The sequence below is a fragment of the Glaesserella sp. genome, from assembly GCF_041817755.1.
Lineage (GTDB): Bacteria > Pseudomonadota > Gammaproteobacteria > Enterobacterales > Pasteurellaceae > Glaesserella.
Window position 1 is genome coordinate 1 of record NZ_JBGYBX010000039.1, and the last position, 113,626, is coordinate 113,626.

The 113,626-nt window shown below is 43.3% G+C and carries 104 protein-coding genes, 4 tRNA genes, 1 riboswitch and 1 other annotated feature; of the genes, 35 read left to right on the forward strand and 73 right to left on the reverse strand.

Translation table 11 applies throughout. From position 1 onward, the window contains the following. Window positions 1-168 precede the first annotated feature (168 nt). Window positions 169-1,017: a sulfate transporter CysZ gene (gene cysZ / locus ACEYKX_RS05235; protein WP_373767380.1), complete on the reverse strand. Its 849-nt coding sequence runs from the start codon at window positions 1,015-1,017 to the stop codon at window positions 169-171. A gap of 115 nt (window positions 1,018-1,132) precedes the next feature. On the opposite strand from cysZ, the gene zipA reads away from it, so the two are divergent. From zipA to ACEYKX_RS05265, 6 genes are all read left to right on the forward strand, one after another. Then, entirely contained in the window at window positions 1,133-2,053 is a 921-nt protein-coding gene (gene zipA / locus ACEYKX_RS05240) for a cell division protein ZipA (RefSeq protein WP_373767285.1), read from the forward strand. A 63-nt stretch (window positions 2,054-2,116) separates the two neighbouring features. After that, the gene (ligA, locus tag ACEYKX_RS05245; protein WP_373767286.1) at window positions 2,117-4,135 is read left to right on the forward strand and encodes an NAD-dependent DNA ligase LigA; all 2,019 of its coding nucleotides are present in this window, start codon (window positions 2,117-2,119) and stop codon (window positions 4,133-4,135) included. A gap of 1 nt (window position 4,136) precedes the next feature. Next, window positions 4,137-4,643, forward strand: coding sequence for a DUF2301 domain-containing membrane protein (locus ACEYKX_RS05250; RefSeq protein WP_373767287.1), 507 nt, complete (start codon window positions 4,137-4,139; stop codon window positions 4,641-4,643). Between the two features lie 353 nt (window positions 4,644-4,996). Beyond that, window positions 4,997-5,470 carry a preprotein translocase gene (locus ACEYKX_RS05255; protein WP_373767288.1) on the forward strand — a complete coding sequence of 158 codons (474 nt, stop codon included), beginning with the start codon at window positions 4,997-4,999 and terminating at the stop codon, window positions 5,468-5,470. Window positions 5,471-5,606: 136 nt separating this feature from the next. Next, window positions 5,607-6,269 (forward strand): NAD(P)H-dependent oxidoreductase, encoded by a 663-nt coding sequence (locus ACEYKX_RS05260; protein ID WP_373767289.1) that lies wholly within the window; start codon window positions 5,607-5,609, stop codon window positions 6,267-6,269. A gap of 322 nt (window positions 6,270-6,591) precedes the next feature. Further along, window positions 6,592-8,619 (forward strand): BCCT family transporter, encoded by a 2,028-nt coding sequence (locus ACEYKX_RS05265; RefSeq protein WP_373767290.1) that lies wholly within the window; start codon window positions 6,592-6,594, stop codon window positions 8,617-8,619. Between the two features lie 97 nt (window positions 8,620-8,716). Here ACEYKX_RS05265 and ACEYKX_RS05270 read toward each other — a convergent pair whose 3' ends face one another. Continuing rightward, window positions 8,717-10,120 (reverse strand): glucose/sorbosone family PQQ-dependent dehydrogenase, encoded by a 1,404-nt coding sequence (locus tag ACEYKX_RS05270; protein ID WP_373767291.1) that lies wholly within the window; start codon window positions 10,118-10,120, stop codon window positions 8,717-8,719. 155 nt (window positions 10,121-10,275) lie between these two features. Continuing rightward, a complete protein-coding gene (locus ACEYKX_RS05275) occupies window positions 10,276-10,854 on the reverse strand; it encodes a rhomboid family intramembrane serine protease (RefSeq protein ID WP_373767381.1) in 579 nt (192 codons plus the stop codon). A gap of 165 nt (window positions 10,855-11,019) precedes the next feature. Between ACEYKX_RS05275 and ACEYKX_RS05280 the strand changes: the two genes are divergently transcribed. Next, window positions 11,020-11,649: a DUF1269 domain-containing protein gene (locus ACEYKX_RS05280; RefSeq protein ID WP_373767292.1), complete on the forward strand. Its 630-nt coding sequence runs from the start codon at window positions 11,020-11,022 to the stop codon at window positions 11,647-11,649. 49 nt (window positions 11,650-11,698) lie between these two features. Here the strand turns inward: ACEYKX_RS05280 and pyrG are convergent, their stop codons facing one another. Further along, entirely contained in the window at window positions 11,699-13,333 is a 1,635-nt protein-coding gene (gene pyrG / locus ACEYKX_RS05285; RefSeq protein WP_373767293.1) for a glutamine hydrolyzing CTP synthase, read from the reverse strand. A gap of 304 nt (window positions 13,334-13,637) precedes the next feature. Between pyrG and treB the strand changes: the two genes are divergently transcribed. From treB to malQ, 4 genes are all read left to right on the forward strand, one after another. Then, a complete protein-coding gene (gene treB / locus ACEYKX_RS05290) occupies window positions 13,638-15,062 on the forward strand; it encodes a PTS trehalose transporter subunit IIBC (protein ID WP_373767294.1) in 1,425 nt (474 codons plus the stop codon). 62 nt (window positions 15,063-15,124) lie between these two features. Then, entirely contained in the window at window positions 15,125-15,508 is a 384-nt protein-coding gene (locus tag ACEYKX_RS05295; RefSeq protein ID WP_373767295.1) for a VOC family protein, read from the forward strand. A gap of 43 nt (window positions 15,509-15,551) precedes the next feature. Beyond that, complete coding sequence (treC, locus tag ACEYKX_RS05300; protein ID WP_373767296.1) at window positions 15,552-17,180, forward strand: alpha,alpha-phosphotrehalase; 1,629 nt, start codon at window positions 15,552-15,554, stop codon at window positions 17,178-17,180. A 158-nt stretch (window positions 17,181-17,338) separates the two neighbouring features. After that, the gene (malQ, locus tag ACEYKX_RS05305; protein ID WP_373767297.1) at window positions 17,339-19,327 is read left to right on the forward strand and encodes a 4-alpha-glucanotransferase; all 1,989 of its coding nucleotides are present in this window, start codon (window positions 17,339-17,341) and stop codon (window positions 19,325-19,327) included. A 74-nt stretch (window positions 19,328-19,401) separates the two neighbouring features. Here the strand turns inward: malQ and ACEYKX_RS05310 are convergent, their stop codons facing one another. Continuing rightward, window positions 19,402-20,868, reverse strand: coding sequence for a surface lipoprotein assembly modifier (locus ACEYKX_RS05310; protein WP_373767298.1), 1,467 nt, complete (start codon window positions 20,866-20,868; stop codon window positions 19,402-19,404). Between the two features lie 107 nt (window positions 20,869-20,975). After that, a complete protein-coding gene (locus ACEYKX_RS05315) occupies window positions 20,976-21,785 on the reverse strand; it encodes a Cof-type HAD-IIB family hydrolase (protein ID WP_373767299.1) in 810 nt (269 codons plus the stop codon). Between the two features lie 121 nt (window positions 21,786-21,906). On the opposite strand from ACEYKX_RS05315, the gene ACEYKX_RS05320 reads away from it, so the two are divergent. After that, window positions 21,907-22,584 (forward strand): phosphoribosyltransferase family protein, encoded by a 678-nt coding sequence (locus ACEYKX_RS05320; protein WP_373767300.1) that lies wholly within the window; start codon window positions 21,907-21,909, stop codon window positions 22,582-22,584. Here ACEYKX_RS05320 and ACEYKX_RS05325 read toward each other — a convergent pair. Together ACEYKX_RS05325 and ACEYKX_RS05330 are read right to left on the reverse strand one after the other, a co-directional pair. Further along, window positions 22,570-23,370, reverse strand: coding sequence for a TatD family hydrolase (locus ACEYKX_RS05325; RefSeq protein ID WP_373767301.1), 801 nt, complete (start codon window positions 23,368-23,370; stop codon window positions 22,570-22,572). The genes ACEYKX_RS05320 and ACEYKX_RS05325 overlap by 15 nt on opposite strands. Before the next feature lie 200 nt (window positions 23,371-23,570). After that, a complete protein-coding gene (locus tag ACEYKX_RS05330) occupies window positions 23,571-25,160 on the reverse strand; it encodes a carbon starvation protein A (protein ID WP_373767302.1) in 1,590 nt (529 codons plus the stop codon). Window positions 25,161-25,484: 324 nt separating this feature from the next. Here ACEYKX_RS05330 and ACEYKX_RS05335 point away from each other — a divergent pair, with 324 nt between their 5' ends. Beyond that, window positions 25,485-26,867, forward strand: a complete 1,383-nt coding sequence (locus tag ACEYKX_RS05335; RefSeq protein WP_373767303.1) for a Do family serine endopeptidase — start codon at window positions 25,485-25,487, stop codon at window positions 26,865-26,867. An 87-nt stretch (window positions 26,868-26,954) separates the two neighbouring features. Here ACEYKX_RS05335 and ACEYKX_RS05340 read toward each other — a convergent pair whose 3' ends face one another. From ACEYKX_RS05340 to ACEYKX_RS05370, 7 genes are all read right to left on the reverse strand, one after another. Further along, window positions 26,955-28,844: an acyltransferase family protein gene (locus tag ACEYKX_RS05340; protein ID WP_373767304.1), complete on the reverse strand. Its 1,890-nt coding sequence runs from the start codon at window positions 28,842-28,844 to the stop codon at window positions 26,955-26,957. Between the two features lie 171 nt (window positions 28,845-29,015). After that, entirely contained in the window at window positions 29,016-29,855 is an 840-nt protein-coding gene (locus ACEYKX_RS05345; RefSeq protein WP_373767305.1) for a metal ABC transporter permease, read from the reverse strand. Then, on the reverse strand, window positions 29,855-30,727 hold the full coding sequence (locus ACEYKX_RS05350; RefSeq protein WP_373767306.1) for a metal ABC transporter permease: 873 nt from the start codon (window positions 30,725-30,727) through the stop codon (window positions 29,855-29,857). The genes ACEYKX_RS05345 and ACEYKX_RS05350 overlap by 1 nt, the downstream gene beginning before the upstream one ends. A 3-nt stretch (window positions 30,728-30,730) precedes the next feature. Continuing rightward, window positions 30,731-31,492, reverse strand: a complete 762-nt coding sequence (locus tag ACEYKX_RS05355; protein WP_373767307.1) for a metal ABC transporter ATP-binding protein — start codon at window positions 31,490-31,492, stop codon at window positions 30,731-30,733. 62 nt (window positions 31,493-31,554) lie between these two features. Continuing rightward, complete coding sequence (locus ACEYKX_RS05360) at window positions 31,555-32,433, reverse strand: metal ABC transporter substrate-binding protein (protein WP_373767308.1); 879 nt, start codon at window positions 32,431-32,433, stop codon at window positions 31,555-31,557. A 193-nt stretch (window positions 32,434-32,626) separates the two neighbouring features. Then, a complete protein-coding gene (rsgA, locus tag ACEYKX_RS05365; RefSeq protein WP_373767309.1) occupies window positions 32,627-33,658 on the reverse strand; it encodes a small ribosomal subunit biogenesis GTPase RsgA in 1,032 nt (343 codons plus the stop codon). Window positions 33,659-33,772: 114 nt separating this feature from the next. After that, the gene (locus tag ACEYKX_RS05370) at window positions 33,773-34,183 is read right to left on the reverse strand and encodes a DoxX family protein (RefSeq protein WP_373767310.1); all 411 of its coding nucleotides are present in this window, start codon (window positions 34,181-34,183) and stop codon (window positions 33,773-33,775) included. Between the two features lie 150 nt (window positions 34,184-34,333). On the opposite strand from ACEYKX_RS05370, the gene ACEYKX_RS05375 reads away from it, so the two are divergent. Further along, window positions 34,334-35,230 carry a LysR family transcriptional regulator gene (locus tag ACEYKX_RS05375; protein WP_373780619.1) on the forward strand — a complete coding sequence of 299 codons (897 nt, stop codon included), beginning with the start codon at window positions 34,334-34,336 and terminating at the stop codon, window positions 35,228-35,230. A 51-nt stretch (window positions 35,231-35,281) separates the two neighbouring features. Here ACEYKX_RS05375 and pgi read toward each other — a convergent pair whose 3' ends face one another. The 15 genes from pgi to thiB all read right to left on the reverse strand — a co-directional run bounded on the left by pgi (window position 35,282) and on the right by thiB (window position 44,526). Then, on the reverse strand, window positions 35,282-36,922 hold the full coding sequence (gene pgi / locus ACEYKX_RS05380; RefSeq protein ID WP_373767312.1) for a glucose-6-phosphate isomerase: 1,641 nt from the start codon (window positions 36,920-36,922) through the stop codon (window positions 35,282-35,284). A 17-nt stretch (window positions 36,923-36,939) separates the two neighbouring features. Further along, window positions 36,940-37,200, reverse strand: coding sequence for an accessory factor UbiK family protein (locus ACEYKX_RS05385; RefSeq protein WP_373767313.1), 261 nt, complete (start codon window positions 37,198-37,200; stop codon window positions 36,940-36,942). 119 nt (window positions 37,201-37,319) lie between these two features. Continuing rightward, window positions 37,320-37,394: transfer RNA gene (locus ACEYKX_RS05390), tRNA-Gln, on the reverse strand. Between the two features lie 46 nt (window positions 37,395-37,440). Beyond that, window positions 37,441-37,515 (reverse strand) — tRNA-Gln (locus ACEYKX_RS05395). A gap of 24 nt (window positions 37,516-37,539) precedes the next feature. After that, window positions 37,540-37,624 (reverse strand) — tRNA-Leu (locus ACEYKX_RS05400). A gap of 3 nt (window positions 37,625-37,627) precedes the next feature. Next, window positions 37,628-37,704 (reverse strand) — tRNA-Met (locus tag ACEYKX_RS05405). Between the two features lie 177 nt (window positions 37,705-37,881). After that, a complete protein-coding gene (gene aroE, locus ACEYKX_RS05410) occupies window positions 37,882-38,706 on the reverse strand; it encodes a shikimate dehydrogenase (RefSeq protein ID WP_373767314.1) in 825 nt (274 codons plus the stop codon). Between the two features lie 3 nt (window positions 38,707-38,709). Then, window positions 38,710-39,264: a Sua5/YciO/YrdC/YwlC family protein gene (locus ACEYKX_RS05415; RefSeq protein ID WP_373767315.1), complete on the reverse strand. Its 555-nt coding sequence runs from the start codon at window positions 39,262-39,264 to the stop codon at window positions 38,710-38,712. Beyond that, a complete protein-coding gene (locus tag ACEYKX_RS05420; RefSeq protein WP_373767316.1) occupies window positions 39,264-39,794 on the reverse strand; it encodes a topoisomerase DNA-binding C4 zinc finger domain-containing protein in 531 nt (176 codons plus the stop codon). Before ACEYKX_RS05420 ends, ACEYKX_RS05415 begins: the two co-directional genes overlap by 1 nt. After that, on the reverse strand, window positions 39,781-40,098 hold the full coding sequence (gene yqfB / locus ACEYKX_RS05425; RefSeq protein ID WP_373767382.1) for a N(4)-acetylcytidine aminohydrolase: 318 nt from the start codon (window positions 40,096-40,098) through the stop codon (window positions 39,781-39,783). Before yqfB ends, ACEYKX_RS05420 begins: the two co-directional genes overlap by 14 nt. Next, window positions 40,091-40,558 (reverse strand): recombination regulator RecX, encoded by a 468-nt coding sequence (gene recX / locus ACEYKX_RS05430; protein WP_373767317.1) that lies wholly within the window; start codon window positions 40,556-40,558, stop codon window positions 40,091-40,093. The genes yqfB and recX overlap by 8 nt, the downstream gene beginning before the upstream one ends. Window positions 40,559-40,598: 40 nt before the next feature. Beyond that, the gene (recA, locus tag ACEYKX_RS05435) at window positions 40,599-41,699 is read right to left on the reverse strand and encodes a recombinase RecA (RefSeq protein ID WP_373767318.1); all 1,101 of its coding nucleotides are present in this window, start codon (window positions 41,697-41,699) and stop codon (window positions 40,599-40,601) included. Between the two features lie 127 nt (window positions 41,700-41,826). Continuing rightward, a complete protein-coding gene (locus ACEYKX_RS05440) occupies window positions 41,827-42,432 on the reverse strand; it encodes an aminotransferase class IV family protein (RefSeq protein ID WP_373767319.1) in 606 nt (201 codons plus the stop codon). Further along, window positions 42,410-43,381, reverse strand: a complete 972-nt coding sequence (locus ACEYKX_RS05445) for an aminodeoxychorismate synthase component I (RefSeq protein ID WP_373767320.1) — start codon at window positions 43,379-43,381, stop codon at window positions 42,410-42,412. The genes ACEYKX_RS05440 and ACEYKX_RS05445 overlap by 23 nt, the downstream gene beginning before the upstream one ends. 164 nt (window positions 43,382-43,545) lie before the next feature. Continuing rightward, entirely contained in the window at window positions 43,546-44,526 is a 981-nt protein-coding gene (gene thiB / locus ACEYKX_RS05450) for a thiamine ABC transporter substrate binding subunit (protein ID WP_373767321.1), read from the reverse strand. 50 nt (window positions 44,527-44,576) lie between these two features. Continuing rightward, a riboswitch (TPP riboswitch) is annotated at window positions 44,577-44,672 on the reverse strand. A gap of 187 nt (window positions 44,673-44,859) precedes the next feature. On the opposite strand from thiB, the gene ACEYKX_RS05455 reads away from it, so the two are divergent. Then, window positions 44,860-45,927, forward strand: coding sequence for a PhoH family protein (locus ACEYKX_RS05455; RefSeq protein WP_373767322.1), 1,068 nt, complete (start codon window positions 44,860-44,862; stop codon window positions 45,925-45,927). Continuing rightward, window positions 45,924-46,967: a Gfo/Idh/MocA family oxidoreductase gene (locus ACEYKX_RS05460; RefSeq protein WP_373767323.1), complete on the forward strand. Its 1,044-nt coding sequence runs from the start codon at window positions 45,924-45,926 to the stop codon at window positions 46,965-46,967. Before ACEYKX_RS05455 ends, ACEYKX_RS05460 begins: the two co-directional genes overlap by 4 nt. 40 nt (window positions 46,968-47,007) lie before the next feature. Here the strand turns inward: ACEYKX_RS05460 and ACEYKX_RS05465 are convergent, their stop codons facing one another. Then, entirely contained in the window at window positions 47,008-49,161 is a 2,154-nt protein-coding gene (locus ACEYKX_RS05465) for a heavy metal translocating P-type ATPase (protein WP_373767324.1), read from the reverse strand. A 2-nt stretch (window positions 49,162-49,163) separates the two neighbouring features. Next, window positions 49,164-49,367 carry a heavy-metal-associated domain-containing protein gene (locus tag ACEYKX_RS05470; protein ID WP_373767325.1) on the reverse strand — a complete coding sequence of 68 codons (204 nt, stop codon included), beginning with the start codon at window positions 49,365-49,367 and terminating at the stop codon, window positions 49,164-49,166. A 71-nt stretch (window positions 49,368-49,438) separates the two neighbouring features. Between ACEYKX_RS05470 and cueR the strand changes: the two genes are divergently transcribed. Then, window positions 49,439-49,825, forward strand: coding sequence for a Cu(I)-responsive transcriptional regulator (cueR, locus tag ACEYKX_RS05475; RefSeq protein ID WP_373767326.1), 387 nt, complete (start codon window positions 49,439-49,441; stop codon window positions 49,823-49,825). Between the two features lie 46 nt (window positions 49,826-49,871). On the opposite strand, the gene recQ is transcribed toward cueR, so the two are convergent. The 3 genes from recQ to lexA form a co-directional block, all read right to left on the reverse strand. After that, on the reverse strand, window positions 49,872-51,698 hold the full coding sequence (gene recQ, locus ACEYKX_RS05480) for an ATP-dependent DNA helicase RecQ (protein ID WP_373767327.1): 1,827 nt from the start codon (window positions 51,696-51,698) through the stop codon (window positions 49,872-49,874). Next, window positions 51,698-52,006 carry an iron donor protein CyaY gene (gene cyaY / locus ACEYKX_RS05485; protein ID WP_373767383.1) on the reverse strand — a complete coding sequence of 103 codons (309 nt, stop codon included), beginning with the start codon at window positions 52,004-52,006 and terminating at the stop codon, window positions 51,698-51,700. The genes recQ and cyaY overlap by 1 nt, the downstream gene beginning before the upstream one ends. Before the next feature lie 78 nt (window positions 52,007-52,084). After that, window positions 52,085-52,714, reverse strand: coding sequence for a transcriptional repressor LexA (gene lexA, locus ACEYKX_RS05490; protein ID WP_373767384.1), 630 nt, complete (start codon window positions 52,712-52,714; stop codon window positions 52,085-52,087). 151 nt (window positions 52,715-52,865) lie between these two features. On the opposite strand from lexA, the gene plsB reads away from it, so the two are divergent. Next, window positions 52,866-55,316, forward strand: a complete 2,451-nt coding sequence (gene plsB, locus ACEYKX_RS05495; protein ID WP_373767328.1) for a glycerol-3-phosphate 1-O-acyltransferase PlsB — start codon at window positions 52,866-52,868, stop codon at window positions 55,314-55,316. A gap of 172 nt (window positions 55,317-55,488) precedes the next feature. Here plsB and ACEYKX_RS05500 read toward each other — a convergent pair whose 3' ends face one another. The 6 genes from ACEYKX_RS05500 to proQ all read right to left on the reverse strand — a co-directional run bounded on the left by ACEYKX_RS05500 (window position 55,489) and on the right by proQ (window position 61,860). Beyond that, a complete protein-coding gene (locus ACEYKX_RS05500) occupies window positions 55,489-56,241 on the reverse strand; it encodes a VacJ family lipoprotein (protein ID WP_373767329.1) in 753 nt (250 codons plus the stop codon). A gap of 4 nt (window positions 56,242-56,245) precedes the next feature. After that, complete coding sequence (locus tag ACEYKX_RS05505) at window positions 56,246-56,881, reverse strand: MBL fold metallo-hydrolase (RefSeq protein ID WP_373767330.1); 636 nt, start codon at window positions 56,879-56,881, stop codon at window positions 56,246-56,248. A 14-nt stretch (window positions 56,882-56,895) separates the two neighbouring features. Further along, complete coding sequence (locus tag ACEYKX_RS05510; RefSeq protein ID WP_373767331.1) at window positions 56,896-57,453, reverse strand: YcbK family protein; 558 nt, start codon at window positions 57,451-57,453, stop codon at window positions 56,896-56,898. 149 nt (window positions 57,454-57,602) lie between these two features. After that, window positions 57,603-59,174 (reverse strand): L,D-transpeptidase family protein, encoded by a 1,572-nt coding sequence (locus ACEYKX_RS05515; RefSeq protein ID WP_373767332.1) that lies wholly within the window; start codon window positions 59,172-59,174, stop codon window positions 57,603-57,605. Between the two features lie 92 nt (window positions 59,175-59,266). Further along, a complete protein-coding gene (prc, locus tag ACEYKX_RS05520; RefSeq protein ID WP_373767333.1) occupies window positions 59,267-61,273 on the reverse strand; it encodes a carboxy terminal-processing peptidase in 2,007 nt (668 codons plus the stop codon). A 47-nt stretch (window positions 61,274-61,320) separates the two neighbouring features. Then, a complete protein-coding gene (gene proQ, locus ACEYKX_RS05525) occupies window positions 61,321-61,860 on the reverse strand; it encodes an RNA chaperone ProQ (RefSeq protein ID WP_373767334.1) in 540 nt (179 codons plus the stop codon). A gap of 233 nt (window positions 61,861-62,093) precedes the next feature. Here proQ and ACEYKX_RS05530 point away from each other — a divergent pair, with 233 nt between their 5' ends. Then, window positions 62,094-62,306 carry a cold-shock protein gene (locus tag ACEYKX_RS05530; protein ID WP_373767335.1) on the forward strand — a complete coding sequence of 71 codons (213 nt, stop codon included), beginning with the start codon at window positions 62,094-62,096 and terminating at the stop codon, window positions 62,304-62,306. Window positions 62,307-62,367: 61 nt separating this feature from the next. On the opposite strand, the gene trxB is transcribed toward ACEYKX_RS05530, so the two are convergent. The 4 genes from trxB to mdh all read right to left on the reverse strand — a co-directional run bounded on the left by trxB (window position 62,368) and on the right by mdh (window position 65,575). Further along, window positions 62,368-63,321, reverse strand: a complete 954-nt coding sequence (gene trxB, locus ACEYKX_RS05535) for a thioredoxin-disulfide reductase (RefSeq protein ID WP_373767385.1) — start codon at window positions 63,319-63,321, stop codon at window positions 62,368-62,370. A gap of 64 nt (window positions 63,322-63,385) precedes the next feature. Further along, entirely contained in the window at window positions 63,386-64,234 is an 849-nt protein-coding gene (locus tag ACEYKX_RS05540) for a co-chaperone YbbN (RefSeq protein WP_373767336.1), read from the reverse strand. Between the two features lie 52 nt (window positions 64,235-64,286). Beyond that, window positions 64,287-64,535 (reverse strand): hypothetical protein, encoded by a 249-nt coding sequence (locus ACEYKX_RS05545; protein ID WP_373767337.1) that lies wholly within the window; start codon window positions 64,533-64,535, stop codon window positions 64,287-64,289. A 95-nt stretch (window positions 64,536-64,630) separates the two neighbouring features. Then, complete coding sequence (gene mdh, locus ACEYKX_RS05550; protein WP_373767338.1) at window positions 64,631-65,575, reverse strand: malate dehydrogenase; 945 nt, start codon at window positions 65,573-65,575, stop codon at window positions 64,631-64,633. A 189-nt stretch (window positions 65,576-65,764) separates the two neighbouring features. On the opposite strand from mdh, the gene argR reads away from it, so the two are divergent. Next, the gene (argR, locus tag ACEYKX_RS05555) at window positions 65,765-66,226 is read left to right on the forward strand and encodes a transcriptional regulator ArgR (protein WP_373767386.1); all 462 of its coding nucleotides are present in this window, start codon (window positions 65,765-65,767) and stop codon (window positions 66,224-66,226) included. Further along, entirely contained in the window at window positions 66,226-67,098 is an 873-nt protein-coding gene (locus tag ACEYKX_RS05560; RefSeq protein ID WP_373767339.1) for a TIGR01777 family oxidoreductase, read from the forward strand. The genes argR and ACEYKX_RS05560 overlap by 1 nt, the downstream gene beginning before the upstream one ends. A gap of 34 nt (window positions 67,099-67,132) precedes the next feature. Here the strand turns inward: ACEYKX_RS05560 and ychF are convergent, their stop codons facing one another. The 3 genes from ychF to rsmC all read right to left on the reverse strand — a co-directional run bounded on the left by ychF (window position 67,133) and on the right by rsmC (window position 69,918). Then, window positions 67,133-68,224: a redox-regulated ATPase YchF gene (gene ychF / locus ACEYKX_RS05565; RefSeq protein ID WP_373767340.1), complete on the reverse strand. Its 1,092-nt coding sequence runs from the start codon at window positions 68,222-68,224 to the stop codon at window positions 67,133-67,135. 29 nt (window positions 68,225-68,253) lie between these two features. Next, complete coding sequence (pth, locus tag ACEYKX_RS05570) at window positions 68,254-68,838, reverse strand: aminoacyl-tRNA hydrolase (RefSeq protein ID WP_373767341.1); 585 nt, start codon at window positions 68,836-68,838, stop codon at window positions 68,254-68,256. Between the two features lie 90 nt (window positions 68,839-68,928). Next, the gene (rsmC, locus tag ACEYKX_RS05575; protein WP_373767387.1) at window positions 68,929-69,918 is read right to left on the reverse strand and encodes a 16S rRNA (guanine(1207)-N(2))-methyltransferase RsmC; all 990 of its coding nucleotides are present in this window, start codon (window positions 69,916-69,918) and stop codon (window positions 68,929-68,931) included. Between the two features lie 83 nt (window positions 69,919-70,001). Between rsmC and ACEYKX_RS05580 the strand changes: the two genes are divergently transcribed. Genes ACEYKX_RS05580 through srmB form a run of 3 tightly spaced genes read left to right on the forward strand, consistent with a single transcriptional unit; the run spans window position 70,002 to window position 72,212 of the window. Beyond that, a complete protein-coding gene (locus tag ACEYKX_RS05580; RefSeq protein ID WP_373767342.1) occupies window positions 70,002-70,421 on the forward strand; it encodes a DNA polymerase III subunit psi in 420 nt (139 codons plus the stop codon). After that, window positions 70,418-70,855, forward strand: coding sequence for a ribosomal protein S18-alanine N-acetyltransferase (rimI, locus tag ACEYKX_RS05585; RefSeq protein ID WP_373767343.1), 438 nt, complete (start codon window positions 70,418-70,420; stop codon window positions 70,853-70,855). The genes ACEYKX_RS05580 and rimI overlap by 4 nt, the downstream gene beginning before the upstream one ends. 31 nt (window positions 70,856-70,886) lie before the next feature. After that, window positions 70,887-72,212 carry an ATP-dependent RNA helicase SrmB gene (gene srmB, locus ACEYKX_RS05590; protein WP_373767344.1) on the forward strand — a complete coding sequence of 442 codons (1,326 nt, stop codon included), beginning with the start codon at window positions 70,887-70,889 and terminating at the stop codon, window positions 72,210-72,212. A 73-nt stretch (window positions 72,213-72,285) separates the two neighbouring features. Here the strand turns inward: srmB and grxD are convergent, their stop codons facing one another. The 4 genes from grxD to purD form a co-directional block, all read right to left on the reverse strand. Further along, window positions 72,286-72,612: a Grx4 family monothiol glutaredoxin gene (grxD, locus tag ACEYKX_RS05595; RefSeq protein WP_373767345.1), complete on the reverse strand. Its 327-nt coding sequence runs from the start codon at window positions 72,610-72,612 to the stop codon at window positions 72,286-72,288. Window positions 72,613-72,849: 237 nt separating this feature from the next. After that, window positions 72,850-74,409 (reverse strand): phosphoethanolamine transferase, encoded by a 1,560-nt coding sequence (locus ACEYKX_RS05600; RefSeq protein WP_373767346.1) that lies wholly within the window; start codon window positions 74,407-74,409, stop codon window positions 72,850-72,852. 178 nt (window positions 74,410-74,587) lie between these two features. After that, entirely contained in the window at window positions 74,588-76,258 is a 1,671-nt protein-coding gene (ettA, locus tag ACEYKX_RS05605; RefSeq protein ID WP_373767347.1) for an energy-dependent translational throttle protein EttA, read from the reverse strand. Between the two features lie 142 nt (window positions 76,259-76,400). Then, window positions 76,401-77,687: a phosphoribosylamine--glycine ligase gene (gene purD, locus ACEYKX_RS05610; RefSeq protein ID WP_373767348.1), complete on the reverse strand. Its 1,287-nt coding sequence runs from the start codon at window positions 77,685-77,687 to the stop codon at window positions 76,401-76,403. Window positions 77,688-77,873: 186 nt separating this feature from the next. Between purD and nudC the strand changes: the two genes are divergently transcribed. Then, window positions 77,874-78,638: an NAD(+) diphosphatase gene (nudC, locus tag ACEYKX_RS05615; protein WP_373767349.1), complete on the forward strand. Its 765-nt coding sequence runs from the start codon at window positions 77,874-77,876 to the stop codon at window positions 78,636-78,638. Between the two features lie 30 nt (window positions 78,639-78,668). On the opposite strand, the gene artM is transcribed toward nudC, so the two are convergent. The 4 genes from artM to artP are packed head-to-tail and all read right to left on the reverse strand — an operon-like array spanning window position 78,669 to window position 81,530. After that, a complete protein-coding gene (gene artM, locus ACEYKX_RS05620; RefSeq protein ID WP_373767350.1) occupies window positions 78,669-79,352 on the reverse strand; it encodes an arginine ABC transporter permease ArtM in 684 nt (227 codons plus the stop codon). Beyond that, window positions 79,353-80,024, reverse strand: a complete 672-nt coding sequence (gene artQ, locus ACEYKX_RS05625) for an arginine ABC transporter permease ArtQ (protein ID WP_373767351.1) — start codon at window positions 80,022-80,024, stop codon at window positions 79,353-79,355. It lies immediately after the preceding gene. Between the two features lie 5 nt (window positions 80,025-80,029). Beyond that, the gene (locus tag ACEYKX_RS05630) at window positions 80,030-80,758 is read right to left on the reverse strand and encodes a transporter substrate-binding domain-containing protein (RefSeq protein WP_373767352.1); all 729 of its coding nucleotides are present in this window, start codon (window positions 80,756-80,758) and stop codon (window positions 80,030-80,032) included. A gap of 37 nt (window positions 80,759-80,795) precedes the next feature. After that, entirely contained in the window at window positions 80,796-81,530 is a 735-nt protein-coding gene (artP, locus tag ACEYKX_RS05635) for an arginine ABC transporter ATP-binding protein ArtP (RefSeq protein WP_373767353.1), read from the reverse strand. Window positions 81,531-81,706: 176 nt separating this feature from the next. Here artP and ACEYKX_RS05640 point away from each other — a divergent pair, with 176 nt between their 5' ends. Genes ACEYKX_RS05640 through ACEYKX_RS05650 form a run of 3 tightly spaced genes read left to right on the forward strand, consistent with a single transcriptional unit; the run spans window position 81,707 to window position 85,266 of the window. Next, window positions 81,707-82,684 (forward strand): calcium/sodium antiporter, encoded by a 978-nt coding sequence (locus tag ACEYKX_RS05640; protein ID WP_373767354.1) that lies wholly within the window; start codon window positions 81,707-81,709, stop codon window positions 82,682-82,684. Between the two features lie 18 nt (window positions 82,685-82,702). Continuing rightward, window positions 82,703-84,448, forward strand: coding sequence for a protein-disulfide reductase DsbD (locus ACEYKX_RS05645; RefSeq protein ID WP_373767355.1), 1,746 nt, complete (start codon window positions 82,703-82,705; stop codon window positions 84,446-84,448). Then, on the forward strand, window positions 84,445-85,266 hold the full coding sequence (locus tag ACEYKX_RS05650) for an SDR family NAD(P)-dependent oxidoreductase (RefSeq protein ID WP_373767356.1): 822 nt from the start codon (window positions 84,445-84,447) through the stop codon (window positions 85,264-85,266). The genes ACEYKX_RS05645 and ACEYKX_RS05650 overlap by 4 nt, the downstream gene beginning before the upstream one ends. Here ACEYKX_RS05650 and priA read toward each other — a convergent pair whose 3' ends face one another. The 4 genes from priA to ACEYKX_RS05670 all read right to left on the reverse strand — a co-directional run bounded on the left by priA (window position 85,267) and on the right by ACEYKX_RS05670 (window position 90,591). Continuing rightward, entirely contained in the window at window positions 85,267-87,480 is a 2,214-nt protein-coding gene (priA, locus tag ACEYKX_RS05655; RefSeq protein WP_373780635.1) for a primosomal protein N', read from the reverse strand. It abuts the gene before it with no gap. Continuing rightward, the gene (rarD, locus tag ACEYKX_RS05660; protein ID WP_373767358.1) at window positions 87,480-88,346 is read right to left on the reverse strand and encodes an EamA family transporter RarD; all 867 of its coding nucleotides are present in this window, start codon (window positions 88,344-88,346) and stop codon (window positions 87,480-87,482) included. Before rarD (ACEYKX_RS05660) ends, priA begins: the two co-directional genes overlap by 1 nt. Next, window positions 88,346-89,227 carry an EamA family transporter RarD gene (gene rarD / locus ACEYKX_RS05665; RefSeq protein WP_373767359.1) on the reverse strand — a complete coding sequence of 294 codons (882 nt, stop codon included), beginning with the start codon at window positions 89,225-89,227 and terminating at the stop codon, window positions 88,346-88,348. Before rarD (ACEYKX_RS05665) ends, rarD (ACEYKX_RS05660) begins: the two co-directional genes overlap by 1 nt. A gap of 146 nt (window positions 89,228-89,373) precedes the next feature. Next, window positions 89,374-90,591: a pyridoxal phosphate-dependent aminotransferase gene (locus ACEYKX_RS05670; protein WP_373767360.1), complete on the reverse strand. Its 1,218-nt coding sequence runs from the start codon at window positions 90,589-90,591 to the stop codon at window positions 89,374-89,376. A gap of 141 nt (window positions 90,592-90,732) precedes the next feature. Here ACEYKX_RS05670 and ACEYKX_RS05675 point away from each other — a divergent pair, with 141 nt between their 5' ends. After that, window positions 90,733-92,010 (forward strand): isochorismate synthase MenF, encoded by a 1,278-nt coding sequence (locus tag ACEYKX_RS05675; protein WP_373767361.1) that lies wholly within the window; start codon window positions 90,733-90,735, stop codon window positions 92,008-92,010. Window positions 92,011-92,073: 63 nt separating this feature from the next. Here the strand turns inward: ACEYKX_RS05675 and ACEYKX_RS05680 are convergent, their stop codons facing one another. From ACEYKX_RS05680 to adk, 7 genes are all read right to left on the reverse strand, one after another. Further along, a complete protein-coding gene (locus ACEYKX_RS05680) occupies window positions 92,074-93,054 on the reverse strand; it encodes a peptide ABC transporter ATP-binding protein (RefSeq protein ID WP_373767362.1) in 981 nt (326 codons plus the stop codon). 93 nt (window positions 93,055-93,147) lie between these two features. Further along, entirely contained in the window at window positions 93,148-94,131 is a 984-nt protein-coding gene (gene dppD, locus ACEYKX_RS05685; protein ID WP_373767363.1) for a dipeptide ABC transporter ATP-binding protein, read from the reverse strand. Between the two features lie 10 nt (window positions 94,132-94,141). Beyond that, window positions 94,142-95,035, reverse strand: a complete 894-nt coding sequence (locus tag ACEYKX_RS05690; protein WP_162856180.1) for an ABC transporter permease subunit — start codon at window positions 95,033-95,035, stop codon at window positions 94,142-94,144. Window positions 95,036-95,168: 133 nt separating this feature from the next. Next, window positions 95,169-96,173 (reverse strand): ABC transporter permease subunit, encoded by a 1,005-nt coding sequence (locus ACEYKX_RS05695; RefSeq protein ID WP_373767364.1) that lies wholly within the window; start codon window positions 96,171-96,173, stop codon window positions 95,169-95,171. 98 nt (window positions 96,174-96,271) lie between these two features. Further along, window positions 96,272-97,867 carry an ABC transporter substrate-binding protein gene (locus tag ACEYKX_RS05700; protein WP_373767365.1) on the reverse strand — a complete coding sequence of 532 codons (1,596 nt, stop codon included), beginning with the start codon at window positions 97,865-97,867 and terminating at the stop codon, window positions 96,272-96,274. Between the two features lie 206 nt (window positions 97,868-98,073). Continuing rightward, window positions 98,074-99,663 carry an ABC transporter substrate-binding protein gene (locus tag ACEYKX_RS05705; protein ID WP_373767366.1) on the reverse strand — a complete coding sequence of 530 codons (1,590 nt, stop codon included), beginning with the start codon at window positions 99,661-99,663 and terminating at the stop codon, window positions 98,074-98,076. Between the two features lie 25 nt (window positions 99,664-99,688). Then, window positions 99,689-99,817: a sequence feature (His leader region), on the reverse strand. A gap of 159 nt (window positions 99,818-99,976) precedes the next feature. Then, window positions 99,977-100,621, reverse strand: a complete 645-nt coding sequence (gene adk / locus ACEYKX_RS05710) for an adenylate kinase (protein WP_373767367.1) — start codon at window positions 100,619-100,621, stop codon at window positions 99,977-99,979. Between the two features lie 251 nt (window positions 100,622-100,872). Between adk and ACEYKX_RS05715 the strand changes: the two genes are divergently transcribed. From ACEYKX_RS05715 to ACEYKX_RS05730, 4 genes are all read left to right on the forward strand, one after another. Next, complete coding sequence (locus tag ACEYKX_RS05715; protein WP_373767368.1) at window positions 100,873-101,775, forward strand: siderophore ABC transporter substrate-binding protein; 903 nt, start codon at window positions 100,873-100,875, stop codon at window positions 101,773-101,775. A 64-nt stretch (window positions 101,776-101,839) separates the two neighbouring features. Further along, on the forward strand, window positions 101,840-102,802 hold the full coding sequence (locus ACEYKX_RS05720; protein WP_373767369.1) for an ABC transporter permease: 963 nt from the start codon (window positions 101,840-101,842) through the stop codon (window positions 102,800-102,802). Next, complete coding sequence (locus ACEYKX_RS05725) at window positions 102,792-103,736, forward strand: iron chelate uptake ABC transporter family permease subunit (RefSeq protein ID WP_373767370.1); 945 nt, start codon at window positions 102,792-102,794, stop codon at window positions 103,734-103,736. Before ACEYKX_RS05720 ends, ACEYKX_RS05725 begins: the two co-directional genes overlap by 11 nt. Further along, entirely contained in the window at window positions 103,733-104,491 is a 759-nt protein-coding gene (locus tag ACEYKX_RS05730; RefSeq protein WP_373767371.1) for an ABC transporter ATP-binding protein, read from the forward strand. The genes ACEYKX_RS05725 and ACEYKX_RS05730 overlap by 4 nt, the downstream gene beginning before the upstream one ends. Window positions 104,492-104,537: 46 nt before the next feature. On the opposite strand, the gene ACEYKX_RS05735 is transcribed toward ACEYKX_RS05730, so the two are convergent. From ACEYKX_RS05735 to ACEYKX_RS05755, 5 genes are all read right to left on the reverse strand, one after another. Further along, window positions 104,538-105,815, reverse strand: coding sequence for an AmpG family muropeptide MFS transporter (locus ACEYKX_RS05735; RefSeq protein ID WP_373767372.1), 1,278 nt, complete (start codon window positions 105,813-105,815; stop codon window positions 104,538-104,540). Then, window positions 105,816-106,835: a UDP-glucose 4-epimerase GalE gene (galE, locus tag ACEYKX_RS05740; RefSeq protein ID WP_373767373.1), complete on the reverse strand. Its 1,020-nt coding sequence runs from the start codon at window positions 106,833-106,835 to the stop codon at window positions 105,816-105,818. A 102-nt stretch (window positions 106,836-106,937) separates the two neighbouring features. Continuing rightward, window positions 106,938-107,591, reverse strand: a complete 654-nt coding sequence (locus ACEYKX_RS05745) for a pseudouridine synthase (RefSeq protein WP_373767374.1) — start codon at window positions 107,589-107,591, stop codon at window positions 106,938-106,940. 61 nt (window positions 107,592-107,652) lie between these two features. Further along, the gene (locus ACEYKX_RS05750) at window positions 107,653-108,810 is read right to left on the reverse strand and encodes a chorismate mutase (RefSeq protein WP_373767375.1); all 1,158 of its coding nucleotides are present in this window, start codon (window positions 108,808-108,810) and stop codon (window positions 107,653-107,655) included. A 116-nt stretch (window positions 108,811-108,926) separates the two neighbouring features. Continuing rightward, window positions 108,927-110,348 (reverse strand): sucrose-specific PTS transporter subunit IIBC, encoded by a 1,422-nt coding sequence (locus tag ACEYKX_RS05755; RefSeq protein ID WP_373767376.1) that lies wholly within the window; start codon window positions 110,346-110,348, stop codon window positions 108,927-108,929. A 290-nt stretch (window positions 110,349-110,638) separates the two neighbouring features. Between ACEYKX_RS05755 and ACEYKX_RS05760 the strand changes: the two genes are divergently transcribed. After that, on the forward strand, window positions 110,639-111,976 hold the full coding sequence (locus ACEYKX_RS05760) for an anaerobic C4-dicarboxylate transporter (RefSeq protein WP_373767377.1): 1,338 nt from the start codon (window positions 110,639-110,641) through the stop codon (window positions 111,974-111,976). Window positions 111,977-112,106: 130 nt separating this feature from the next. Next, window positions 112,107-112,640: a hypothetical protein gene (locus ACEYKX_RS05765; RefSeq protein ID WP_373767378.1), complete on the forward strand. Its 534-nt coding sequence runs from the start codon at window positions 112,107-112,109 to the stop codon at window positions 112,638-112,640. Window positions 112,641-112,815: 175 nt separating this feature from the next. On the opposite strand, the gene ACEYKX_RS05770 is transcribed toward ACEYKX_RS05765, so the two are convergent. After that, the coding region (locus tag ACEYKX_RS05770) for a YadA family autotransporter adhesin (RefSeq protein ID WP_373780641.1) at window positions 112,816-113,626 on the reverse strand (811 nt) is incomplete at its 5' end.

Genomic DNA, 113,626 nt, shown 5'->3' on the forward strand with positions numbered 1-113,626 from the left:
ATGTAGACCCCTTTAAGGGGTAAGTCATAGAGTTATTGTGCGGTTGTCAGTTTTTCACATGCCTCTTGAGGGGCATGTGAAGTCCTAGGCCCTTATAGGGTAGCCTAAAAACCGCACGTTTTACGTGCGGATTGTTATTTTTGTAAATTTTTCGGCAAATCCGACCGCTTACTTCCGCACAATATTACCGCTTCTTGTCTCCGAACTCACCGCCGTTCCCCGTTTTGTCGTGAAATCCGCACCGGAAAATTCGCCTGTTTGATTGCCCAAGAAGAAGTCCCGATACTCTTTTACCCACATTGCCGTTGCACCGCAAACGGCTACCGGCATGACGACAAGGTTCACGAACGGAATCATCGTAAACACACTGACCAACGTTCCAAAAGTAAAATTCATCGTGCGGTATTGCGCCAATGCATTGCGCATGCGTTGAAATTGAATCTTATGGTTGTCAAACGGGTAATCGCAGTACTGTATCGCAATCAACCATGCACCGAAAACAAACGCTAAAACAGGCACCACCGTTTGCCCTAATACCGGAACAAAACCTAATAAAAACAAGGCAATTAACCGTGGAATGCTATACCACATTTTCTGCCACTCCCGTTTTAACATCCTCGGCACATCTTTTAACATCGCGGCGAAACTCATTTCCGTCAGATTTTCACCGGTTAGCTGCTGTTCCACTTTTTCCGCCAATAACGCATTAAACGGTGCGGCAATAAAGTTCGCCAACGTCGTAAAAGCGAAATAAAAAATCACCAAAATCAGAAAGAAAACCAAAGGAATCAGCACAAAACTTAACCATTCCAACCATGATGGTAAAAATGCCTCCAACAGCGTACCGATATTCGCAAAAAACAGCCAGATAAGCCCAATCATCAATACGGTATTAATCATCACCGGGAAGACAATAAACGGCATCAGCTGACGCTGAAATATTAAACGCCAGCCGTAAATAAAATAGTGGAAACCTGCTCCGGCTTGTTTTTCCGGAGATGAAAACGGAGAAGACATCATTCACCTTAACCTTAATGTTCAAAATTTAGAAAGAAATATGGTAAGCTATGCACTCATTTTTCGCAAAGCATGAAATTTTAATTTTGACGATTATTCGAGCAAAGAGGACAAAATGGAAACTTATATTCTTTTTTTTATTTTGGCAGGATTACTGATTGCCATTTTAGTCGGGTTCAGTATATGGTCGGCTCGTCGTGAAAAATCACGTATTTTTTCCAATACGTTTTCAACCCGTCCGCCTTCCACGCCGATTAATAATGATATGATCAAAACTGTGCCGCGGTCGTTGAATCCTCAAGGGCTTAATCCCCAATCGTCACTCAATCCGAAGCAAAACGCACCGGATTTCACCCAAACTCAGCAGCAAGAAGTACAAAACAGTGTAAAAAACATTAAGATCAGCTTACCCGGTCAGCAAATGGAAAACACTGTTACGGAACGCCCTGCGGCACCTCAACCTGAGACGCCGGCGACACCGTTGTTCGCACAACAATCACCACCGTCACCGGTTAACGAGCAACCTCGAACAGACATTTATGACGATCCGAGTCGTCACAAAGAGCCGAGTCAAGTTGAGCCGCACCAAGATGAAATCGCCGATACAGCACCGCAACACGAAGAAGCACCGTCTACCGATACGAATATCATCACACTTTATGTGGTTGCACCGGAAGGAGAGCAATTCCGCGGCGATGTCGTAATTCAGCAGTTGGAAACATTAGGCTTCCAGTACGGTGAATATCAAATTTTCCACCGCCATTTGGATAACGCCGCCAGCCCGGTCTTATTCAGCGTCGCCAATATGATGCAACCGGGAGTCTTTGATTTAACCCAAATCGACAAATTCAGCACCGTTGGTTTAGTCTTCTTTATGCACTTACCGTCCGCCGGTAATGATTCCGTTAACTTACGTTTGATGATTCGTACTGTTGAAAGCTTTGCGCAAGCGGTCGGCGGTTTCGTGCTGGACGATCAACATCAAATTTTCGATGATGCCGCACGCCAACATTACTTATTGCGCGTTAAATCCTAATTTGCAAAATATGTATTAAATCTGACCGCTTGCAAGCGGTCTTTTTTATCGAGAAATTTACCTATGCTAAACTCTATTGAAGCTCAACTTGAACATTTGCGTGAAAAACTGCGTGAATATGAATACCACTACCACGTTTTAGATAATCCACTTGTACCTGATGCGGAATACGACCGCTTGATGAATGAATTAAAAAATCTGGAATGGCAATATCCTGAATTCATCACGTCCGATTCACCAACCCAACGCGTTGGGGCAAAACCGTTAGAGGGCTTTGCTCAGATTACTCATGAAATGCCGATGCTCTCTTTGGACAATGCCTTTTCAGATGAAGAACTGGAAAGCTTTTTACGTCGCATAGAAGATCGTATTGCGATCAACAGTAATCAAATTGAATTTTGTTGTGAGCCGAAACTTGATGGCTTGGCGGTAAGTATGCTTTATGTTGATGGTGTGCTAACTCAAGCCGCAACCCGTGGCGACGGGACAACGGGGGAAGATATTACCGCCAATATCCGTACAATTCGCAACATTCCGTTAAAACTGAAAAGCAATAATCCACCGCATCGTTTAGAAGTGCGTGGTGAAGTTTTTATGCCACAGCAAGGCTTTGAGCAATTAAATGAAAAAGCACTGGCAAAAGGTGAAAAAACCTTTGCTAACCCTCGTAATGCGGCGGCAGGTTCACTGCGTCAGCTTGATCCGAAAATTACTAGCCAACGTCCGTTAATGTTGAATGCCTATAATATTGGGGTTTATGAGAGCGATGATGAACTCCCGACGACGCATTTTGACCGCTTGCAGTGGTTAAAAACCTTGGGGATTCCTGTCAATGCTGAAATTACATTGGCAACAGGTTCTCAAGCCCTGAGTGCTTTCTACCAAAAAATTCAAGCAAAACGTAGCTCTCTGGGTTATGACATTGACGGCACGGTATTGAAAGTCAATGATATTGCGTTGCAAGAACAGCTTGGCTTTATTTCAAAAGCACCTCGTTGGGCGATTGCTTACAAATTCCCTGCACAAGAAGAGATGACGATTCTGAACGATGTCGAATTTCAGGTGGGCAGAACGGGGGCAATTACCCCTGTGGCAAAATTAGAACCTGTCTTTGTAGCTGGGGTAACAGTAAGCAATGCGACCTTACATAACGGTGATGAGATTGAGCGTTTAGGCATTGCGATTGGTGATACGGTGATTATTCGCCGAGCAGGTGATGTAATTCCACAAATTGTGGGCGTTGTGGCTGAACGTCGTCCTGACAATGCAAAAAAAATTGCTTTTCCAACCGCTTGCCCTGTTTGTAATTCAGCTGTGGTGCGTGTCGATGGCGAAGCGGTTGCTCGCTGTACAGGGGGATTATTCTGCGAAGCCCAACGTAAAGAGGCGTTAAAGCATTTCGTTTCACGCAAAGCAATGGATATTGACGGCGTGGGTGAAAAACTGATTGAACAACTGATGGAACGAGAGCTGATCCATACCCCAGCAGATCTGTTTAAACTCGATCACACCACCTTAATGCGTTTAGATCGAATGGGAGAAAAATCCGCCAATAATGCACTACAAAGTATCGAAAAGGCGAAAAATACAACCCTTGCTCGTTTCTTATTTGCCTTGGGGATTCGAGATGTGGGCGAATCTACCGCACAAAATCTCGCAAATCACTTTGGTACGCTTGATGCGATTCGCCAAGCGGATTTAGACACACTAAAACAGGTACAAGATGTTGGGGAAGTGGTGGCAAACCGCCTATTCCAATTCTGGCAAGAACCACATAATGTTGAAGTGGTGGAAGATTTGATTGCTCAAGGGGTGACGTGGCAAGATGTGGTACAACAAGAGATTGCCGATAACCCGTTAAAAGATAAAACGGTGGTACTGACAGGGACATTAACACAGCTCACCCGTGATCAAGCAAAAGCCTTATTACAACAACTCGGTTGTAAAGTGTCAGGCAGTGTATCAAGTAAAACGGACTATTTGATAGCAGGGGAAAAGGCAGGCTCGAAACTGGCAAAAGCCCAAGAGTTAGGCGTGAAAGTGTTGAGCGAACAAGACTTAGTGAATTTAGCAGGACTATAAGATGGCAGATCCGCATATTCAATCGCCGATGGACGTTTGGGATTATGTGACGGTTATCCTATATCGTTCAGGTTTCGTGCTAGCAACGATAATGCTTGGGCTATTTCCGTTTTATACGGATATCGCCCAACTTGGTTTGTTGATTGCAGGCACAATGCTCGCTTCTTCATTGCATTTATACTTAAAGCAATTTCGCTATTTGTTTCAATCTGCCATGTGGATCGGCTTACTTTGTCACATCTTCGGTTTGACTGAATTAGCAATAGGTGCGGTCTTTTTCGTACTTGGCGGACTAAGCTATAAAGAATATTTCTGCTTTCGGGTCTTTGGCTTAAATTTCCAGCCGCTGTTATTGGCAGTACTATGGTTCAGTTGGGTATTAGCATGGCATCTACCAACGCTCATCTTAAGCGGAATTTGCGGTGTATTACTGCTGTTTCTTTCTATTCAGAAATGGAAGATGCCACTGCATTTTGATATTGGAGATAAAAGTAAATATCAGATATAAAAGTGAGCATGGCTGCGTTTAAAGAATGGAAATGGCAATACAACAATCGTCTAATTTTATTTTTACCCACAAATAATAAATTGACACAAATCTTACTTTTTTGATCGACTTATTTTTCATGTCGAAAATTAAATAAGGTTTATCACATGCTAAATTAAATACATATTTAGCAACTTTAAAACATTACAAAAAATGACAAACTTAATATACATAAAAAACAACTTTAAATTTAATAACAATAATAACATTGACGTAATTAAATTATTTTTTTAGGATAAAACGATTTCAAATTAACTCATTATTTGCAATCCATTTATATTATTTTTTTACTCTAATCTTTTTAAGGAGATGTCATGAAAAACACATTAAAAATCGCTCTTATTGCTACGCTTTCATTTTTTTCCGCAGCAACATTTGCTGCCTCACAACAAGCGGAAGAATTAAAAAAATTCACTACGTGGGAAGAACAAAACAGTGAAGCAATTGATGCCGCTTTTGACGAAGCTAGCACTCCATTTGCTTCAATGCCGTCAGAAGATAAATTAAATGAATTGGTTAGCACCTATAACAGCAAAGTAGCGGATATTTTAAAAAGTTTGGATGCCCTTGAAATCAAAAGCCCTGAAGTTAGTGAATTAATATCCAAATATAAAGAAAGTGTAAATGCACAAGGCGAATCACTGGTTGCCGCAGCCGATGTCATTAAAAAACCATCTCCTGAAGCAAATGAAAAATTAACGGCAGCAACCTCTAAATTACAAGAAACCGACAATGTATGGAATGCGTTACAAGATAAATTAGAAGAACAATTCCCTGCCGAAGAATAATTTTCTCCATGACTAAAAGCCGTTTATATTATGCAATATAAGCGGCTTTTTTCATCACAAACATGATCCGGTTAAAATTCACCGATCGTTTTTAGACGTATAATAAGTCCATCTTTTTTATATTGAGGAGAATAGTATGTCGTCGATTTCCAAACAACAAGTTCTTGATGCCTTTACATTTCGTGCAGCAACACGCCGTTATGATACGACGCGCAAAGTCAGCCGTGAAGATATGGAATATCTATTAGAACTTGCCCGCCTCTCACCAAGCTCCGTCGGCTCCGAACCGTGGAAATTCCTCGTCATTCAACAACCTGAAATCCGCCAAAAGCTCAAACCCGTGAGTTGGGGAATGGCAACACAAATTGATGATGCCAGTTATTTGGTGGTGATCCTCGCAAAGAAAAATGCCCGTTATGATTCGACATTTTTCCGTACCTCCCTTGAAAAACGCGGATTAACGGAGGAGCAAATGGATAAAACATTGGCGATGTATCAACAATTTCAGCGCGACGATATGGAGATTTTAGAAAATGAACGCGCCTTATTCGACTGGACAAGCAAGCAAACCTATATTGCATTGGCAAATATGATGACCGGCGCGGCACTCATCGGCATCGATAGTTGCCCGATTGAAGGCTTTAATTATGCACAAGTCAATCATATTTTAGCGGAAGAAGGGTTGTTTGATCCTCACGAGTGGGGCGTGTCGGTCATGGTGACTTTCGGCTATCGGGCAAAGGAGATTAAATCCAAATATCGCAAACCGATTGACGAAGTCGTTCAATGGGTAGAGTAACCGAATACAAGCGGTCCGTTTCGACGATTTTTTTGCAAATTATCCGCTCGTTCCGACCGCTTGTTTCCTCCGTATAACACGTTAACATATAACAAAAAAGAATTAATTTTGACCTAATAATAACTTTGTGCCATAATCAATCTACTTTTTAAGCAATTGCCGTTTATTTGTTCGGCAATTATCTATCTTCGGTGTGTCTGCACCGCCATTTTCGTTGAAATCATTGAATCGGATTCGGTTTCAACTTCATTGGGTTCACTGACATCCCGCGCAGTGAAATACCAACAAAAAATATAATCGTATACATAGGAGTAGTATTGTTTTGTCTTTAACAAAATTGATTCGACAACATTCATCATTTAACCCGTTCATCATTACCGTAACGTTGACATTTGTCGTGTTACTGATTCTTTTCAGCTTAATTCTGCCCTCACAAACCCAATCCTTTTTAGATTGGATGAAATCCGGTATTTTTGCCAATTTCAGCTGGTTTTATATCTTGGCATTTTCCGTATTCCTCGGTTTTCTGTTGCTCTTATCCGTCAGTAATTTAGGCAACATTAAATTAGGCACGAATGACGAGGAGCCCGAATTCTCGTTTCTCTCTTGGCTTGCCATGCTATTTGCCGCAGGGATGGGAGTCGGCTTAATGTTTTTTGGGGTTGCCGAACCCTTAACCCACTATTTTTCCTCGATTACGACCGGCAGTTTGGAACAAAAACAGCAGGAAGCGTTGCTACACACCTTCTTCCACTGGGGCATTCACGCGTGGTCCGTCTATGGTGTGATTGCACTCGCCTTAGCCTATTTCGCTTTTCGCTATAAATTACCCTTAGCATTACGCTCTTGTTTCTATCCAATCTTGAAAGAGCGAATTAACGGTAAACTCGGTGATGCCGTCGATATTATGGCGTTAATCGCAACCTTGTTCGGTATTATCACCACACTCGGCTTTGGCGCGACCCAATTAGGTGCGGGACTGGAACAACTCGGCTGGTTGTCCGAAAACAATTTGTCCGTTCAAGTCATCATCATCGCTATTGTCATGGGCTTAGCCGTTACATCGGCAATTTCCGGCGTGGGTAAAGGAGTAAAATTACTCAGTGAAATCAATCTCAGTTTGGCATTCTTATTGCTGCTTTTTGTGTTGATTGCCGGACCGACACTCTATATTTTGACGTCCTTCAACGATAATTTAGGCACCTATCTCAGCAATGTCGTCGGACTCAGTTTTAAAACCTACGCCTATGAAACGCAAAATACCGGCTGGTTTACCGGCTGGACGGTACTTTACTGGGCGTGGTGGTGTTCTTGGGCGCCGTTTGTCGGTTTATTTATCGCCCGTATTTCACGGGGTAGAACCATCCGTGAATTTATTTTCGGTGTCTTAGCGATTCCCAGCCTGTTTTGTATTTTATGGTTTACCGTATTCGGCAACAGCGCCATTTGGATAGATACTCATCTTGCCGGCGGTGCATTACACGAATTGGTTTCTTCACCGGAAAAACTGCTGTTTAAATTTTTAACTTACCTGCCGCTACCAACCATCACCAGTATTGCCACACTCTGCGTGATTGCGCTCTTTTTTATTACGTCCGCCGATTCCGGTATTTATGTGCTGAATAACATTGCCTCTCGGGATAAAAGTTTATCGTCGCCGCGTTGGCAAGCCGTCATGTGGGGCGTGTTAATGTCCGTTGTTGCCGTCATCTTGTTGGCTTCGGGCGGATTGGCAACCTTACAAACCATGACGCTTATCGTGGCATTACCGTTTGCCGTGCTGATGTTAATCATGTGTTTCGGTTTATGGAAAGGGCTTGCCGTTGATAAAAAATATTTTTCCGCCAAAGTCACACCGACCAGTATTTTTTGGTCGGGCGAAAATTGGCGGGATCGTTTGGAGCAAATGTTAAGTCAAACGCAAGCAAAAGACCTGCTGAAATTTCTAAAGAAAACCGCTTTACCGGCAATGCGGGAGTTGCAGCAAGAGCTTGTCGACGGTTACAATTTGAACGTTGACGTAATGTCAAAACTAACGGATAGCGTACCGGCGGTGGAAATCGTGATTAAAAAAGAATCGATGCGGGATTTTATGTACGGGATCAAATCCGTCAGTCGTGACGTTCCCGAGCAATTAATTCAAGATGAGCACTTACCGCATATTCAACATGCCAGCACCTATGAACCGCACACATACTTCTTTGACGGACGAAAAGGCTATGATGTGCAATATATGTCAAAAGATGAATTGATTGCCGATATCCTCAAACAATATGAACGCTATTTAAGTTTATTGGATGATGTCGCGCAAGAATTTATGGTGCATGAACAAACCGAGCTCGCCGAATAAAGCATAGGGATACACGACGTGTATCCCTACGTATTTTTGCAAATTATTGGCGCAAACTGACCGCTTGTCATAAAAAACCGCGGTTTTTTATACGAAATTACTTCGCTTCAAACACTAAAATCGCACCTTGATTTGCCATTTCTTTGGTCGGTTGGCTGTCTTTTCCCATAATATAACCAGCACTATCGGTCGCAATATAAATTTTACTGCTGTCAGGGCTGACCAACACCATGCGATAACGGTTATCGCTGCGGAAATGGGTAATCACTTCACCTTGAACCTGATTCGCATCGGCATTAAGCGGTAAACGGTATAATGTGCCGGTTTTCACGCCGGTCACTAATAGGGAATTTTGGAAACTCTTGATTTTGCCGTCTTTCGGGTAATACGCAATACTGGTTGTCGCCACCGTCGGCCAACAAATATAATCACCTTTACATTTCGGATCGTTAAAGTTGTAATTGTTCGGCACGGTAAAGAAGGTTTTTAATGGTTCTTTAAAATTATCCAAATCCACATCGGTTTCTTTTTGCACCGGTGCATTTACGCCGGCGGGAGTCGTTGTCCCGTCATACATCGGCGCTTTATCACAATTCTCAACTTGAGCATAATTTACGTAACGATATGCCTGATTGTCTTGGAAACCGGCGATAAACGGCCAACCGTAATTGGCGCCCGCTTCAATGAGATTGACTTCATCATCCGTGCCCGGACCTTGGTCGACATTAAATAGTTTGTCTCCGACAAATACCAATCCCTGCGGATTACGGAATCCGTACGCATAGACATGGCTTTTCACTCCGTTAATCCGTGGGTTATCTTCCGGAATCGAACCGTCTAAATTCAAACGAATGATTTTACCGCGATAATCGGTGTAATCCGCTTTGGCAATATCTTCCACTTTCGGAATATCTTGAGACAAAATCGCTTTACAACTGTTGGCAAACTGGTTGTAGCCGTTATCGCCCAATGAAAGATAAAGTTTACCGTCTTTGCCGAAAATTAAACGACCGGCATTATGATCATCTCCTGCAGGAAGTTTGTCCAATATGGTGATCTCCTCACCCAATGTTTGAGTTTGTGCATTATAAGTTAAACGAACAATGCGACCGAATTCGGATTTTTCACCGCCGACCGAATACGTATAGTAAGCATAAACATAGTCTTCTTTTTTCTCTTTTAAGAAATTCGGATGTAACGCGATGCCGAGAAGCCCTTGGTGCGGCGGAGCGACAAACGCTTGTTCGAAGGTATACAGCACCTTACGTTCACCACTGTTCGGGTTGACGGTAGAAATATGTTTGCCCTGACGCTCCGTCACCCAAATATTACCGTCGGTGCCCCACACCATATCCCACGGGCTGTCCAGTTTATCCGCCAACACACCGGCTTTAAATCCGCTCTCTTCCGTGATCACCTGCGGCACTTGCTGCGCTTCTTGCTGGGCAGAAGTCGCCATACTCACAAAGCCGATCATCACGGCAAAAATTGTTTTTTTCATTATACTTACCTCCATACAGAATTTAGTTCGAATTGTAACGAAAAGATAAACTCGCGGAAATGCTTATTTTTTATCACTACCGATTTATTACCGACAAGCGGTCCGTTTCGGTAATTTTTTTGCAAATTATCCGCCGAAACAGACCGCTTGTTCGCTTATCTGACAGCGCCATAACGTTTGGCATCGATAAATCCCCAAACCAAACCGATTAACAAGCCGCTAATATGCGCGGTATTGCCCATATGCACGCCGAATAGCGGGCTGATAAAACCTATGCCGATACCAATTAAGAGTGAATATAAAAAGCTGTCGGGTAAATACAGCGGGCTTGGACGGGTGAAACGGTTTAGTGCAAAAACATAGGCCAATACGGCATAAACGACGCCGGATAAGCCGAAAAAATTCGGCCCCGACATCATATTTTGCGCCATGCCGCTGAATGTTCCCGCCACCAGAAAAATGGCTACCAGTTTACCCGTGCCTAAAAAGCGTTCGACAAGAGACGCAAATTGCCACCACCAGAGCAGATTAAACAAAATGTGCATCTCCGATAGATGAACTAAGGTATGGCTGATATAGCGCCAAAGCTCGAAATCTTGATCCAGGTAAAAAGGATAGTGAAATAATTCAAAAATTTGATCTTGAAAACCGATATACTCGAGTCCATAGATAATAATGCAAGCCACCGTCACGAGTGTCGTCAAGGCTTGATGTTTGAAAGAATACGGCTGAATCATGATGCCTCTTAATTTAGGTTTTACCGAGTGTTCCGAAGCATAGCATATTGATGTCGCTTTCCATACGGATTTTCATACCATCCCTAACCCGACAGAAATGCTATGCCGATTATCGCCACTGACTACAGGTGTAATACTTTAATCTAAGAGAAGGAGCATACTATGCAAAATGTCATCGTCAGTTTATTTGAAATGCCGAATGAAGCTTATCAAGCTTTTGCGGAATTTAAAGAATTTAAACAGAGTGAAGAGACACTGATTGCTCAAGCTGCGTTAGTGAAAAAAGAACAAGGTGCCATCACGATTGTGGATGTGTTCGATCCGATTGATATGAGTGAAAACGGTATGTTGACCGGTGGAATTATCGGCGGGTTAATCGGCACCATCGGCGGTCCGCTCGGTATGTTGATCGGCGGTTCTTTCGGCGCATTGGTCGGTAGTGGCGCAGAGTCACCGGAATCCTTAAGAGAAGCGATGATTATTGAAACCGTTGCCAAAAAATTGCTAGACGGTGATGTTGCGGTCTTGGCGCTGGTTCAAGAAACGGATGAACGAATTTTAAACCGTTTGTTTGAACAATATCACGTACAACTGTTGCGCTGGGATGCCGCAGTCGTTAAACAAGAGCTGGAAAACGCCATTGAAGTACAGGTTGCACTGGCAATACAGGCGGAAGAAAAATTGGCGGCAAAACGGGCTGAAGAAGAAGATCACAAGCTGGAAGAATTCAAAACCGGCATTAAACAAAAATTTGATGAACTTGCCGAAAAAATCAAACATGTTTTCGATTAATCAAAAAACAAAGCCTTACACTCTCAGTGTAAGGCTTTATGCACTTCGATTATAGCGATTTATCCTGATGATCTTTCGCCGCTTTAACAAAGCCTTCGAATAACGGATGACCGTCGCGCGGGGTTGAGGTAAATTCCGGATGGAATTGCGCCGCGATAAACCACGGATGATTCGGCACTTCGATGATTTCCACTAATTTACGGTCTGCCGATAATCCGCTCACTTTCAAACCTGCCGCTTCAATCTGCGGAAGAAGCGTGTTGTTGACTTCATAGCGGTGACGGTGACGTTCAAAAATCGTTTCCGAGCCATATACTTCGCGCGCTTTGGTACCATCAATCAAATGGCAAGCCTGTGCGCCCAAACGCATGGTACCGCCGAGATCCGATTCATCCGAACGCATTTCAACATTCCCTTGTGCATCTTGCCATTCGGTGATGAGCCCCACTACAGGATATGCCGAATCTTTATCAAACTCGGTGGAATTCGCCCCGTTCATCCCCGCCACATTACGAGCATATTCGATTAACGCAATTTGCATCCCTAAACAAATGCCTAAGTATGGAATATTATTCTCACGCGCATATTGTGCGGTGCGTATTTTACCTTCTACGCCGCGATAACCGAAGCCACCCGGCACTAGAATGGCATCAACGCCTTGCAACACTTCCACACCCTTGGTTTCCACATCTTGAGAATCGATATACTTGATATTCACGGTTAAACGATTTTTCAATCCTGCATGTTTTAAGGCTTCATTGACCGATTTATAGGCATCCGGCAATTCCACATATTTACCGACCATACCGATAGTCACTTCGCCGGTCGGGTTTGCTTGTTGATAAAGCACTTGTTCCCACTCGGACAAATCCGCTTCTTTGCAAGTTAAGCGGAAGCGATCACAAACGAAATCATCCAACCCTTGCGATTTCAATAATGCCGGAATACGGTAAATGGAATCCACGTCTTTAAGCGAAATAACCGCGCGTTCAGGCACGTTACAGAATAATGCGATTTTCGCACGTTCATTCGCCGGAATCATCCGATCCGAACGGCAGATCAACACATCCGGTTGAATACCGATAGAGAGTAATTCTTTCACCGAATGTTGTGTCGGTTTGGTTTTCACTTCACCTGCAGTCGGAATATACGGCACCAAGGTTAAATGCATAAATAAGGTTTTTTCACGACCCACATCAACCGCTAATTGGCGTAACGCTTCCAAGAACGGCAATGATTCAATGTCACCGACCGTGCCGCCGACTTCGACGATCGCTACGTCATGGTCTTTACCGCCTTCGATAACACGGGCTTTAATTTCGTTGGTAATATGCGGAATCACTTGGATCGTCGCACCTAAATAATCGCCGCGACGCTCTTTACGCAAGACTTCCGAATAAATCTTACCGCTGGTAAAGTTGTTGGCTTTGGTCATTTTGGTACGGATAAAACGCTCATAGTGCCCTAAGTCCAAGTCGGTTTCCGCCCCGTCTTGAGTGACGAACACTTCACCGTGTTGCGTCGGGCTCATCGTACCGGGGTCGACATTGATATAAGGATCGAGCTTCATGATGGTGACATCCAAGCCACGCGCTTCAAGAATGGATGCTAAAGACGCCGCCGCAATGCCTTTCCCTAAAGAAGAAACAACGCCGCCCGTCACGAAAATATAATTCGTTGCCATTGTATATGCCTTGTGTGATTGATTATCGAGATTGAAATTGAAATCGAGAATGGTTGATACCATTAGGACGGGAGCATAGTTTACAGCAAAACACTCGGTTTAGCTAGTCGGAAATGGCAAAGGACGAAATAACAAGCGGCCTGTTTTCAACGAAATTTTGAAAATTTTTGGCTAAAACGCACCGCTTGTTTTTATTTCAGCAAATTTTGTGATCCTGATCACAAAATGGGAACGTTCCCATTGCGTATTTTTAGCTGAATTCTATAATTCGCCCAATTTTTATCACCCTGAATTAGGACTTATTATGGCTAAACAAAAAATCGATCCGCAAAATATCGACAAACTTGTGGAATATATCGGTGGTCGCGACAATATTGCGACCGTTACGCACTGTATCACCCGTTTACGCTTCGTGTTAAACGACGAAAGCAAAATCAATGCCAAGGCGATTGAAGAGCTGCCTATGGTGAAAGCGAATTTCTCTACCGGCGGTCAATATCAAGTGGTGATCGGGCAAGAAGTCGGCGACTATTACAAGCTGTTATTGGAAAAAACCGGCTTGGCAAGCGTAGACAAAGAGCAAGTCAAAGCCGCTGCACGTCAAAACCAAAAATGGTATGAAAGTGCGATTTCCCATATGGCGGATATTTTCATTCCGTTGTTGCCGGCCTTGATCAGCGGTGGTTTGATTTTAGGTTTCCGCAATGTGATTGGCGACATCAAAATGTTTGAAGACGGCACCAAAACGCTGGTAGAAATCAGTGCGTTCTGGGCAAGTATGCATTCGTTCTTGTGGCTTATCGGTGAGGCGATTTTCCATTTCTTACCGGTGGGCATTTGTTGGTCGATTGCACGTAAAATGGGCACTTCGCCAATTTTAGGTATCGTGCTCGGGATTACCTTAGTTTCGCCACAGCTAATGAACTCATATGGATTAGGCTCTCAACTGCCTGAAACGTGGGATTTCGGTTGGTTCGCCATTGAAAAAGTGGGCTATCAAGCACAGGTTATCCCAGCAATTATGGCAGGTTTAACGCTTTCGTACATCGAACGTTTTATGACAAAAATCGTGCCTGATTTCTTAAATTTAATCATCGTTCCTGTGGTTTCCATTATTTTAGCGGTTTTCCTAGCCCATACGGTTATCGGCCCTATCGGTCGTGAAATCGGCAACGGCGTAGCTTATGTGGTGAAAGCAGCAATGACAGGCGAATTTGCACCAATCGGGGCGGCATTATTCGGTTTCTTATATGCACCATTAGTGGTAACAGGCGTTCACCAAACCTCGCTCGCCATTGATATGCAAATGATCCAAAGTATGGGCGGCACACCGGTTTGGCCTTTAATCGCTTTATCGAATATCGCTCAAGCCTCTGCAGTAGTGGCAGTCTTTATGATGACGAAAAAAATGACCGTGCGTGAAGTGGCATTGCCAGCGGCATTATCCGCCTACCTCGGCGTAACCGAACCAGCGATGTACGGGATCAACTTAAAATACCGTTTCCCAATGTTATGTGCAATGATCGGTTCTGCTTGTGCGGCGTTAATCTGCGGTTTCAGCGGCGTGTTAGCCGGCAGTATCGGCGTAGGTGGTTTACCGGGTATTTTATCGATCCAACACCAATTCTGGGCAACCTTTGCGGTGGCAATGTTAGTGGCAATCATCGTACCGATTGCATTAACAATGGTGGTGTACAAACGCAAAGCGTTGAAGGGCGAAGTGGAATAATAGCGTGGGGGGCACACTTGCCCACCTAAATTATGATAAAACTCTGATATAAGGAAAAAACAATGAAATTAGAACATATTGCAATCTATGTACAGGATTTAGAAAAAAGCAAAGAATTCTTTGTTAAATACTTTAACGCTGTGCCAAATGAAAAGTATCACAATCCACGCACAAATTTAATGACTTATTTCTTAACTTTTGAAGGTGGAGCTCGCTTAGAAATTATGACACGCCCTGAGCTTCAAGATATGGAAAAACATGTATTTAGAACAGGCTTAATCCATTTTGCGATGCAATTAGGCTCAAAAGAAAAAGTAGATGCTCTGACCGAACGATTAAGAAATGATGGTTATCAAGTCTTCAGTGGACCAAGAACAACAGGTGATGGGCATTATGAAAGTTGTATTTTAGACAGTGAAGGAAACTTGATTGAGCTTGTTGCGTAGAGTAGGTGTTCTTACCCTCTTTAGATGAAAAGGTAATATAAAAATGAACAACAAAAACTGGTGGCAAAACGGGGTAATTTACCAAATCTACCCAAAATCATTCCAAGATACGACAGGGAACGGCACGGGCGATATTCAAGGGATTATCAAACGTCTTGATTACTTACAAACTCTTGGCATTGACGGCATTTGGATTACGCCGATGTACGTGTCGCCACAAATTGACAACGGCTACGACATTGCCGATTACCGCAATATTGACCCAAGTTACGGCACGATGGCGGATTTTGAGCAACTGATTGCCGAGGCACACAAACGCAATATCCGTATTGTGATGGATATGGTGTTCAACCACAGTTCTACCTTCCACGAATGGTTTAAGCAAGGCGAAGATCCAAACAGCCCATACCACGACTACTACATTTGGCAAGAACAACCGACCAACTGGAAATCCAAATTCGGCGGTTCGGCGTGGAAATGGTCGGACAAAGCCCAAAAATACTACTTGCATCTGTTCGCCCCTGAACAAGCAGATTTAAACTGGGAAAACCCAAAACTGCGGTCAGAATTATTTGAGATTTGTAAATTCTGGGCGGAAAAAGGCATTGACGGCTTGCGTTTAGACGTGGTGAATTTGATTTCCAAACCGGAAAAATTTGAAGACGATTTTGAAGGTGATGGACGCCGTTTTTATACGGACGGCCCGAAAATTCATCAATACTTACAAATGCTTAACCAAAACGCCTTAACGCCATACGGCTTAATGACCGTAGGCGAAATGTCGTCCACCAAATTGGAACATTGCCAACAATACGCCAATTTGAACGGTTTGGAATTGTCGATGACCTTCAATTTCCACCATTTAAAAGTGGATTATCCGAACGGTGAAAAATGGACTTATGCGGCGCCTGATTATGTAGAATTAAAGTCAATCTTTAACTACTGGCAACAGGGTATGCATAACAAAGCATGGAATGCGTTGTTTTGGTGCAATCACGACCAACCGCGTATCGTTTCCCGTTTTGGCGATGAAGGCGAACTTCGCACCACGTCCGCAAAAATGTTAGCGATGTTGCTACACGGCATGCAAGGCACGCCGTATATTTATCAAGGAGAAGAGATCGGGATGACCAACCCGAATTTTGCGACCATTGAAGAATATCGTGATGTGGAAAGCTTAAACGCTTATGCAGAGCTGAAAGAAAAAGGCGTGAGTGAAGAACTGATTATCAAAATCCTTGCGCAAAAATCCCGTGACAATTCACGCACGCCGGTACAGTGGGACGGTTCGAACAATGCCGGTTTCTCCACAGGCACGCCTTGGATTGACGTAGCGCGCAATTACCATGAAATCAACGTAGAACAAGCGCTTGCGGATAAAAATTCGGTGTTCTATACCTATCAAACCTTGATTGCCTTACGCAAAAAGTTAGCCGTGCTGACCGACGGCGATTATCAGGACTTATTGCCACAACATCCGTCCGTTTGGGCATATCAGCGTCAAACGGCGACGGAAACTTTGACGGTCATTGCCAATTTAAGTGCGGAAACACAGTCGATTAACTTGACTCCGCAAGGCAATGTGTTGTTGAATAACTATGCGGAGCTGGCACAGCAAGCGGGCGGCGTGGTGCTGAAGCCGTATCAGGGCGTGTATATTTATCAAAAATAGCGCTGACAAGCGGTCGGATCCGTTCGACGTTTTACGTATTGATTCGGGCAACCCCAAAGGTTGCCTGTTTTTTTAAAGAAAAAACAAAAATCGCAAGAATTATCGGCGGATTTCGCTTATGATTCGCCCCAATCTTTCTTGTTTTTAAGGATACCACTATGCACCATATCGATTTTGACCCGAACGACTATTTTTATGACGGATTTAATCCGTGGTTTGAAACGCACACAGCGGTTGCGAGTATGCTGGGGGCACCGAAGCGTCAAACGTTTCTCCCCTATGTAAAAGTCGTCAAACAACATGAAACTATAGCGTTACCGCTGTTTGAACACGGTTTTTCGCAGGCGGATTGGGTGTTGACATTGGAAGACGGTCAAACATTGAACGGGAATGTCTGCGACAATCATATCTATCTGCCGGGAGATTTACCGCTCGGCTATCATCAACTTCAATTTCAACAAGATACGTGCCGTATTATCGTCACGCCTGAAACGGCGTATCAACCCGCCGAACTGCAACAAGGCAAAAAATTATGGGGTGCGATTTTACAACTTTACACATTGCGTTCCGAACAAAACTGGGGCGTAGGTGATTTTACGGATTTACAGCAATTCTTAACCCGTCTTGCGGAAAAAGGCGGCGATTTTGTCGGTTTAAATCCGATTCACTCGTTGTTCCCTGCAAATCCGGAAAGTGCCAGCCCGTATAGCCCGTCTTCCCGTTTATGGCAAAATATCGTGTACATTGACGTGAATGCCGTGGAGGCGTTTAAGCAAAGTAAAGAGGCTCAAGCATGGTTTCAGTCCGATGACGTACAGAAACAGTTGGTGGAAGCCAGACGTAAAGATTTTGTCGATTACTCGCAAATCATCGGATTGAAATTACACGGCTTGCGTTTGGCTTATGAACAGTTTAAGCAGTACGATCAACGCGAATTCGAGGCATTTATTGCACAAAGCGGGGAATCATTAAAAATTCAAGGCACATTTGATGCGTTACACCAATGGCTCTCTTCCCAATTTAGCGAACAGTGGGGATGGAGTAGTTGGGATGCAAAATATCATGACTATCGCACCGCTTGTGTGGCGGAATTTCAAACGGAGCAACATGATTTAATCCGTTTTTACATGTGGATGCAGTTTGTCGCCCAACAACAATTAAGTGTCTGTAATCAATTGGCGAAAGCATTAGGTATGCCGGTCGGTTTCTATCGTGATTTAGCCGTCGGTGTAGCAAATAACGGTGCGGAAACTTGGGCGGATAAAGAGTTGTATGTAATGGGCGCATCTATCGGCGCACCGGCGGACATGTTGGCACCGCAGGGGCAGAATTGGGGATTGCCGCCGATGCATCCGAATGTGCTGCAACAGCGCGGCTATCAGCCGTTTATCGATTTGTTACGTGCCAATATGAAAGATTGCGGGGCGTTACGTATTGATCATGTGTTGGGCTTAACCCGCTTGTGGTGGGTATTGAATGACCGACCGGCGGTGGAAGGCGTTTATATCCGTTATCCGTTGGAGGATTTATTGGGGATTTTGGCATTGGAAAGCCAACGACATCAATGTTTAATTATTGCCGAAGCGCTGGGCACCGTACCGGAAGGTATTTTGGAAACGCTTGAAGCAAGAGGCGTGTTGGCTTATAACATTTTCTATTTTGAATTCAAAGATGGAGAGAGTAAGCCGCTTGCCGAGTATCCGTATCGGGCGATGACGACCTTAAGTACCCACGATTTACCGACGGTAAAAGGCTATTGGCAAGAATACGATTTTGCTTTAGGGGAGAAATATAACGTTTACCCGAATGCGGAAACCTTAGCTTATCTGAAACAAAATCGCACCGAGTGCAAAGCAGCGTTCCGTCAGGCAATTGAAGCAGCGGGACAGACGTTGGAAGCGGACAGCGATGAAATCAGCCAAACGTTTAACCATCAATTGCAATTGTATGTGGCGGATACCAACAGCGTGTTATTCGGCACCCAACCGGAGGATTGGCTGAATATGCTTGAACCGGTCAATATTCCGGGAACCAGCTCTGAATATCCGAATTGGCGCAGAAAGCTCAGTACCACGACAGAAGCCATTTTTGCCGAACCGGCGATTCAGGTCTTGTTGAGCAATATTGAACGCAAGCGTAACGGCTAACGTTGCTTCATGACAAGCGGTCTGTTTTCGGCAAAATTCCGACTAAAACGCACCGCTTGTATGCTCACTAAATATTAAAATTGTTTGGTGAACTCGACGAATATGCGATGTTTATCATAACTGTAAAATACATGATTGCTCCGCGTGCGGGTAAAGTGATAGGTCAAACGCGGGGTAATATCCTTCCAGTGTAGCGCTCTGTGCCATATCGAGGCTTGAAAGCCATACTCTTTGTTACGCTGTGTAATCCCAAAAATCGGCATCGGTCCTTTATAGCGTTTTTGCACCAAACTGATTGAAAAACGTGTCGACAGCCCTTTGCCCCACTCTTGTCCCCAACCGACGTTAATACCACGGCGGAAAAAGCTATCGTCTTTGTCACGCGTTGCGGTACGGTTGTAATTCAAATTGACGAACCAATATTGCTGCGCACTCGCCAAATAAGCAATACCGGCTGAAACAAAGTGATAATTTCCGTTTAAATGCTTACGGTTCGTGTAACGTTGCTCGGCATATTCGTAATTACCGCTCAACTGCCATTTCGGCGTTAACCAATAATTGGTTTCAAGGGTTGCACCGCCCGCTTTCGAAAAACGTCTGAGCGTATCGCTGAGCCGCGTTCCGCCAGCATATAATGTCTGCTCCATAAACGGTAACAATGCGACGGAAAAGGTCGCGTTTTGGAAACCGATACCGACGCTGCCGCGTCCGGTGACCTCGTTAAACTTTTCATTATCCCAATAATATTTTCCATTACCGTTGAGACGAAGCTCATTGAAAAAGCCGTCTCCCCAAGACCATTTTTTACCGATACCAAGGTTAAACCCGACACCTTCCGCCGATTCGCGTTTCGGTCCGATCCAGTTACCGTAACGCGTACCGGCTTTAGGTGCATTATTAATATTCGGATCATTTAAATAGGTTAAACCGGCGTGGAAAGTCCAGCGATCCCGACGAGCAATGGCGCTTAAAAATTTATCCATTAATTCCTGCTCTTCCGCAATTTTGGTATCCGAGCGTAATTTTTTAAATTGATCTTCCGCCGCTTCCAATTCATTATTTTCAAACAACCCTACTGCCAATTGAAAACGAGCCTGCGGAATATTGGCATTTTTCGCCATAATTTCACGATACAATTTCACCGATTGCGAATAATTTCCGGCTTTTTTGGCTAATATCGCTTCAGCCCACTTCGTTAAAACGGCATCATGATATTGAGTCGGGATTTTTTGGTATATCGGATAAAGCAACTCGACCGTCTCGGCATTACCTTGCAGCACGGCGGGAATTAAAGCGCGAACGACCAAATCGGGGTGTTTAGCCAACTCCTCTTTTGTCATGGAAATCGATTTAGCCTTTTCTTGTGCTGAAGGCGGAGCAGCTTTTTTCGGGGATGCTGCCGGAGGAATTTGCGTTACCGTATTTTCAGTTTGAATACGTTGGTCATTTAACCGCTCGGCAATCATTTTCTGTTCTTGATTGGCGGTAGCGGAGATAGAGAATACTAAAGCACTTACAGAAAAGAATCGTTTATAGTTCATGTTACCTGCTCTTATCAAAACGAAGACTAGCTTAAACTTAAAAAAGATAGCTTTTATATTATGTTCAAATGGCAGAAGCTTACACTTCTTACCTCTATATCTTCAAGTTAAATTACATTCAACTTTTGCAACGCATCCAAAATGCCGTCTTGTTCGATCGGTAGCGTCACATAGTCCGCTACGGTTTTCAATTCGGGTTCGGCATTTCCCATCGCCACACCGAATCCGACTGCTGACAACATCTCCAAATCATTTAATCCGTCACCGAATGCCATCGCATTTTCAATGCCGAATCCAAAATAATGCAAAACATCTTGAATACCGCGTGCCTTCGAATTATGTTTATTCAGCAAATCCACCGAATATTTATGCCAGCGTACTTCTTTTAAATCGTCGCCGAGTACACCGGCCTCAACAACCTCTTGGGTTCGTTCTTGAGGAAAAAAAGCCAATAATTGAATTACCGAATGCGATAAATAATAGTCCGGGTCGACAATATAATCTTCTTTAATCGGTGTGAGAGATTCTTTAACCTCTACAGTATTTTTAGAGACCGCAATTTCATCGGCGGAAACGAAAGCGTATTCGATGTGTAATGCTTTCAAATGCGCAAGTATGCGCTCAATACGCTCCGTTGAAAGCGGATAATGGCTAATAACCTCTCCTTTATACAAATTATATTGACCGTTCGTCGTCACAAACAGCTCAAAGCCGTTTTCATTCATCAACGGTTTTAACGCTTTCGGAAATGCCCCGTAGGTACGACCCGTTGCAATCGCCGGAATAATCCCTTTGGCTTTGAGTCGAGGAATTACGTGTTGCATAATCGATGACGGAATACGTTGTTCTTTTTTGTAATAAAGCGTCTCATCAATATCAAAGAAAACCACTTTAATCGGATGTTGAATTGTTTTCATAAATTCTCCTTATTGTGAATTCGAGATTTTACTCTTTTTTCGATCACTGTCACAAAAATTCCGCCGAATCATGGCAAGAAACTTGCTAGAGTTTAATAAAAATCAAGAATGAGGAGATAAGATGAAAAATTGGGGATTTCGCTGCTTTCATTGTCAGATGCCGCTAACTGTCAGCTCACACGGTTTTTGCTGCCGCTGCTACCGCCTGCTTGACAAAACGCCTTATTGCGGACATTGCGGTTCAAGCTTATTAAGCTATCACAACAGCTGCGGCAACTGCCTGCGCAATGAACCGAAGTGGCACCGTATTGTGCAAATTTCAGCCTATAACTCACCGCTTGCAGACTGGATCCATCAATTCAAGTTCCAACGGCAATACTGGTTGGATAAGCCGCTTGCCCGCTTGCTGCTACTCGCTGTCCGAAATGCCCGGCGGGAACATTTTTTAACACTCCCTGAGGTGATCATGCCCGTCCCGTTATTTTGGCAACGTTATTGGCATCGAGGTTACAATCAAGCGGAGTTGATCGCCCGCCATCTTTCCCGTTGGTTGGCGATTCCGCTGGATTGCCGAAGTCTGCAACGGAAAAAAGCAACAACACCACAACGGGAATTAACCGCCAAAGAGAGGAAACGGAATCTTAAAGGTGCGTTTACGTATTGTCCCGCTCAAACTTATCAACGCATAGCGATTGTTGACGATGTCGTAACAACCGGCTCAACGCTGAATGCCATTTGCGCCGAATTGCTGAAACAAGACGTTAAAGAAATTCAGGTTTGGACATTAGCGAGAGCGTAGCCAAAACAGCTTTTCGCTTGTTTGCCAAATCGTTTCAGCTATCTGCTCAGGGCTTTCGGTTCGGAGGGCGCATAATGCTCGGAAGCTAACGTTTAACCGTTCAGGGCGGTTGGGCTCTCCTTGAAAACCTAATACGGGCATATCGGGAGCATCGGTTTCAAGTAACAGGCTGTCCAAAGGCAACTTGCGCATTGTTTCTCGGGTTTTATTTGCTCGTTGATAAGTAATAGTGCCGCCTACACCGATTTTATACCCGAGATCGACAAAACGTTTGGCTTGCTCATAACTTCCGGCAAAACCGTGTACCACACCGGTTTGAGATAGTCGGGCTTTTTTCAAAAAGGTAAAAAGTTGATCGTGACTTTTACGGGAATGTAAATTGACCGGCAAATCATACCGCTTGGCGAACGCTAATTGCGCCTCTAAAAATTCACATTGTTTGCGCCAAAGTTCGGGAGTACAAACACCATCGACCGCTCGTTCCAAACCGATTTCGGCAATGGCGGTACAATGGGAATCTTGCCGGCTTAATTGCGTTTCAAGTAAGTCCAAATGTACAAGGTGATGCTCTGCAATATAAAGGGGATGCAACCCCAGCCCGTAGACAATATGCTCAGGTTCCGCCCGACTACAAGCGGTCACTTTGTCAAAATTATTTGCAAAAATTGCAACCACAAGGATTCGCTCAACCTGTTGTGCTTTTGCATGTTCAACTAATTGCGAAACGGAAAGATTGAGATCTTGGGAAAGATAGTCTAAATGTGTGTGAGTATCAAAAAAGCGCATTTTATTCATATTGCTGCGGTGTTTTGTTGGGATGAGCAGACTTTATTTCTTATTTTCTTGGTTTAATTTCTGCCACCTTTTCCCCTATTTACTAAAGAGGGTTAGAGGGAATTTGGCAGAAGGTATAAAAGTGAGAATATTAAATCATGCAAAATAACAAAGGGGCGAAAAGATTCGCCCCGATAAATTTACATTGAAAATTATGCTTTAGCCGTATCGTCGACGTAAACATCCGGGTCTTCTTGACCTTCACGTTTGAGCATGGTGAAGAATGCAACCAAGCATGCTGCAGTCAGAGCCAAACCGATATACACGGATAATTGGTAATCTAAGCCAAAACCGATTTTATTATACGCTAAGAAGGTGAATGATACGGTACTGATAAATGCCGCCGGAATTGTACATACCCAGTGGAATTTATTGTAGCGGTATAAGTAAGCCGCTGCTGTCCATAACATGACCATTGCAGTAGTTTGGTTTGCCCAAGTGAAATAACGCCATAAGATACTGAAGTCGATTTTTGAAACAATAAAACCGATAGCAAATAACGGAAGACAGATCATTAAGCGTTTTACTAAAGTTCTTTGTTCAATGTTGAAGAACTCAGCAATGATTAAACGTGCGGCACGGAATGCAGTATCGCCAGATGTGATAGGTAATACCACAACACCTAATACTGCAAAGATACCGCCTACGAAACCTAAGAAGTAAAGTGAAGAGTCGTATACGACTTTAGACGGTGAACCCGCTGCGATAGCATCTTGTAACGCTTGTGGGTTTTCATAGAATGCTAAACCAACCATACACCAAATTAATGCAATCACACCTTCGGCAATCATTGCTCCGTAGAATATGAAACGACCTTCGCTTTCATTTTGTGCACAACGTGCCATTAATGGTGTTTGTGTTGCATGGAAACCGGATAATGCACCGCAAGAGATGGTTAAGAATAGTAACGGCCAAATCGGCACATCACCTTTTACTTGGAAATTTTCAAAGAATTTCTCAAAACTCATTCCATCAATTGTACGGAAGAAGTCCACAGGATCCGTTACACTAAAATGACTCGTGACTAAGCCATATACCATACCTATTGACATGAAAAGCAATAATGCGCCGAAGAACGGATAGATACGACCAATGATTTTATCAATCGGAAGTAATGTCGCAAGAATGTAATAACAGAAGATAATGGTTGTCCATACTGCGATTACCGTTGGTTTATCCATACCCCAAACAGTAATATCGCTTGCAGCTGTAGCTGTTTTTGCAATTTCTTCAGCATTATCTAAAGAGAGTGAGCCACCTGCAGAACCGAATACATCAATGGTAATAGTACTTAATAATTGCGCAGGACTTGCGACGAATACTACGCCGACTAAAAGAAGTAATACGACCGCAAGAAGGTTGATGAACGCTTTAACCGGACGACCTAAGTATTTACCCGCTAAGTTAGGCATTGAGGCACCGCCGTTACGCACACTTAACATACCACAAAAGTAGTCGTGCACCGCACCGGCGAAGATACAACCTAAAACGATCCAAAGCATTGCAACCGGACCATATAATGCACCAAGAATAGGACCAAAGATTGGACCTGTTCCCGCAATATTTAGTAATTGAATAAGCCAAATACGTTTTTTAGACATCGGCACGTAATCAACACCGTCTTGCATAGTATAAGCCGGTGTCGTTTTTTTCGGGTTAATCACAAAGATCTTTTCAATGATCTTGCCGTAAACAAAGTACCCTAAAACTAAGACGGCTACACAGAAGAAAAACCACAACATAATTGAGTTTCCTATAATTATTTAAAGAGGTAAGTAGTAAAAAAGCCTAAAGGCGATGCATTCTAATGAGTTACGTCAATAAAGTAAAATTGTATTGTTACTCTAATGTTATTTATAATAAATAAATGTGACAAAGATCACACAACATCAAGATGTGTGTTATGTTGTTTTCAGTAGGTTATACACAAATCAAAGGATAAAATTTATGTTTTTATTTTATCGTTCAGAACCCGATTAAAAATTGCATGTCTTATGCGTTACGAGCGATAACTCCGAACTCGTATAACAATACAACCAATAACATCTAAAATGAAAGGATATAAAATGCAAAAATCAATGAAAAAATCATTACTCACCTCCCTCGTACTCGGTTTAAGCGTACTTTCCGTTCCGGCGTTAAGTCAAGCTAATCTACCGCAAAGCATTGATGGACAAACGTTACCAAGTCTGGCACCAATGATTGAAAAAGTGCGCCCGGCTGTGGTCAGTATTGCGGTCGAGGGACAAACGCAAGATGTACCGACTGCACGCGCCGTACCGGAAGAATTTGAATTTTTCTTCGGTCCGAATGCTTTCGGTGATCGCGGTGGCCCACGTCAATTCCGAGGTGAAGGATCCGGTGTCATTATTAATGCCGATAAAGGCTATGTCATCACAAATAACCATGTCATTGATAACGCTGAAAAAATCATGGTAAAACTGGATGACGGGCGAGAATTTAAAGCCAAATTAGTCGGTTCCGACCCGATGTCCGATGTAGCATTAATTCAAATAGAAAATCCGAAAAACCTTACCGAAATTAAAATTGCCGATTCAGACAAACTTCGTGTCGGTGACTTTACCGTCGCCATTGGTAATCCGTTCGGATTAGGACAAACCGTGACATCCGGGATTGTCTCCGCGTTGGGGCGTTCTACCGGCACTACTGATGAAGGTTATGAAAGCTATATTCAAACGGATGCGGCGGTAAACCGTGGAAACTCAGGCGGACCGTTGATTAACCTACAAGGAGAACTTATCGGGATCAATACGGCAATTATTTCACCAAGTGGCGGTAATGCCGGCATCGCCTTTGCCATTCCGAGCAACATGGCGAATAACTTAGTGCAACAAATCCTTGAATTCGGCGAAGTCAAACGCGGTTTACTCGGCATTAAAGGCGGTGAGCTCAGTGCTGATCTAGCCAAAGAGTTCGATGTCAATGCACAACAAGGGGCATTTATCAGTGAAGTTATGGCAGATTCGGCGGCCGCGAAAGCCGGTTTAAAAGCAGGTGATGTCATTATCGGATTAAACGGACAAAAAATCCGCAGTTTTGCCGAGCTACGGGCTAAAGTTGCGACGACCGGTGCAGGTAAAGAAATCTTGTTAACTTATTTACGTGACGGTAAAGAAGATACCGTTAAAGTGGTATTACAATCCGACGAACAAAATAACACCAATGCAAAAGCATTACTTCCTGCACTGAACGGCGCAGAATTAAGCAACTACAATGCGAAAAACATTAAAGGCGTTGAAATCAGTAAAATCGAAAAAGGGTCGATCGCAGAGTCACGCGGCTTTAAAAAAGGCGATGTGATTGTCGGTGTAAACCGCCGAAGTGTTGAGAACATTGGTGAATTACGTAAAATCCTAGAATCCAAACCCTCCGCTATTGCATTAAATATCTTGCGAGACGGATCAAATTTCTACGTTATTATTCAATAATTTTTATAAAAAATACCCCATAAAGGGGTATTTTTTTATTTATTTCAAATAATATTACCGATAATACGATACAGTGAAATCGTAAAGCTAATCGCCTCCCTTTATCACCGGGATAAAAGATTGTGTTTTCAAGAATCTCTCTGCAATAAGTTTTCCGCCATACGGATTAATATGGTCAAAATCAGAATATATCGGTTTTCCGTCATGTATAAAATTATCAGGCAGTAATGAAATGGTGTCTATAACATACACATTGGCATATTTAGCTGCAATTTCCTTCATTTTCTTATTGCCTTCATCTGTAGTTTTGTAAGAATCCGGCGTTGCACTTAGCGGTATTAAAGGTATTCCAAATACATTGGACAATTTATAATCTCTCAAGCCGTTACGATTCAGATTAGGCGTATCCGTCAATAAATAAATTGATTCTTTATCTCTTGATAACTTAGCCAACATCACATCAAATTTTTCAAAAAATTTCGGATCATACGCAATAGACTTACTTTCTGTTATTTGGCTTCCCCAACGCATGGATAAAATCACGATAGGATATTTATTCATATGGTTAAGTGCAAATTGATGAACAGCGTCACAACGATTACCCGGTTTCAAAATTCTCGCTTGATAGTTTTCTACATAGGCACAAGAATCTGCAGAAACTAACATTGCCGACCATTTTTCATGTTTACCGACAGTATCAATAAACGTCTTATAATGATCCGCATGCGAATCCCCTACCATCAAAATTTTTGGCTGAACGGATTCATCTCCCCATATACAACGTTTCGCCAAATTATTATGGCATGAAGAATGATCATGGGTAAGCCCCTGCTCGTAGTAGTCATTCATAATCGGCAAATAGCGGAACGAAAACCAGCATACACCGATAACTAAAGAAGGGAGCACATAAAAATAGATAACATTTTTAGCAAATGACATCGTTAACTGTCTAGCCGGTTTTTCTACAAGTAAATATGACGCAATAGATAATACAGTCATAATAACAGCCAGAGGTAACAGCCATGACAACGGTAATTCAGACGAGCCTATCGCATAACGGGCAAACGCTAAAACCGGCCAATGCCATAAATAGAGGGAATAAGAAAGTAACCCTATGGTTACAATCCATTTGATCTCAAAGACCTTTTTAAAACCATGATCAAAGCGATTAAAATAGATTAAAGTTGCGGTTGCAATACAAGGCAGTAATGCCGCCAAACCGGGAAACATACTCATCCCCGGATAGTACAGGATTAAACAACCGACTAATACTGCCGTTGCCATGATACTAACCGGCATAGCGAAACGTTCTAACGGGAAATAATTTTGTTTATGACAATATTGTACAATCACGGCAGTTAACGAGCCGACAAACATCTCACCTGCCCGTAAATGCGGTAAATAATACTTATCTAAGCCGAATGACGGAAAAAATCCTAATACCGCACTGAGTAAAATCATTGCACTTAAGCAAAATATTTGAACACGCCAACTTCTCCTTACCACCCATAAACAGAATAAAGGGAAAAGAAAATAATATTGTTCTTCAACCGAAAGCGACCAGATATGTAGTAATGGTTTTTCATCCTGAGCAGGATCAAAGTATCCTTGCCCGATAGATGAATAGAGGTTGGCCGAAAAAAGTAGTGAAGCTAATATTGATCGGCCTAAAAATCTATAATCATTGGGAGGAAAGAAGAATAATGAAGCTATCAATACGGCAAATAAAACGACAAAAAAGACCGGTAAAATCCGCTTAATCCGACGAATATAAAAAATCTTAAACGAAAATTCATTTGATGACATTTCTCGGTGAATAATCAATGTAATCAGAAAACCTGAAATCACGAAAAAAATATCGACACCTAGGAAACCTCCTGATAACCAATTATGATTCAAATGAAACGTAATAACAGACAAGACCGCTAAAGCGCGCAGACTATCAATATCTGCACGATAACTTAATGTTTTACTCAAAATAAACTCCATGCGTGCTAAATTTAAATTATCACTAAAATAGCAACAATTTAAATCTCACATCTTTTTTTAATGTATTAATAAATAAATTAGGTAAGTGGTTAATATGCTATACTGACCCAATCTATTTTTCAATATCCTATTTACCATGGAAATTCGTTATATTATTTCTTAAACAATCCTGTTGATTTTTCCTTTTATATATACTATTGCAATACTCATCAAAAATCCTACCGCTTGCAACAACACAATACAAGGTCCTGTGGCGACATCGAAATGGAAACTTAAAAACACGCCCCAAAAAGCACTATTTACTGCAGTGAAGATGGCGATTAGCAACATTCGGTCAAAGCGTTTGGCAAGCGTGTAGCCTGTGATCCCTGGGGTAATCAGCATTGCCACCACTAAAATCACGCCGACCACTTGCATTGCACTAATAATCACTAATGCCAATAGCACCAGTAAGCTGTAATGCAACACTTTGATATTAAAGCCAACGGTGCGAGCGTGGCTGGCATCGAAGCAGTATAGTAGGAAATCTCGGCGTTTTACTAAGATAACGAATAATACCACTAAGGAAATGGCGAGGGTTTGGTAAAATTCATTGTCGGTAATCCCAAGCAAATCGCCAAATAAGATGTGCATTAAATGTTGATCGGTTTCGACTTTGACAAACATCACCAAACCTAACGCAAACATTCCCGAAAAGACGATCCCCATTACTGTATCTTCTTTAATACGGCTATTTTCTTTGAGATAGCCAACAGCAACGGCACAGAAAATACCCGAAACAAAAGCCCCGATGGCTAACGGAATAGCAAGCAGATAAGCGATCACAATTCCCGGTAATACGGCGTGTGAGATCGCATCGCCCATTAGCGACCAACCTTTTAGCACTAAATAGCAGGATAACACGGCACAGATTAAGGCGACTACAACACCGATAACTAAGGCTTGTTGTATAAAAGGGAAAGCAAGCGGTTCAGCAAACCATTGATAGAGTGCGTCCATTATTCTCCCCCTTGACAAGCGGTCGGTTTAGCTGGATTTTTTGCAAATTTGCGTGAGAGTAAACCATATTTAGGGGCGAAGAAAAACGCTAGTAAAAACAGTAGGGTTTGTAGTGTGACAATAAATCCTCCTGTCGCACCATCAGCAAAATAGCTTAAATAAGCACCAAAAGATCCACTAAAACCGCCAAGTGAAATTGCGATAATCAATAATTTGCCGAATTTATCCGTTAATAAATAGGCCGTTGCCCCTGGGGTGACAACCATTGCGATCACTAAAATTGCACCGACACTTTGTAATGCGGCAACGATACAAGCACTGAGTAAGCTGAAAAACAGCACTTTAAGTTGCATCGGCGAAATGCCTACGGCTTTAGCTTGAATTTCATCAAAAAAGACGAGTAATAAATCTTTCCAGTAAATCACTAGAAAAAAGAGTGACACCGATAAAATAATCACCACTTGTAACATATCTTCATCGGCAATGCCTAAGATATTGCCGAGAATGATGGATTGCACATTAACGGACGTTGGATTGATGGAAATAATTAATAAACCTAAGGCAAAAAAGGTGGTAAAAATAAAGCCAATTACCGCATCTTCTCGTAATTTTGTGACGGATTTAACCGCTAAGATAGCAATAGTGGCAAGAAATCCCGAAAAGAAAGCCCCGACAGCATAAGGCAGAGACAAGGCATAAGCCAATGCAACACCAGGGACGACGGCGTGCGATAAGGCATCTCCAATCAACGACCAGCCTTTGAGCATTAAATAGGCAGACAAAAAAGCACAGATCGCCCCGATTGCACCGCTTACCACAATCGCTTTAAACATATAATCGTAGAAAAAAGGTTCTAGCAGTAACTCAAGCATTGATTATTCCTCATGTTCTCCGAGTAACTGCTGATAACGCAAGACACCGCCAAATACTCGTTCAAGATTTTCAGGGGTGAATGTCGTTTCGATAGATCCTGTTGCTAACACTGTGCGATTAATCATTACCGCTTGATCGCAAAAACTTGGTACAGCGGCTAAATTGTGGGTAGAAACAAGGATTAAGTGACCGCTATCCCGAAGCTGTTTGAGTAGATCGATAATCGCATTTTCGGTATTTACGTCCACGCCAGTGAAAGGTTCGTCAAGTAAGATAATTTTGCTCTCTTGAGCAAGCGAACGAGCCAAAAATACCCGTTTTTTCTGCCCCCCCGAAAGCTCGCCGATTTGACGATCGGCAAGGTGAGAGATATTGACCCGCTCCATTGCTTCGGCGACTTTTTGCTTATCCACCGCAGAAGGGATACGCAGAAAATTCATATAGCCATAACGCCCCATCATTACCACATCATAAACCGAGACGGGAAATTGCCAGTCTACTTCTTCACTTTGTGGCACATAAGCAACAAGATTGCGTTTTAAGGCTTGATTGACAGGCAGTCCGCATAGCTCAATCGTTCCTTTTGGCTGAACTAATCCCATAATGCTTTTAAATAAGGTCGATTTGCCACTGCCGTTCACCCCAAGTAATGCACAGATTGTGCCACCGTCAAGGCGAAAAGTAACATCGTGAATTGCCGTGTGTCCGTTGCTATAACGAACGGTGACATCGGAAACAGAAAGAGAACTCAGGGGAATGTTCATATTTATTAGGTAATCCTATTTTTTAAATGTAGGGCGAACCAAAGCAGTTCGCCCAAATCGTTTTATTTTTCAAATCCAGCAACAATCGTACTTACCGTCACATTGAGTAAATCAATATAAGTTGGTACTTTGCCATCTTTTGTTGAGAGAGAGTCCACATACAACACACCGCCATAACGTGCTTTACTCTCTTTTGCCACTTGTTTAGCAGGCTTATCTGAAATGGTACTTTCACTAAATACCACCGGAATTTGATGTTTACGCACTTGGTCGATCACTTTACGGATCTGTTTTGGCGTGCCTTGTTCATCTTGGTTAATCGCCCAAAGGTATAACTCTTTGAAGCCATAATCTCTAGCAAGATAGCTAAACGCCCCTTCGCTCGTTACCAACCAACGCTGTGCTTCAGGCACTTTTGCCAAACGCTCACGCAACGGCTGATCTAAGGCAATGATTTTATCCGCATAGGCTTTCGCATTCGCATTATAGGCTTCGGCATTTGCCGGATCGTATTTCACCAAGGCTTGACGAATATTTTCAATATAAATCAACGCATTTTTCGTGGACATCCAAGCGTGTGGGTTTGGCTTATCTTTGTAAGGCCCTTCATAGATAGAAATCGGCTCAATGCCTTCCGTTACCACAACCGCAGGCTTATCTTTCACTTGAGCAAAGAAACGCTCAAACCAGCTTTCAAGGTTCATACCGTTCCACAACACCAAATCCGCAGATTGTGCTTTCACAATATCCTGTGGCGTTGGCTGATAATCGTGGATTTCCGCACCCGGTTTAGTGATCGACTCGACCACTGCTTTATCCCCTGCGACATTTTGAGCAATATCTTGAATCACAGTGAATGTGGTGACCACTTTAAACTGCCGGGCAGCAAGTGGATTCGTCAGTAGGAAAAATAGGCTAAATAGCGCGATGAATTTCTTCATATGAGTCTCCTTATAAAATATATGGTCTTTCGCGGGGCGCTATTCTATAGGTAAAAAATAAGCTGTCAACAAATAAAAACGATTCTCAACAACCACTAAAAGATGATAATCAACAACTTCCGCCAGATGATAATCAATAAGCATCACAAATGAGAACGGGTTGCTATTTTTATCTAGCAACCCGTTGATTTTATTATTCTTTTCTAAAATACCGCTGACTTTTGCTTTCTTGGCGGCTTTCTAAGAGCCGATGATAGTTGTCAAAACGTATCGGATCAATTTTTCCCTGTTCTACCGCTTCTCTCAATGCACACCCTGGGTCATCTTTATGTTTACAATCACGGAATTTGCAAGTGCCTAATACCGAAGCAAACTCCCGATAACCTTGAGTAATCTGCTCCGCCTCCAAATGCCATAAACCGAATTCACGAATTCCCGGAGAATCAATCAAGTTGCCACCTTGAGGTAAATGATATAAACGGGAAGCGGTCGTAGTATGTTGCCCCAGCCCTGAAATATCGCTTACCGCACCGATTTGTGCATTTACTTCGGGTAATAACTGATTGATTAGACTCGATTTTCCAACCCCAGATTGCCCGACAAAAATGGATGTGCCCTTTGCAAGATAAGCACTCAGCTCAGACATATTCTCTCCAGTATCTGCCGAGAGGCAAAGCGTTTGATAGCCGATCTTTTTATAGATCTCAAGCTGTTGTTGCACTTCTTTTCGCTCTTGTTCACTCAATAAATCAATTTTATTCAATACAATTAAGGCAGGAATGTTAGCATTCTCACAAATCACTAAATAGCGGTCGATAATGTTCAGCGAGAGCTGGGGCAATACGGCGGATACAATGATAATTTGATCGATATTCGCCGCCATTACTTTAATACCGTCATAATAATCGGGGCGGGTCAGTTCATTCTGACGCGGGTAAACGGCTTCAATCACTCCGCTAATCCCTTGCAGCTGCTCGTTCCCTAAACGCCACGACACCACATCGCCCACCACCACATTTTTCAGCGTTCGGCGTAAATTACAACGAAAGATCTTACCGCTTGCCGTTTCCACATCGGCATGTTTGGCATGACGCGTCACCACAATGCCTTGCTGAACCTCACCAAGCATTTCATCTTGCCATTCAAATTCTTTTTTGCTGATTTTATTGTGATGATTCGATTGAATCCGACGTTGTTGGTTTTGGGTTAAGCGACGTTTGCTCAAAAGACAGCCTCGTGGTAAATAAAAAACAGGCGAAAGGATACTATAAAAATGGGACAAGCGGTGAGATCCTGCAAAAAATTTGCAAAATCGCACCGCTTGTTGAAGATAAGGAAATTAGTTTTTACCGAATAACTTTTGATCTAGCGACAATTTGCCTGCGCCTGTAAACACTAAGACTAAGAAGAAGAGTGAGTACATTGCCGCCAATTCGCCTTTATTTAACATCGGTTGGAACAAAGTTGCTGCGGAGGCGTGCACACCAAAATAGGCGTAAGCCATTTGACCGGACAGTAAAAATGCCGTCGGACGGGTGAATAAACCTAATGCAATTAAAATGCCGCCTGCAATTTCTAATATTGCCGCAAATCCGTAAAGTGAAAAGAGTTCTACGCTACCGTTACCGCCTGTCATTGACACCGGAAATTCAAAGAATTTTGCTGTACCGTGTAATAAGAACATATAACCGACCACTACGCGAGCCAATAAAAATGCCACCGGACTTAATTTTTCTAATGATGAATTCATAAAGTTTCCTTAATTTAATCAAAATATGCCATCACGACCGAATAATGTCGTTAGCTTATGCATTTTAACGCAATGTCTCGGCTTGATAATCTTCCGTTTACTGAATACACTATTAAGCTTCACTTAATTAAAAGAAATTTAACATTTACCATGTACGATTATAAAGCCATGGCGGTTTTTGTGACCGTCGTCGATAAAGGCTCCATGCAATCTGCCGCCGATACGCTGCAAATGACTCCCTCAGCCGTCACACAATCGATTCAAAAATTAGAAACGCAGCTCAATATGAAATTATTGACCCGCACAACGCGTAAGCCTTCCCTGACGGAAGCGGGAGAGGTATTTTATCAGCATGCGGTGCAAATTCAGCAAACCGCCGATAACGCCGTCAAAAGTATCGAACTACTCCGCTCACAGCCGGTAGGACAATTGAATATTGCATGCGCCACCGGTTTAATGGACAGTTTATTTGTCAATGCGTTTAAATCGGTTTTTGACAGCCATCCTGAATTTCGTCTGAATCTGATTTTTGAAGATAAAGTGATCGATTTGCTTGAACAACGCATCGACATTTCACTCCGAGCCGGTCCCGGTGTCCTTTCCGATAATATGATTGCCCGTCATATCTATGATTTTGATTGGGCGATTGTGGCACACCGCAATTACTTTGCCGAAAAAGGTCTTCCGCAAACCTTAGACGAACTGGCGAAATTAGATTGGATCAGTTTCTCTAACTCTCGTTTTACTTCACTAAACCTCAAAAACGGCGATGACGCATACGACATTTCCCCGGATTACCGTATAAATTGTAACAGTCTATACGCAAGCCGCTGTATCACCATGAGCGGTTTGGGTGTTTCCATTCAGCCTGAAGCAGATGTATTGCCAGCACTGACAAGCGGTGAGTTAGTCCAAGTTTTTTGTAATTGGAAACTACCGCCCGTACCGCTTTATTTGGTCACGCTCCAGCGGGTGCAATCGGAAAAAGTCCGTATCGCTTGCGAACTCATTATGGATTATTTCGAGACCCTGCAAAAAAAACCGTAATGGGTATAAAAAAGGCGAGAACCATGTCCCGCCTTTTTGAGGTTTATGCCGTTAACGCCATGCTTTAAATTGATTGATTAAACCGTTGGTAGAACTATCGTGACTGCTGATTTTTTCATCGTTTTCCAACTCCGGTAAAATGCGATTGGCAAGTTGTTTACCTAACTCCACGCCCCATTGGTCGAAGCTGTAAATGTTGAAAATGACGCCCTGTACAAAAATTTTGTGTTCGTACATTGCAATCAACGCCCCTAATGTAAACGGCGTAATTTTTTGGACTAGAATCGAATTGGTCGGTTTATTGCCGGTAAATACTTTAAACGGTACAATATCTGCAACCTCTTCTAAGGATTTACCCGCTTGTAAAAACTCCTGCTCAACCACTTCTTGTGATTTACCGAAAGCAAGCGCTTCCGTTTGTGCAAAGAAATTAGAAAGTAATTTCGGATGATGATCCGCTAACGGATTATGCGTTTGTGCCGGTGCAATAAAATCACAAGGAATGAGTTTTGTTCCTTGGTGAATCAATTGGTAGAACGCGTGCTGACCGTTTGTGCCCGGCTCACCCCAAATAATCGGACCGGTTTGGTAGTTCACTGCATTACCGTCACGTCCCACGTATTTACCGTTGGACTCCATATTGCCTTGTTGGAAATAGGCGGCAAAACGGTGCATATATTGATCATAAGGTAAAATCGCTTCCGACTCCGCTCCTAAGAAGTTGTTATTCCAAATGCCGATAAGCGCCAGCGTTAACGGAATATTTTTTTCCGGCTGCGAATTCAAGAAGTGTTTATCCATCGCATGAGCTCCTTCCAGCAGTTGCTCGAAGTTCTCAAAGCCCAAAGAAAGCGCAATGGATAAGCCAATCGCCGACCATAATGAGTAACGTCCGCCGACCCAATCCCAAAATTCAAACATGTTTGCCGTATCAATCCCGAATTTTGACACTTCTTTAGCATTCGTAGAAAGCGCCACGAAGTGTTTTGCCACGGCAGATTCATCTTTTGCAGAAGCCAACAACCAATCACGCGCAGACAAGGCATTTGTCATGGTTTCTTGCGTAGTAAACGTTTTGGAGGCCACTAAGAATAATGTTGTTTCCGGATTTGTTTTACGCAATGTTTCAGCCATATGGGTTCCATCCACATTTGAAACAAAATGCATATTTAAGTGGTTTTTATACGGACGCAACGCCTCGGTAACCATATACGGACCTAAATCCGAGCCACCGATACCGATATTCACGACATCAGTAATCGCTTTACCCGTGTAGCCTTTCCACTCACCGGAAATAACGTGTTCACAGAAACCTCTCATTTTCTCAAGCACCGCATTTACTTCCGGCATCACATTTTTGCCGTCTACTTCCACCGGTGTATTTGAGCGGTTACGTAAAGCGGTATGGAGTACCGCACGATTTTCGGTACGGTTAATCTTTTCGCCCTTAAACATGGCGTATGTCGCCGATTTGACATGGCACTCTTCGGCTAATTGACGCAATAATGCAAGCGTGTGTTCATTGATCGCATTCTTAGAAAAATCGACTAAAATCCGGTCATCAAAACGTAACGAATATTTATCAAAACGTTTCGGATCTTCGCTAAACAGTTGCGGAATGGTGAGATTTTCCGCTTTATGTTGCGTTAACGCATTCCACGCAAATGTTTGGGTTGGATTAATGTTTTGCATTGAGTTCTCCTCTACATTTAATTTTGTGATTCGGTTGATGTTTTTTCGCTTAACTCATTAAGGCGTTTTTCCAATTCATTAAGTTTTTCACGCGTACGTAATAATACTTGCGATTGCACGTCAAATTCTTCACGTGTCACCACATCAAGCTTCGCTAATTGCGCTTGTAGAATTTGTTTGAATTTTTCTTCTAAATCGTTTCCGACATTTTTTAAACTTTGCGGTAACGCATTGTGAAGCTGCTGTGCAATAGCTTCTAAATTTCTCGGATTAAGCATGATTTTCCCCTTGTAAAGTGAACGTTAATTCTAAAGAATTTCATAGCGGATAAAAAGCAAAGAATACGTAGAATAAGGAAAATTGAGCGATTATTTGATCTAGGGAAATGAAATAAAGATGGCTGGGGTACTAGGATTCGAACCTAGGAATGCTGGGATCAAAACCCAGTGCCTTACCGCTTGGCGATACCCCAAAAGAAAAAAACTAACTTGCGTTAGTTCATTCGATTTGAAATAAGATGGCTGGAGTACTAGGATTCGAACCTAGGAATGCTGGGATCAAAACCCAGTGCCTTACCGCTTGGCGATACTCCAGTCGTTTTATTTGCAAGCTTCAAATGGTGCGGGACGAGGGACTTGAACCCACACACCTCTCGGCGCCAGAACCTAAATCTGGTGCGTCTACCAATTTCGCCAGTCCCGCAAATGGTGGCTACAACGAGATTCGAACTTGTGACCCCAACATTATGAGTGTTGTGCTCTAACCAGCTGAGCTATGTAGCCATTTGCGTCACCATATCGGCTTTGCGGGGCGTATTATGCTGATTTAGCCTTATCCCGTCAAATCTTTTTTTTCAAAAAATATAAAAATTCGCTTATTTGCCTAGAGTTTCGGCAGTTTGATATAAAAAACGACGAAATTCATTATAAAGCGTATATTTTATAATAGGTTATATTATATTAGCGTGTAATTTCCATTTCTGACTTCAAAATCGAAAGTGTTTCTTCAACATTCGGGAGAACCCCTTCCCACAGTTGAAACGCATAAGCCGCCTGACCAACTAACATTCCCAAACCGTCTTGACAACGGCGTGTTCCTTGAGACCCCGCATAATTGAGAAACGGCGTCTGCATATTCGGTGCATATTGCATATCATAAATGTTGGCATCAGCAAGCAAATGTTTAGGTAATTCGACATATTTGCCTTGTAAACCTAAAGAGGTAGCGTTAATAATCAAATCAAATGATTGTTCGCCGATTTCCGTTATACAAGCGGTCTGAATCGAACCGAATTTTGCAAATTTTTCCGCCAGAACGAGCGCTTTCTCTCTAGTGCGATTGTAAATGGTGATCTGCTGTTGTGCTTGCAATAACGGATAAAGCACCCCTTTCGTTGCACCACCCGCCCCCAAAATTAACACACGTTGATTGGCGTTCAACCAGCCTAAGCGGGTAAGATCGGAAACTAAACCGACACCGTCTGTATTGTCGGCATATAACCGCCCGTCTTCCAAACGCTTCAAGGTATTACACGCTTCCGCCTGTAAACAACTTTCACTGTGTGAATCCGCAAGTGCAAACGCCCGCTCTTTAAAAGGAGCGGTGATATTTGCCCCCTTCGCTCCTTCCGCAAAAAATTGTTGTAACTGGCTTTCAAACTGCTGCTCACCGCCTAATTTGGCAACATAGGAAATCGCTTTGCCTGTTTGCTGTCCGAACAGAGCATGAATACGGGGCGATTTACTTTGAGCAATCGGATTGCCCCAAACGGCATAGTGATTCATTCTTTATCCTTGTCTGAAAATATGTTGGCTAAATATATCACGAATTTCGGAAGGATTTTGCTTTCCACCCGTGGCTTGATCCAACACGGGAAAATCCGCCCCAAATTGTCGACGAACCTCTTCCGCCGTCCGACACGGTGGAAGAGAGGTCAGATTCGCACTGGTTGACGTAAGTGCAAAACCCGCCGCTTCACAAAGTGCCACGACGGCAGGAATGCGACATAACCTCACAGCAATCGTGTCAAATTGCCCTTTGAGATAGCGCGGCACATCGGTTTTGGCGGGAATAATCCACGTAACCGCCTGTTCTCCGACTGTTTTAAAGCGTTGCCACTCCGCTTCCGTTAATAACGTATCATCAATATAAGGCAAAAGCAGTTCGATTTGATGAGCAATCAAAATCAACCCTTTGTCTTCAGGACGGTTTTTTAATTTCAATAAAGTTCTGACCGCTTGTTCGCTATTCGGATTACAACCTAGCCCGAAGACTGATTCCGTCGGATAAGCAACAACTTGATTTTGCTTGAGTTTTTCAACAATTTGATTCAAAGAATACATTATTCGTTTTCACTAAAAAGATGCTGACACTGCCTGTTCGCACAAAGATAATAAGATTTGCCCCGTACTTTTTTGAATGTAGCCAAGGCACAGGCACATTTCGGACAACGTTTCTTTAGCGGTTTACTCGGCAGAATAAATTTACATTCCGGGTAACCGGCGCAGCCGTAAAAAGCTTTCCCCGAACGCCCCGTACGCACGACGAGCTTATGTCGTTTGCATTCGGGGCAATCAAATTCTTCCTGAAGGTCAGGTTCGTCATGTACGATAAAATGGCAATCCGGGTAATTGCTGCATCCGATAAACATACCAAAATGTCCTTGTTTAAGTTGCAACGGCGCTTGGCACTCCGGACAAAATTCATCCAAGCGTTTAATCACATGACTTGCTTGGTGCAACGGTTTGAGATAGTCGCAAACCGGGTAAGCGGAGCAACCTAAAAAAAGTCCTTGTTTTCCCCGTTTTAGTTTTAGCGGGGAGCCGCATTGCGGGCAATTTTCGGTCTGTTTTGTCGATTTAAATAGGCTCATTGATTAGGCGAAATTCAATCACAAAAAAGTCATTATCATTAGGGTAAATCTGTCTGATCACCCGTTTTAGCTCATCAAGGCTCATATTCTCTTGCTGAGCATGTTTTTCATTCAGTTGTTCAAAGTGAATCGGAGTAACCGATAACACTTGGATACGAGCAAACAAGCGGTCGGTTTCATTGGTAAAAACGCAAAGTTGTTGCCCGGTTTGAAAGTATGCTTCCGATTTATCACGGATAGTAATCGTCTTTTTTCCGCTGATAATATCCGCTTCAAATCGACTGAAAAAGGTAATTTTATGCATCATGGTACTCTTCGTCATAATCATAACTTAAGTCGATTAGATGTTTAAAATGATCATTATAAAAGCCATGGCTAACCATATACCGCCACATTTTTTGTTTGGCCTTAATATCCCAACTCAGCGGGCGTTTTTTTTCAAAAAGACGTTCGGCAAGCTCAAAAAAATCAACTTCCGCCTCATCAAAAGCATGCGTAATTACCCACTCTTTGATGCCTTTTTGTTGCAATTCTTGCGTTAAACGGCGGGGACCATAACCTTGCTGAGAACGGTAACGAACATAAGATGAAGCAAATCTTTCATCGCTCTGCCAATGCTCTGCTTGCGCTTTTCTAATCGCCAGATTGATTTCATCATCACCGTATCCTTTTTGTTTAAGCCGCTGTCTTAGCTCAAACTCACTGTAGTCTCGCTTGGACAATAAATATACGATATAACTGATTGCATAAGGTGCTTTTGACATAAAACTAAAATGCGGTTTACGAATAAACCGCATTTCCTTATCAGAGTTCTTCTTCGTTAAATTCTTCATCATCCGCATTTATCTCTTGATGATGACTTTGCGATGAGCTATCCGTTAATAATGCACGAATATCACGTTCAATTTTTTCGGCAATTTCCGGGTTTTCTTTTAACCATGCGACCGCATTATTTTTGCCTTGACCGATTTTGGTGCCTTCATAAGAGAACCATGCTCCCGATTTTTGAATAAAACCGTTCGCTTCCGCTAAAATCAACAATTCGCTCATGCGTGAAATTCCTTCTCCGTACATAATATCAAACTGCACTTCGCGGAACGGCGGGGCAACTTTATTTTTCACCACTTTCACTTTTGTTTCGCTGCCGGTAATTTCATCACCTTCTTTAACCACACCGCAACGACGAATATCCAAACGGACCGAAGCGTAGAATTTTAGTGCGTTACCGCCCGTCGTAGTTTCCGGGTTACCGAACATTACACCAATCTTCATCCGGATTTGGTTAATGAAAACCACTAAACAGTTGGTATTTTTAATATTTGCCGTTAATTTACGTAACGCTTGTGACATTAAACGAGCTTGTAATCCCATGTGGGAATCGCCCATTTCTCCTTCAATTTCGGCTTTCGGCGTCAATGCGGCAACAGAGTCAACGATAATCACGTCAACGGCACCGGAACGAACAAGCGCATCACAAATTTCAAGCGCCTGTTCACCGTTATCCGGTTGTGAAATTAATAATTCGTCGGTATTAACACCTAATTTCTTCGCATAAACAGGATCCAACGCATGTTCCGCATCGATAAACGCACAGGTTTTACCGTTTTTCTGTGCTTGGGCAATCACGGAAAGTGTCAAGGTTGTTTTACCCGATGATTCAGGTCCGAAAATCTCGACGATACGTCCCATCGGTAATCCGCCGATACCCAGCGCCAAATCCAACCCGATAGAACCGGTTGATACCGCCTCAATATCCAGTTGTTGGGTATCACCCAATTTCATGATTGAGCCTTTACCGAATTGTTTTTCAATTTGTGCCAACGCTGCGGCTAATGCTTTTTCTTTGCTGTCCGGATCGTGTTGTTTGGTTACCGTGTTTTTCGGGCTTTTTTTATTGTCCGCCATAATGCTTTCCTTTTGGTTCGTATTTTTGTTCGATATGAATGAGTGGTCACTAAACTGTAAATTATTATACTGTTTGTTCATACAGTTTCAAGTGATTTTTTCTGCTTTTTCGATCAATGTCGCAAAATTATGTCATGATCGTACCGCTTGTAATCGGTAATGATCTCGCTTCATCAAACGGATTCAGCGCATTAATCATCATAATTCGTTCGTAGCTGAAAATATCTTCCGCCCGAATTTCAATCAACGTAATCAGCTTTTGTGTCAATAAATAAGAAAGTTGCGTTCCTTTTAATAAATAATTTGCGGGACTATACCATTGCCCTTTTTTGAAAAAAAGCAGATTCCCGATTGTACAATCGCTAACAAAACCGTTATTAATAATAATGATTTCATTACTATTATCTTGTTTTAATGCCTCAATATTTTTTCTGTCGCTATATTTATAGCGGTAATCCAGATTTTCCGTATACACACATTGATATCGATGAATTTTTTTCGGTTGATAAGAAAAAAAACGAACATTATATTCATATAGATTATAATCTACCCGACAGCGAACCAATCCGTACTGATATTCTTTCGGCACCACAATAATATGATTTAAATCAAAGGTATTCTTACCGTTTAAATAATGTGAACACGCCTTTTCCAAGCGTGCCTGATGATATTGTAAATGCATTACGTTACCGTTAATCACAGCCAATGTTTCAAACAGCGGATAGCGGCACATAAATTTTCTCCAAGATTTCATGATATTCATCATCCGGCGAACTTAATGCGGTAATGCCGCCGCCGCTGCGAAAGAGTAATTGCCCGTCTTGTTGTTCAATATAACGAATCGCAACGGCGCTTTCTACATTTTCACCATCAAAATAACCGAAAACGCCGGTATAGTAACCGCGATCCCGCTGTTCCGCCCGTTGAATAATCTCAACGGTTTTCGCTTTCGGCGCCCCGCTAATCGATCCCGCCGGTAACAATTTTGCCAAAATATTTCCGATTTCCGCCTGCCAATTTTCCGCTAATTCCCCGCAAATTTCCGAGCTGGTTTGATAAATTGCGCCTTTATGAGTCTGTATTTTTTCAAGATAGCGATATCGGGTGACTTCAATATTTTTTGCCACCAACGCCAAGTCATTCCGAATTAAATCCACTATTGTATTGTGTTCGCTAAATTCTTTTTCCGACGCCAATAATTTTTTGTCGGCATTTTCTTCATCGGCATTTATTGTTCCTTTCATCGGATAAGAGTAGATTTTATTATTTTTAACTCGAATAAAACATTCCGGTGAAAAACAAACACATTGATCATTCAATAAAAATTTATATTTCGCCTGACTGGCAAAATAAATTTCTGCCAAGGTATAATTGCAATAAATTTCAGTCGGGTAAGATAAATTTAATAAATAACTGTTCCCCGCTTGAATTTCTTGCTGAACAAAATCAAAACCTTGTTTATATTGATGAAAATCCATCGGTAAAAAATCCAATTTAAACGGTTTACGGGCTGTTTTCGGATTTTTTACATTACCGAAGCCTAAAAAATCAAAATAAATACCCTGTGCATTCGCTTGATTCAGCGGATAAATGAGCGGTTTTTTTTGTTCAAAATCAATCAGAAAGAAAAACGCTTGGCGCTGTTGCCCGAAGCGGTTTGCCGTTTGGATAAAATGTTGCATGCGGTTAAACAGAAATAGAAGCCGTGTTATGGTCACATTATAGCGTTTTTTACTCAAAATAAGGGAAATGATGACAATTTCTTTGCTAATCGATGAAAACAAGCGGTAAGATTTGCGCTGAAATTTGCAAATTTTTCATTCAATCACACCGCTTGTCTTTGCTTTTATTGACTGATCGCTTTTTGCCAATCGTTTATCCACGCTCTGACTTTTTCCGTATCAGGTTGGCTAAATTCAAGGGTTTTATAGCTTGGCAACGTTTTAAATAAGGGATCAACATCGGTATTCGCCACCGGTTTCATCACATTGTGATAAGAGATAATTTTCTGTGCGTCCGGTTGCTGCAAAAAGCGTAAAAATTGGCGGGCAAGCTCAGGTTGCTTACTGGTTTTGGTCATCGCCGCCACTTCCACTTGTAGCAAATGCCCTTCGGCGAAATCCGCCGCAACATATTTATCCGTTTGCTCATGCCATTGATGATACAAGGGTGAAGTGGTGTAGCTTAATACTAAATCCGATTCGCCCTTCAAAAATGCCCCGTAGGTTTCCGACCAACCTTTCCCGACGGTAACCGTATGGTTGGCTAAGGTTTGCCAAGCAGATTCCGTCTGTTCGCCATAGACTTGATTGACCCAAAACAGCAAACCGCGGCCGACGGTACTGGTACGCGGATCTTGATAAATCACTTTCAGATCTTGGCGTTCTACTAGCTCTTTTAAGCTTTTCGGCGGATTGCTGACTTTTTCTTTATTGTAAATGAAGGCATATTCACCAAAATCGTAAGGCAAAAAGGTGCTACTTTGCCATGCTAGCGGTAAGTTATTGGCAGAATTTTGCACATGGTGTTCAACAAATAAGCCGGATTTTTCCGCTTCGGGCATGACAAAATGATCAATACCAAGCATGACATCGGCTTTGGTTTTATTGCCTTCCAAGCGAATGCGGTTAAACATTGTCACTCCGTCTTCAAAAGGCATGAATTTCAGATCACATTGACATTGCGATTCAAACAGCGTTTCTAATTTACCGGCAGGTCCCCATTCCGACGCAAAAGAATCATAGGTGTAAACCGTGAGTGTCGGCGGTTGGGCAAAAGCGGTGGTTGCTGCGGTTAAGGCAGAAAGGGCGAAAAAATTAAATTTCATTGAAAACTCCTTCTAAAAGTGAAAATAGAAGGATCTAAAACAGGCGGATATAGATTGTCTGTCTCAAATCCCTACGCTGATATTAGTCAGATCAGGTTCTATGGGTATTTCTCAGCCTTTGTTACAAAGCACCCCGATGAGAACTGGGTATATACTCATTTTATTTTTTGAGCTGCTTTTTCAGACAAAAAACACCAAAACATAAAACGAGGATATGCCCTAGTATTTTACTATAATTTAAACAAAAAATCGCTTAGAATGCGGAAATCCGACCATATTACAAGCGGTCTGTTTTGCGCAACATTTTGCAAAATCCGTGGAAAAGGAACACACTTGAACGAACTGATTTTTACCCTTGAGCCGCAAGATAACGCCCGTCTGCAATCGTTATGCGGTGCGTTTGACGAACATCTCACCTTGATTGAAAAGAGCTTTAACCTGATTATCGCTCGCAATGCTTTCACCTTTACCCTTCAACCTGCCGAAGAAAATCACTATTCCGCTACGTTGCTAAAAAATTCAGCGAAATTAATTCAACAGCTTTACAACGAAACTGCGCCGATTAAAGGCAAAGTAAAAGAATTGGATTTGGAAGATGTCCATTTGGCAATTCAAGAAAGCCGTATGTTATTGCAAAATCAATGGACAAGCTCCGCTCATGAAATTGCCATTAAAACCAAACGTGGTGTAATTAAACCGCGTGGAGAGCATCAACAAGCCTATTTACGCAATATTCTCAACCACGATATTAGTTTCGGTATCGGACCAGCGGGTACAGGTAAAACCTTTTTAGCCGTGGCGGCTGCGGTGGAATCCCTTGAGCGCCAAGAAATCCGCCGTATTTTGCTCACTCGTCCCGCAGTGGAAGCAGGTGAGAAACTCGGCTTCTTACCAGGGGATTTAGGGCAAAAAATCGAGCCTTATCTTCGTCCGCTTTACGATGCGTTATTTGAAATGTTGGGCTTTGAGAAAGCTCAAAAATTGATGGAGCGAAATGTCATTGAAATCGCACCGCTTGCGTATATGCGTGGGCGGACGCTCAATGATGCCTTTATTATTTTGGATGAAAGTCAAAACACTACGACAGAGCAGATGAAGATGTTTTTAACCCGTATCGGCTTTAATTCTAAAGCGGTGATTACGGGAGACGTGACACAAATTGACTTGCCACGTAGCCAAAAATCCGGATTAAAACATGCGATGGAAGTGTTAAAAGATGTGCCTGAATTGAGTTTTAATTTCTTTGACAGCAAAGATATTGTGCGCCATCCCGTCGTAGCAAAAATCGTCCAAGCGTATGATGTGTGGGAAGCAGAAGATGAACAACGCCGAGAACAGCGTAAGTTAGAAAAATTGGCGCTGGGACAGCAGAAAATTTTAGAACAGGCGGAGCAACTATGAGCCAAGTGTTGAATGTTGGTATTGCCGGTTTTGGCTATTCTAGCCACGTTTTTCATGTGCCGTTTTTGAAAGAAGATCCGCGTTTTCATATTGCCAAAGTGTATGAACGTTCGACCGACAAGGCACTAGCCGTCTTGCCGAATGTGGAGATCGTACGTCAATTTGATGATTTATTGAGTGATGAGATCGATCTCATCATTATTACTACGCCGAACCAAACGCACTATGAGCTGGCTAAGCAAGCCATTTTGGCGGGTAAACACGTCTTGGTTGAAAAGCCGTTGGTGGTAGACGCACAACAAGCTGTGGAGCTGAATGAATTGGCTAAACGGCAGAATGTGATCTTATCGGTGTATCAAAACCGCCGTTGGGACAGCGCTATTGCCACTGCAAAACAGATTTTGGCTCAAGACTTACTCGGTGACCCCGTAGATTGTGAAATCCGTTTTGAACGCTATGCTAAAGGCAAAAATGTCAAAGCTTGGAAAGAAACAGGCGAAAAAGGTACAGGCTTAGTATATGACTTGGGCGTACATTTAATCGATGCTTCCCTTTACTTATTCGGCATGCCGAGCGCAGTATTTGCCGATATTCGCTATCAACATGAAGGCGCGTTGAGTGATGACAACTTCACCCTACATCTTTATTACGAGTCAGGCTTAAAAGTGGCGCTTTATGCGTCAAAATACGCTCGTGAAGCCGGTAAGCATTTTGTTTTGCACGGTAAACTGGGTTCTTATGTGAAAGAGAAGCCGGATATTCAAGAAGGATTGCTTGCAAGCGGTGTGATTCCGCATAAAAATTACAATCGGGAAGCGGAGCAAGATTGGGGAATTTTGCATACGGAGATTGATGGAGAAGTGGTTCGACAGTCGTTTCAGAATACGGAGACGAGTTATCAAGTTTTATACGATAATCTGTATTTGGCAATCACCGAACATCAACCGCTAGCGGTCACCGCCGAACAAGCCGCAACGGTGTTATCTATTATCGAAAAAGCATTTGAAAGTGCCAAAATCGGTGCAAAACTCTCGCTGTAACAGAAAAAACCGCTTATTTTATTGAAATAAGCGGTTTTTTCTATTTTAGTAGTCGTTGGCTATTGAGTACCACAGTCACTGACGATAATGCCATCGCAACCGCCGCAATCATCGGGTTTAATAACCCGCCGGTGAACGGATAAAGCACACCACAGGCAATCGGAATCGCAACAATGTTGTAAATAAATGCGCCGACTAAGCTCTGTTTCATATTTTGTACGACACGTTTTGAGAACGGCAAAATCTCAGCCAAAGGCTGTAAACCGGATTGCATCAAAGAAAGATCCGCACTTTCCACCGCAATTTCACTACCGTTGTGCATCGCAATACCGACATTGGCTTGTGCGAGAGCGGGGGAATCATTGATTCCATCGCCAATCATGGCGACTTTTCTGCCTTGTTGTTGGAGCTTGATGATCTGCTCAGCTTTTTGTTCGGGTAGGACTTCGGCAATCACTTCATCTAAACCTAATGTGTTTGCGTAATATTCCGCTGTAGCTTGGCGATCACCTGTCAGCATCACACAGTGATAACCCTGTGCTTTGAATTGAGCAATAACCGCCTGACTTTCGGGACGAAGTTGATCTTGCAAATAGATTACGCCAATCGTCTTACGGTTTACCGCAACAAAAACTTGTGTTCCTACGTGATGACAAGCGGTCTGTTTCACGGAAAAATTTGCAAAATGCGGATTACCGACCCGAATTTCATCTTCTCCCCGTAAAGCAGAAATCCCTTGTCCTTTCGCAATTTGTACATTGCTGATTTCCTCGCTCGGTAAATATTCCGCATATTTCACAATCGCTTTGGCTATCGGGTGAGAGGCTTGCTGCTCAAGGCTTTTGGCTAAACGAAGCACATCATCGACGCGGCTATCGCCAAAGGTTTCAATATGCGTTATCTGCATTTCACCTGTTGTGAGCGTCCCTGTTTTATCAAAGACTAACGTATCAAGTTCACTGCTCGCCTGTAGTGCTTCAATGTTTCGAACCAACACCCCAAACTCGGCGGAACGAGCGACACCGACAATGGTAGAGAGTGGAATGGCTAATCCTAACGCACAAGGGCAGGCAATAATTAATACCGTGGTGAAAATGGATAAGGCAAAGGCAAAATCTTGACCTAATGCTAACCAAATTAACGCACTGAGTAAGGCAATCGTGACCACCGTCGGCACAAAAACGGCGGCGACCTTATCCACCCATTTTGCTAACGGTGGTTTAGATGATTGTGCATGGCGGACGGCAGAAATAATCCGAGCTAATGCCGTTTGTGAACCGACTTGTTCGGCAAGATAAATTCCCGCACCGTCTTGCACAATGGTGCCGGCCCGCACTTTATCGCCTATTCGTTTTTCAACGGGTAAGGCTTCTCCCGTCAGCATGGATTCATCCACCCACAATGAACCGCTTTGCAATACGCCGTCCACTGCAAAGCGATCCCCCGTTAAGGCTTGGATTCGCATTTGGGGTTTTATCCCTTTCGTTGAAATCGTTTTTGCAATTTCTCCGTCAAAAATGACCGCTTGTTGTGGCGCTAAATCCAGCAATTTTTCTAAGGCGAGAGATGAACGCTGCTTCGCTTTCAATTCCAGATATTTGCCTAAATTGAGAAAGCCGATGATCATCACGCTGGCTTCGTAGTATAAATGGGAATGGGGTTGAGGGAACAGCGTCAAATACAACGAATAAAGAAAGGCAACGCCCGTGCTAATCGCAATCAAGGTGTCCATTGTCGCCGCCCGGTGTTTCAAGCTTGTCCACGCCCCGATAAAGAAGTGCTTACCACTAAAAAACATCGTGCCGAGTGTCACGAATGCCCAAGCTAACCAAATAGGACGATTTTCTACGGTCGGTGACATACCGAATACCATGCCGTATACCATCAATAAGCCACCCACCAATAATACGACAATAAACTGACGACGTTTTTGGGTTAAAGTCGCTAACGTTTGGGCTTGCTGCTTGGCTCGACGAATCTCTTCACTTTCTAACAATTCTGCACCGAAACCGATTTTCGTCACCGCTTGTACCACGGAATCTGCCGTAACATCACCTTGTACAAAGGCGGTTTGATCGGCTAAATTAACCGACACATATTCCACGTCCGCCAATCTTCCGATAACCGTTTCTACACGGCGTACACAAGCCGCACAATGCAAGCCGTTGAGCAGAAATTGTTGCTCTTGTGCCATGGCTATGCCTCTTTTGCCTCAAAGCCAATATCAACAATGGCATCAATCAAGGTTTTTGCCTGTTCTTCACTGTCGATAATAGCGGTTTGGGTCGCCAAATCAATTTGTACATCACGGACTGTCGGTAATTCTCGTAAGGCTTTATCCACACTTTTCACGCAATTGCCGCAATGTAATCCGTCAAGTTGTAATGTGATGGTTGTCATTTTATTTCCCTTTTGCGTTTGAATAAATTGAGTGCATAATAAACCTTTACCCTAGGTGAAGGTCAAGTGTTATGAATATCAGCCAAGCAGCAAAATTGTCGGGATTAACCGCCAAACAGATTCGGGATTACGAAAAAGCAGGATTGTTACCGCACGCTCAGCGCAGTGAGTCGGGTTACCGTCTGTATTCGGAAAAAGAGCTGGAACGATTACATTTTATTAGCAATGCCCGTAAAGTCGGCTTTTCCCTTCAACAAATCGGCGAATTATTAAAGTTAAATGATGATCCGAATCGGGCAAGCCGTGATGTCAAACGATTGACCGAGCAGCACATTATCGAATTGCAGCATAAGATTGCCGATTTACAAGCGATGTTGAATTTATTACAAAATTGGAACCGCTCCTGTTGCGGTAATGAAAAATCGGATTGTGCGATTTTGAAAGGATTACAGCGCTAACAAGCGGTCTGTTTTGCCAAACAATTTGCAAAAATACCGCCCGAAGTCACCGCTTGTATTCGCGTCGGATGTTCATATGCTCTCTGATTAAGTCGAGGAACGGCGGGCCGAAGCGCTCTAATTTTCGCTCGCCTATACCATTAATGTCCAACATCTCGTCTTCAGTCACAGGTAAAAATTCCGCCATTTCTTGCAAAGTTGCGTCGTTAAATACAATGTAAGGCGGGATATTTTCCTTGTCCGCAATTTGTTTGCGCAAAAATTTTAAGCGGGCAAACAGATCTTTATCATAATGCCGGCTGCTTTGCGATTTCTGAATATATGCCGTTGAGGAAAAACCGATGCGCGGCATCGCCAGTTCCAAACCGATTTCCGCCCGTAAAATCGGGCGCGCTTCTTCGGTTAACTGCAATGCCGAATGATTCACGATATTTTGGCGGATAAACCCTAAATGAATCAGTTGGCGGGTCACACTCACCCAATATTCCTGCGATTTATCTTTGCCGATACCGTAGACGGATAACGTATCATGCTGATGTTCGCGGATTTTTTGCTGATTCAACCCGCGCAATACGGCAACCACATGGTGTAAGCCGAACCGCTGCCCGGTTCGATAAATCACCGACATCACTTTCTGTGCATCGATTAAACCGTCATATTTTTTGGGCGGATCCAAACAAATATCACAATTTTTACAGGGCGTTTGGCGGGACTCGCCGAAATAATTCAGCAATACCAAGCGGCGACAGGTTTGTGATTCGGCAAACGCACCGATTGCCTGAAGTTTGTGTTGCTCAATCTGGCGTTGTTCGCTTTCCGGTTTTTCCGCCAAGACTTTGTGCAGCCAGCCGTAATCCGCAGGATCATAAAATAGCAATGCTTCGGCAGGCAAATCATCACGCCCCGCCCGCCCGGTTTCCTGATAGTAGGATTCGATACTGCGCGGCAAATCGAAATGCACCACAAAACGGACGTTCGATTTATTAATCCCCATTCCGAATGCTACCGTGGCAACGACAATTTGAATATTATCCCGCTGAAAGGCGTTCTGCACCGTTTCACGCTGTTGCATTGTCATACCGGCATGATAACCCATCACGGAAAAATGGCGAGCCGATAACTTTTCGGTGATTTCTTCCACTTTTTTACGGCTGTTGCAATATACAATGCCGCTTTTCCCTTTCTGCCCGCTAATAAATTTTACCAGTTGTTCAATCGGTTTGAATTTTTCTTGAACGGTATAGCGAATATTCGGGCGATCGAAGCTGCCTAGATAGATATGCGGATCAGACAATTTCAAGTGGTGGATAATATCGGTTCGGGTTGTCGGATCGGCGGTTGCCGTTAACGCGACAAGCGGTATGTTCGGAAAGGTTTTTCGCAAACCGCCCAATAACGTATATTCAGGGCGGAAATCGTGTCCCCACTGAGAAACACAGTGAGCCTCATCCACGGCGATTAAGCTGATTTTACAATGTGCAATGAAATGAAAAAATCCGGATGTCATCACCTTTTCGGGAGACAAATACAATAATTTCAACTGCCCCGACAGCGCCTTTTGTTCGACGGCTTGTTGTTCTTCTAACGTTTGTGTCGAATTGAGATACGCCGCTTCAATGCCGTTGGTCAATAACTGATCGACCTGATCTTTCATGAGTGAAATAAGCGGAGAAACCACCAAAGTAATGCCGTCTAAACAAAGGGCGGGTACTTGATAGCAGAGTGATTTTCCGCCCCCTGTGGTAATAATGACAAGGCAATCGTTACCCGATAACACAGCATCAATCACTTCGGATTGACCTTGTCGGAAAGATTGATAGCCAAAGACGTTATGTAAAACTTCTTTGGCTTTGGCGGTATTTGAGGCTGACATTAAGCGAAAGAAGCTGTTTCTCCGTGACGGGCAACGGCTTCTTCTAAATGAATCCAGAAAGAGCGACCTTCAGAACTTAACCATTCACCATCCCGATAGGCAAAATGAAAACCGCCGAGTTTACTTGCCAGCCAAAGTTCTTGCATTGCCTCTTGCTTGTTGATCACAATTTGTGAATCATCATCAAACGTGATGGTAAACACTGCACCTTGTGTTTCGCAATCAACATCACAGCCTTGTTCGTCAAGCTGCTCTTCAATCTGCGCCCACACTTGTTCAATTTCTCGGTGAAATTCTGCTAAATTCATCATTATTCTCTTTAATCGTAATACATTGAAAAAACGCCCGCTATTTTGAATTTTTCCGCCACGCTTTTCAACGGCTTTTTACATCCAAGCATTATTACGAATCACACCGACAGCAATACCTTCAATTTCGATGAATGATGTGCGGGGATCCACGACAATGGCTTTCAGATCATCATTTTCCGGATGAAGATAGATTAATTCGCCTTTTCTCTCCAAGCGTTTTACCGTTACTTCATCATCCACGCGGACAACCACGACTTGCCCGTTGCGTACACTGTTCGTTTTATGTACGGCAAGCAAATCACCGTCCAAAATACCGATTTTTTCCATCGAATTACCGTTTACGCGCAATAAATAATCTGCGTGCGGAGAAAACATGGCGCCGTTAACCGGATAATGGCTTTCCACATGTTCGATCGCCATAATCGGCGAACCTGCCGCGACTTTACCGACAAGCGGTAAACCTTCTTCGTCATTGGCAGCTTCATCATCAACCAAAATACGAATACCGCGCGATGTGCCCGAAAGCATTTCGATATAGCCTTTACGGGCAAGCGCCTTTAAATGCTCTTCCGCCGCATTCGGCGATTTAAAGCCGATTTCACGGGCGATTTCTACGCGTGTCGGCGGCATTCCGGTCGTTTCAATATGATTTTTCACAAAATCAAAAATTTCTTGCTGGCGAGCGGTTAAATGTTGACGTTTCATTTCATCCTCACTGTCTTTATATACAGAAAATATTGACATTATATACAGTGAAATGTGTTTTGTAACTAAATAAATGCGGATTTATAGAATAAATGTATGATAAAATTTTGGCGAATCCAATCCGATCATAATTATTCAAAAGGATATAAAAATGGCAAGCTTATTGAGTTTATATCATTCCATCTTGAATCTACCGCTTTCTCTATTGGTTAAATCCCGTTCTATTCCGACCGACCCGGTGAATGAATTGGCACTTAACTTGGAGCAACCCATTGTTTATGTGTTGCCTTATACGTCACAAAGTGACTTATTAATCTTACAAAAAAACTGTCGAAGCCTGAATTTGCCCGATCCACTACAGTCAAACTACATTCAAGGGCAATCTCTACCACGTTACGTCTTTTTAGACGAAGGACGTCGCTTTTTTAAATCGAAAGGCGCCAAAAGCGAAACCGTTTCTGTTTTTTACCGTTATTTGGATCTCAACCGCCATGACGAAAACCTTAATGTGCAAGTCGTTCCGGTTTCCGTTTTGTGGGGGCGTGCGCCCGGTAAAGAAAAAGGCTTGCCGGTATTACGTTTGTTAGGACCATTTCAACGTTTGGTGACGATGATTTGGTTCGGACGTGATAATTTCGTCCGTTTTTCACAAGCCGTTTCACTACGCAACATGATTTCAGACCACGTAGACGATGAAAAAATTGCGCAAAAACTGGCTAGGGTTGCCAAAATCCACTTTGCCAAACAACGTTATTCTGCAACCGGACCGCAATTGCCGGATCGCCAAGCAATGTTTAACAAACTACTTCAATCACCGGCAATCGTTGCCGCAATTGAGGACGAAGCACAAAAACCGAAAGGCTCTCCTGAAAAAGCGCGTAAAGAAGCCGAAAAAATTTTGGATGAAATTGCCGCTCACGTTCGTCATGAAAGTTTGAGAACCGCCGATCGTTTATTAAGTTGGCTGTGGAATAAGCTCTACCAAGGGATTAATGTACAATATGCCGAGCGCGTGCGTAAATTGGCATTAGAAGGACATGAATTAGTGTATGTGCCGTGTCACCGTAGTCACATGGATTATTTACTGCTTTCTTATATCCTTTACCATCAAGGTTTGGTGCCTCCGCATATTGCCGCAGGCATCAATTTGAATTTCTGGCCGGCAGGACCGATTTTCCGCAGCTGGGGGGCTTTTTTTATTCGTCGTACATTTAAAGGTAACCGCCTTTATTCCACCATTTTCCGTGAATATTTAGCGGAACTGTTCTACCGCGGCTATTCCGTCGAATATTTTATCGAAGGCGGTCGCTCACGCACCGGTCGTTTATTGGAACCGAAAACCGGCATGATGTCGATGACATTACAAGCCTTACAACGCGGTTTGACCCGCCCTATCAGTATCGTGCCGGTTTACATCGGCTATGAGCATGTTTTAGAAGTCGATACCTATGAAAAAGAATTGCGTGGAGCAGAAAAAGAGAAAGAAAATGCCGGCTTGGTTTTACGTGTAATTAAAAAATTACGTAATTTAGGACAAGGCTATGTGAATTTCGGCGAACCAATTTCACTAAACTCCTATCTGAACCAGCATTTCCCGGAATGGAAAGAAAGCAGCGCCAAACCGAAATGGTTGAACACAGCGGTTGAATTGGTTTCCCAACAAGTTATGGTCAATATTAACAATGCCGCCGCCGTCAATGCCAAGAACTTAATCGGCTCGGTATTGCTTGCTTCGCGTCAACGTGCGTTGACGCGCGAACAATTAATTGAACAAGTGGAAAGCTATCTTCAACTGTTCAAACATGTGCCTTATTCAGCGGATGTGACAATACCGAACGATTCGGCGGAACAGATGCTCAGTCATGTACTGACTTTACCGCGTTCCGGCGTGATTTCGGAAAAAGACAATTTCGGTGAAATTATTCGATTAGAACGACAATCTGCGGTATTGATGACCTATTACCGCAATAATATTCAGCACCTTTTCGTATTACCGTCATTGGTTGCCAGCATTGTGTTGCATCACGAAGCGGTTTCGAAAGATCTTATTTTGCAAAGCGTCAAACGGATTTATCCGTTCTTAAAAGCGGAACTTTTCCTGCACTTTGAAGAAAGCGAAGTCCGTCCGCATATTGAAGCCATTCTGAGCGAATTCACCCATCAAGGCTTGATTAAAAACGAAAGCGATATGTTTGTGATTAACCGTCGTCGCCTTCGTGCATTACAGCTGCATTCCGCAGGTATCAGAGAATTACTGCAACGTTATTATATCAGCTTAAGTATTCTGCTTGAGCACCCCGAAATCAGCCGTAACAATATGGAAAAAGAGAGCCGCTTTATTGCACAGCGACTCTCGGTATTGCACGGTATCAATGCACCGGAATTTTTCGACAAAATACTGTTTTCAACTGTCAGTAATACATTGAAAGATCAAGGTTATTTTGATGAACAAGGTAATAGTGTCGTCAGTAAAGTTCAAACGACCGAAGAGCTTTTGAGAGGATTGATTTCCGTCGAAATCCAGCAAACCATTCAAGGAGCAATGATCAAATCGGAAGAAAGGGATACAGAAGGGCAAATGCAAGACTCAAAAGAAGATTAGTGATGATGACTTAGGGCAAGAAAAGATAGTTTTCTTGTTCATATTTTCAAAAATAGGGCTTAAAGTCTTGTACTATACAGGCTTTAAGCCACTTCTTAGCAACTAATTTCTTATTACACCTTTCTTCGTTAATTCGATTTCATACACAACTTATTGTTTAGATAAACTTAAGTTAATCGATATTTTTCAGTTCATCTTCGGAAAGTATTTCTTTTCCGTCATCATTTTCCGTCTTACCGTCTTTCACTTTAAATTCTAAATTTTGAAAATAGGCTTCACGGAAAGTCGTGTAGGGATCTTGTGATTGTTTTAACAATGATTCCTGCCCGAGAAGTTTTGATCTTGAATCAACGCCTTGTACAACATATTTCGTTAATCCCCACGGGAAGGTTAATAATGAAAGAGCAGGATATGTCGTATCAACGAGTCGCCCCAAGTCTTGACGCGGTGTCGCCGGCCCATAAGCCGGAAGCATAACGTAAGGCCCCGTCGGTACATTATAGCTACCCAAGGTATCACCAAATTCTCTTCGACCGTTGTCTAATTTCAAATCATCCGTTAAGCTGGCAAAATCAATCAAACCGCCTAAACCAAAAATAGAGTTAAACCAGAAACGGGTAAAGTGGATCATTGCTTTTTGTCCTTCTCCTTCCAATAACCGGTTCACAAAACTTGCCGGTTCATCCAAATTATTTGCGACATTCACCAGGCCTGTTTTTACCGGACTCGGGACATAATCACGCCAACCTTTAGCTACCGGTTCAAGGACATAAGGATCCAAATAGTCATAATTGACTTTCCACATAGCACGGTTAAATCCTTCCAACGGATCATTGCGTTGCCCGGTTTCAGGGTTAATCGAAGAAGAACATGCCGTGAGGGTAAAACTCACAATAATAAAAAATAAAGATTTAATGTTATTCATTCACTTACACTTCTTTTAAAAAGGGATTGTTTTTCTTCTCGCGCCCGACTGTTGTATGAGCGCCATGACCGGGGATAATGATGAAATCATCTGCTAAATCAAAGAGTTTAGTCCGAATACTGTGGATAAGCTGATCAAAATTGCCTTGATACAAATCCGTCCTTCCGATACTATTTTGAAATAACACATCACCGGTAAACGCAATTTGATCTTGAAAATCAAAAAAGCCAATATGACCGGGAGCATGACCGGGAAGATGACGAATGTGGAATTTTAAAGCACCTACTTCAATTTCGTCCCCTTCTTCCAACCAATGATCCGGAAGAAAAGCATTTACCGGAGGTAAACCATAACTGGTACAAATTTGTGGAAGCATCTCAAATAGGGGGCAATCCTCCCGTTGAGAACCAAACACCTCAACATTAAAATGTGTTCTTAATGTGTCAACCGCCATGATATGATCTAAATGGGCGTGTGTTATCAGTAACTTTCGCACATGAAGCTGATGTTCTTCAACAAATTTGATTATTTTTTGTGCTTCATCGCCCGCATCAATAATTGCCGCATTTTTTTGTTCATCCCAAATGATGCTGCAATTTTGTTGAAATGCACTGACCGGAATAATTTGTAAATTAAACATAATCTATATCGCAATTACACACCGCGCCAAGTGCGAATCGGTCCGGTATCTACATGCACAAAATTACTCCGTGGATAAAATCCTACGCCGCCATTATTCAAGCTCTCTGCAACGGCTCGGATACGGGCTAACGGCACACCTTCAATACGAAAATCAATTGCTTTGCCTAGAATGTGATAACTGTTACTTGCAACTCCACGACTACGGCGACGCATCCTTGCATTGGTTTGGGCAGAGCGATAGCCGCTTAACATTAAGATTTCCGAACTACGGGAACCTAAACGTGCTTGAATTTGGGTAAGCTTAAAAAACAATCTCGGATCGATTGTACGAACTTGGTTTGTATGGCGATCCCGCATGATATGATTTAGTTTATTTAATGTTGCACCGGCAAAGCCTGTCGGCATATAAGGGACAACGACTTTTTCCCCGGTATTTAAACTTCTCATACGGAAAAGAAGGGGTTTAGGTGTAGAAACAATAGCTTGTACATAACTTGGCAGAAGGCTTGCTCCCAGCATAATACCTCCCAAAGAAAGCCATCTACGACGTTGTAAATTTGGTTGCTCCATTATTTTCCTCATTATTTAAAATGATGATTTATCACTGGCTCCTCCTCTTAGTTTCCTGTAATAAATCATTTTGTCTCCGTTAGTAGAGTTATAAAAAATAAAGTTCCGAGAAGCAAGGTAATCCTCTCGGAATTTTGTAAATTTATGAATTAGATCACAGTTTTGAGTTTATTCCAGTCAAATGAGACTGCCGGAATTTTCGTATCATAACGATAAATATCCGGTAAAGAATACACTCGACCGTCTTCAACCCATGCCGTCACATAATACAAATATACCGGGTTATCCGAATGAATTCGCGCTGACGTTGTTTTTTTACTACCTAATACGTTCGCCTTTTTCTGTTCTGACCACCCCGCTTCTTTTAATAATAATGTTGCCAACTCATCCGCTTTTGCAACTCGGACACATCCGGAACTCAATGCTCGATCATTTTTATTAAACAGCTCTCGGTTAGGCGTATCATGTAAATAAATAGCATCCGAACTCGGCATATTAAACTTATAACGCCCTAACGCACTGTCATCTCCTGCTTTTTGGCGTATATGGTAAGGGAAATTTTTAGTCGGATTATCATAAGCCGCCCAATTGATGTTATACGGATTCACTTTATTTCCATTACCGTCAATAATTTCATAACCGCGACGTTCTACATAACTAGGATCTTTACGCATTTTAGGTACGAGATCTTTATTCTTAATGCTTGCCGGTACATTCCAAGGCGGATTAACCACCACATTACTGAGCTTACTGTACATCACCGGGGTGCGGCGATCATCCCGCCCGACAATCACTTTTGACTGTAATGTCAATTTGCCGTCACGAAAATAATAAAGTTGGTAACTCGGTATATTCACAAAAATACCGTTATTAAAACTTGGAATTAAACGTAAACGTTGTGCATTTAACGCTAATTTTGTAAATGACGTATTTCCGCCGGATTGAGCTTGTTGCGCAGCCTCTTTCGATTTTTTCCGTTTGGTTGATTTCTTCTCCGTATTCGTCACACTGCCATGCGGAGACATCAAAAATAATTGCTGAACCGTCTCCTGATAAACATGATTACGCGGTACTAAATTTGACACAAATTGGGCGGACGAACCGCTTTTAACCGTACCGTTCCACGCGTGGATAAGTTCTTCTGCAGGCGCTTTCGGCTGATAACTGCCTAAGTTATACAACCATTGATTTGCATTTTTTTCGACGTTTTTGCTGTAATAAAGGTAATCAAGAAAACTATCCGTTAATAAAATATCACGTGCAAAACCGGATTCGGTATTCAAAATTTGTTGTAATGCGCCGGCTGATTTTGTCGACACACCGCTGGCTGCAAAAACGGCGTACTCCTTCAAGAATATTTTCTCCGCCGTTTTATCCCGCCATAACGGGGAAAAATCGTGATCTAAATACACTTTTGCGGTAGTCGCACTTAAAAGCAATCGGTTATTTCCGATTTCTTGTTGAAGACGGGCTTGTGCTGCAGCTAATTTTTCTGCGGCAATACGTTTTTCCTCTTGTAACTGAATTGCGTATTCTGCTTGCTTTGCAAGCTCTTTCGCTCTCGCTTGTTGCGCTTCAAAGCTGAATTGAGGTAATACGGAATCGGTCGTGGCGGATGTTTTCGCCGCAACCGAATCAGATAAAACCTCTATAGCCGGTGCAGTTTCCGCGATGGCGACACTCGATAGCATAATAAAAGGAAAAAACTTCAGTGCTTTCATGTAATAAGAATCCGATCTGTAAAAAATTCAATAAAACAGACCGCTTGTCACGACTGCGGTCTGCTAAAATCGATACATTATAAACGATTTTGTTATTTTTTATCAATTTGTAACCAATCGACCATCATATGCTCCGCTTCTTTTAAGAAAAAATCGGGCGCTTCATAATCTTTCGGTAATTGTTCAATATTTTTCAACGTTTTTTTACCTTCACGTTTGAAACGGGCATTAATGTCCTTCAAGCGTTTGGCTTCATCCGCATTGTTTTCTTGCATGCGTTCCTCTAAATTCAATGAAGTAAACTTACGTTCATCACGTTCTTTACTGATTGCGATGTCTTCATTTAAAGTAATAAACTCCGGTTCTTTAGCAATACGTTCTTCATGCTTCTTAGTCAGTTCCGTAACAACATTGCGTGCATTACCCGCTTCAGCGTATGTCGCTGCCGGAATCTTATCCCATAGTAGCGCATTATCTTCAAAACTTTCACCGGTTTTTTCTGCATTTATGATTTCAGGGAACCGAATATCCGCTTCAACACCTTTCAGTTGTGTACTACCGCCATTAATGCGATAAAATTTTTGAATCGTATATTGAATAAAGCCGAGAGGCTCTTGATCCAAATCATAAACGAAATTTAAAGAGCGGCTTTGCTGCACGGTTCCTTTACCAAACGACTGCTGTCCTACCACTATCGCCCGATTATAATCCTGCATTGCAGCGGCAAAAATTTCTGAAGCCGATGCACTATGACGGTTAATCATCACCATAACGCGACCTTTATATGCCACATTCGGTTCCGGATCTTCGTGCACTTTAATCCGATTAAAAGCGTCGCGAACTTGTACAACCGGTCCTTCTTTAATGAAAAGTCCTGTTAATTCCACAACTTCCGTTAATGAACCGCCGCCATTTTCACGCAAATCGATAATCAAACCGTCCGCTTTTTTGGCTTTCATTTCGTCAAGCAATTTACGCACGTCTTTAGTTAATCCGATATAAAAACCCGGAATTTTGATAACCGCAATATTCTTACCGTCGATTTTATTCACCGTTAATTTCGCCGCACTGTCTTCCAAACGAATTTGATCCCTGACAAGCGTGACGATCTTATTTTTCCCGCCTTTCGCCGGTTCAATTTCAAGGTAAACTTTCGATCCTTTTTTCCCTTTGATTTTGTCGACGACATCATCCAAACGCCAGCCGACAACATCTTCAATTTTATCCGCCGATTGTCCCACACCAACGATTTTATCGTTTACCGATAATTTTTTGCTACGGGCGGCTGGTGCTCCCGGTACAAGGGATTTAATTTTTGTGACGTCATCTTCCATCTCCAATGTCGCACCGATCCCCTCCAAAGAAAGATTCATGCTCTCTTGAAAACGTTTTGCAGCACGCGGTGAAAGGTAGCTGGTATGCGGATCGATTTCTCTGGCAAACGCATTTAAATATGTTTGTAAAATATCATCCGCTTTATTTTGAGTTAAACGGCGGATAGACAAATTATAACGTTTTACTAACGTCTTCTTAATTTCGGGCCATTTTTTATCTTTTAAATACAGATTAATAATGTCGTATTTAACACGTTGTTTCCACAATTCATCAGCTTCTGCCGTGGTTTGAGGAAACGGGGCTTTTTCACGGTCATTTTCAATTTGATCTTTTTCTTTCAGATCAGGTTCTTTGTCCAATAACGAAAGGGCATATTTATAACGCTCGTAGCGACGCTTTGTCATCAAATCATACATTGCAAAAGCGATATCTAATTTTCCCTCATACAATTCATCATCTAATTTTGTCGCATATTTGGCCCGCATCTCATCAATGTCAGACTGCAAAAACGTATTATGCGCACCATCCAGCCAATTCACATAACGATCGAAGATTCTTTCTGAGAATTCATCATTCAATTGAAATTTATGATAATGAGACTGTGTTAAACGTGCGGTCACACGCTTAGTCGATAAACTATGTTGTTCATTCGGTTGGGGAAGCACAAGTGCCTCCGCTTTAATGTCAGGTTCAACAGCAAAAGAAGTCAATGAAAATATCCCTGCTATTAAACCGGTGAGATAACTTAATTTATTACGCTTCATACAATTCCTAGATTAATTAATCCTAAAAATAAATCGGCTATTGGTGATTATTTTTTACCTTTCCCGAATTTATTTTCTAATGCCGTTAAGCTTTCTAACGAAGCTTTAGGCGCATTTTGCCGAACCTTAACTTCGGCACGTTTTTTAGCGTTCTGCTCACGAGCCTGCTGTTTAAAAAAGGCTTTCCGCTGCTCTTTACGTTTTTCTTTTAATTCTTGCGCTTTACGTTCGGAGTACGCCGCTTTAGCCTCAGCTAACGAATGTGCAGCATGTTCCGCCTGCATCGCATCGACAACTCCCGCCTCTTCACCGTTTAGCCCGACACGTACCGCCCCTTCTTTACAAGCATGCAAATAACGCCAACTCATCGTGTAAACCCGTAGCGCCTGACGCAATGCGGTTTTACTGACTTTATCGTCCCCGGTCAATGCGTCGGCCAAATCTTGAAAAAGCCCGACTTTAAGCGGCTTTGCTTCACCTTCCGCAATAAAGCAAAGCGGAAACTTTTCAACTAAATAATGAATAACTTCTTTCGTGGTTAATGCTGTTTTTTGATGTTGCTGTACTTCTTGTTGTTGCTCAGACATAGTATTTTCCAGTGATTAATTTCAGGTTAGAAAAATAGTGCTTACTATATTTTATTTACCGAACCGCGTCTATAGATACGGGAATGAAGTTTCATTTAGACCCCAATAAAATTTCAACTTATGTAAAAAATCATTAAATTTGATTTGCCTTTGTGATCAAGAAATGCTCTAATCCTATCCGGCGATGATATTTTCATCGCCGTCTTGTTTTACATTTTATTTAAGGACAACGTATGTCAAAATTAACAGGCACTGTTAAATGGTTTAACTCCGTCAAAGGCTTTGGTTTCATTGCACCGGAACAAGGTGGTGATGATGTGTTCGTGCACTTTTCCGCCATTATCAGCGAAAGTACTTATCGTAATTTAAAAGACGGCGATAAAGTAGAATTCGAAATCCAAGCTTCTGATCGTGGTCCTTCTGCGGTAAACGTGAAAGTAATTTAACCTTAAAATAAATATAAAGCCATCAGTCATAAAACTCATGGCTTTTCTGTTTTTTTGGGAATTAAGACTGTTTTTCTAAAAATTTCTCTGCATCCAACGCCGCCATACAGCCTGTTCCCGCCGAAGTAATTGCTTGACGATAATGATGATCCATCACGTCTCCTGCGGCAAATACTCCTTCCACGCTTGTTGCCGTTGTATTACCGTCCAACCCTGATTTCACCACGATATATCCGCTATTCAATTCAAGTTGACCGTTAAATATTTCCGTATTCGGCGAATGTCCGATGGCGACAAATACACCGTCCAGCGTAATCTGTTCGTGTTGACCCGTTTGAGTACATTGAATTCGAACGCCCGTGACCCCCATCTCATCGCCAAGAACTTCATCTAATACCTTGTGAGTATGTAGAATAATTTTACCCTCATCCACTTTTTTCATCAGTCTGTCGATCAAAATTTTCTCACTGCGAAACGTATCGCGACGGTGAATCAAATGTACTTGCGACGCCACATTCGAAAGATACAACGCTTCTTCAACGGCAGTATTTCCGCCACCGATAACGGCAACCGGTTTATTACGGTAAAAGAAACCATCACAGGTTGCACAAGCCGATACGCCCCGTCCTTTATAATTTTCTTCGGAAGGTAAACCCAAATATTTGGCGGATGCGCCGGTTGCAATGATTAACGCATCGCAGGTAAAAGTATTAAAATCCCCTTTTAAGATAAAAGGACGCTGTGATAAATCGACGCTGTGAATATGATCAAAAACAATTTCCGTCTCGAATTTCTCTGCGTGCTTTTGCAATTTATTCATTAAATCGCTTCCGGTAATCTCCCCGAATTCACCCGGCCAATTTTCAATCTCATTCGTTGTCGTTAATTGCCCGCCTTGTTGCATGCCGGTTACGAGAACGGGATGGAGATTCGCCCGTGCCGCATACACCGCAGCCGTGTAACCGGCAGGACCGGAACCTAAAATTAATAATTTTGCATGTTTTGTTTTCATCATCATTGTCCTAACTATGTTTCATCATTTGCAATATTTTGCCCCAAACCGACCGCTTGTCATACGCTTAATAGAGCAAAGAATAGAGTTGGCGACGGAATTTCGGCACCAGCGGATCAGCATTGCCCATCGCAGACAAAACGGCTAAAAATTGGGTTTTAATTTCCCCGTTACCCGCCGTTAAATCCTTTTTCAGCCATTCGAATAAAAGCGATAACGCCTCTTCATTCCGCTTCACTTGATGAAGCTGATTCGCTAATTGTACCGCAATCTCCGGGGTTGGTGCTTTGGCATAATCGGCTTGTAGTTGCTGAATTTCCGGTGAATCCGCCGCCTGTTCAAGCAAATGGATCTGATCCTGTAGCCCTTGCCAACGGCTGTCTCGATCTTGAATCGGTATTTGCGCTAAAATGTCTCTTGCCTGCGCCACTTCTTTCATCGCAATGTAGGTTTCGGCATAAAGCAAAGCAAAGTCACTGTTCTTCTTCTCCGTTAATTCCCATGCCGATTTCAATAAAGGTAACGCCAGATCATATTGTTCCGCCTCCAAATATTCGAGAGCTTGATGAAATTGCAATTCCTCTTCTTTCGGCAGAATATTCCCTAGGCGGATGCGTAATTCTTGTTCGCTCAGCACACCGCGGATCGCATCTACGGGTTGACCGTTTGCAAAAAAGTAGCTCGAAGGCACCGCTTGTACCCGAAATTGTGCGGCAATCATCGGCTGTTCGTCACAATTGACGATCGCCAATAAAAACTGTTTCGGGTACTCATCAGCCAAACGACGAAATAACGCTTCCATCTCCAATGAAGCGGGTTCTCTCGGTGAAATAAAATGAAAAACCACAGACACTTCCGCTGTGGCATTGATCACTTCACTAAAATTCGTTTCATTAACGTTAACGATATATTCCATATTATCCCTAAAAACGGCAAAATCTGATGTTTTGCCGTTTACTTTTTATCTTTTAATTTGAACGGTAACGCTTGAATTCTTTGATCGTACCACCATGCCCTAAACAAGCCGAACCGTCCGTTACGGTAGAATAAGTGCGATCAAAACACACTGCCGTAGCATTCGGCGGCAAACTGTCCGATGACCTTAACTCAACGGTGTTGTCTAACGGAGCATTGATCGCTTCAACTTTTTTCCCTCCGCTACAAGCCGCCAATGCGGCTAACATGGCCGGAATCGCAATAAAATCATATCTTTTCATAACCTACTCCGATGGTTTTAAAACACATAAAAAAAGCTGAAAACACACTACGTTTTCAGCCCACATAATACGAGTTTCTCTTTGAAATTCAAGCACTATCCGTTAATGAATTTCTCACCCAATTCGATATCCGCTTTTAAGGTCGGAATCATGGCTTGAATTGCGGCTTCTTCGTAAGCACTGAGTGTGCCGATAGGAAGTAACTCTTCTACACCGTTTAAGCCTAAACGCACCGGTTGCGCGAAGAAACGGGCGTATTCGCCGTGACCTTCCACATAAGCGTATTCAACCACTTTTTCACCGGTTAATCCTTTCAATACGGCATTGGCAAAGCGTGCCGCCGCTTGTGCCATCGATAACGTTGCCGATCCGCCGCCCGCTTTCGCTTCAACCACTTCGGTACCGGCATTTTGAATTCGTTTCGTTAACGCCTCGACTTCATCAGCACTGAAATCAATCTTATCTTCTTCATGCGCTTGAGACAGTAACGGAAGGATCGTCACGCCTGAGTGACCGCCGATTACCGGCACTTTAACACGGCTGACATCTTTACCTTTTAGCTCCGCAACAAAAGTTTCGGAACGTAACACATCCAATGAGGTCACACCGAATAATTTACGTTTGTCATACACGCCTGCTTTTTTCAAGACTTCTGCGGCAATGGCTACCGTTGTATTCACCGGATTGGTGATGATACCGACGCACGCATTCGGACAGACCACCGCCACTTTTTCGATCAAGTTACGCACGATCCCTGCATTGATATTAAATAAATCCGAACGATCCATTCCCGGTTTACGGGCGACACCTGCCGAAATCAACACTAAACTTGCGCCTTCCAATGCCGGTGTCGGATCTTCGCCGCTATAACCGACCGCTTTAACCGGTGTCGGGATGTGACTGACATCCACCGCAACACCCGGAGTAACCGGTGCAATATCGTATAACGCAAGGTTAGTACCTGCTGGAAGTTGCAATTTTAATAATAATGCCAATGCTTGACCAATACCACCTGCTGCGCCTAATACTGCTACTTTCATAAAATTCTCCTTGGATTGAAGTTAAAACTGGATGTCGGACAGTGTATGTAAAATGAAATGAAGATTCAAACGGCAAAATGTAATTTTGAGACGTATAGCAAATTTTCAACAAAAAAAGTTGCTTTATTTGCATAAATACGCAAAAATTTTGCATAATTTAAAATCCAAATGCATAAACAGGAGCGGCATGTGGAAAAAGCCGATTCACTTTCCGAAGCGTTCAAATCCTTATTACGAGAAGAAAAATTCAGCTCTCAAAGCGAAATCGTTGTCGCATTACACGAACTGGGGTTCGACAACATTAATCAATCCAAAGTATCCCGTATGCTATCCAAATTCGGCGCGGTTCGTACCCGCAATACGAAAATGGAAATGGTGTATCAACTCCCTGCTGAATTAAGTGTGCCGACCACCTCCAGCCCGTTGAAAAATTTAGTAATCGATATTGATCATAACAACTCGTTAATCGTGATCCGCACCAGTCCGGGTGCCGCGCAATTAATTGCCCGTTTATTGGACTCGATGGGTAAAGCGGAAGGCATTCTCGGCACCATTGCCGGTGATGATACTATCTTTATCACACCGACACAAAACACCCCGATTAAGCAATTGATCGAACATATTACCGAACTTTTTGAGAGTACGTTCTAATGCATATTTTCATCACCGGCGGAACCGGCTTTATCGGCAATGTGCTGACAAAAGCCCTGATACAACAAGGTCATCGGCTGACGCTTCTGACGCGTCGGTCAATGCACAATACGCAAGCGGTCACTTTTATTCAAAATTTTGCAAATATTGAAAATCTCAATGGATTTGATGCAGTTATCAACCTTGCCGGCGAACCGATTTTTGATAACGCTTGGACACCCGCCCAAAAGCAGAAACTGACCTCAAGCCGTTTGGACATTACCCGCAAATTGGTTGAATTAATTCAAGCCGGCGATAAACCGCCCCACACATTGATTTCAGGCTCGGCAACGGGCTTTTACGGCGATTTGCCGTTTGCAAAATCTTACGACGAACAGACCGCTTGCGGCACAGGCTTCGCCTCGCAACTCTGCCGACAATGGGAAGAGGCGGCATCAGCCGCAGAAAGTGAGCAAACACGCGTCTGCCTTGTGCGCACAGGCATGGTACTTGCAGAACACGGCGGTGCATTAAAGCGCATGTTACCGCTTTATCGCCTCGGTTTAGCGGGTAAATTGGGCTGCGGCAAACAACATTGGGCATGGATTTCACTGAATGATGAAGTGCGAGCCATTTTGTTTTTGCTACACCATGCCGAATGTCGGGGTGCATTTAATTTGGTCGCGCCACAGTTGACGACTAATGCAGACTTTAACCGCACCTTAGCCCAAAAGCTCAAACGCCCTGCCTGCTTTACGGCTCCGGCGTTTCTGTTAAGGTGGGTATTAGGCGAACGTTCGCAATTATTATTGGATAATCAACCGCTTGTGCCGAAAAAACTGTTGGATGCGGGCTTTGAATTCGAGCAAAAACAGTTGACCGATTGCTTATAACACAAAGGGCGTATTTTACTTACGCCCCTTTTTGCTACACATTAAAACGGAAGTGCATCACATCGCCGTCTTGAACGATATAATCTTTTCCTTCCAAACGCCATTTACCCGCTTCTTTCGCCCCGTTTTCACCTTTATATTGCACGAAATCGTTATATGCGATGACCTCGGCACGAATGAAGCCTTTCTCAAAGTCGGTATGAATGACCGCCGCCGCTTTTGGTGCCGTTGCACCGACGGAAACCGTCCAAGCGCGAACTTCTTTCACCCCGGCGGTAAAGTACGTCTGTAAATTCAGCAAGGCATAGCCGGCGCGAATCACGCGGTTTAAGCCCGGCTCTTCAATACCGAGATCTTGTAAAAACTCGATTTTTTCATCATCTTCAAGTTCTGCGATTTCCGCTTCAATTGCCGCACACACCGGCACGACTACCGAACCTTCTTTGGCGGCAAATTCACGCACTTTGTCCAGATAAGGGTTATTGTCAAAGCCGTCTTCATTCACGTTGGCAATATACATGGTCGGTTTTAAGGTTAGAAAATTATAACCTTTGATGGCGTGAAGCTCGTCTTTATCTAACGGCACCGAGCGGATCATTCCCGCATTTTCAAGCACCGGTAGGATTTTTTCCATTATCGAGAGTTCAAATTTTGCGTCTTTATCACCGCCTTTCGCCCGTTTTTGCAAACGTTGGATCGCCCGTTCGCAACTGTCTAAGTCCGCTAAAGCCAGCTCGGTGTTGATGGTATCAATGTCATCCAACGGATCGATTTTACCAGCAACATGTACGATATCGTCGTTCTCAAAACAGCGTACCACGTGTCCGATCGCATCCGTTTCACGAATATTAGCTAAGAATTTGTTGCCTAAACCTTCACCTTTACTTGCTCCTGCGACCAAACCTGCAATATCCACAAATTCCATTGTCGTTGGCAATACACGTTCCGGCTTGACGATTTCCGCCAAGGCATCTAAACGCGGATCCGGCATAGGCACAACACCTGTATTTGGTTCAATGGTACAGAACGGATAGTTTGCCGCCTCGATACCGGCTTTGGTTAATGCATTAAAAAGAGTTGATTTACCCACATTCGGTAAACCGACGATACCACACTTAAATCCCATATTTTTTCCTATGAATTATCTATTTAAATTTATGCTTTAAAGCCATTCAAGCGATTAGTTGCTTTAACAATTCCTTCTTTGAACAGCAGTTCAACGCAACGACCAGCTTCATCTACCGCAGCGTCAATCAACGGCTGATCGGTCGGTGACGGTTTGCCCAACACGTAACTTGACACTAAATCTTTATGTCCCGGATGTCCGATTCCGATTCGGACACGATAGAAATTATTGCTATTGCCTAAAGCGGAAATAATATCTTTCAAACCGTTATGTCCGCCGTGGCCACCGCCTTGTTTGATTTTTGCCACCCCCGGCGGTAAATCCAATTCATCATGCGCGACCAAGATCTCTTCCGGCTTAATGCGGTAGAAATTTGCCAAGGCACCAACCGCTTTGCCGCTTAAATTCATAAATGTTGTCGGTATAAGTAAACGCACCTCACCTTGCACCGTATTGATTTTGGCAACCTTACCGAAATATTTGGCATCTTCTTTTAGGCTGGTGTTAAACATACGGGCGAGTTCATTCACAAGCGATTCCCCCGCATTATGGCGGGTACCTTCATATTTTGTTCCGGGATTGGCAAGCCCGACAATCAATTTAATCTGCGACATAGCGTTTGAGTGAGAAATAAAAGGCGGTATTGTAGGCAAAAAGGGGGGATTTCACAAGGTGAAAGCCCCCTTTTCATGGCAATAATAGAATTATACCCTCGCCGAATACACCTTAAACTTACTGGATTTCGCTAACACTTGGTGTCGACCGAACGCTTGGTCAAGTAAGTCCGGATAAGGCAGGAAAGCATTGGCGACAATACGTAGCTCACTGCCTTTATTAAGATGGCGTTTGGCTTGTAAAATCAGTTCTTCCACGGCTCTATAAGCTGTATCGACACCGTCGTGGAACGGCGGGTTTGACACAATCAGATCAAAACGCCCGTCAATATGGGAAAACACATCACTTGCCACCACATCGCCTTCAAGCTGATTCTCCGATAAGGTTCGTTTGCTTGATGCCAATGCCATCGCATGAATATCCGACATGGTCAACTTGATCTTCGGAAATAGCTGTTTCAAAAACGCCCCAATCACCCCTGCCCCGCAGCCGAGATCCAGCACTTTTCCCTTCAGGCGATCGGCTTTATCAAAGGTTGAAAGCAGTAATTTCGAACCGTTATCCAACTCCGCCGAGCTAAACACCGCAGGCAAAGCAAACACTTTGAGATCTTGCAAGCGGTACGATTTCCAGAATTTTTTGCAATCAAAAGTAGGCTCGTTTTCCAGTCTAAAATGGTACAACCCGCAACGACGAGCCGAATCAATTTTGGCAATCTCGCCGAACGGTTCAAGTAAGGTTTCCACCGAGCGCACGCCGACACGGTTTTCACCTATCACCAACAGTTCTTGACCGACCGGAGCAGCAGCTAACCATTGTAACAACTGAAATTGACACTCTTGCTTATTTTTCGTCCAATAAAAGACCGCTAAATCCGCTTGCTGATAACACTCCAAGCCGAATTCCACGTGCCTATAATGGCGAGCATAATCAAAATAGCTGCTGAATACCGCAACTTCTTTCGTATTTGGGCGAATCAGTTCCGCAAAGTTGTCACGGACATCGCCGAACAACAACACCTTTTTCTGTTCAAACGCCCCCAAATGGCGTTCGAGCACTTCACTCTCAATCGATAACATAAATTTCCACGTTTTCATGCAAAATAATTTCTGCATTTTACCGATTTTTGCTACCATTCCCCAACTTTTTATGAGGAAAAACAATGAATCGGCGCGATCTGCTTTTAACAGAGATGAATATACCCCAATGGGTACTTGTTAAACCGCAAGTACTCAAAGGCGATGCACAAATTCGCTTGGCGGATACGGTAAAATTGGTAGTGGTATGTGAAGAAAATCATCAACAGAGCGGTTTATTTCAAGATGTTCTGCGCGCATTGCAATTGAATAGCGAACAATATCAATGGTTAAATCTTGAGCAAACCATACGCTTATATGTCGACCATCAACCGACTTTTTGGCTGATTCAACCCGAACAACAAGCGGTGCGATTTGCAAAAAAATTTGCAAATCAGGCCGCTTGGCAGTGTGAGTCTTGGCAAGATCTTTATCAACCCCAACAAAAACGCAAACTTTGGCAACAAATACAATCTTTTTGTTCGCAATTTGAGGAAACTTTGTGATTGCCCCCGTTTTAGACAGCGATTTCGACCGCCTTTTTGAAATCGAACAACAAGCCCATTTAGTGCCTTGGGCGAAAGGAACGCTGTTAAACAGTCAAGGCGAACGTTATTTGAATTTAAAATTATCCGTTGAAAACCGCATTGTTGCCTTTGCAATCTGTCAGTTTGTGCTTGATGAAGCGACGCTGTTTAATATCGCAGTCGATCCTGCCTATCAAAGCAAAGGCTACGGCAAGCAACTGTTACAAGCGTTGATCGCTCAGCTTCAACAAAAACAGATCACGACATTATGGCTTGAAGTACGAGCTTCAAACACGACAGCACAAAAACTTTACTCCTCACTAGGCTTTAATGAAGTGACGGTGCGGAAAAATTACTACCCGACCCAAGACGGTGGGCGAGAGAATGCGGTGGTGATGGCGTTATATTTATAGCCTTCATCCATTTTATATTAAAGAGAACAAAATGAACGAATTAATCACCTTTGAAGAATTAGATTTAAGCCCTGAGCTGTTGCAAGCGTTGGATAAAAAAGGCTATAAACGCCCAACCGCTATTCAGCAAGAAACCATTCCGCCTGCAATGGAAGGGCGAGATGTGTTGGGTTCGGCACCGACAGGCACAGGAAAAACGGCTGCATTTTTGTTGCCGGCGTTACAACATTTGCTCGATCACCCACGCCGTAAGCCTGGTCCACCACGCATTTTAATTTTAACGCCAACCCGTGAATTGGCGATGCAGGTTGCAGAGCAAGCGGAAGAGTTGGCACAATTTACCAACTTGAAAATTGCCACCATTACAGGCGGTGTCGCTTATCAAAACCACGGCGAAGTGTTTAACACCAATCAAGATCTTGTGGTGGCGACACCTGGGCGTTTACAACAGTATATTCAAGAAGAGAATTTTGACTGCCGTTCTGTCGAGATTTTAATTTTTGATGAAGCGGATCGTATGTTGCAAATGGGGTTCGGGCAAGATGCCGAAAAAATCGCAGCGGAAACCCGTTGGCGTAAATATACTTGGCTCTTTTCTGCCACCTTGGAAGGCGAATTGTTAGTGGATTTTGCTGAACGCATTTTAAATGATCCCGTTCAAATTGATGCAGAGCCAAGTCGCCGTGAGCGTAAGAAAATTCAGCAGTGGTATTATCACGCAGATAATCTTGAACATAAAACCAAATTACTTGCCCGTTTGATAAGTGAATTTGAGATTGAGCGAAGCATTGTGTTTGTTCGTCGTCGTGAAAGTGTGCGAGAGCTAAGCGAAATCTTGCGTAAACGTGGTATTCGTTCGACTTATTTGGAAGGTGAAATGGCACAGACACAACGTAATCAAGCAATTGCTCGCTTAAAAGACGGCGTGGTAAATGTGTTGGTGGCAACGGACGTGGCAGCTCGTGGGATTGATATTGATGATGTCGATTTTGTGATTAACTTTGACCTGCCATATAGTGCGGATACTTATCTACACCGTATCGGGCGTACAGCTCGTGCAGGTAAGAAAGGTTCAGCCGTATCGTTAGTCGAAGCTCACGACTACAAACTACTTGGCAAAATTAAACGTTATACGGAAGAGCCGTTAAAACCACGTATTATTGAAGGCTTAGCACCACGCACCAAAGCCCCGAAAGATGGTGAAGTGAATACGGTATCGAAAAAAGAGAAAGCTCGGATTAAGAAAAAGCAAGAAGAGAAAAAAGAGAGCTTAAAGAAAAAAGTGAAAGTCCGCCATAAAGATACGAAAAATATTGGTAAGCGGAGAAAGCCGACGGCAGAAAAAGCGGAAGGCTAAAATACAAGCGGTCTGTTTCAGCTGAAAATTTGCAAATTTCAGTCGGAAACAGACCGCTTGTTATTTAACATGATTATGCCGGATGTCTTTCCGCCACGTCTTTTAACAACGCTTGTAATTCCCCTTTTTGGAACATTTCAAGTACGATGTCACAGCCACCGACCAACTCACCTTCTACCCATAATTGCGGGAAAGTCGGCCAGTTTGCGTACTTCGGTAGTTCGGCACGAATATCCGGATTCGCCAAAATATCGACATAACCGAACGGCACTTGGCAGTTGATGACAGCTTCTACTGCGCGAGCAGAGAAACCGCAAGACGGAAATTTCGGCGAACCTTTCATGTAAAGTAGAATTGGGTTTTCACTGATTTGTTTTTGAATTCTTTCGATGGTTTCCATAATGACCTCTAGGGATAAAATCGGATTGTTAAATAGTTGAGTGATTATATCAGAATTTTTGACGAGATTGAATCGTAATAGAGGTTGTAATGCTTATGTAGGTAAAGTCAATCCGTTGAGTTTGAACGGATCAATCTTACACCTCTTGAAGTTAAACAAGCGGTTAGATTTCTGCAAAATTTTGCAAAAATCTAACCGCTTGTTGGATCGCTTTAAAAAACGAAAATGATGTCTGTCCTATTTTATCATAGGCGGATCATCCGCTAAGGATTCAAAATCAATAAACTGGTCTCCGTCAAAAACTTTAATATGCTCATCGGGTTTATCTGAGAAGAAATGCTCATACCCTGCTTTTAACAAATGTTTCTCTTTAATTCCCAACCAATCGGCAAACCCGTAAAGAAAATTTAATGCTGAGCGTTTGACTTTAATTAATGTTCTAGCTGTATCATCGCTGGATATTTTCACAAACGGAACTTGGAAGTTTTGTTTATATTCTTTACCGACAAATAAAGAAACATATTCCTTATCTTTATATTTGTGAGATAAACCGTGATCAGAAAAATAAATTAGAGAATAACTGTCCCCGGAATTCTCCAGCAAAGAAACGGTCTCTTTTAATAAGGTATCCGTTTGTTTTAACGAATCTAAATAACATGACATATCTTCGTTGATAAAGTTAACCACAACAGGATAATCCAATCTGTCACAAAATCGCATATGCGATCCCATTAAATGTAAGACAAATAATCGATGACCATCATAGCTCTCATTCAGTTTTTCTTTAAAGATGTTAATTAGCGCTTTGTCATTAATATTCGCCGTATCATAGCTGGATTTTTTCGTAAAAAAGATCTCTTTAGCATTCGCAGCAACCCGTGCTGCAATGGAATCATATGAGCCGGTTCTTCCTTGGTTGGAAATCCAATACGTTTTAAAGCCGGATTTATTAGCTAATGTAATGATATTATCTTGGAAGTCGATCTCTTCACCGCGTTTAAAATAAAGTGTGTTTAATAAAGACGGTTGAGTATTCAGTGCCGCAGCTATATAACCATCAAAAATCATCCCTTTTGTTTGAGATAAAAACGGCGTTGTATTTATCGGATAATGGTAAAGCGATAAATAATCGGCTCTCATACTTTCACCAATGACTAACACATAATTCTTATACTTCGGATGTGATTCCACAACATCCCAAACGGGTTCATTGTTCATAGTAACAATAACCCCCCTGCTATGCCGTTGATAATTGATGATCTTTTTAAACGTTTCCGAGTAAAACCCGACAATAGAAACATCAGTATAAACCAAATAAAATTCTTTTTTTATATAAAATTCCTTTATTGAATTATACATAACAGAAAAAAAGATAATTAAACAGGCAATTATTTTGTTTTTTATGGATACTTTAACCAGTTTCAAACCAGAAACCAAAAATAATATAAACACACAAAAACACAAAAATAAAAGACAGTACAAATATAAATGCCAAGGTGTGTTTAAAATAAATTCTTTTGTCTCACTTAAATTTGTTTCAAAAAGTGATGCCACAAACGCCATCGATGGTCTTCCATAAATAATGGCTTGAGGAAGATATAGTATAGCCACAATAGAATTTATGATAAATGCAATATAGAATAATATTTTTGAGATATTAATAATGACATAAAAAATCAAATAGGTAGCAATAATACCGTAGATTGTCACAGGGAATCCAAATGCATAGCAAAGGATGATTGAATATACCAATAGGCAGCCATAGACCAAAATTGATCTATTGATCAATTTATCCATTATTTTCTCCTTTTTAAATTTTAATAATGAATTAAGAATAACATCTTTATTGTTTTAACAGTGAAATATTTAATATTCACCATCATGAACTTATATTAAAACGGCGATATAAAATACCGCCATAGTATTTTTTATTTTATAATAAGCAATATAAAAATATTGCAATAAATATATTTTATTACTTCGCAATACGTTTATATTTCATACGATGCGGTTGGGTGGCTTCTGCACCAAAGGTTTTCTTTTTCCACTCTTCGTAGTCTGAGAAGTTACCTTCGTAGAAGGTCACTTTACCTTCATCGCCGTAGTCTAGGATGTGAGTTGCGATACGGTCTAAGAACCAACGGTCGTGCGAGATAACCATTGCACAGCCCGGGAACTCTAAGATCGCATTTTCTAACGCACGCAAGGTTTCCACATCAAGATCGTTAGTCGGTTCGTCTAATAATAAGACGTTTCCGCCCGCTTGTAACAATTTCGCAAGGTGTAAACGACCGCGCTCACCGCCTGACAATTCGCCAACACGTTTTTGTTGATCGACACCTTTGAAGTTAAAGCGTCCAACATAAGCACGGCTTGGGATTTCAAAGTTACCGATAGTTAGAATATCTTGTCCGTTTGACACTTCTTCCCACACGGTTTTCTTATCGTCCATTGCATCACGGAACTGATCCACAGAGGCAAGTACCACGGTTTCACCCATTACGATTGAACCACTATCCGGTTGCTCTTGACCTGAAAGCATACGGAATAGGGTTGATTTACCGGCACCGTTCGGACCGATAATCCCAACGATCGCCCCTTTCGGAATACTGAAGGATAAATCGTCAATTAACGTGCGATCACCGTAAGATTTGGTTAAGTGATTCACTTCAATCACTTTATCCCCTAAGCGTGGACCCGGTGGAATAAAGAGTTCGTTGGTTTCGTTACGTTTTTGATATTCGCCCGAGTTAAGTTCATCAAAGCGTGCCATACGCGCCTTGCTTTTCGCTTGGCGACCTTTCGGATTTTGACGCACCCATTCCAACTCTTTCTCAATCGATTTTTGACGAGCAGATTCCGCCGCTTGTTCTTGGGCTAAACGTTTCTCTTTCTGCTCTAACCAAGATGAGTAGTTTCCTTCCCAAGGAATCCCTTCACCACGGTCAAGCTCTAGGATCCAACCTGCCACGTTGTCTAAGAAGTAACGGTCGTGGGTAATTGCCACCACAGTGCCTTCATAGTCGTGTAAGAAGCGCTCTAACCACGCTACAGACTCGGCATCTAAGTGGTTGGTCGGTTCGTCTAATAACAACATATCCGGTTTTTCGAGCAATAAACGGCAAAGAGCCACACGACGGCGTTCGCCCCCTGAAAGATGTTCGATTTTAGCGTCCCAATCCGGTAAACGTAACGCATCCGCCGCACGTTCTAACTGGTTATCTAAATTGTGACCATCGTGAGCTTGAATAATCGCTTCTAATTGAGCTTGTTCAGCCGCCAGTTTGTCGAAATCCGCATTTTCATCGGCATAAGCCGCATACACTTCATCTAAACGAGTGAGTGCAGTTTTAACTTCTGAAACTGCCTCTTCAATGGTTTCACGCACGGTTTGCTGCGGCTCTAATTTTGGCTCTTGCGGAAGATAACCGATTTTAATCCCCGGTTGCGGACGTGCTTCCCCTTCGATCTCTTTATCGATCCCAGCCATAATGCGTAATAAAGTCGACTTACCCGCACCGTTTAAGCCAAGCACCCCGATTTTCGCACCGGGGAAGAAGCTTAATGAGATATTTTTTAAGATATGACGCTTCGGCGGAACCACTTTTCCGACTCGATGCATCGTGTAAACAAATTGCGTGGACATAGATATTCCTTTTCTGACCAAAAATCGGAAGTATTTTACTTGAAATTACAGTGAGTGGGAATCTGAAAACAACAAGCGGTCTGATTTCAACGGAAATTTGCAAATTTCATCGAAAATCGGACCGCTTGTAAATGAAGAGCCGCTATGCCCGCTCTCTCGCTACCGCGCGATAGCCGATGTCACGTCGATAAAAACGGCCTTGCCACTGAATCTGTTCGGCAAGTTTTAACGCTTTTTGTTGGGCTTCCAATACGTTAGAACCTAACGCTGTAGCACACAATACCCGACCGCCGTTGGTTACAAGCTTGCCGTTTTGCTGTTCAACACCGGCTAAGAAGACTTTTTCACCCGGCTGAGGCGCAGTCGGTATGCCACTGATTTCATCGCCTTTGCGATAATCGCCCGGGTAGCCTTCCGCCGCCAGTACGATCCCCAATGCGGCTTGTTCGCACCACTGAGATTGTATTTCATCCAATTTGCCGTCGCACGCTTTCAGACAAAGTTCGACTAAATCGGATTCCAAACGCAACATGATCGGTTGAGTTTCAGGATCGCCGAAACGACAATTGAATTCAATCACTTTCGGTTGACCGTTCGGCATGATCATCAAACCGGCATAGAGAAAACCTGTGTATTCATTATTTTCACTCGCCATACCGCGTATGGTCGGGTAAATGATTTCCTCCATGACGCGTTGGTGAATCTCCGTGGTCACCACCGGCGCCGGTGAATAGGCGCCCATTCCGCCCGTATTTAAGCCTCTATCACCTTCGCCGACCCGTTTGTGATCTTGGCTGGTTGCCATCGGCTCGACATGCTTACCGTCAACCATAACAATAAAACTCGCTTCTTCACCGTCGAGAAATTCTTCAATCACGACTCGGCTACCGGCTTCGCCGAACGCATTGCCCGAAAGCATATCTTTTACCGCGTCTTCCGCTTCGTTCAACGTCATCGCGACAATCACACCTTTACCGGCGGCTAAGCCGTCGGCTTTGATCACAATCGGCGCACCTTTTTGACGTAAGTAAGCTAACGCCGGTTCCACCTCGGTAAAGTTTTGATATTCCGCCGTCGGAATATGATGACGGGCGAGGAAATCTTTCGTAAACGCTTTTGAACCTTCCAATTGTGCGGCAGCTTGAGTCGGCCCGAAAATGGTGAGTCCTGCGGCGCGAAACGCATCGACCACCCCGATAACTAACGGCGCTTCAGGACCGACAATGGTTAAGCCAATATCGTTTTCTTTGGCAAAGGAGACTAACGCGGCAATATCCGTTGCAGCAACGGCAACATTTTCAATCCCCTTCTCAAGAGCTGTTCCCGCATTACCCGGCGCCACAAAAACCTTATCCGCCAAAGGCGATTGACGTGCTTTCCACGCTAAAGCGTGTTCACGACCACCATTACCGATAATTAAAATGTTCATTCGAATTCCTCATGAGTTTGAATAGACGATTTCGCAATTTGCAAAATATTGAAGATAACCGACCGCTTGTCAAGCGACGCAAACGGTTGCGTATTCTACCGAATTTCATTCGGTTCTAAAAGAAAAAAACCAATCGGGTTGTTTTTAGCTTATAATTCGTCCATATTGACTTATAAAGGTACGCTTATGAATCCCCAAGGTTATTGGATTGTCGTCCGTGATTTTGACCTCTCTCTCATTGATAACGAAATCCCGTTCGGTGAAGCAAACCAATTCGGTTTGGAAAACCGTTCCGCCATTGAAATCGGCACATACCGCCAACATGCGGTCTTTTTAGTTCACGCCGATGAACGCGATCAACAACGTGAATTCGTGAATTTGCGCTCTCAATTATATCGGGAGGAAACCTTGCGAAATTTATTGCACCGTGCAGTGTCTTTAAATCATTTTCTGAGTACGCATCGTTACTGCGGTCAATGTGCGACACCGTTTGAGATGGCATCGAACGAATTTGCACTGCATTGCCCGAATTGTGGTAACCGCACTTATCCGACTATCAGCCCGTCAATCATTGTTGCGGTCAGACGCGGCAGACAAATTTTATTGGCAAACCACCTTCGCCATAAAGGCACGATTTATACTACCCTTGCCGGTTTCGCCGAAGCGGGGGAAACCGTTGAAAACGCCGTACACCGTGAAGTGTGGGAAGAGAGCAAAATTAAGATTAAAAATATTCGTTACTTTGGCAGCCAACCGTGGGCGTTTCCGAATTCGTTAATGTTAGGTTTTTTGGCTGATTACGACAGCGGTGAAATCGAATTGCAGGAAGAAGAGATCTTCGATGCCCGATGGTTTGATTGCGATGAACCTTTACCGGAACTGCCGCCGGAAGGGACGATCGCCTTGCGCTTGATTCAAGAAACCCTGTCGATTTGTAAAAACAGCGCATAAAACAACAGCCCGCTATCGGGCTGTTTTATATTAGGTCTTCTCCGCCTCAAAACGTTCAAAAGAAAGCACGCTACGTTCAACCTTGCGCAGAATCAATGTCATGATGCCGGTAATAACTAGATAAATCACCCCCGCCAAACCGTAAATCGTCAACGCATCGTATTCCGTACCGTATAATTGACGGGCGTAGCCCATGATATCCATGATCGTAATGGTCGACGCCAATGATGTGCCTTTAAACACCAAAATGATTTCATTACTGTATGAAGGCAAAGCGCGTCTTAATGCGTATGGCACAAGAATTTTCAGCGTCTGTAAACGGTTCAGCCCTAATGCGGCACAGGTTTCCCATTGCCCCTTCGGAATCGCTTTTACTGCACCATGAAATAACAAGGTGGTATATGCAGTGCTGTTTAACGCCAACGCCAGCATCGCACAAAACCAGGCATTAGAAAGCAATCCCCACAACGGACTATTGACAATCCACTGAAACTGCCCCGGACCGGCATAAATTAAGAAAAATTGTACCAACAGCGGCGTTCCGGTGAATAAAGTCAGAAACAGATTAATTGCCGCTTTAATGAGTTTATTGTCCATTGAGAGCAAAAACGTTAATCCGACGGACAAGAAAAAGGCGACCACTAATGCCACAAATGTTAATAGCAAACTGGTCGGAATCCCTTGAGCTATGGTGACAAAATACTCCTGCAACATTTATTTGCCTCCTCTCTCAAAACGGGTAAAACGCCGTTCCAATTTACGGATAATCACTTGACTGACTAACGTGATCATCAGATAAATCAACGCCGCAAAACCATACCACGTAAACGGTTCATGAGTACGGGTATTAATTAACTCCGTTTGGCGCATCAAATCATGTACGCCGATGAGCGAAACCAATGCCGTATCTTTCAACAAGACCAACCATTGGTTACTCAACCCCGGTAAGGCGTGCCGCCAAACTTGCGGCATCACGATATGGATAAACGTATAACCGCGGCTTAAGCCTAAGGCTGCACCGGATTCCCATTGCCCTAACGGAATCGCCTGAATCGCACCGCGCAACGATTGTGAAGCATAGGCGGCAAAAATGATCGATAACGCCACAACACCGCAGCCGAACGGCCCGAGTTCGACATAGGTGCCGGTCACCCATTCAATCACTTCCGGAGCGCCAAAGTAAATTAAGAAAACAACGAGAATTTCCGGTAAACCGCGTAATAACGTGACGGCAATTGCCGTCGGCTGGCGGACACAACGCCATTTACTCGTTTCAAGGGTGACAAAGACAATGGAAAGGACAAGCCCCAATAATAACGAACAAACCGCTAACCCTAAGGTCATTAGGGTTGCGGTGTACATTAAAGGAAGATAATCAAAAAACATAAAGATTATTTAGTCATCCATTTATCATAAATTTTTTGGTATTCACCGTTTTGCTTAATCGCAGCAATGCCTTTATTGAGGCTTTCGACTAAAGCGGTATTCGATTTATTCACCGCAATACCGAGCCCATTATTGAAATAACGTTTATCGGTTACACGCTCACCGACGAAATCCAACTCCGGATTTTTCGTAAACATATCTCTTAATACATCCGTATCGCCGAAAATAATGTCAATACGACCGTTTTTCAAATCTAAAATCGCATCTTGCAAACTCGCATACGATTTTGTTGCATATTGTTTCGCTTCTGCATTGGCATATTGTTGATAAGTCGTGCCGTTTTGTACGCCAACGGTTTTTGCCGTTGCCAAGTCAGCTTTACCTTTCACGCCGATAAAGCTGGCCGAACTTTCATAATACGGTGCAGAAAAAGCGACTTGTTTCGCACGTGCTTCGGTAATATCGATTGCCGAAATCGCCGCATCGAAACCGCCACGCCCTTTAATCAAGCTCGGAATCAACGCATCAAACGATTGTGTTTTAAACTGGCAGGTAGCCTGAATTTCTTTACAGATGGCGTTAGCAATATCCACATCAAAACCGATAATTTCCCCTTTTTCATTGGTCAATTCAAACGGCGGATAACTTGGTTCCATGGCAAACGTGATGGTTTGATTTGCCTGTGCCGAAAATGCCGCCATAGCAAGCGCTGATGCAATCAATAATTTTTTCATTGTATTTACCTCAATAAGCAATAGGATTTAAAACAAATTAATGTGAGTGAGAAAGATAATTGGCAAACTGCGCCGTTTGCGGATGAACAAAACAATCTGCGCCGCCGAATTCAATGATCCTGCCTTTTTCCATATAAACGACTTTTGTCGCCACTTTACGCGCGACGGCGACTTCATGAGTGACAATCACTTGTGTAATACCGGTATGTTGCAACTCTTTGATAATATCCACCACTTGCGCCGTAATTTCGGGATCCAGCGCTGCCGTCGGCTCATCGAACAACAATACTTGCGGTTGCATCATTAATGCCCGGGCAATTGCCACACGTTGTTGTTGCCCGCCTGACAGCTGTAACGGAAAACGCTCGGCGAATTCGGCTAATTGCAAACGCGCCAATAACCCCGTGGCACGCTCAATTGCCGCAGTTTTACTCAAACCAAGTACTTTCATCGGCGCTTCAATTAAATTTTGCATGACGGTCAAATGCGGCCATAAATGATATTGCTGAAAGACCATCCCGACTTCTTTACGCAATAAGCCGACTTGTTTTGCATCGGCTTTTGCGGTGAGATCAAACTTATGCGTTGCAATTTCAAGCGCGCCGGATTGCGGAACTTCCATTAAATTTAACGTCCGAATTAAAGTACTCTTTCCCGCACCACTCGGGCCGAGAAGTACAACGGTATCCCCTTTCTCAATATTCAGATTAATATCAAACAGGGCTTGGCTTTGCCCATAAAAGAAATTCACATTGTGAATACGAATTGCCATTCGAATAAAATCCTGTACAGCCTAAAAATTGAATGAATATTATGATTTTATGCATATTTATGCAAGAAATTTTGCAAAAATTTAAAACGTCCGACCGAATAGGTTTAAAGAGATTGATAGTACGCCACGGTAAATTAGCCTATACTACACACCTTCAATATGCTTTAGGAGGAATAATGTTACAAGCCGTTCTCGCTATTATCGGCGGATTAATCATTTTAGTTTGGAGTGCCGATCGCTTTGTCGACGGTTCAGCCTCTACCGCCCGTCATTTTGGTATGCCCCCGCTATTAATCGGTATCGTCATCATCGGTTTCGGTACTTCAGCGCCGGAAATGATCGTGTCCGCCTCGTCTGCAATGCAAGGCGCCTCCGGTATAGCCTTAGGAAATGCTTACGGCTCCAATATTACCAATATTGCGCTTATTTTAGGGGTGACCGCCATGATTCGCCCGATTACCGTCCATTCCGCCGTCATTTATAAAGAACTGCCGATTTTATTGGTCATCACGTTTTTCTCCGCCTATTTGCTTTATGATGCCACCGTCACTCGCATGGAAGCCGTTGTGTTATTGGCTATTTTTGCCGTTTATATGCTTTGGACCATTGCACTTGGTATCAAAAGCCGCAATGACAGCATCGCCAAAAGCGAATCGCTTGAAGACGACAATTTTAAAATGCCGATTGGAAAAGCGCTGTTTTGGATTGTGATCGGCTTAACCTTACTTGTTATCAGCTCGCAATTACTGGTTTGGGGCGCTATTGAGGTTGCCCGTTTTTTTGGCGTGAGTGATTTAATCATCGGCTTAACCATTGTTGCCGTCGGTACCTCATTACCTGAATTTGCATCATCAATCGTCGCTGCCCGAAAAGGCGAATCCGACTTAGCTCTCGGTAATATCGTCGGTTCCAATCTATTCAATGCACTTGCCGTTGTCGGTGTTGCCGGCGTAATCGAACCGATGCAGGTCAGCCCGGAAGTCTTCTCGCGCGATATGCTGGTGATGACCGCCGTTACGATTTTATTATTCTTCTTTGCATACAGTTTTAAACGTCGACCGGGCAGATTGGGACGCATCAACCATGTCGAGGGTGCGATTTTCCTACTCGGCTACATTGCTTACAGCGTTTATCTGTTTCAAACTGCGGTTTAAGAAGGAATCCGTTTTTATATGCGTATTTTGGTCTTTCTTTTCACGTTATTATTGAGTTTTCCCGGTTCGGCAGGTTTATTTAATACAACACCGAAATATCTGAGTAGTGCACAAGCCTTTGCCTTCTCTTATCAAGTATCGGCGGATAAACTCCTGTTGGACTGGCAAATTGCCGACGGCTATTATTTGTACCAAAAAGAAATCCGCGTACATTCGGAACAAGCGACGCTTGGTGAACTGCGCTTTCCTCAAGCGGAAAAGCACCAAGATGAGTTTTTCGGTATGGTGAATATTTTCCGCCGCCAATTGCATCTTGACGTGCCGTTCGACAAACTTACGCCAAGTGCAACCGTGGAAGTCAATTATCAAGGTTGCACCAAAGGATTTTGCTATCCGCCGGAAACCGTCAGTATAGTACTCGATAAACAAGCGGTCGGTTCCGTCAATCATTTTGCAAAAAACGACTCGGTTCAGACCGCTTACACAGTGCGAAAAGCCGAACAAGACAACCTGGCGGAACAGCTTTCCGCCAACCGTTTTTCCATCTTTTGGTTTTTTATTTTCGGCTTAGGTTTAGCGTTTACCCCCTGCGTATTGCCGATGTTACCGCTGCTATCGGCGATTGTAATCGGTAACAATCAGCGACCGAGCAGCCTACGGGCGTTTTTGCTCAGCGCCGTTTACGTACAAGGTATGGCGCTGACATATACCCTACTCGGCTTAGTCGTCGCCGCCGTGGGTTTGCCGTTCCAAATTGCCTTACAAAGCCCGGCGGTACTGTTCACCTTAGCAATATTATTCACGCTGTTAGCCTGCTCCATGTTCGGCTTGTTTACCCTTCAGCTACCGCACCGCTGGCAGCAAGCGCTGAATCAGCTCAGTCAACGACAAACGGGCGGTTCGTTCGTCAGTGTGTTTATCATGGGCATGATCGCCGGCTTGGTGGCGTCACCTTGTACCTCGGCGCCGTTATCCGGTGCGTTGCTTTATGTCGCGCAAAGCGGTGACTTACTTACCGGCGGATTGGCACTTTATCTGCTCGCCTTAGGCATGGGCATTCCGCTGATGTTGATTACCTTATTCGGGAATAGCATTCTGCCGAAATCGGGGGATTGGTTACTGAAAGTCAAAAGCCTGTTCGGCTTCGTTATGCTCGCCTTACCGGTATTTTTACTTTCCCGTATTTGGCCTGAATTTGAGCCGTTAATGTGGTCCGCCCTAATGATGGCGTTGTTAATTTGGACAAACAATGTCTTTTTCAACCAAAAATGGTTACGCATCGTCTTGCTCATTGCTTTTGCTTTCAGTGCAAAACCTTGGGTCGATCTGTTTTGGCAACCGAAGACAATCCTCACGCAAACGCCGTCACACTTTACCCGCATCCAATCGCTTGACGAACTGAAACAGCAACTCACCGCCGCCAACGGCAAAAAAGTGATGCTGGATCTCTACGCCGATTGGTGTGTCGCTTGCAAAGAGTTTGAAAAATTTACGTTTAACGCGCCGCAAGTAAAAACCAAACTGGAGCAAATGCTGGTCTTGCAAGTTGATATGACGAAAAATTCTCCGCAAAACGATGAATTGATGAAACAATTTAATGTACTCGGCTTACCGACCATTTTATTTTTTGACGAAAATGGGAACGAACTGAGCCAAGCGAGGGTTACCGGTTTTATGCACGCGGATGACTTTGCCGATTGGCTGAATAATTTGAGCCGATTCGGTTCATCTGCTTTCATTCAAGAAGGAAAGGAGCAAAAGTGAAAACGATCTTAATCACCGGCTGTTCATCAGGTATCGGCTATGCCACCGCTCACCACTTGAAAAACGCGGGTTGGCGGGTTATTACCAGTTGCCGAAAACCTGAAGACGTACAACGTCTGCAATATGAAGGGTTTGAATGCATACAACTGGATGTGACGGATTCCATCCAAATAAAAGAAGTATTCGATTACATTCAAACAAGCGGTCGGCTAGACGCCGTATTTTGCAATGCCGGCTACGGTCAGCCGGGTGCGGTAGAAGATATTCCGCGTGAAGCGTTACGGGAGATTTTTGAAACCAATGTTTTCGGCACTTGGGAAGTGATGAATGCTGCATTACGTCTTTTCCGTCGCCAAAATCAGGGGCGCATTTTGATCAATAGCAGCATTTTAGGCTTTGCCGCCATGCATTTCCGCGGGGCGTACAACAGCACTAAATTTGCCTTGGAAGGCATGGCGGATACGCTGCGACACGAACTTCACGGCTCAAATATCTACGTGAGTTTAATCGAACCCGGCCCGATTCAAAGCCGTTTTCGCCCGAATTCCGTCGTCAAATTACATCAATATATTGATATGGAAAGCTCTTTTCATCACGAGGCGTATCGGAAGCAGCTTGCCCGCCTGAACACCAAAGGCAATGCCAACCCGTTTACCCTGCCCGCTTCCGCCTGCGCCGAAGCATGTTTGAAGGCCTTAAATGCCAAAATACCTAATGCCCGCTATCAAGTCACGTTTCCGACCAAACTGTTTTGGTGGCTAAGACGCATTTTGCCGACCAACGCCTTCGATTTTATGTGCCGAAAAGGCGGCGGATAATCATCCCAACTCCTGCGGATCAATATCCACCGTCAATCGAATATCGTTTCGCAGGAACTGTTCTTTTTGCTCATCAAAACGATCTAACAACTGTTGGATCGCACTTCTTGCCGAATGTTGAATAAGTAACTGCCAGCGATAATGCCCTGCTTTTTTTGCCATTGGGGCGTTGAAAGGTCCAAGTAACTGGAAGCCTTGCCAGCCGTTTTCGCTGATCATTTGGTGTAAACAAGCGGTCAGATCTTGCAAAAAATTTGCAACTTTATCGTTATCTCTACCTGTCGCACGCATCAGCACTTGCGAAGAAAACGGCGGTAGGCTCATTATTTTTCGTATTGCTAAGGCTTGGCTGGCAAAGGCAAGGTAGCCGTCATTGAGTAAGCTGGTGAGTAACGGGTGATCGGGGTAATGCGTTTGTAACACCACTTCCCCTTGCTTTTCCGCCCGTCCTGCTCGCCCTGATACTTGCACATAAAGCTGTGCCAAGCGTTCTTCTGCACGGTAATCGGTGGAAAACAGGCTACTATCCACATTCACGATGGCGACTAAAGTCACATTCGGGAAATGGTGTCCTTTGGCTAACATCTGTGTGCCGATCAAAATTTGGCTTTTGCCTGCTTGGATTTCGGCAAGGTGCTGTTCCAACGAGCCTTTACGGGCGGTGCTGTCACGGTCAATGCGAGTAATGCTGTATTGCGGAAAACGTTGTGCCAGCACTTGTTCCAGCTGTTCCGTGCCGATCCCTGTGGTGATTAAATTAACCGAGCCACAATGTCCGCACTGGCGAGGAATGGCTTTTTGCGAAGCACAGTGATGGCAACGCAAAACTCGCTGTTTTTGGTGATAAGTAAAAGGTTTATCGCAAGACGGGCAATCGGCAATCCAGCCACATTCGTGGCACAACAGAACAGGGGCAAAACCCCGTCGGTTCAGAAATAACATCACTTGATTGCCTTTTTCCAAGTGGCTTTGCATCATTGCCAACAGCTTTTCCGATAAGCCTGAATAAATCCGCTGTTTTTTCAAATCAATTAACGTTTGCTTGGAAAATTGAGCATTGCCTGCCCTTGCATTAAGCTGAAGTTCGATAAATTTACCGTTTTGTACATTTTGCAAACTTTCAAAACTTGGCGTTGCCGAGCCGAGAATAATCGGAATGTTGTTATTTTTCGCCCGAAGCACCGCCAAATCCCTTGCGTGATAACGCCAGCCGTCTTGCTGTTTGAACGAGCCGTCGTGTTCTTCATCAATGATAATTAAGCCGAGTTGCTGAAATTGTGTGAACAAGGCGGAACGTGTGCCGATCACAATCGCACTTTCGCCGTTTTTTGCCCGAAGCCACGCATTGAGCCGTTGTGTGTCGTTGAGATGGGAATGCAATGCGTCAATTTCCACATTAAAACGAGCTTGGAAACGCTGAATGGTTTGTGGGGTCAGCCCGATTTCAGGCACTAACACCAACACTTGCTCGCCCCGTTTCAGCACTTCTTCGATCACTTGCAAATAGACTTCCGTTTTCCCTGAGCCTGTAACCCCATTGAGCAAAAATGCCCCGAAGCCTTGCTGATAATGCAAACGGCTGACGACAAGGGTTTGCTGTTTATTCAACGTTAAACGGTTTTGGCTATTGCAAATCGGCTGTTCGCCCAGTTTTTCCTGCCAACTTTGCACATTAAAAGGAAGCTCAACCTTTTCCAGATACCCTTTTTCAAGCAAGGCTTTCCAAACCGCAGGGCTACAAGCGGTCGGCTTTTCAAAGAAATTTGCAAATGCCGCCAGTTCGCTTAATAGCTCTTGTTGCTTTTTCGCTTTTTGAATCACGCCGTTAGCAAGCGCTTTTCTGCCATTTTCCGTGACAACGAAATAGTCTGGGGCGGTGCGTTCGCTACTTTCCCCTTGTCGCAATTTGACAGGCAAGGCACTTTGTAGCACTTCGCCCAACGGGGCGTGATAATAACGGCTCGCCCACTGCAAGAGTTGCCACATCTCAGCGTCAAACAACGCTTGTTCATCTAACACTTGCTCAATCGGTTTGAGTTTTTCGGTGGGAATATCTGACGTGGTTGGGAAATCCACCACAATCCCGATTTTACGCTGGCGACCAAAAGGCACCACGACCCTAGCCCCTTTCACCACATTTTCAAAATGCGTTGGAAGCAGGTAATCGAAATAACGTGCCAACGGCACAGGTAGAGCAATTCGGATTAGGTTCATTAGGGTTTCACTTTGCGAAAACTATCAACACTTAATAAGATAATGGATACCGCCAAACACGCCATTAAAATATAGGATTTGGCTTCTAATACTTCACCGATTGCAAATGAAATAAACAACATGATTAAGGGTTCTGCATAACCTAATAATCCTAATACGTTAATTGGTAAGGTGTTACTCGCAGCAATATATAAAATAAATGCCATGCCATTCACTAGCCCTAATAATGCTAAATAAAAATAGAGATATTCATTTTGGCTTAAAATATAAGGGTATTTGACCTGTGAAATATAATAGAGAGCAAAAGGTAATAATAAAACTAATTCTACAAAAAAAGTTGCAAGGCTGTTAATCTGATAATAACGGCGTAAGGTAATATATATCGGATAGCCGAATCCAGCGACAAAGGTTGCCCATGAAATCGTGGCGGTAAAAATAATATTGGTGGAAACACCGATAACGGCAAAGGCTAATGCCCACCATTTTAGCTTGGTGAAATGTTCTTTAAACACGATTTTGCCTAACGCTACGGCAACAATCGGCAATAATAAATAACCGATAGACACTTCAATAGCCTGACCATTATTCGGCGCCCATAAAAACAACCAAAGTTGTACACTGGTGTTTAATGTAAGTAATAATAAAATAATAATTAAAAAAGGTTTCTTCTTTATCTTTTGATAAAGTTCTTTAAATGCTTTTTGCTGATGAAATAAAAAAATCGCCAATAAAATAAATGGCATTAACACCACAATACGAAAGCCGAAAACACCATCGCTTTCTAAAGGGCGAAGTAAAATCGCAAAATAATAACCTACACCGAATAAAATATTTGCCGAAAGTGCTAAAAGAATACCTTTGAGCATTATATCCCCCGACGTTGTTTGCGGATGGCGATAATACCGTCAAGCATTAATAGCAATATAGAAATAATCAAACAGCTCATGAGAATATAAGAGGATTGATCTAATACTTCCCCGATAATAAATGCTACAAGTAGCATAGATGCCGGTTCAATATAACTTAATAACCCTAATACATTAATTGGAACAAGACTGCTTGCAATAATATAAGAAATTAATGCCGTACCACTCACAATACCCAATAACACTAACCAAAAATAAAAATTCGGATTATTTTCCGTGACAAATTGCATATCGGTATTCAGCATAAAATAAGTGGCTATCGGCAACATTAATATAATTTCGCAGACAAAACTGGATAAATGCGACATATCGAAATGTTTACGTAAACTAAAATAAACAGGGTAGCCGATTAATACCATTAAGGTTGCCCACGAAATAGATCCAACGGTAATTAAGGTAATAATGACACCAATAGAGGCAAAAATAATGGAAGCGATTTTTAAATAAGAGAGACTCTCTTTAAATAAAAATCGCCCCACCGCGACCATGGCAATCGGCATTAATAGATAACCGATAGACACATCAATGGCATAGCCGTTGTTGGGGGCATAAAGGAAAAGCCACATCTGCGAGCCTGTGACCGCAGTGGTTGTTAGTAATACCAAAATTAAATGGGGGTGCTGTTTTAGGCGTTTTAAATAGCGTTTAAATTCGTCGTTTTTTTTGAAAATAAAGAGTGCTGAAATCACAAAAGGCAAGCTTACCCACATTCTAAAACCGTAGATTTCTTCACCGGAAAGAGGTTTTAAATGGGTGGATAAATAATAGAGTACACCGAATAAAATAGAGGCGGTGACGGAAAATGTGATGCCTTTTATCATTTAGATTAGTGTTAGGATCGAAATATGAACATTCATTGATGTAGGGGCGGACCGATGTATCCGCCCACTATTTGCAAATAAATATGTTTAAATATCCGCTTGGAACGGGCGGACACATCGGTCCGCCCCTACGGTTACGTTTTAAACTAATCCTGACGATAACTCTGCAAGAATTTCGCTAATCGACCAATAGCTTCTTCCAGTTGATCCACATACGGCAGTGTCACCACACGGAAGTGGTCCGGTTTATGCCAGTTAAAGCCTGAGCCTTGCACCAACAACACTTTTTCCTGCTGAAGCAGATCGTAAACAAATTGCTGATCGTCTTTGATACCGTACATTTCCGTATCAATTTTCGGGAACATATACATCGCCCCTTTTGGCTTCACACAGCTAATCCCAGGGATTTTGGTGAGCAATTCGTGAGCCTTGTTGCGTTGTTCCAACAAACGACCGCCCGGTAAAATAAATTCGTTAATGCTTTGATAACCGCCTAACGCTGTTTGAATAGCGTGTTGCATCGGGGTGTTTGCACATAAACGCATTGACGCAAGCATATCTAAGCCTTCAATAAAGCCTTTTGCCTGATTTTTCGGACCGTTTAACACCATCCAACCTTGGCGGAAACCTGCTACACGGTATGCCTTTGATAAACCGTTATAAGTGACGGTTAAAAGATCAGGGGCAAGAGGGGCAAGATGATGATGTACCGCACCGTCATAAACGATCTTCTCATAAATTTCATCTGAGAAAATAATCAAATTATGTTCACGAGCCACCGCCACAATATCCAATAAGATTTGACGGCTATACACTGCGCCTGTCGGGTTATTTGGGTTAATGATTAAAATAGCTTTGGTTTTCGGGGTGATTTTCGATTTAATGTCCTCAATATCCGGGAACCACTCGTTTTCTTCATCGCAAAGATAGTGAACCGCTTTACCGCCTGCAAGGGTTGCCGCCGCTGTCCACAGCGGATAATCCGGCATAGGAATTAAAATTTCATCGCCATCATTTAATAAGGCTTGCATTGACATGGTGATTAATTCAGATACCCCGTTACCGATGTAAACATCACCGACATCTAAATCACGCATACCTTTTAATTGGTAATATTGCACAATCGCTTTGCGTGCCGAATATAAACCTTTAGAGTCACAATAACCTTGCGCAGTCGGTAAGTTACGAATCACATCGACCAAAATTTCCGCAGGCGCATCAAAGCCGAAAGGGGCTGGGTTACCAATGTTGAGTTTTAAAATTTTATGTCCTTCTTCTTCAAGGCGAAGAGCCTCTTTATGAATCGGTCCGCGAATATCATAGCGAACATGTGCCAATTTGTCGGTTTTTGCAAAGCGTTCCATTATATTTATCCTAAAAGACTAAGTCGTTAAAGCAGAAAAATGCTTCACTCTACTCCGATTTTTTAGGAAAAAAAAGAGGAAATGAGATAAAATGCATTTGTTTTTTTCTACAAGCGGTCTGATTATTCGAAATTTTTACAAATGCCTCTTTTTAGTGACTTAGCAAATCAGCTTTACCAACAATTACAGCAACTTACCCGTCCAAGCGGTTTGATACGACTTCAAGCCGAAATAAACGCATCCGTTGAATCGCAGGTGCTTTTGGGATGGTTAAAAGGGCAAGAAGTCTTTCCGCATTTTTTTTGGCAGAGCCGCGATACGGCGCTCACTTTTGCCGCTATCGGAAACGTTCGTCGATTCGATCAATTGGACGAGGCTCAACAATTCAGCCTACAGTCAAATTTTCAGCTCATCGGCGGCTTGCAATTTGAAGGGCAATGTCGCTTTATCCTGCCCCGCTGTCTCTTTGCAAAAAATGCAGAGAAACTGACCGCTTGTCTTTACCTTGATGCCGACGATTTTGTGCAGGAATACGACATCTGCCGCCGGCTTATCCAAGGGTTGGATCGCATCTCCACCTTAGCCGATACGGACAATCCGATCCTCAGCGAACACACTGCAAGCGACTTCAACCACTGGGAAAAAAATATCGAACAAGCCGTCACGTGGATTTCACAACAACGGCTGAATAAAGTGGTGCTTGCCAATGCGACAACTTTTACCGCTGAAAACCCGATTTCCGCTTATGATTTGCTTTCGGCAAGCCAACGGAAAAACCTCGGTTGCTACCATTTTTTATGGTCTGAAGACGGTCAATCCACGTTTATCGGTTCCAGCCCGGAACGGCTCTATTTACGCCAGGATCGGCAATTTCATACCGAAGCCTTAGCGGGTACGGTTGCCGTCAGCGATAACTTGGCGGAGACCGAACGCAATGCCTTATGGTTATTGAGTGATCATAAAAATATCTATGAAAATTTATTAGTGGTCGATGATATTAGCAGTCATCTTGCCGATTGTGCCGAAGATATTACGGTCGGCGATGCCGAAATCAAACGGCTGCATAATGTACAGCACTTACGCCGTAAAATTCAGACCGTTTTGGCACCGCAAGTCACGGATGCCGATTGCCTTGCCCGAATTCATCCGACTGCCGCCGTAGCCGGTTTGCCGCGTTCTATCGCCAAACAATTCATTCGGCAGCATGAGCCGTTCGAACGCGAGTGGTACGCCGGAACATTAGGTTACTTCACACCGCAATCCGCCGAATTTTGCGTCACGTTACGTTCTGCATTAATTGAACAAAACCGCATTACGGTCTATGCCGGAGCCGGGATCGTTGAAGAGTCGACGGCGAAATCCGAATGGGCGGAAATCGAGCGAAAATCACTTGCCATCGCCGGATTACTCACCAAATAAAAAAGCGATCCGATTTGCAAAATTGTTGCCGAATCAGACCGCTTGTCTCTTATCCAAAGGGAATTATTCCACCATAAAACAAGCTATCTTCGTGCCGTTTTCATAGGTTTTTAGCTCAGGGCGTTCTTGTTGACAACGCTCTGTCGCCAAACGGCAACGGGCGTGGAACGCACAGCCTTTCGGCGGATTAAGCGGACTTGGTAATTCGCCCGTGAGTTTAATCCGCTCACGGCGATGTTCCACTTCCAAACGTGGTGTGGCTGATAGCAAGGCTTGGGTGTAAGGGTGGCGTGGGTTGCCGAAGATCGCTTTGGTGTTGCCTTGTTCTACACAACGCCCTAAATACATTACCATCACTTCATCGGCAATATGTTCTACCACCGATAAATCGTGAGAGATAAATACATAGGACAGCCCAAGTTCTTCTTGTAAATCCATCATCAAGTTTAATACTTGCGCACGAACGGATACGTCAAGGGCTGACACAGGTTCATCTGCCACCACAATATCAGGTTTCAACATTAAACCACGAGCAATCGCAATACGTTGACGTTGTCCGCCTGAGAACATATGCGGATAGCGGTCGTAAAATTCAGGTTTTAACCCCACTTTTGCCATCATTTCTAACACTTGAGCTTTACGCTCTTGTGCGGATAATCCGGTATTAATAAGCAGAGGTTCTTCTAAAATTGCCCCGACTTTTTTACGTGGATTCAGCGACGCATAAGGGTTTTGGAAGACGATCTGAATTTTTTTACGGCGTAATTTCTCTGTTTCCGCATCGCTGACTAAGAAATTTTGTCCGTTGTAGAACAATTCCCCTTCTGTTGGTGGTTCGATCATTGTCAGCATACGCCCTAAGGTTGATTTGCCACAGCCCGATTCGCCCACCACAGCAAGGGTTTTGCCACGCTCAAGGGTAAAAGAAACGCCGTCCACCGCTTTTACCAGTTTCGGCTTGCTAAACATTCCCTTTTTTACAGGGTAGTATTTTTTGAGATCCACCGCATTGAGAAGCGGTGGGTTTTGATTAATATTTTGCATTTTTTCTATCCTTTTCTACCGCTGGCGCGAGTGTCTCACTCGTGCCAAATTGAGTAGAAAGGCACGAGTGAGACACTCGCGCCAGCAATAATCTTAAATTGAAACAGGCAATCCGCTTTCATTCAACGGCGTATGGCATTTCACTTGTCTGCCGTTTACCGTGCGTAGTTCCGGCTCTTTTTGTCGGCATAAATCCGTTGCATACGGACAGCGTGGGTTGAGCAAGCAACCTTGCGGACGGTCATATTTACCCGGTACGACACCCGGTAGTGACTGCAAGCGAGATTTACCTTCCGCAAACTCAGGCAACGCTTTTAATAACGCTTGGGTATAAGGGTGAAGCGGTGATTTGAAAATCTGTTCAGATTTGCCTTCTTCCACCACTTGCCCTGCATACATCACGATAATGCGGTGAGCCGACTCGGCGACTAAGGCTAAATCGTGGGTAATCAAAATCAACGCCATATTTTCTTTGCGTTGCAACTCAAGCAATAAATCAATAATTTGCGCTTGAATAGTCACATCTAACGCCGTTGTCGGCTCGTCAGCAATCAATAATTTCGGGTTACAAGCAATCGCCATTGCGATCATCACACGTTGGCTCATACCGCCTGAAAGTTGGTGCGGATAGACCTCTAAACGAGAGGTTGGGTCAGGAATACCGACCATCGTCAATAATTCAATCGCACGCTCTTTTCGCCACGCTTTTGAACCGCCTTGGTGAACTTTCAAGGCTTCCATAATTTGATAACCCACAGTGTAACTTGGGTTCAGGCTTGTCATTGCATCTTGGAAAATCATCGCCACATCAGCACCGACAATTTTCTGCTTCTCTTTTGGTTTTAAATCAAGCAGATTATGTCCGTTGAAACGTAACGAATTTGCCATTACACGCCCAGGGAAATCAATTAACCCCATAATTGCAAGGGAACTGACCGATTTACCGGAACCTGACTCGCCCACAATGCCTAACACTTCGCCTTCATTGACTTCATAACTTACTCGATCCACCGCTCTAAACGGGGCTTTTTTATCGCCAAAGTGAACGGAAAGTTCATCTACTTTTAATAATGCCATTTCGTTCCCCTTACTGTTTTAATTTTGGATCAAGTGCATCACGTAAGCCGTCACCCATTAAGTTAAAGGCAAGCACGAGAGATAAAATCGCTAAACCTGGGATTGTCACCAACCAGTTTGCCGATTGCATAAAGCCACGAGATTCGGCAAGCATTGTGCCGAGTTCCGGTGTCGGTGGTTGCGCTCCGATACCCAAGAAGCCAAGTGCAGCAAGCTCTAAAATCGCATTAGAAATCCCCATTGTCATCTGAACAATCAGTGGTGCTAAACAGTTTGGCAAAATCACAATAAACATCAAACGCCATACGCCAGCTCCAGCAACACGGGAAGCGGTCACATAATCACGATTTTTTTCACTTAACACAGAAGCACGGGTTAAACGCACATAGCTTGGAATAGACACCACAGCAATTGCAATCGCCGCATTCAGTAGCGAAGGTCCAAGAATTGTAACAACACCAATGGTTAATAATAGGCTTGGAATTGCAAGCATAATATCGACAAAACGCATAATCACAATATCAATAGTGCCGCCGTAATAACCTGCTAACAGACCTAAAATAACCCCAAGAATACAGGACATCACTACGATCAACAGACCGATAAAAATCGATAATCTTGCTCCATAAATAATACGAGAAAGAATATCACGCCCAATGTCGTCCGTGCCGAGTAAATAGGCAGAATTACCGCCTTCAAACCACGCAGGTGGCAAAAGTAATGCACTGCGGTTTTGCACAATAGGATCGAAAGGGGCGACAAACTCTGCAAAAATGCAGGCAAGCCCAACAATCACAATAAAAGTTAAACCAATCACCGCCCCTTTATTTTGGCGGAAATAGAGCCAAAATTCTTGTAAAGGTGTTAGTGGGGCTGGTGAGGTTGTTTCTACTTGAGAAGACATTTATTACTCCAACAAATAAATCTATTCCTAATATTCGTAGGGGCGGACCGGTGTGTCCGCCCATATAATTTTGTTGTTTTCGGGCGGACACGTCGGTCCGCCCCTACATTTCTTTAAAAAAGGGAATACTCTTTTAAGTATGTCTAATCCGAGGATTAACCACGCCGTAAATTAAATCTACGGTTAAATTCACTAAAATAATCAAGGTAGCAATAATCAGCACCGAACCTTGTAGCACAGGGTAATCACGCGAGTTAATCGCATCAATAATCCATTTACCGATCCCCGGCCAAGAGAAAATGTTCTCGGTTAACACTGCCCCTGATAATAGTTGCCCCACAATTAAACCGACCACCGTTACCACTGGAATTAACGCATTACGCAAGGCGTGGATAATCACAATACGCGTTGTGTTTAACCCTTTCGCTTTGGCTGTGCGGATATAATCTTCACCTAACACTTCCAACATCGAAGAACGGGTCATACGGGTAATAATGGCTAATGGAATAGTACCGAGAACAATCGCAGGTAAAATCAACGATTTAATCGCCGCAACAAATGCCCCCGGTTCGTCAGAATTCCACGTATCAATCAACATAAAGCCAGTTTCAGCTTCGATCCAATATTCTGCCGGTAAACGCCCTGATGCCGGTAAACCGAGCGGCGTGGAAACATAGAGAATTAAAATTAAGCCCCACCAGAAAATCGGCATGGAGTAGCCAGTTAAAGAGATCGAGGAAATGGCGTGAGAAAGCCAAGATTCTTTCTTCACGGCAGCAATCACGCCAAACAAAATTCCGGCAATCAACGACCATAATAATGCAAAAAACGCTAATTCCACCGTTGCGGGAAATAACGTAAAGAATTCTTTTAACACAGGTTCATTATTACGAAACGAATTGCCTAAATCCCCCTGAAACACACCCTTGATATAGTTAAAATATTGTTCGTGTAGAGGAAGATCTAGACCGAGTTGTGCCATCATCTGTGCGTGAACTTCGGGGGTCAAACCACGCTCACCCATTCGGATCTCAATCGGATCACCCGGGATTAAATGCACGAGAGCAAAGGTAATCAAGGTTATCGCAATAAAGGTTGGGATAACCATTAAAATACGTTTAAGAATAAATTGAAACATTCAGTATTCTCTATGTTTAATTACAAGCGGTGAGATATTACAAATCTTTTGCAAAATCTCACCGCTTTCAACATTGCCTAAACAGGCATTAGCCGGAACTATTTCGCTAAATCTACTTGGTAGAAGTTATGTAAACCGAACGGGCTAACCACATAACCTTTCACTTCTTTGCGTACTGGGAAGTACGTTGTTGAGTGAGCGATAGTAACCCACGGTGCTTGCTCTTTGAAAATCACCTGAGCTTGTTTATAAAGCTCGGTACGTTTTGCTTGATCCGTTTCCTGAGCCGCTTGAACCACTAAATCGTTAAACGGTTTGTAACAGAATTTCGCATAGTTAGAGCCCGCTTCCAATGCAGAACAGCTTAATAAGGTGTTTAAGAAGTTGTCCGGGTCACCGTTGTCGCCCGTCCAACCAATCATGGAAGTTGCCGCTTCGCCGTTGCGTAAACGTTTTAAGTACTCACCCCATTCGTAGCTGACGATTTTCGCATTCACACCGATTTTTTTCCAATCGTCTTGGATAATTTCCGCCATACGGCGTGCATTCGGGTTATACGGACGAGACACCGGCATTGCCCATAATTCCGTTTCAAAACCATTTTCAAAACCGGCTTCTTTTAACAACGCTTTGGCTTTTTCAGGGCTGTATTCGTAATCTTTCACATCGTCGTTATAACTCCACATTGTTGGTGGTAATGGATTTTTCGCGACTTGACCGAAACCTTGATACACAGATTGAATAATCGCTTCTTTATTAATCGCATGGTTCAATGCTTGACGTACTTTTTGGTTATCTAATGGAGCTTTCGTGTTATTTAACGCTAAATATCCTACGTTTAAGCCCGGTTTCTCTAACACTTCGATATTAGGATCGGCTTTTAATTTTGCAATATCCGCCGGGTTTGGATAAGGCATTGCATGGCATTCGCCTTTTTGTAATTTCGCTAAACGTACAGACGCATCCGGCGTAATCGAGAACACTAAACGGTCAATTTTCGCTTTACCCGCCCAGTAATCTTCAAACGCTTTATAACGAACGGTGGAGTCTTTTTGGTAATCCACAAATTGGAACGGACCGGTACCGACAGGATTATTATCCAATTTTTCAGGGGTTTTCGCCGCTAACATTTTATCGGCATATTCAGCCGAATAAATTGCTGCAAAATCCATGGCTAAGTTGGCTAAGAACGGAGCATTTGGTGCTTTTAAGCTGATTTTAACGGTGTAATCATCCACTTTTTCAACTTTATCAATGATATTTTGCATATCCATGCCGATAAAGTACTCATAATTGCCGCCTGACACTTTGTGATACGGGTGATTCGGATCTAACTGACGATTAAAGGAGAACACAACATCATCGGCATTGAAATCACGGCTTGGTTTGAACTCTTTGGTTGTATGGAATTTTACGCCTTTACGTAGATGGAAAGTGTAAGTTTTGCCATCGGCAGATACATCCCATTTTTCTGCTAATGAAGGAATCACCGTTGTTTCGCCTTCTTTAAAATCGGTTAATTTATTAAAAATGGTACGACCGCTTGAGTCTAAGGTCGCTCCATCCGTACCTAATACCGGGCTAAAGTAAGAAGGTGAAGCCTCTAAACAATAAACAAAAGTTTTCGGAGCCGCCATCGCAGAGCCGGATACGATTGCTAATGAGATCAGGGAAAGTTGCGCTAGTTTTTTCATTTTCACTCCATTTTATGTTTGTGTGATGAATTGTTATTAAAATGTTAATTCTCTACCGCTAGAGGATTTTGAATATACAAGTTTTTTTATGAACTGCAATAATTTTTTTAATGCAAGCGGTCTGTTTTCATGTAATTTTTGCAAATTTATCAGCATATGTGATCGACATCACATATGCCGTATGCTTATCTCTTTGTCGCGTTAAGCTATTTTAGCTCCACCGAATAAAAATTATGTGACATAAACGGGCTTTGCACATAACCCGTGACTTCTTTACGAACCGGGAAATAGACCGTAGAGTGAGCGATCGGCAACCACACCGCCTGCTCTTTAGCGATTTGTTGCGCTTGGCGGTACAACTCGGTGCGTTTAGCCTTATCACTGATTTGAGCGGCTTGCGTAACCAATTTATCGTATTCCGGATTACAGAATCCCGCATAATTTGAACCCTGTTTTACCGCATTACAGCTTAATAAAGTGTTTAAAAAGTTATCCGGATCGCCATTGTCGCCGGTCCAGCCCATCATACCTGTCGTATGCTCCCCATCACCCATGCGTTTAAGGTATTCTCCCCATTCATAGCTGACGATCTTCGTTTTCACCCCGACTTTTTCCCAATCCGCTTGGATCATTTCCGCCATACGACGCGCATTCGGATTATAAGGTCGCGCCACCGGCATCGCCCACAGTTCCGTTTCAAAGCCGTTTTCAAAGCCCGCTTCTTTTAATAATGCTTTGGCTTTTTCAGGATTATAGTCGTCATCTTTAATGTCATTGTTATAACCCCAAATTGTCGGCGGCATCGGATTTTTAGCTACCATGCCCGCACCTTGATAAACAGATTCTAAAATAGTGGATTTATTGACGGCATAATTGAGCGCTTGGCGCACTTTTTGATTATCAAACGGTGCTTTACGTTGGTTTAAAGTGATGTAGCCGATATTCATTCCCGCTTTTTCAAGGACATTGATATTCGGATCGGTTTGCAACGCTTTAATGTCCGCCGGATTCGGATAAGGCATCGCTTGGCATTCGTTATTTTGCAATTTAGCCAAGCGCACCGTCGCGTCCGGCGTTACGGTAAAGACCAAGCGATCAATTTTCGCTTTACCTTGCCAATACTCCTCAAAAGAGGTAAAACGGACATTGGCATCCTTTTGATAAGAATGGAATTGGAAAGCGCCCGTACCAATCGGTGCGGTATCCACTTTTTCAGGCGTCCCCGCTTTTAACATCGCATCAGCATATTCCGCAGAAAAAATCGCGGCAAAATCCATGGCTAAATTGGCTAAAAACGGCGCATTCGGCTGTTTTAAACTGATTTTCACACGGTAATCGTCAAGTTTTTCCACTTTATCGATGATATTTTGCATATCCATGCCAAGGAAAAATTCATAATTACCGCCGGAGACTTTGTAATAAGGGTTATTCGGATCCAATTGGCGATTAATCGAAAACAGCACGTCATCGGCATTAAACTCACGGCTTGGCGTAAACGCTTTATTCGCATGGAATTTCACGCCTTTACGCAAATAAAAAATGTAACTTTTTCCGTCTTCACTGATTTCCCAACGTTCCGCCAACGATGGAACCAAATTGGTTGTACCGGCTTCAAAATCGACCAGTCGATTATAAATCGCTTGCCCGACATCCAACGTAGCGCCGTCCGTGCCGATTTGCGGGTTTAAATAGGCGGGAGACGCCTCAATACAATAAGTGAAGGTTTTACTTTCCGCATAAGCGTTATTCGCACCTAAACAAAGTGCAACCGTTGTTAATGCCATTAATTTTTTCATGTTGTGTCCTTAGTGTTAATACAAAACGAAAACCCCTCGAAAGTTGCCTTCCGAGGGGTTAGAAATTGTGATTGGTTTAGCCATGCACTCTCGGAAGCTGTCTCCCGAACACGCCAAATGCCCGAAAGATTATTCAGGTAAATGGTGATGATGGTGGTTAAAAATAAAATTCATAGCGGCTCCAAAATCGAATGGCTCGGAATATAGCCTAAGCTAACATGAAACGCAAACGATTTTATTGCAAAATGCGGACAAAAAAAGACCGTTTGTCACGTGACAAGCGGTCTGTTTTGCGCTATTTTTTGCAAATAAATCAGCCTAAGATTTTATTTAATTCCGCACTGACGGCTTCTACCGGCTGTGTGCCGTCTAAGCGGTGATATTGCGTATTACCCGCTTCGGCTTCCGCCGTATAATAGGCGATAAGCGGTTTGGTTTGTTTGTGATAAATCGCCAAACGTTCTAACACCGTTTCAGGTTTATCATCTTGGCGAATGATTAAATCTTCACCGGTTACATCATCTTTGCCTTCCACTTTCGGCGGATTATACACAACGTGATAAGTACGACCTGACGGCTGATGAACGCGACGACCGCTCATACGCTCAACAATGACGTCATCCGCCACATCGAATTCCAAGACGAAATCGATTTTCACGCCCGCCTCTTTTAATGCGTCCGCTTGCGGAATCGTACGCGGGAAGCCGTCTAATAAGAAACCGTTCGCACAATCCGGCTGCGCAATACGGTCTTTGACTAATGCGACGGTCAATTCATCCGGAACCAGTTTACCTTCGTCCATTAATGCTTTAGCTTGCTTACCCAGCTCTGTGCCTTCTTTAATTGCCGCGCGGAACATATCGCCCGTTGAAATTTGCGGAATACCGAATTTGTTCATCATAAATTGAGCTTGTGTGCCTTTACCCGCACCCGGTGCGCCTAACAGAATAATTTTCATCGGAAAACCTCTTAAAATAAAAAGAATGAAATGAGGCAGTAACCTTACCGATTACTGCCTAAAATTGCAAATTTTATTATGTAAACGACCGCTTGTCAGAAAGCTTATTTCCTTTAAGGTAAACAAAAGAAAGACATATCGTTGCTTAGGCGGATAAATTTATTTCACTCAAAAGACATTTTCCGCTTTACCTCAGCGAAAATCTCGATAATAATTTGAGAATTATTATCAAATATATTTTGAGGTTCAATATGCTGAAAAAATCACTTTTAACACTCGCCTGCATTGCATCATTTGCCGCTTCCGCCCTTGCAAAAGACGTGACGATTCCAACCGCCCGCGGTGAGGTTACGCTGTCGGCACCGCCGGCAAAAGTTGCGGTTTTTGATACGGGCAGTATCGATACGCTTCATGCATTAGGCGTGAAAATGGCCGGTGTTGCCGATGTCGAAAAAGTATTGCCTTATACGAAAGCAAGCCTTGATAATGCGAAAATTGTCGGTACGGTATTCGAGCCGAATCTTGAAGCGTTAAATGAACTAAAACCCGATTTAATTATCGTCGGCACCCGTACTGCAAAGAAATTCGATGAAGTCAGCGCGTTGGGTAAAACCATCGATATGACGGATAACGGCGACAAATTAATTGAAAGCGGCTTACAGCGTATCGACAGTTTCGGCAAGTTATTCGACAAACAAGCCGAAGCGGATAAATTGAAAGGTGAAATCGGCACGCTTTATAAAGCAACCCAAGCTGCCGTGAAAGGGAAAGGTAACGGTTTAATCATTTTGGTTAACGGCGGAAAAGTATCTGCCTTCGGTTCCGGTTATCGTTTAAGTTGGATCCACAATAGTTTAGGCATCCCAATGGCTGACGCTTCGTTGAAAGGCACCGGCCACGGACAGCCGATTAGCTTTGAATATATTCAAAAACTCAATCCGGATTGGCTGTTTGTGTTGGATCGTATCGCCGCTATCGGTGAAGAAGGTAAAACGGCAAAAGAAGTATTGGATAACGAATTAATCCGCCAAACCAAAGCGTGGAAAAACGGCAATATCGTTTATTTAAGCAGCGCTTCGTACTTGGCGCCGGGCGGTGTGAAACAAATTAAAACGGACTTAACCGCAATCAAACAAGCCTTTGAGAAAAAATAATTCACCTAAATACAAGCGGTCGGATTGGTAAATTTTTTTGCAAATCCGACCGCTTGTACACTGTATGCCTATGCTTTCGCTGAATCGTATCAACATCCTTATTTTGCTCATTCTATGCCCTTTAAGTATGGCAACGGGCGTGGCAGACTTCCATTGGACGGACATTTTCAGTTCCCCCGAACAGTTGCAGCTTTTACTGGTTAGCCGTTTACCGCGAACCCTTGCCGTGATCCTTGTCGGTGCAACCCTTGCCGTTGCAGGTATGGTGCTGCAAATCGTGCTGAAAAACCGTTTTATCGATCCCAACTTGATTGGCGCCACGCAAAGTGCCGGCGTGGGTATTTTACTCGTCAGCTTATTGTTCCCCGCTTCCGCTTTGCTTGTCAAAATGTCCGTTGCCGCTTTGAGTGCCTTGATTGGTATCGGCATATTTATGTTGCTGCTACAACGTTTACCGCCGCAACAGCAGCTGATAGTGCCGTTAGTCGGCATCGTATTCGGTAATATCATTGAATCAATCGGTACTTTTATTGCGTATGAAACCAATAGCCTACAAATGCTCAGTATTTGGACATCGGGGGATTTCTCCGGCGTACTTTCCGGACGATATGAATTGTTGTGGTTAACGGCGGCATTCGCCGTACTCGTCTATGTTATGGCGGATCGGCTCAGTATTACCGGGCTTGGTCGCAATATCAGCACCGGTTTGGGCATCAATTATCGTCAAATGACTTGGATAGCCTTAATCGTTGTGGCAATGATTACCGCTTTAGTGGTAGTGACCGTCGGTCAAATCCCGTTTATCGGTTTGGTAGTACCGAATATTGTGTCTCGCTTGGCAGGCGATCGCTTACGTCAAAATCTTCCGTCCGTTGTGTTATTAGGGGCAAATATCGTCCTCACTTGCGATATCCTCGGACGTGTCATCAATGCCCCTTACGAAATCCCGATTTCAACCGTTTTCGGCATTGTCGGCACGCTGATTTTCCTTTACTTACTTTTTAAAGGAAAACGCCATGCGAACTAAATCTCTCCTACTCTTATTGAGCGTACTATTTATTATTGCTTGCGGCTTATTTATGACTTATAACGCCAACGGGAATTGGGATTTCGTCTTGCCGTTTCGCGGTAAAAAGCTGCTCATGTTAATCGTGATTGGCTACACCATCGGTGTGTCGACATTGTTGTTTCAAACCTTAACGCACAACCCGATTTTGACACCGAGCATTCTCGGTTTTGATTACCTTTACCTGTTGATTCAAACCGCATTGGTCTTCTTTATCGGTGGCTTAGGATTTACCCAGTTAGATGCCGTTCAAAAATTTTTATTTGAAACAATGATGATGCTCGGCGGCGCATTATTGCTGTTTGCGACATTGACGAAAGGCAGTTCGGATCTTTCCCGCATGATTTTAGTCGGCGTAATTTTCGGTGTCCTGTTTCGTAATCTGAATAATTTATTGCAACGGATGATCGATCCGGATGAGTTTGCCATTGTACAAACCTCGTCTTTTGCCGATTTCAATACGGTTAAAATCGAATTACTGTATATCGGTATGACCGTTGCACTCCTTAGTTTTATATGGATTTGGCGGCAGCGTCATCAGCTTGATATTTTGTTACTAGGGAAAGACTATGCCGTGAGTTTAGGGGTAAATTACGCCTGTTTCTCCAAACAACTCTTGATTTGCTGCGCCGTATTGGTCTCCGTATCCACAGCATTGGTCGGCCCTGTCTTATTTTTAGGCTTGCTTGTTTGCGCCATTACCAATGCCGTCAGCCCGAAAGTCCATCACGCTGTACGGATTCCAATGGTCTTTCTGATTTCGGCAATGACTTTGGTTCTCGGGCAAGTGATATTCGAACAGGTCATGAAAATGCAAGGCGTACTCAGTGTCGTGGTCGAATTTATCGGCGGTATGGTATTTATCTATTTAATCCTAAGGAAAATCAAAAGATGATAACGATTAAACACCTTTCTCATAAAATCGGTCATGAAACTATTTTAAACGACATCAATCTGATCATTCCGAACGGGGGAATTACGGCGCTCATCGGGGCAAACGGTGCGGGCAAATCGACATTACTCTCTTTGATTGCGCGTCTGCAAAACATACAGCAAGGAGAGATTCATTTAAATGATATGGATATTGCCCAAACGGCATCACGTACTATTGCTCGACATTTAGCCATATTGACCCAAGACAATACCATTCACAGTCGTATTACCGTGAAAGATTTACTGATATTCGGACGCTATCCTCATCATCAAGGCAGAATTCGTCCGGAAGATGAACGCATCGTCAATGAAGCATTGGCACGTTTTGAACTGCATCCGTTTGCCGAACGTTACTTAAGCGAATTATCCGGTGGTCAACGGCAACGAGCATTAATCGCCATGACTTTTTGTCAACAAACCGGACATATTTTATTGGATGAACCATTAAATAACTTGGATATGTTTCATGCTCGAGAATTAATGCGTTTATTACGTAAGCTAACCGATGAGCTGAAACTCACTACGGTAATGGTCGTGCATGATGTTAACATGGCGGCGGCTTACGCCGATACGATTGTGGCGATGAAAAACGGTCAAATTCTGATGATAGGTACACCGGAAGAGATTATCACTCGAGAAAATCTGAATACCATCTTTCATTTGGATGCCGAAGTACTGACTTACCAAGGAAAACCGATGGTCGTACATCACTTGTAACAAAAAAAGCTAGGTTTGACCGACCTAGCTTTTTTATTTTTAATCGTTAAATCGTCTGCTTTTGATGCCAAGGGGCAACTTTCAATAGCATCAACATCCCCGGAATACCCGCCGCGACGCAAATCCAATAAAAGACTTCGTAACCGTAAGTTTGCGCCCAAATTCCCGCCGTTGCTCCCAAAATTTTGCTCGGTACCGCCGCAAGGCTGGTAAAAATGGCAAATTGCGTTGCCGTATACAACGGATTCGTTTGTAAGGAAATATACGATAAGAAACATGCCGTTCCCAAACCGACCCCGACATTTTCCATAATAATCACCAATGATAAGGCAAAACGTTCATAACCGCCGATCACCTCGAATTTACCGTAAGATGCCAGCCAAGCAAAACCCGCCGTGGTAATCACTTGAATGAAGCCGAAAATCCACAGCGCTTTATTCAACCCGAGTTTAGGCAACATCAAACCACCGATGGTACCTGATATTAATACAGCGATTAGCCCGTTAACTTTCACTGCCGTACCGAGATCCGTACGGCTGAATCCCATATCCAATACAAAGGTGGTTTGCAAGGTTGCCGCAAAAGAATCACCGAATTTATATAGGAAAATAAAGAGTAGGATCGCCAAGCTTTCTTTTACGCCTTTACGTCCTAAAAATTCTTTGAACGGCGCGACAAAGGCTTGATTAAACGAAAGGTGTTCCACCGTATAATCAACTTTAGGTTCTTTAAACAACAGGCTGAGCAGAATCCCCGGTATCATGAATAACGAGGTAAAGATAAATACGGTTTCCCACGAATAATAATCGGACAATATCAACGACACACCGCCCGGAATCAACCCCGCAATACGATAGGCATTCACATGAGTGGCATTCCCGATACCGAGTTCTTCATCACTGAGCAACTCTCGACGATAAGCATCGACCACAATATCCTGTAACGAAGAAAAAACCGCCACGAATGCCGCAATCACGGCAATCGTGCCGATATGCTCTTTCGGTTGAAGAAACGCAAATGCGGTCAGTAAACCGATTAAACACACTTGAGTGATAAACATCCAGCTACGACGGCGACCTAAAAAATTCGGATAATAGCGGTCGAGTAACGGAGAAATCAAAAATTTCCACGTATAGGGAAAACCGATCAGTGTAAAAAAACCGATCGTTTTTAAATCGATCTGCTCGGAACGCAACCACGCCGGCACTAACTGGACAATAAAATAGAGCGGTAAACCGGAGGTAAAGCCGGTTAAAAAGCACTGCAATACTTTTTTATTAAATAATTGTTGCCATACACTCGGCTTTATCACGGTTTCCGACATTTATCCCCCTTTATAGCCGTTCGGATTATTTTTCTGCCAATTCCAGGTATCTTTCATCATTTGATTCAAATCGCGCTCGGTTTTCCAACCCAGTTCGTCTAACGCTTTTTTCGGATTGGAATAATAGGAATCGATATCGCCCGGACGACGGTCTACCAATTTATAAGCAATCGTCAATGCATTCGCTTTTTCAAAGGCTTTCACCATATCTAACACGGAATAGCCGATCCCCGTTCCCAAATTGTAAATATGCAGCCCGGCTTGGTTTTGGTGTTTGTCCAAGGCTTTTAAGTGTCCGAGCGCCAAATCGACGACATGGATATAGTCGCGTACGCCGGTTCCGTCATGAGTATCGTAGTCGCTGCCGAATACCGATAATTCCGGTAATTTGCCGACAGCCACTTGGCTGATAAACGGCATTAAATTGTTCGGAATCCCGTTCGGATCTTCACCGATCAAGCCGCTTTCATGCGCACCGACCGGGTTGAAATAGCGCAATACAATCGCACTGAACTGCGGATGGGCGACAACCGTATCGGCAAGCACACGCTCAACCATATATTTTGACGTGGCGTAAGGGCTGGTGGTATCGCCTACACGACAAGCCTCCGTGACCGGCACCACTTCAGGCACGCCGTATACCGTTGCCGTCGAGCTGAAGACGATCGTATTTACTCCCGCTTTCAGCATTTCTTCAACCAATACAATTGAACCCGTCACATTATTTTGATAATAGCGTAAAGGCTGTCTGACACTTTCGCCGACGGCTTTGAGACCGGCAAAGTGAATAACCGATTCAATCTGATTTTCCGCAAAGATTTTGCGTAGGATGTCGCGCTCCAACACATCGCCTTGATAAAACTTCACGGATTTGCCCGTGATCTTTTTCACACGTTCAAGGGAGACTTCCGATGAATTGCACAGGTTATCCAGCACCACAATCTCTTTGTTTTGGTTTAATAATTCCACAACGGTATGTGAACCGATATAGCCGGCTCCGCCGGTCACTAAAATTGCCATATTGCTGTCCTCATTCAAATAAAATTTCGGTTAGTTTACTCTTTTTGAACAAAAAAATCTTTCACTTCATTTGCAAAAAAATCAAACGAAACGACCGCTTGTTCATTCCCTTTTTAAGCCCAGACGCCGATACAACATGCCTTTTTCCCGTTCATCTAAAACCCGATATTCACCGGCGTCCAAGCCGTTCAAATCAAACGTTTCCAGTCCGACACGGATTAAACGGAGTGTCGGGAAACCGATATGCGCCGTCATTCGACGGACTTGACGGTTTTTACCTTCCGCAATCACCATCTCAATCCATGACGTCGGAATCTGTTTACGCTCACGAATTTTCGGCGCCGAAGCCCAATGTAACTGCGGATCGCTGATTTTTCTTACCTTGGCGGGTTTGGTTAAACCATCCTTCAATACCACGCCGTTACGTAATTTGTCCAAATCTTTTTCGTGAGGTTCCCCTTCTACCTGCACCCAGTACGTTTTTGCCTTATCAAATTTCGGGTTTGCCAAACGGTGCTGAATGTCGCCGTTATTTGTTAAGAGCAACAGCCCTTCGCTATCCCGATCCAAACGACCGACGGGGTAAACATTGGCAATCGGCACAAATGCTTTGAGCGTTTGACGCCCCCCTTCATCGGTAAACTGACTGAGCACATCATAAGGCTTATTCAACATAATAATGACCGTTTGCTCGAAGGAAAGAACGGGCTTCGTATTTTTGTTTTTTACACGACGAAATGCAGGATTGGTTTTCATGGGGATAAAATACGTAGAGGCGTATTCCTACGCCCCTTTAAATTACATTCAATAAATCGGCTTATAATTTCACCGGTTCGATAATTTCACTCGGATAACATCCCAATACTTTCAGATAGCTGGTGACTTTTTCCAATTCAGTTAACGCTTTTTGCGTATTGTCGGAGTGAATGTTGGCATCCAATTCCACATAAAACATCTCTTCCCAAGGTTTACCGTAGATCGGACGGGATTCCAGCTTCAGCATACGGATACCATGTTGCTTAAACACCATCAATGCGTCCACCAAGGCTCCGGCTTGTTGAGTTGTCGTCATGAGTAACAGGGTTTTGGTTTGCACCTGTGGCGAAACCTTGACCGGTTCTTTGGCAACAACAATAAAACGGGTAATGTTGTTTTCTTGATTGGCAATGTCGGTTTTGATTACGTCCAAACCGTACAACTTACCACCGTCTTCATTGCCCAACGCCACGCAATTCGGGCTGTTCAGACGCGCCACCAGCTGCATGGCATGCGAACTGCTTTCGCAATATTTGATATGCACTTTATCCAGATGTTGAAGAAAATGGCTGCACTGCTGTGCCGGCTGCGGATGGGTGTAAATCGTATCCACTTCGTCCAAATTCACCGCACCGACGGCTAATACGCAGTGCCTGATGGCATAAGCCAATTCGCCGACCAATGCCAAATCGGTATGTTGCAGCAAATCGTAAACCTCATTAATCGAACCCGATGTCGTATTTTCAAGTGGCAACACGCCGTAATCCGCTTCACCGTTTTTCACCTTATCGAACACGGCTTCAAACGAATCGCAACTCAATTCAATCAACGACTCCTGACGGTGTTTCATAAATTGTCGGGAAGCCAAATGGGAATACGAGCCCCGCATGCCTAAAAAAGCAACGGAAATCGGTTTGTCCGCCAACGCATTGAGCTTATCTTGTAAATAGTTTTGTTGAGTGAGTACCGAATCTTCAATAATCCGTTGAAAAATCTGCGTAATATATTGCGGATCCAGCCGATAATTCTCTGCCTGTGCATAATTGACCAACTCTTGCAGTAACTGCTTTTCGCGTTCAATATCACGTAACGGTTTTTTACTGATCTCCTTGCTGCGTACGACATCAAACGCCAAATGATGGCGCTCGGACAATAATTTCAACAAATTACGATCAATTTGAGTAATTCGCTGGCGAATCTCTGAAAGATCTAAAGACATTCTGTTTCCTTTCACAAAAGCTAACGGCGTTTTTGCAAAATATGACGCAAAACGCACCGCTTGTAAACAGAAAACCCTAGAATAAATCTAGGGCTCTCCGATTACCTGATGAGTAATTAAGCTTTTGCCTGAGCGCGTTTGCCGAGAATGACGGTGACGACGAAGGCGATTGACGCTGAAATTGCCATACCGACACAGTACATGCCTAAGCTTTCAGGTTTAATGGACGGAATACCCGGTAAACCTGCCGCCCCTAACGCGATAGCTTTAACATTAAAGAGGGCGATGAATGCACTTGCCGTACCGGACGCAATCATGGCGGCGATAAACGGATAACGGTAGCGTAAGTTCACACCGAACATTGCCGGTTCCGTAATACCTAATAACGCAGAGATACCTGACGGTACCGCGATACCGCGAACTTTGACGTCTTTCATCACAAATGCCGCACCTAAACACGCCGCACCTTGTGCGATGTTAGACATTGCTGCGATTGGGAAGATAAAGGTACCGCCAGTGTTTGCCATATCCGCTAATAATTGGGTTTCCACCGCAATAAAGGTTTGGTGCATACCGGTGATAACGATTGGTGCATAGAAAGTACCGAAAATCGCACCGCCGACGAAACCTAACGTATCATATAACCACGTTAAACCGGCAGAGATTAATGAACCGGCTTCACGACCTAATGGACCAATGATAGTGAACGCTAAGAAACCGGCAATAAAGAGTGAGAATAACGGGGTAATTAAGTTATCTAAGAATGACGGAACGACTTTACGGAACGATTTCTCTAACGTTGCCAAGACCCATGCAGACACTAAGGTCGGGATAACGGTGCCTTGGTAGCCGACTTTTTCAATTTCCAAACCGAATATGTTCCAGTATTGGATTTTGCCGCTGGCAAGGGTTAATGCGTAGTTCCAACCGTCCGCTAATGCAGGGTGAACTAATAACATACCAAGTGCAGCCCCTAAGAATGGGTTACCACCGAATTTACGGGTTGCAGAGAAACCTAACAATACCGGTAAGAAAACGAACGGTGCGTTGGCGAAGGTGTTCATTAAGTCGACTAAATCCGCAATACCCGGATACATATCCACCACATTTAAGCCTTCCGCAAAGAAGCCTTTTGCAGTGAGCATGGAGTGAATACCCATTAACAAACCGCCCGCCACGATTGCCGGGATAATCGGTACGAAAATATCCGCCAAACCTTTGACGATACTTTGTAAGAAACCTTGTTTTTCCGCGCCTGCACTTGCTACTTCCGCCGTACTCATGTCACCGATACCAAGACTTTTGGTTAATTCGGCATGGACTTTATTGACCGTGCCCGAACCAAAAATAATTTGGTATTGACCTGCAACGGAAAACTGACCTTTCACGCCCTCGATATTCTCGATGCCTTCTTTGTCAATTAACGATTCGTCTTTCACAACCATACGTAAACGCGTTGCACAGTGAGCTGCCGCCGTGATGTTATCTTTACCACCAAGTTTATCAATGACTTGTTGGGCGATTTGAGGAAAGTTCATAATGACCCCTATAGATGTGTGATTAAAAAAACAAACGTTTGCATTCTAACTAAAACGATTTAGCAAAAAAAGAAATTTGTATTGAAACATGTTATTTTTGTAATCCAGATCACATATTTAGCTACTTTTAGCTACTTTTCAAAACAGGAAAATGATTAAATTTCCGTTTTTTAACAAAAAATGGCTTCAGATTTTAATAAAAGTTGATTTAAATAAAACTCCGACCTTTCTATAACGAAAGTAAAACGGTAAAATTTACATCTCATCTTTAACATTATTAAGAGGTCTTTATGCTCTATTTTGAGTTTTTGCTATTATTAGCTTTCCTATACGCCGGTAGCCGATACGGCGGTATTGGTTTAGGCGTGGTTTCAGGTATCGGTCTCGCCGTTGAAGTATTCATTCTTCGAATGCCTCCAGGCAAAGCGCCTATCGATGTAATGTTGATTATTTTAGCCGTTGTAACCTGTGCGTCCATTTTGGAAGCTGCCGGCGGTTTAAAATATATGTTGCAAATTGCAGAACGTATTCTACGTAAAAACCCGAAACGGGTTACCTTGTTAGGTCCGTTAGTGACTTATGTGATGACCTTTATGTTGGGTACGGGTCACTCGGTGTATTCAGTTATGCCGATCATCGCAGATGTCGCATTAAAAAATAATATTCGTCCGGAACGTCCGATGGCGGCAGCCTCCGTTGCATCTCAGCTGGCAATTACCTCAAGTCCGTTATCTGCGGCGGTCGTATTCTATCTTGCGCAAATTACTCAGTTACCGGGGTTCGAGCACGTTAGCCTATTGAATATTATCGGTGTCACCGTGCCGGCAACCTTAGCAGGTACCATTGCGCTTTCACTTTACAGCTTACGTCGCGGTAAAGAATTGCAAGATGATCGTGAATATCAACGTCGTTTACAAGATCCGATTTGGCGTGAACGCATTCTCAGCACTACCAGTACGACCTTAAATGAGGAGCTTCCGGCTGCAGCGAAAAAAGCGGTATTGCTTTTCTTGCTTTCCTTAATTGTGATCGTCGTTATTGCAATGTTCCCTGAAATCCGTACTGTCAGCACGGGGGATAAAGTCAAACCGATTTCCATGTCGCTCATTATCCAAATGATGATGCTCTGCTTCGGTGGTATTATCTTACTTGCGACCAAAACCAACCCGCAAACCGTACCGAATGGTGTCGTATTTAAATCGGGAATGGTTGCGGCAATTGCGATTTTCGGTATTGCATGGATGAGTGACACCTACTTCCAATATGCGATGCCACAATTCAAAGCCGGTATCACCGAAATGGTTGAAACCTACCCATGGACCTTTGCGCTCGCACTCTTTGCCGTCTCCGTGGTCATTAACAGCCAAGCGGCAACTGCCGTCATGATGTTACCGGTCGGTATCGGTTTAGGTTTACCTGCACCGTTGTTAGTCGGTTTAATGCCGGCGACTTACGCTTACTTCTTCATTCCTAACTATCCGTCAGATATTGCAACCGTCAACTTTGACGTAACCGGAACGACGAAAATCGGCAAATACTACTTTAACCATAGCTTTATGATGCCGGGGCTAATCGGCGTCATCGTCGCTTGCTGTGTCGGCATAGCGATTGCCAACATCATTATCTAATTAAAACAAAGCGGATAGGATTTCCTATCCGCTTTTACTAATGTAAATCCTCTCTCGTTTTCTTTTCTAATACCCCGTTATATGGAATAATACACCCGATTTCGTGCATTTTTATATGGAGACAACTGACATGAAAACCTTAACATCCCTAGTACTTATTTCTTCGTTATTAGCGCCCGCAATGGTCTATGCGGAACCTAATACAAAACCGGCATCAACAAAACAAGCCAATACGAAACAAGCTCAAAGCAATAAAACAACACAGAAAAAAAATACCTCAAAAGCGGATCAAAGCCTAAATAATTTCAACAAAGCGTTCGGTATTAAACTGGTTGCACGTAATATCACTAAAGACAATACCGGACAAACTTTCGCAACATTTACTTACGAATTGGAAAATAGAGGTAAAAAAGAAATTAAATCCGCAGAATGGATCAGTGCTTTCACATTTCATCAGCAAGTGCTATTCACACAAGAGCTTCCATTGACGTTTACACCGGCATTAAAAGCCAACACCACTATAAAAACGGATATTTCAATCCCAATGGCTCAAATTCCGCAACAAGTCCATCAAATATTATTAGATACTAAAGCTCCTATCGGTGTTATTAATGCGGCAAAATCATTAACCTTTACCAAAGGCTCACCGATTACCGTGAAATAATTCAGATGACATAAAATCATTCATACAACATACAAACAGTAAAAGGTTCGGCTCACTTGCGTTAGCCGAACCTTTCATTTTTTCAAATTGCAAAATACAACGCCAAACTGACCGCTTGTTACTGTAAAAATAAAAAATGCGACCCGAAGATCGCACTTTTATCATTTTGGACAAATTACCATTGATAACCTACACCAACACCACCTGAGTAGTGACCGGCACTATTTGCCGTACCCGTAGCTTTAAGAATCAGCTTACCGTTGTCACTGGTACGTGAGTAACCGATAGCAATTGCAGAAGCACCGCTATAAGTACCGCCAGCCGCCGCAACCATAGATTTACCCGGAAGGTAAGCTTGCGGTAATGATGACGCTGCCGCTGAGTTTGCACCAATTCCGCGAACACGTTTATCCAATTGAGATACACGGTTATGGACTTGGCCCAACCCTTCTTGCAACTGCCCTACATTCACTGCATCCGTCGGCGCTTTGCCCGCCGCGACGTTGGTTAGCCGGGCTGCGGATTTACCATCAGACATGGAGACTCTCACGTCACCGTCTTCCGTTGCACCGATTAACGGTCCGGCACTTCCGCCTACCTGTACTGACGTAAATGTCGGTGTATCGATCGTTGCCACTTCCAGCGCGGCTCCGCTTTGTTTCATGTGAATATTTTGACCCGCTTTCACTTTTACCGTGTCGCCCATTTTCACATTTGCCAAGCTACCGCCTTCCACAACACCGTTCGTACCGTCCACTTGCTCTGCTTGGATATTCCAACCTTTGTTGATTTCTTGGTTGGTCGCATACAACTGGCTACCGTTCACCGCATCCGTTGAACTTGCGCTAATCACACCCGGCGCGACATGTTGGATTTGACGTTCGTCTCCCGCTTTACCGACTGAGAAGACTTTAGTCTCAGGTCCGGTTTTACCCGCTACCGCCGCATCGTTAATCGCATAGCTGCCTTGGTTCGCCTGACCTGCC

Coding starts and splice junctions, on each gene's coding strand:
- cysZ (WP_373767380.1), bottom strand. CDS start 1,017: ATGTCTTCTCCGTTTTCATCTCCGGAAAAACAAGCCGGAGCAGGTTTC.
- zipA (WP_373767285.1), top strand. CDS start 1,133: ATGGAAACTTATATTCTTTTTTTTATTTTGGCAGGATTACTGATTGCC.
- ligA (WP_373767286.1), top strand. CDS start 2,117: ATGCTAAACTCTATTGAAGCTCAACTTGAACATTTGCGTGAAAAACTG.
- ACEYKX_RS05250 (WP_373767287.1), top strand. CDS start 4,137: ATGGCAGATCCGCATATTCAATCGCCGATGGACGTTTGGGATTATGTG.
- ACEYKX_RS05255 (WP_373767288.1), top strand. CDS start 4,997: ATGAAAAACACATTAAAAATCGCTCTTATTGCTACGCTTTCATTTTTT.
- ACEYKX_RS05260 (WP_373767289.1), top strand. CDS start 5,607: ATGTCGTCGATTTCCAAACAACAAGTTCTTGATGCCTTTACATTTCGT.
- ACEYKX_RS05270 (WP_373767291.1), bottom strand. CDS start 10,120: ATGAAAAAAACAATTTTTGCCGTGATGATCGGCTTTGTGAGTATGGCG.
- ACEYKX_RS05280 (WP_373767292.1), top strand. CDS start 11,020: ATGCAAAATGTCATCGTCAGTTTATTTGAAATGCCGAATGAAGCTTAT.
- pyrG (WP_373767293.1), bottom strand. CDS start 13,333: ATGGCAACGAATTATATTTTCGTGACGGGCGGCGTTGTTTCTTCTTTA.
- treB (WP_373767294.1), top strand. CDS start 13,638: ATGGCTAAACAAAAAATCGATCCGCAAAATATCGACAAACTTGTGGAA.
- ACEYKX_RS05295 (WP_373767295.1), top strand. CDS start 15,125: ATGAAATTAGAACATATTGCAATCTATGTACAGGATTTAGAAAAAAGC.
- treC (WP_373767296.1), top strand. CDS start 15,552: ATGAACAACAAAAACTGGTGGCAAAACGGGGTAATTTACCAAATCTAC.
- malQ (WP_373767297.1), top strand. CDS start 17,339: ATGCACCATATCGATTTTGACCCGAACGACTATTTTTATGACGGATTT.
- ACEYKX_RS05310 (WP_373767298.1), bottom strand. CDS start 20,868: ATGAACTATAAACGATTCTTTTCTGTAAGTGCTTTAGTATTCTCTATC.
- ACEYKX_RS05315 (WP_373767299.1), bottom strand. CDS start 21,785: ATGAAAACAATTCAACATCCGATTAAAGTGGTTTTCTTTGATATTGAT.
- ACEYKX_RS05320 (WP_373767300.1), top strand. CDS start 21,907: ATGAAAAATTGGGGATTTCGCTGCTTTCATTGTCAGATGCCGCTAACT.
- ACEYKX_RS05325 (WP_373767301.1), bottom strand. CDS start 23,370: ATGCGCTTTTTTGATACTCACACACATTTAGACTATCTTTCCCAAGAT.
- ACEYKX_RS05330 (WP_373767302.1), bottom strand. CDS start 25,160: ATGTTGTGGTTTTTCTTCTGTGTAGCCGTCTTAGTTTTAGGGTACTTT.
- ACEYKX_RS05335 (WP_373767303.1), top strand. CDS start 25,485: ATGCAAAAATCAATGAAAAAATCATTACTCACCTCCCTCGTACTCGGT.
- ACEYKX_RS05345 (WP_373767305.1), bottom strand. CDS start 29,855: ATGGACGCACTCTATCAATGGTTTGCTGAACCGCTTGCTTTCCCTTTT.
- ACEYKX_RS05350 (WP_373767306.1), bottom strand. CDS start 30,727: ATGCTTGAGTTACTGCTAGAACCTTTTTTCTACGATTATATGTTTAAA.
- ACEYKX_RS05355 (WP_373767307.1), bottom strand. CDS start 31,492: ATGAACATTCCCCTGAGTTCTCTTTCTGTTTCCGATGTCACCGTTCGT.
- ACEYKX_RS05360 (WP_373767308.1), bottom strand. CDS start 32,433: ATGAAGAAATTCATCGCGCTATTTAGCCTATTTTTCCTACTGACGAAT.
- ACEYKX_RS05370 (WP_373767310.1), bottom strand. CDS start 34,183: ATGAATTCATCATTAGAAAAATTAAGTCCGGTGGCATTTTTATTGGCT.
- ACEYKX_RS05375 (WP_373780619.1), top strand. CDS start 34,334: ATGTACGATTATAAAGCCATGGCGGTTTTTGTGACCGTCGTCGATAAA.
- pgi (WP_373767312.1), bottom strand. CDS start 36,922: ATGCAAAACATTAATCCAACCCAAACATTTGCGTGGAATGCGTTAACG.
- ACEYKX_RS05385 (WP_373767313.1), bottom strand. CDS start 37,200: ATGCTTAATCCGAGAAATTTAGAAGCTATTGCACAGCAGCTTCACAAT.
- aroE (WP_373767314.1), bottom strand. CDS start 38,706: ATGAATCACTATGCCGTTTGGGGCAATCCGATTGCTCAAAGTAAATCG.
- ACEYKX_RS05415 (WP_373767315.1), bottom strand. CDS start 39,264: ATGTATTCTTTGAATCAAATTGTTGAAAAACTCAAGCAAAATCAAGTT.
- ACEYKX_RS05420 (WP_373767316.1), bottom strand. CDS start 39,794: ATGAGCCTATTTAAATCGACAAAACAGACCGAAAATTGCCCGCAATGC.
- yqfB (WP_373767382.1), bottom strand. CDS start 40,098: ATGCATAAAATTACCTTTTTCAGTCGATTTGAAGCGGATATTATCAGC.
- recX (WP_373767317.1), bottom strand. CDS start 40,558: ATGTCAAAAGCACCTTATGCAATCAGTTATATCGTATATTTATTGTCC.
- recA (WP_373767318.1), bottom strand. CDS start 41,699: ATGGCGGACAATAAAAAAAGCCCGAAAAACACGGTAACCAAACAACAC.
- ACEYKX_RS05440 (WP_373767319.1), bottom strand. CDS start 42,432: ATGTGCCGCTATCCGCTGTTTGAAACATTGGCTGTGATTAACGGTAAC.
- ACEYKX_RS05445 (WP_373767320.1), bottom strand. CDS start 43,381: ATGCAACATTTTATCCAAACGGCAAACCGCTTCGGGCAACAGCGCCAA.
- thiB (WP_373767321.1), bottom strand. CDS start 44,526: ATGAAATTTAATTTTTTCGCCCTTTCTGCCTTAACCGCAGCAACCACC.
- ACEYKX_RS05460 (WP_373767323.1), top strand. CDS start 45,924: ATGAGCCAAGTGTTGAATGTTGGTATTGCCGGTTTTGGCTATTCTAGC.
- ACEYKX_RS05465 (WP_373767324.1), bottom strand. CDS start 49,161: ATGGCACAAGAGCAACAATTTCTGCTCAACGGCTTGCATTGTGCGGCT.
- ACEYKX_RS05470 (WP_373767325.1), bottom strand. CDS start 49,367: ATGACAACCATCACATTACAACTTGACGGATTACATTGCGGCAATTGC.
- cueR (WP_373767326.1), top strand. CDS start 49,439: ATGAATATCAGCCAAGCAGCAAAATTGTCGGGATTAACCGCCAAACAG.
- recQ (WP_373767327.1), bottom strand. CDS start 51,698: ATGTCAGCCTCAAATACCGCCAAAGCCAAAGAAGTTTTACATAACGTC.
- cyaY (WP_373767383.1), bottom strand. CDS start 52,006: ATGAATTTAGCAGAATTTCACCGAGAAATTGAACAAGTGTGGGCGCAG.
- lexA (WP_373767384.1), bottom strand. CDS start 52,714: ATGAAACGTCAACATTTAACCGCTCGCCAGCAAGAAATTTTTGATTTT.
- plsB (WP_373767328.1), top strand. CDS start 52,866: ATGGCAAGCTTATTGAGTTTATATCATTCCATCTTGAATCTACCGCTT.
- ACEYKX_RS05500 (WP_373767329.1), bottom strand. CDS start 56,241: ATGAATAACATTAAATCTTTATTTTTTATTATTGTGAGTTTTACCCTC.
- ACEYKX_RS05505 (WP_373767330.1), bottom strand. CDS start 56,881: ATGTTTAATTTACAAATTATTCCGGTCAGTGCATTTCAACAAAATTGC.
- ACEYKX_RS05510 (WP_373767331.1), bottom strand. CDS start 57,453: ATGGAGCAACCAAATTTACAACGTCGTAGATGGCTTTCTTTGGGAGGT.
- ACEYKX_RS05515 (WP_373767332.1), bottom strand. CDS start 59,174: ATGAAAGCACTGAAGTTTTTTCCTTTTATTATGCTATCGAGTGTCGCC.
- prc (WP_373767333.1), bottom strand. CDS start 61,273: ATGAAGCGTAATAAATTAAGTTATCTCACCGGTTTAATAGCAGGGATA.
- proQ (WP_373767334.1), bottom strand. CDS start 61,860: ATGTCTGAGCAACAACAAGAAGTACAGCAACATCAAAAAACAGCATTA.
- ACEYKX_RS05530 (WP_373767335.1), top strand. CDS start 62,094: ATGTCAAAATTAACAGGCACTGTTAAATGGTTTAACTCCGTCAAAGGC.
- trxB (WP_373767385.1), bottom strand. CDS start 63,321: ATGATGAAAACAAAACATGCAAAATTATTAATTTTAGGTTCCGGTCCT.
- ACEYKX_RS05540 (WP_373767336.1), bottom strand. CDS start 64,234: ATGGAATATATCGTTAACGTTAATGAAACGAATTTTAGTGAAGTGATC.
- ACEYKX_RS05545 (WP_373767337.1), bottom strand. CDS start 64,535: ATGAAAAGATATGATTTTATTGCGATTCCGGCCATGTTAGCCGCATTG.
- mdh (WP_373767338.1), bottom strand. CDS start 65,575: ATGAAAGTAGCAGTATTAGGCGCAGCAGGTGGTATTGGTCAAGCATTG.
- ACEYKX_RS05560 (WP_373767339.1), top strand. CDS start 66,226: ATGCATATTTTCATCACCGGCGGAACCGGCTTTATCGGCAATGTGCTG.
- ychF (WP_373767340.1), bottom strand. CDS start 68,224: ATGGGATTTAAGTGTGGTATCGTCGGTTTACCGAATGTGGGTAAATCA.
- pth (WP_373767341.1), bottom strand. CDS start 68,838: ATGTCGCAGATTAAATTGATTGTCGGGCTTGCCAATCCCGGAACAAAA.
- rsmC (WP_373767387.1), bottom strand. CDS start 69,918: ATGTTATCGATTGAGAGTGAAGTGCTCGAACGCCATTTGGGGGCGTTT.
- ACEYKX_RS05580 (WP_373767342.1), top strand. CDS start 70,002: ATGAATCGGCGCGATCTGCTTTTAACAGAGATGAATATACCCCAATGG.
- srmB (WP_373767344.1), top strand. CDS start 70,887: ATGAACGAATTAATCACCTTTGAAGAATTAGATTTAAGCCCTGAGCTG.
- grxD (WP_373767345.1), bottom strand. CDS start 72,612: ATGGAAACCATCGAAAGAATTCAAAAACAAATCAGTGAAAACCCAATT.
- ACEYKX_RS05600 (WP_373767346.1), bottom strand. CDS start 74,409: ATGGATAAATTGATCAATAGATCAATTTTGGTCTATGGCTGCCTATTG.
- ettA (WP_373767347.1), bottom strand. CDS start 76,258: ATGTCCACGCAATTTGTTTACACGATGCATCGAGTCGGAAAAGTGGTT.
- purD (WP_373767348.1), bottom strand. CDS start 77,687: ATGAACATTTTAATTATCGGTAATGGTGGTCGTGAACACGCTTTAGCG.
- nudC (WP_373767349.1), top strand. CDS start 77,874: ATGAATCCCCAAGGTTATTGGATTGTCGTCCGTGATTTTGACCTCTCT.
- artM (WP_373767350.1), bottom strand. CDS start 79,352: ATGTTGCAGGAGTATTTTGTCACCATAGCTCAAGGGATTCCGACCAGT.
- artQ (WP_373767351.1), bottom strand. CDS start 80,024: ATGTTTTTTGATTATCTTCCTTTAATGTACACCGCAACCCTAATGACC.
- ACEYKX_RS05630 (WP_373767352.1), bottom strand. CDS start 80,758: ATGAAAAAATTATTGATTGCATCAGCGCTTGCTATGGCGGCATTTTCG.
- artP (WP_373767353.1), bottom strand. CDS start 81,530: ATGGCAATTCGTATTCACAATGTGAATTTCTTTTATGGGCAAAGCCAA.
- ACEYKX_RS05640 (WP_373767354.1), top strand. CDS start 81,707: ATGTTACAAGCCGTTCTCGCTATTATCGGCGGATTAATCATTTTAGTT.
- ACEYKX_RS05645 (WP_373767355.1), top strand. CDS start 82,703: ATGCGTATTTTGGTCTTTCTTTTCACGTTATTATTGAGTTTTCCCGGT.
- priA (WP_373780635.1), bottom strand. CDS start 87,480: ATGAACCTAATCCGAATTGCTCTACCTGTGCCGTTGGCACGTTATTTC.
- rarD (WP_373767358.1), bottom strand. CDS start 88,346: ATGCTCAAAGGTATTCTTTTAGCACTTTCGGCAAATATTTTATTCGGT.
- rarD (WP_373767359.1), bottom strand. CDS start 89,227: ATGATAAAAGGCATCACATTTTCCGTCACCGCCTCTATTTTATTCGGT.
- ACEYKX_RS05670 (WP_373767360.1), bottom strand. CDS start 90,591: ATGGAACGCTTTGCAAAAACCGACAAATTGGCACATGTTCGCTATGAT.
- ACEYKX_RS05675 (WP_373767361.1), top strand. CDS start 90,733: ATGCCTCTTTTTAGTGACTTAGCAAATCAGCTTTACCAACAATTACAG.
- ACEYKX_RS05680 (WP_373767362.1), bottom strand. CDS start 93,054: ATGCAAAATATTAATCAAAACCCACCGCTTCTCAATGCGGTGGATCTC.
- dppD (WP_373767363.1), bottom strand. CDS start 94,131: ATGGCATTATTAAAAGTAGATGAACTTTCCGTTCACTTTGGCGATAAA.
- ACEYKX_RS05690 (WP_162856180.1), bottom strand. CDS start 95,035: ATGTCTTCTCAAGTAGAAACAACCTCACCAGCCCCACTAACACCTTTA.
- ACEYKX_RS05695 (WP_373767364.1), bottom strand. CDS start 96,173: ATGTTTCAATTTATTCTTAAACGTATTTTAATGGTTATCCCAACCTTT.
- ACEYKX_RS05700 (WP_373767365.1), bottom strand. CDS start 97,867: ATGAAAAAACTAGCGCAACTTTCCCTGATCTCATTAGCAATCGTATCC.
- ACEYKX_RS05705 (WP_373767366.1), bottom strand. CDS start 99,663: ATGAAAAAATTAATGGCATTAACAACGGTTGCACTTTGTTTAGGTGCG.
- adk (WP_373767367.1), bottom strand. CDS start 100,621: ATGAAAATTATTCTGTTAGGCGCACCGGGTGCGGGTAAAGGCACACAA.
- ACEYKX_RS05715 (WP_373767368.1), top strand. CDS start 100,873: ATGCTGAAAAAATCACTTTTAACACTCGCCTGCATTGCATCATTTGCC.
- ACEYKX_RS05720 (WP_373767369.1), top strand. CDS start 101,840: ATGCCTATGCTTTCGCTGAATCGTATCAACATCCTTATTTTGCTCATT.
- ACEYKX_RS05725 (WP_373767370.1), top strand. CDS start 102,792: ATGCGAACTAAATCTCTCCTACTCTTATTGAGCGTACTATTTATTATT.
- ACEYKX_RS05730 (WP_373767371.1), top strand. CDS start 103,733: ATGATAACGATTAAACACCTTTCTCATAAAATCGGTCATGAAACTATT.
- ACEYKX_RS05735 (WP_373767372.1), bottom strand. CDS start 105,815: ATGTCGGAAACCGTGATAAAGCCGAGTGTATGGCAACAATTATTTAAT.
- galE (WP_373767373.1), bottom strand. CDS start 106,835: ATGGCAATTTTAGTGACCGGCGGAGCCGGCTATATCGGTTCACATACC.
- ACEYKX_RS05745 (WP_373767374.1), bottom strand. CDS start 107,591: ATGAAAACCAATCCTGCATTTCGTCGTGTAAAAAACAAAAATACGAAG.
- ACEYKX_RS05750 (WP_373767375.1), bottom strand. CDS start 108,810: ATGTCTTTAGATCTTTCAGAGATTCGCCAGCGAATTACTCAAATTGAT.
- ACEYKX_RS05755 (WP_373767376.1), bottom strand. CDS start 110,348: ATGAACTTTCCTCAAATCGCCCAACAAGTCATTGATAAACTTGGTGGT.
- ACEYKX_RS05760 (WP_373767377.1), top strand. CDS start 110,639: ATGCTCTATTTTGAGTTTTTGCTATTATTAGCTTTCCTATACGCCGGT.
- ACEYKX_RS05765 (WP_373767378.1), top strand. CDS start 112,107: ATGAAAACCTTAACATCCCTAGTACTTATTTCTTCGTTATTAGCGCCC.